The sequence below is a fragment of the Sinanaerobacter chloroacetimidivorans genome (genome assembly GCF_018128545.1).
In the GTDB taxonomy this organism is placed as follows: Bacteria; Bacillota; Clostridia; order Peptostreptococcales; family Anaerovoracaceae; genus Sinanaerobacter; species Sinanaerobacter chloroacetimidivorans.
In genome coordinates, this window is sequence record NZ_JAGSND010000002.1 from 230,686 (window position 1) to 335,324 (window position 104,639).

97 protein-coding genes and 1 pseudogene (1 of these 98 running past the window's edge) are annotated in these 104,639 nt (G+C 43.6%); 13 read left to right on the forward strand and 85 right to left on the reverse strand.

Going from position 1 to position 104,639, the window contains the following annotated elements; translation table 11 throughout:
• From iorA to KCX82_RS04285, 31 genes are all read right to left on the reverse strand, one after another.
• Nucleotides 1-1,464, reverse strand: the 5' portion of a protein-coding gene (gene iorA / locus KCX82_RS04135; RefSeq protein ID WP_227017178.1) for an indolepyruvate ferredoxin oxidoreductase subunit alpha. The gene continues 306 nt to the left of window position 1, outside the view; only the first 1,464 of its 1,770 coding nucleotides appear in the window; its start codon is at nucleotides 1,462-1,464; the stop codon falls past the left edge of the window.
• 1 nt (nucleotide 1,465) lies between these two features.
• Nucleotides 1,466-2,563 carry a tetratricopeptide repeat protein gene (locus KCX82_RS04140; protein WP_227017179.1) on the reverse strand — a complete coding sequence of 366 codons (1,098 nt, stop codon included), beginning with the start codon at nucleotides 2,561-2,563 and terminating at the stop codon, nucleotides 1,466-1,468.
• Nucleotides 2,548-4,062: a B12-binding domain-containing radical SAM protein gene (locus KCX82_RS04145; RefSeq protein ID WP_227017180.1), complete on the reverse strand. Its 1,515-nt coding sequence runs from the start codon at nucleotides 4,060-4,062 to the stop codon at nucleotides 2,548-2,550. The genes KCX82_RS04140 and KCX82_RS04145 overlap by 16 nt, the downstream gene beginning before the upstream one ends.
• Nucleotides 4,059-4,931 (reverse strand): radical SAM protein, encoded by an 873-nt coding sequence (locus KCX82_RS04150; protein WP_227017181.1) that lies wholly within the window; start codon nucleotides 4,929-4,931, stop codon nucleotides 4,059-4,061. The genes KCX82_RS04145 and KCX82_RS04150 overlap by 4 nt, the downstream gene beginning before the upstream one ends.
• 22 nt (nucleotides 4,932-4,953) lie before the next feature.
• Nucleotides 4,954-6,672: an arginine--tRNA ligase gene (gene argS / locus KCX82_RS04155; protein ID WP_227017182.1), complete on the reverse strand. Its 1,719-nt coding sequence runs from the start codon at nucleotides 6,670-6,672 to the stop codon at nucleotides 4,954-4,956.
• Nucleotides 6,673-6,696: 24 nt separating this feature from the next.
• Nucleotides 6,697-7,143 (reverse strand): 2-thiouracil desulfurase family protein, encoded by a 447-nt coding sequence (locus tag KCX82_RS04160; RefSeq protein WP_227017183.1) that lies wholly within the window; start codon nucleotides 7,141-7,143, stop codon nucleotides 6,697-6,699.
• 73 nt (nucleotides 7,144-7,216) lie between these two features.
• A complete protein-coding gene (locus KCX82_RS04165; protein WP_227017184.1) occupies nucleotides 7,217-9,586 on the reverse strand; it encodes an endonuclease MutS2 in 2,370 nt (789 codons plus the stop codon).
• A 13-nt stretch (nucleotides 9,587-9,599) separates the two neighbouring features.
• Nucleotides 9,600-10,220 (reverse strand): cell division protein ZapA, encoded by a 621-nt coding sequence (locus KCX82_RS04170; RefSeq protein ID WP_227017185.1) that lies wholly within the window; start codon nucleotides 10,218-10,220, stop codon nucleotides 9,600-9,602.
• A 48-nt stretch (nucleotides 10,221-10,268) separates the two neighbouring features.
• Nucleotides 10,269-12,668, reverse strand: a complete 2,400-nt coding sequence (gene pheT / locus KCX82_RS04175; RefSeq protein ID WP_227017186.1) for a phenylalanine--tRNA ligase subunit beta — start codon at nucleotides 12,666-12,668, stop codon at nucleotides 10,269-10,271.
• Nucleotides 12,669-12,680: 12 nt separating this feature from the next.
• Nucleotides 12,681-13,703, reverse strand: a complete 1,023-nt coding sequence (gene pheS / locus KCX82_RS04180; protein ID WP_227017187.1) for a phenylalanine--tRNA ligase subunit alpha — start codon at nucleotides 13,701-13,703, stop codon at nucleotides 12,681-12,683.
• A 69-nt stretch (nucleotides 13,704-13,772) separates the two neighbouring features.
• Nucleotides 13,773-14,564 carry a TrmH family RNA methyltransferase gene (locus tag KCX82_RS04185; RefSeq protein ID WP_405127665.1) on the reverse strand — a complete coding sequence of 264 codons (792 nt, stop codon included), beginning with the start codon at nucleotides 14,562-14,564 and terminating at the stop codon, nucleotides 13,773-13,775.
• 59 nt (nucleotides 14,565-14,623) lie between these two features.
• Nucleotides 14,624-15,760, reverse strand: coding sequence for a cell division protein FtsZ (ftsZ, locus tag KCX82_RS04190; protein ID WP_227017189.1), 1,137 nt, complete (start codon nucleotides 15,758-15,760; stop codon nucleotides 14,624-14,626).
• A gap of 63 nt (nucleotides 15,761-15,823) precedes the next feature.
• A complete protein-coding gene (locus tag KCX82_RS04195; RefSeq protein ID WP_264373185.1) occupies nucleotides 15,824-16,192 on the reverse strand; it encodes a small basic family protein in 369 nt (122 codons plus the stop codon).
• A 1-nt stretch (nucleotide 16,193) separates the two neighbouring features.
• The gene (locus tag KCX82_RS04200; protein WP_227017190.1) at nucleotides 16,194-16,913 is read right to left on the reverse strand and encodes a DUF881 domain-containing protein; all 720 of its coding nucleotides are present in this window, start codon (nucleotides 16,911-16,913) and stop codon (nucleotides 16,194-16,196) included.
• Nucleotides 16,914-16,926: 13 nt separating this feature from the next.
• A complete protein-coding gene (locus KCX82_RS04205; protein WP_227017191.1) occupies nucleotides 16,927-17,652 on the reverse strand; it encodes a DUF881 domain-containing protein in 726 nt (241 codons plus the stop codon).
• A gap of 21 nt (nucleotides 17,653-17,673) precedes the next feature.
• The gene (locus tag KCX82_RS04210) at nucleotides 17,674-18,420 is read right to left on the reverse strand and encodes a cell division protein FtsQ/DivIB (protein WP_227017192.1); all 747 of its coding nucleotides are present in this window, start codon (nucleotides 18,418-18,420) and stop codon (nucleotides 17,674-17,676) included.
• 33 nt (nucleotides 18,421-18,453) lie between these two features.
• Nucleotides 18,454-19,782: a UDP-N-acetylglucosamine 1-carboxyvinyltransferase gene (gene murA, locus KCX82_RS04215; RefSeq protein WP_227017193.1), complete on the reverse strand. Its 1,329-nt coding sequence runs from the start codon at nucleotides 19,780-19,782 to the stop codon at nucleotides 18,454-18,456.
• A gap of 235 nt (nucleotides 19,783-20,017) precedes the next feature.
• On the reverse strand, nucleotides 20,018-21,112 hold the full coding sequence (gene murG, locus KCX82_RS04220; RefSeq protein ID WP_227017194.1) for an undecaprenyldiphospho-muramoylpentapeptide beta-N-acetylglucosaminyltransferase: 1,095 nt from the start codon (nucleotides 21,110-21,112) through the stop codon (nucleotides 20,018-20,020).
• Nucleotides 21,109-22,224 (reverse strand): putative lipid II flippase FtsW, encoded by a 1,116-nt coding sequence (gene ftsW, locus KCX82_RS04225; RefSeq protein ID WP_227017195.1) that lies wholly within the window; start codon nucleotides 22,222-22,224, stop codon nucleotides 21,109-21,111. The genes murG and ftsW overlap by 4 nt, the downstream gene beginning before the upstream one ends.
• Nucleotides 22,225-23,589 carry a UDP-N-acetylmuramoyl-L-alanine--D-glutamate ligase gene (gene murD / locus KCX82_RS04230; protein WP_227017196.1) on the reverse strand — a complete coding sequence of 455 codons (1,365 nt, stop codon included), beginning with the start codon at nucleotides 23,587-23,589 and terminating at the stop codon, nucleotides 22,225-22,227.
• A gap of 19 nt (nucleotides 23,590-23,608) precedes the next feature.
• Complete coding sequence (mraY, locus tag KCX82_RS04235) at nucleotides 23,609-24,565, reverse strand: phospho-N-acetylmuramoyl-pentapeptide-transferase (protein WP_227017197.1); 957 nt, start codon at nucleotides 24,563-24,565, stop codon at nucleotides 23,609-23,611.
• A gap of 7 nt (nucleotides 24,566-24,572) precedes the next feature.
• The gene (locus KCX82_RS04240; protein ID WP_227017198.1) at nucleotides 24,573-25,949 is read right to left on the reverse strand and encodes a UDP-N-acetylmuramoyl-tripeptide--D-alanyl-D-alanine ligase; all 1,377 of its coding nucleotides are present in this window, start codon (nucleotides 25,947-25,949) and stop codon (nucleotides 24,573-24,575) included.
• A 1-nt stretch (nucleotide 25,950) separates the two neighbouring features.
• Nucleotides 25,951-27,420 carry a UDP-N-acetylmuramoyl-L-alanyl-D-glutamate--2,6-diaminopimelate ligase gene (locus KCX82_RS04245; protein ID WP_227017199.1) on the reverse strand — a complete coding sequence of 490 codons (1,470 nt, stop codon included), beginning with the start codon at nucleotides 27,418-27,420 and terminating at the stop codon, nucleotides 25,951-25,953.
• Nucleotides 27,421-27,465: 45 nt separating this feature from the next.
• A complete protein-coding gene (locus tag KCX82_RS04250) occupies nucleotides 27,466-29,463 on the reverse strand; it encodes a penicillin-binding transpeptidase domain-containing protein (RefSeq protein WP_227017200.1) in 1,998 nt (665 codons plus the stop codon).
• A 204-nt stretch (nucleotides 29,464-29,667) separates the two neighbouring features.
• Nucleotides 29,668-30,111: a hypothetical protein gene (locus tag KCX82_RS04255; RefSeq protein WP_227017201.1), complete on the reverse strand. Its 444-nt coding sequence runs from the start codon at nucleotides 30,109-30,111 to the stop codon at nucleotides 29,668-29,670.
• A gap of 6 nt (nucleotides 30,112-30,117) precedes the next feature.
• Nucleotides 30,118-31,056 carry a 16S rRNA (cytosine(1402)-N(4))-methyltransferase RsmH gene (gene rsmH / locus KCX82_RS04260; protein WP_227017202.1) on the reverse strand — a complete coding sequence of 313 codons (939 nt, stop codon included), beginning with the start codon at nucleotides 31,054-31,056 and terminating at the stop codon, nucleotides 30,118-30,120.
• Between the two features lie 8 nt (nucleotides 31,057-31,064).
• Entirely contained in the window at nucleotides 31,065-31,496 is a 432-nt protein-coding gene (mraZ, locus tag KCX82_RS04265; RefSeq protein WP_227017203.1) for a division/cell wall cluster transcriptional repressor MraZ, read from the reverse strand.
• A 474-nt stretch (nucleotides 31,497-31,970) separates the two neighbouring features.
• The gene (locus KCX82_RS04270) at nucleotides 31,971-32,288 is read right to left on the reverse strand and encodes a hypothetical protein (RefSeq protein WP_227017204.1); all 318 of its coding nucleotides are present in this window, start codon (nucleotides 32,286-32,288) and stop codon (nucleotides 31,971-31,973) included.
• Nucleotides 32,269-32,841, reverse strand: coding sequence for a hypothetical protein (locus tag KCX82_RS04275; protein WP_227017205.1), 573 nt, complete (start codon nucleotides 32,839-32,841; stop codon nucleotides 32,269-32,271). The genes KCX82_RS04270 and KCX82_RS04275 overlap by 20 nt, the downstream gene beginning before the upstream one ends.
• Entirely contained in the window at nucleotides 32,842-33,312 is a 471-nt protein-coding gene (locus tag KCX82_RS04280; protein ID WP_227017206.1) for a hypothetical protein, read from the reverse strand.
• Nucleotides 33,309-33,830, reverse strand: coding sequence for an RNA polymerase sigma factor (locus KCX82_RS04285; protein WP_405127666.1), 522 nt, complete (start codon nucleotides 33,828-33,830; stop codon nucleotides 33,309-33,311). Before KCX82_RS04285 ends, KCX82_RS04280 begins: the two co-directional genes overlap by 4 nt.
• Nucleotides 33,831-34,062: 232 nt before the next feature.
• On the opposite strand from KCX82_RS04285, the gene KCX82_RS04290 reads away from it, so the two are divergent.
• On the forward strand, nucleotides 34,063-35,583 hold the full coding sequence (locus KCX82_RS04290; protein ID WP_227017207.1) for a hypothetical protein: 1,521 nt from the start codon (nucleotides 34,063-34,065) through the stop codon (nucleotides 35,581-35,583).
• 68 nt (nucleotides 35,584-35,651) lie between these two features.
• Here the strand turns inward: KCX82_RS04290 and KCX82_RS04295 are convergent, their stop codons facing one another.
• From KCX82_RS04295 to KCX82_RS04330, 8 genes are all read right to left on the reverse strand, one after another.
• Entirely contained in the window at nucleotides 35,652-35,966 is a 315-nt protein-coding gene (locus KCX82_RS04295) for a PadR family transcriptional regulator (RefSeq protein WP_227017208.1), read from the reverse strand.
• A gap of 14 nt (nucleotides 35,967-35,980) precedes the next feature.
• Nucleotides 35,981-36,841: an RDD family protein gene (locus KCX82_RS04300; RefSeq protein WP_227017209.1), complete on the reverse strand. Its 861-nt coding sequence runs from the start codon at nucleotides 36,839-36,841 to the stop codon at nucleotides 35,981-35,983.
• A gap of 267 nt (nucleotides 36,842-37,108) precedes the next feature.
• On the reverse strand, nucleotides 37,109-37,834 hold the full coding sequence (gene sfsA, locus KCX82_RS04305; protein WP_227017210.1) for a DNA/RNA nuclease SfsA: 726 nt from the start codon (nucleotides 37,832-37,834) through the stop codon (nucleotides 37,109-37,111).
• A 46-nt stretch (nucleotides 37,835-37,880) separates the two neighbouring features.
• Entirely contained in the window at nucleotides 37,881-38,456 is a 576-nt protein-coding gene (locus tag KCX82_RS04310) for an acetylglutamate kinase (RefSeq protein ID WP_227017211.1), read from the reverse strand.
• A gap of 98 nt (nucleotides 38,457-38,554) precedes the next feature.
• Nucleotides 38,555-39,145 carry a hypothetical protein gene (locus tag KCX82_RS04315; RefSeq protein ID WP_227017212.1) on the reverse strand — a complete coding sequence of 197 codons (591 nt, stop codon included), beginning with the start codon at nucleotides 39,143-39,145 and terminating at the stop codon, nucleotides 38,555-38,557.
• A gap of 236 nt (nucleotides 39,146-39,381) precedes the next feature.
• On the reverse strand, nucleotides 39,382-41,004 hold the full coding sequence (locus KCX82_RS04320) for a hypothetical protein (protein WP_227017213.1): 1,623 nt from the start codon (nucleotides 41,002-41,004) through the stop codon (nucleotides 39,382-39,384).
• A gap of 1 nt (nucleotide 41,005) precedes the next feature.
• Nucleotides 41,006-41,767: an ABC transporter ATP-binding protein gene (locus tag KCX82_RS04325; RefSeq protein ID WP_227017214.1), complete on the reverse strand. Its 762-nt coding sequence runs from the start codon at nucleotides 41,765-41,767 to the stop codon at nucleotides 41,006-41,008.
• Between the two features lie 60 nt (nucleotides 41,768-41,827).
• Nucleotides 41,828-42,085 (reverse strand): TfoX/Sxy family protein, encoded by a 258-nt coding sequence (locus tag KCX82_RS04330; RefSeq protein WP_227017215.1) that lies wholly within the window; start codon nucleotides 42,083-42,085, stop codon nucleotides 41,828-41,830.
• A 202-nt stretch (nucleotides 42,086-42,287) separates the two neighbouring features.
• On the opposite strand from KCX82_RS04330, the gene KCX82_RS04335 reads away from it, so the two are divergent.
• From KCX82_RS04335 to KCX82_RS04345, 3 genes are all read left to right on the forward strand, one after another.
• Nucleotides 42,288-42,797, forward strand: a complete 510-nt coding sequence (locus KCX82_RS04335; protein WP_227017216.1) for a DUF6323 family protein — start codon at nucleotides 42,288-42,290, stop codon at nucleotides 42,795-42,797.
• Complete coding sequence (locus KCX82_RS04340) at nucleotides 42,784-44,169, forward strand: DUF6179 domain-containing protein (RefSeq protein WP_227017217.1); 1,386 nt, start codon at nucleotides 42,784-42,786, stop codon at nucleotides 44,167-44,169. The genes KCX82_RS04335 and KCX82_RS04340 overlap by 14 nt, the downstream gene beginning before the upstream one ends.
• A 116-nt stretch (nucleotides 44,170-44,285) precedes the next feature.
• Nucleotides 44,286-44,666 (forward strand): metal-dependent transcriptional regulator, encoded by a 381-nt coding sequence (locus tag KCX82_RS04345; protein ID WP_227017218.1) that lies wholly within the window; start codon nucleotides 44,286-44,288, stop codon nucleotides 44,664-44,666.
• Here the strand turns inward: KCX82_RS04345 and KCX82_RS04350 are convergent.
• On the reverse strand, nucleotides 44,644-44,967 hold the full coding sequence (locus KCX82_RS04350) for an MGMT family protein (protein ID WP_227017219.1): 324 nt from the start codon (nucleotides 44,965-44,967) through the stop codon (nucleotides 44,644-44,646). The two genes, KCX82_RS04345 and KCX82_RS04350, sit on opposite strands and share 23 nt — an antisense overlap.
• Before the next feature lie 167 nt (nucleotides 44,968-45,134).
• On the opposite strand from KCX82_RS04350, the gene KCX82_RS04355 reads away from it, so the two are divergent.
• The 3 genes from KCX82_RS04355 to KCX82_RS04365 all read left to right on the forward strand — a co-directional run bounded on the left by KCX82_RS04355 (nucleotide 45,135) and on the right by KCX82_RS04365 (nucleotide 47,901).
• A complete protein-coding gene (locus KCX82_RS04355) occupies nucleotides 45,135-46,355 on the forward strand; it encodes a DUF438 domain-containing protein (RefSeq protein WP_227017220.1) in 1,221 nt (406 codons plus the stop codon).
• A 205-nt stretch (nucleotides 46,356-46,560) separates the two neighbouring features.
• Nucleotides 46,561-47,004, forward strand: a complete 444-nt coding sequence (locus tag KCX82_RS04360; RefSeq protein WP_227017221.1) for a MarR family winged helix-turn-helix transcriptional regulator — start codon at nucleotides 46,561-46,563, stop codon at nucleotides 47,002-47,004.
• Between the two features lie 36 nt (nucleotides 47,005-47,040).
• Nucleotides 47,041-47,901 carry a hypothetical protein gene (locus KCX82_RS04365; RefSeq protein WP_227017222.1) on the forward strand — a complete coding sequence of 287 codons (861 nt, stop codon included), beginning with the start codon at nucleotides 47,041-47,043 and terminating at the stop codon, nucleotides 47,899-47,901.
• Here KCX82_RS04365 and KCX82_RS04370 read toward each other — a convergent pair.
• From KCX82_RS04370 to KCX82_RS04445, 16 genes are all read right to left on the reverse strand, one after another.
• Nucleotides 47,898-48,707 (reverse strand): Cof-type HAD-IIB family hydrolase, encoded by an 810-nt coding sequence (locus KCX82_RS04370; protein ID WP_227017223.1) that lies wholly within the window; start codon nucleotides 48,705-48,707, stop codon nucleotides 47,898-47,900. The genes KCX82_RS04365 and KCX82_RS04370 overlap by 4 nt on opposite strands.
• Nucleotides 48,708-48,769: 62 nt before the next feature.
• Nucleotides 48,770-49,645 carry an AmmeMemoRadiSam system radical SAM enzyme gene (gene amrS, locus KCX82_RS04375; RefSeq protein ID WP_227017224.1) on the reverse strand — a complete coding sequence of 292 codons (876 nt, stop codon included), beginning with the start codon at nucleotides 49,643-49,645 and terminating at the stop codon, nucleotides 48,770-48,772.
• Between the two features lie 10 nt (nucleotides 49,646-49,655).
• Nucleotides 49,656-50,171 carry an AmmeMemoRadiSam system protein A gene (gene amrA, locus KCX82_RS04380; RefSeq protein WP_227017225.1) on the reverse strand — a complete coding sequence of 172 codons (516 nt, stop codon included), beginning with the start codon at nucleotides 50,169-50,171 and terminating at the stop codon, nucleotides 49,656-49,658.
• Nucleotides 50,161-51,027, reverse strand: coding sequence for an AmmeMemoRadiSam system protein B (gene amrB, locus KCX82_RS04385; RefSeq protein WP_227017226.1), 867 nt, complete (start codon nucleotides 51,025-51,027; stop codon nucleotides 50,161-50,163). Before amrB ends, amrA begins: the two co-directional genes overlap by 11 nt.
• Before the next feature lie 235 nt (nucleotides 51,028-51,262).
• Nucleotides 51,263-53,806: an HD domain-containing phosphohydrolase gene (locus tag KCX82_RS04390; protein WP_227017227.1), complete on the reverse strand. Its 2,544-nt coding sequence runs from the start codon at nucleotides 53,804-53,806 to the stop codon at nucleotides 51,263-51,265.
• A gap of 187 nt (nucleotides 53,807-53,993) precedes the next feature.
• Nucleotides 53,994-54,971 (reverse strand): MBL fold metallo-hydrolase, encoded by a 978-nt coding sequence (locus tag KCX82_RS04395; RefSeq protein WP_227017228.1) that lies wholly within the window; start codon nucleotides 54,969-54,971, stop codon nucleotides 53,994-53,996.
• Nucleotides 54,972-55,041: 70 nt separating this feature from the next.
• Nucleotides 55,042-56,088 (reverse strand): aldose epimerase family protein, encoded by a 1,047-nt coding sequence (locus KCX82_RS04400; protein WP_227017229.1) that lies wholly within the window; start codon nucleotides 56,086-56,088, stop codon nucleotides 55,042-55,044.
• A gap of 166 nt (nucleotides 56,089-56,254) precedes the next feature.
• Nucleotides 56,255-57,277, reverse strand: coding sequence for an inositol 2-dehydrogenase (gene iolG, locus KCX82_RS04405; RefSeq protein WP_227017230.1), 1,023 nt, complete (start codon nucleotides 57,275-57,277; stop codon nucleotides 56,255-56,257).
• A 99-nt stretch (nucleotides 57,278-57,376) separates the two neighbouring features.
• A complete protein-coding gene (locus tag KCX82_RS04410) occupies nucleotides 57,377-58,564 on the reverse strand; it encodes a sugar ABC transporter permease (RefSeq protein ID WP_227017231.1) in 1,188 nt (395 codons plus the stop codon).
• A gap of 4 nt (nucleotides 58,565-58,568) precedes the next feature.
• Nucleotides 58,569-60,110 (reverse strand): sugar ABC transporter ATP-binding protein, encoded by a 1,542-nt coding sequence (locus KCX82_RS04415; protein ID WP_227017232.1) that lies wholly within the window; start codon nucleotides 60,108-60,110, stop codon nucleotides 58,569-58,571.
• 157 nt (nucleotides 60,111-60,267) lie between these two features.
• On the reverse strand, nucleotides 60,268-61,368 hold the full coding sequence (locus KCX82_RS04420) for a sugar ABC transporter substrate-binding protein (protein WP_227017233.1): 1,101 nt from the start codon (nucleotides 61,366-61,368) through the stop codon (nucleotides 60,268-60,270).
• Nucleotides 61,369-61,476: 108 nt separating this feature from the next.
• A complete protein-coding gene (locus KCX82_RS04425; RefSeq protein ID WP_227017234.1) occupies nucleotides 61,477-62,304 on the reverse strand; it encodes a sugar phosphate isomerase/epimerase family protein in 828 nt (275 codons plus the stop codon).
• A gap of 20 nt (nucleotides 62,305-62,324) precedes the next feature.
• The gene (locus tag KCX82_RS04430; RefSeq protein WP_227017235.1) at nucleotides 62,325-63,431 is read right to left on the reverse strand and encodes a zinc-dependent alcohol dehydrogenase; all 1,107 of its coding nucleotides are present in this window, start codon (nucleotides 63,429-63,431) and stop codon (nucleotides 62,325-62,327) included.
• A 67-nt stretch (nucleotides 63,432-63,498) separates the two neighbouring features.
• Nucleotides 63,499-64,476: a 3-dehydro-scyllo-inosose hydrolase gene (gene iolN / locus KCX82_RS04435; protein WP_227017236.1), complete on the reverse strand. Its 978-nt coding sequence runs from the start codon at nucleotides 64,474-64,476 to the stop codon at nucleotides 63,499-63,501.
• Nucleotides 64,477-64,506: 30 nt separating this feature from the next.
• Entirely contained in the window at nucleotides 64,507-65,694 is a 1,188-nt protein-coding gene (iolM, locus tag KCX82_RS04440; protein WP_227017237.1) for a scyllo-inosose 3-dehydrogenase, read from the reverse strand.
• Nucleotides 65,695-65,827: 133 nt separating this feature from the next.
• Nucleotides 65,828-66,652, reverse strand: coding sequence for a sugar phosphate isomerase/epimerase family protein (locus tag KCX82_RS04445; protein ID WP_227017238.1), 825 nt, complete (start codon nucleotides 66,650-66,652; stop codon nucleotides 65,828-65,830).
• A 471-nt stretch (nucleotides 66,653-67,123) separates the two neighbouring features.
• Between KCX82_RS04445 and KCX82_RS04450 the strand changes: the two genes are divergently transcribed.
• Nucleotides 67,124-67,783: a cupin domain-containing protein gene (locus KCX82_RS04450; RefSeq protein ID WP_227017239.1), complete on the forward strand. Its 660-nt coding sequence runs from the start codon at nucleotides 67,124-67,126 to the stop codon at nucleotides 67,781-67,783.
• 104 nt (nucleotides 67,784-67,887) lie between these two features.
• On the opposite strand, the gene KCX82_RS04455 is transcribed toward KCX82_RS04450, so the two are convergent.
• The 6 genes from KCX82_RS04455 to lgt form a co-directional block, all read right to left on the reverse strand.
• Complete coding sequence (locus KCX82_RS04455; protein ID WP_227017240.1) at nucleotides 67,888-69,126, reverse strand: MerR family transcriptional regulator; 1,239 nt, start codon at nucleotides 69,124-69,126, stop codon at nucleotides 67,888-67,890.
• 462 nt (nucleotides 69,127-69,588) lie between these two features.
• Nucleotides 69,589-70,818, reverse strand: coding sequence for a M20 family metallo-hydrolase (locus KCX82_RS04460; protein ID WP_227017241.1), 1,230 nt, complete (start codon nucleotides 70,816-70,818; stop codon nucleotides 69,589-69,591).
• Nucleotides 70,819-70,874: 56 nt separating this feature from the next.
• Nucleotides 70,875-72,272: a dihydropyrimidinase gene (hydA, locus tag KCX82_RS04465; protein ID WP_227017242.1), complete on the reverse strand. Its 1,398-nt coding sequence runs from the start codon at nucleotides 72,270-72,272 to the stop codon at nucleotides 70,875-70,877.
• 119 nt (nucleotides 72,273-72,391) lie between these two features.
• Nucleotides 72,392-72,562, reverse strand: coding sequence for a hypothetical protein (locus tag KCX82_RS22910; protein WP_264373186.1), 171 nt, complete (start codon nucleotides 72,560-72,562; stop codon nucleotides 72,392-72,394).
• A gap of 376 nt (nucleotides 72,563-72,938) precedes the next feature.
• A complete protein-coding gene (ychF, locus tag KCX82_RS04475) occupies nucleotides 72,939-74,033 on the reverse strand; it encodes a redox-regulated ATPase YchF (RefSeq protein ID WP_227017243.1) in 1,095 nt (364 codons plus the stop codon).
• 60 nt (nucleotides 74,034-74,093) lie between these two features.
• Nucleotides 74,094-74,852: a prolipoprotein diacylglyceryl transferase gene (lgt, locus tag KCX82_RS04480; protein WP_227017244.1), complete on the reverse strand. Its 759-nt coding sequence runs from the start codon at nucleotides 74,850-74,852 to the stop codon at nucleotides 74,094-74,096.
• Between the two features lie 256 nt (nucleotides 74,853-75,108).
• Between lgt and KCX82_RS04485 the strand changes: the two genes are divergently transcribed.
• The 3 genes from KCX82_RS04485 to KCX82_RS04495 are packed head-to-tail and all read left to right on the forward strand — an operon-like array spanning nucleotide 75,109 to nucleotide 78,244.
• On the forward strand, nucleotides 75,109-76,254 hold the full coding sequence (locus KCX82_RS04485; protein ID WP_227017245.1) for an efflux RND transporter periplasmic adaptor subunit: 1,146 nt from the start codon (nucleotides 75,109-75,111) through the stop codon (nucleotides 76,252-76,254).
• Between the two features lie 11 nt (nucleotides 76,255-76,265).
• Nucleotides 76,266-77,042: an ABC transporter ATP-binding protein gene (locus KCX82_RS04490; RefSeq protein WP_227017246.1), complete on the forward strand. Its 777-nt coding sequence runs from the start codon at nucleotides 76,266-76,268 to the stop codon at nucleotides 77,040-77,042.
• Nucleotides 77,033-78,244, forward strand: coding sequence for an ABC transporter permease (locus KCX82_RS04495; protein WP_227017247.1), 1,212 nt, complete (start codon nucleotides 77,033-77,035; stop codon nucleotides 78,242-78,244). The genes KCX82_RS04490 and KCX82_RS04495 overlap by 10 nt, the downstream gene beginning before the upstream one ends.
• Before the next feature lie 271 nt (nucleotides 78,245-78,515).
• On the opposite strand, the gene KCX82_RS04500 is transcribed toward KCX82_RS04495, so the two are convergent.
• On the reverse strand, nucleotides 78,516-78,908 hold the full coding sequence (locus tag KCX82_RS04500) for a pyridoxamine 5'-phosphate oxidase family protein (RefSeq protein ID WP_227017248.1): 393 nt from the start codon (nucleotides 78,906-78,908) through the stop codon (nucleotides 78,516-78,518).
• A 138-nt stretch (nucleotides 78,909-79,046) separates the two neighbouring features.
• Here KCX82_RS04500 and KCX82_RS04505 point away from each other — a divergent pair, with 138 nt between their 5' ends.
• Entirely contained in the window at nucleotides 79,047-79,382 is a 336-nt protein-coding gene (locus KCX82_RS04505) for a winged helix-turn-helix transcriptional regulator (RefSeq protein WP_227017249.1), read from the forward strand.
• A gap of 207 nt (nucleotides 79,383-79,589) precedes the next feature.
• Here KCX82_RS04505 and deoC read toward each other — a convergent pair whose 3' ends face one another.
• The 10 genes from deoC to KCX82_RS04555 form a co-directional block, all read right to left on the reverse strand.
• Nucleotides 79,590-80,246: a deoxyribose-phosphate aldolase gene (deoC, locus tag KCX82_RS04510; protein ID WP_227017250.1), complete on the reverse strand. Its 657-nt coding sequence runs from the start codon at nucleotides 80,244-80,246 to the stop codon at nucleotides 79,590-79,592.
• A 9-nt stretch (nucleotides 80,247-80,255) separates the two neighbouring features.
• Nucleotides 80,256-80,828 carry a phosphate propanoyltransferase gene (gene pduL, locus KCX82_RS04515; protein ID WP_227017251.1) on the reverse strand — a complete coding sequence of 191 codons (573 nt, stop codon included), beginning with the start codon at nucleotides 80,826-80,828 and terminating at the stop codon, nucleotides 80,256-80,258.
• A 126-nt stretch (nucleotides 80,829-80,954) separates the two neighbouring features.
• A complete protein-coding gene (gene hpt / locus KCX82_RS04520) occupies nucleotides 80,955-81,494 on the reverse strand; it encodes a hypoxanthine phosphoribosyltransferase (protein ID WP_227017252.1) in 540 nt (179 codons plus the stop codon).
• Entirely contained in the window at nucleotides 81,495-81,836 is a 342-nt protein-coding gene (locus tag KCX82_RS04525; protein ID WP_227017253.1) for a YkvA family protein, read from the reverse strand. It abuts the gene before it with no gap.
• A 4-nt stretch (nucleotides 81,837-81,840) separates the two neighbouring features.
• Nucleotides 81,841-82,428, reverse strand: coding sequence for a ribosome biogenesis GTP-binding protein YihA/YsxC (gene yihA / locus KCX82_RS04530; RefSeq protein WP_227017254.1), 588 nt, complete (start codon nucleotides 82,426-82,428; stop codon nucleotides 81,841-81,843).
• A 41-nt stretch (nucleotides 82,429-82,469) separates the two neighbouring features.
• Complete coding sequence (lon, locus tag KCX82_RS04535) at nucleotides 82,470-84,794, reverse strand: endopeptidase La (protein ID WP_227017424.1); 2,325 nt, start codon at nucleotides 84,792-84,794, stop codon at nucleotides 82,470-82,472.
• 292 nt (nucleotides 84,795-85,086) lie between these two features.
• Nucleotides 85,087-86,370 (reverse strand): ATP-dependent protease ATP-binding subunit ClpX, encoded by a 1,284-nt coding sequence (clpX, locus tag KCX82_RS04540; protein ID WP_227017255.1) that lies wholly within the window; start codon nucleotides 86,368-86,370, stop codon nucleotides 85,087-85,089.
• Between the two features lie 13 nt (nucleotides 86,371-86,383).
• Nucleotides 86,384-86,965 carry an ATP-dependent Clp endopeptidase proteolytic subunit ClpP gene (clpP, locus tag KCX82_RS04545; protein ID WP_227017256.1) on the reverse strand — a complete coding sequence of 194 codons (582 nt, stop codon included), beginning with the start codon at nucleotides 86,963-86,965 and terminating at the stop codon, nucleotides 86,384-86,386.
• A 79-nt stretch (nucleotides 86,966-87,044) separates the two neighbouring features.
• On the reverse strand, nucleotides 87,045-88,328 hold the full coding sequence (tig, locus tag KCX82_RS04550) for a trigger factor (protein WP_227017257.1): 1,284 nt from the start codon (nucleotides 88,326-88,328) through the stop codon (nucleotides 87,045-87,047).
• 287 nt (nucleotides 88,329-88,615) lie between these two features.
• Nucleotides 88,616-89,254, reverse strand: coding sequence for a CYTH domain-containing protein (locus KCX82_RS04555; RefSeq protein WP_227017258.1), 639 nt, complete (start codon nucleotides 89,252-89,254; stop codon nucleotides 88,616-88,618).
• Nucleotides 89,255-89,482: 228 nt separating this feature from the next.
• Here KCX82_RS04555 and rbr point away from each other — a divergent pair, with 228 nt between their 5' ends.
• Nucleotides 89,483-90,016 carry a rubrerythrin gene (rbr, locus tag KCX82_RS04560; protein ID WP_227017425.1) on the forward strand — a complete coding sequence of 178 codons (534 nt, stop codon included), beginning with the start codon at nucleotides 89,483-89,485 and terminating at the stop codon, nucleotides 90,014-90,016.
• A 99-nt stretch (nucleotides 90,017-90,115) separates the two neighbouring features.
• On the opposite strand, the gene KCX82_RS04565 is transcribed toward rbr, so the two are convergent.
• From KCX82_RS04565 to pstB, 12 genes and pseudogenes are all read right to left on the reverse strand, one after another.
• Nucleotides 90,116-91,468, reverse strand: a complete 1,353-nt coding sequence (locus KCX82_RS04565; protein WP_227017259.1) for an aspartate aminotransferase family protein — start codon at nucleotides 91,466-91,468, stop codon at nucleotides 90,116-90,118.
• Between the two features lie 283 nt (nucleotides 91,469-91,751).
• On the reverse strand, nucleotides 91,752-93,542 hold the full coding sequence (locus KCX82_RS04570) for a sigma-54-dependent Fis family transcriptional regulator (RefSeq protein ID WP_319633331.1): 1,791 nt from the start codon (nucleotides 93,540-93,542) through the stop codon (nucleotides 91,752-91,754).
• A 253-nt stretch (nucleotides 93,543-93,795) separates the two neighbouring features.
• Entirely contained in the window at nucleotides 93,796-95,562 is a 1,767-nt protein-coding gene (locus tag KCX82_RS04580) for a sodium:solute symporter family protein (RefSeq protein WP_227017260.1), read from the reverse strand.
• Between the two features lie 85 nt (nucleotides 95,563-95,647).
• Nucleotides 95,648-97,063: an amidohydrolase gene (locus KCX82_RS04585; RefSeq protein ID WP_227017261.1), complete on the reverse strand. Its 1,416-nt coding sequence runs from the start codon at nucleotides 97,061-97,063 to the stop codon at nucleotides 95,648-95,650.
• A 236-nt stretch (nucleotides 97,064-97,299) separates the two neighbouring features.
• Nucleotides 97,300-98,805: a sigma-54 interaction domain-containing protein gene (locus KCX82_RS04590; RefSeq protein ID WP_227017262.1), complete on the reverse strand. Its 1,506-nt coding sequence runs from the start codon at nucleotides 98,803-98,805 to the stop codon at nucleotides 97,300-97,302.
• A 24-nt stretch (nucleotides 98,806-98,829) separates the two neighbouring features.
• Entirely contained in the window at nucleotides 98,830-99,459 is a 630-nt protein-coding gene (gene udk, locus KCX82_RS04595) for a uridine kinase (RefSeq protein WP_227017263.1), read from the reverse strand.
• Nucleotides 99,452-101,113: an MBL fold metallo-hydrolase RNA specificity domain-containing protein gene (locus KCX82_RS04600; protein WP_227017264.1), complete on the reverse strand. Its 1,662-nt coding sequence runs from the start codon at nucleotides 101,111-101,113 to the stop codon at nucleotides 99,452-99,454. The genes udk and KCX82_RS04600 overlap by 8 nt, the downstream gene beginning before the upstream one ends.
• A gap of 101 nt (nucleotides 101,114-101,214) precedes the next feature.
• Nucleotides 101,215-101,937 carry an amino acid ABC transporter ATP-binding protein gene (locus tag KCX82_RS04605; RefSeq protein WP_227017265.1) on the reverse strand — a complete coding sequence of 241 codons (723 nt, stop codon included), beginning with the start codon at nucleotides 101,935-101,937 and terminating at the stop codon, nucleotides 101,215-101,217.
• Entirely contained in the window at nucleotides 101,921-102,595 is a 675-nt protein-coding gene (locus KCX82_RS04610) for an amino acid ABC transporter permease (RefSeq protein ID WP_227017266.1), read from the reverse strand. The genes KCX82_RS04605 and KCX82_RS04610 overlap by 17 nt, the downstream gene beginning before the upstream one ends.
• Before the next feature lie 192 nt (nucleotides 102,596-102,787).
• Nucleotides 102,788-103,567 carry a basic amino acid ABC transporter substrate-binding protein gene (locus KCX82_RS04615; protein WP_227017267.1) on the reverse strand — a complete coding sequence of 260 codons (780 nt, stop codon included), beginning with the start codon at nucleotides 103,565-103,567 and terminating at the stop codon, nucleotides 102,788-102,790.
• A gap of 310 nt (nucleotides 103,568-103,877) precedes the next feature.
• A complete protein-coding gene (gene phoU / locus KCX82_RS04620; protein WP_227017268.1) occupies nucleotides 103,878-104,531 on the reverse strand; it encodes a phosphate signaling complex protein PhoU in 654 nt (217 codons plus the stop codon).
• A pseudogene (gene pstB, locus KCX82_RS04625) lies at nucleotides 104,531-104,639 on the reverse strand (phosphate ABC transporter ATP-binding protein); the annotation flags it as partial. The pseudogene pstB and the gene phoU, both read right to left, overlap by 1 nt.

Here is a 104,639-nt window from a genome sequence, read left to right on the forward strand (position 1 = left end):
AGGGTTGATGATATAGATATTTTCACTCTTGATTCCGATTGCCTTGCAGAGCATCGGAATATCTACTTCAACAGCCTTTTTCCCCATGAGGGTATATCCGGTTCCCGGATTTTCCTGATGTCCGGTCATTGCGGTAATTCGGTTGTCGAGAATCAGGGTGACATGGGTCCCTCGGTTGTAGACCACATCCATCAGGCTTGTGATACCGGAATGGAAGAAGGTGGAATCTCCGATAATGGAAGCAACCCTCAGGTCTGACCCTGCCCTTTTTAATACGGTAGCGGCTCCATGGCCGGAGCTGATGCTTGCTCCCATACAGAAGCAGGTATGCATGGAGGAAAGCGGCGGTGCCGACCCTAAAGTATAGCAGCCGATATCTCCGGTAACAATAAGATTCTTTTTCTTGCTTAAGGCGTAATAAATACCTCTGTGCGGACATCCTGCACAAAGAGTAGGCGGTCTCATGACTGCTTCCTGCTCTGCCTTGATGGTTTCTCCTGTGATGCCGAAAACTGCCTGACGAACGATATCCGTATTGAGCTCATCCATTTCAGGAATGATTTCTTTCCCGATACATGGAATACCTGCCATCTTCAGATGGTTTTCCATATATGGATCCATTTCTTCTATCACATAGAGCTTCTCAACCTTTCCGGCGAATTCCTTAATCAGATCCATCGGCATTGGATACGTCATACCCAGCTTCAGATAGGATGCTTCTTCGCCGAACACTTCTCTGGCGTACTGATAAGCAACCCCAGCACTGATAACACCTATTTTGGTACCGTTATACTCAGCTTTATTGATTAAAGCACGGTTGGAATATTCCTCCATCCTTTTCAGTCTGTCAATGAGCTTTCTGCGCAGCACCTTTCCGTTTGCAGGAGTGGCTACATATTTTTTGATATTATGTTCATAGGGAATCAAATCTTTTTCCGCTCGATCTTCTAATGTAACAAGGCCTTTGCTGTGGCAGACTCTGGTAGTCATACGAAGAAGCACGGGAGTATCAAACTGTTCGCTGAGTTCGAGTCCCAGCTTCATGTAATCCTTCGCTTCCTGGCTGTCCGAAGGCTCCAGCATCAATACTCTGGCAGCAGTGGCATAATTTCTGTTGTCCTGCTCGTTTTGTGAGCTGTGCATGCCGGGATCATCGGCTGAGATCAGCACACAACCTCCGGTTACACCGGTGTAGGCAAAGGTAAATAACGGGTCTGCAGCTACATTGACTCCAACATGCTTCATGGCTGCCATAGCACGGGCACCGGCAACGGATGCTCCGATAGCGGCCTCCAGAGCTACTTTTTCATTGGGAGCCCATTCACAATAAATATCCTCTTTATATTGCACCATATTTTCCAGTATCTCGGTACTGGGAGTTCCCGGGTATGCAGAGGCAAAGGCTAATCCCGCCTCATAGGCCCCACGGGCAACTGCTTCATTTCCTGTCATCAGCTGTTTCAAGTTATTTTCCTCCTTTTTTCTCTTTATGTCCACCTGATCGTAATAGCTCGGCTTTCTTCCGGTATTTGCTTTCATTTTCCGTGTCGCCGCTGGCACCATAAATTGCGGCCAGCTCGTCCATGGATTCCACGTGAGAGCCGTTTATGGATAAAACTCTTTTAAAGCTGGCAATAGCATCGCTGTTTCTGTCGAGAGCTGTATAAGCGATACCCAAATAATAGGACATCGGCCACCAGTCTTTGAAATTGGTTTTTAAATAAGGCTCCAGGATCCGGATTCCTTCTTCATATCTGGTTGCCAGTATGGCTGTATAACCTTTTTCTATTTCAACAGGCTGTTCGATTTGAGAAAGCCTTGTTCTGATTTCTTTTTTATCCTTCATTACGTTGCTTTTCTTCAGATACTGTTCCCAGGTGAGTTTGGCCTTGGTGTATAAACCCATATTCAAATAGGCATAACCCAGATAATAATATGCCTGGCCAAATCTTGGATATCCTTCTACGACCAGTTCGAAATATTCCATGGCTTCGGCTTTAAATCGGCCGACATACTCTTCGTTGTTGCTTCCAAGGTATAATTCCCTGCAGACTCTGGCATAGCTGTACAAGGCGTGGAGATTGTCCGGGCTGAGGCAAAGTGCGGCCCTGAAATGGATCGCTGCATTATCGTAGTCTTTCTCTTCCGCAGCGTCACGTCCTTCCTTCACCAGAGACATCACTATTTTTTTATGAAAAAGCTTATCCATAAATTCAATATATTTGTCTGCATACTGGAATTTCGGGTCAATTCCTAAGATCCAGGCCATATTTTCCGCAATATGAAGAACCTTCAGACCTTCTCCGCCTTTGAACTCTTCCATATCCTGCTTTCTTAACGGAATCGGAACCCCTCGCATAAAATCGATTTTATTCACTCTTTTCAGATAGGCTTCGCTGAATTCGTCAAAGACAAAGGTCTTGGTATATTTTTTGAAATACCTTCCGACTCTGTCCGGTCTTTTTCTGATATCATATTCCTCCGGTTTTTTTAGGGGTGCTTCTGTCTGCGTTTCTTTCTTTTTTAAAAATCCTACCATCTTTTCACCTACAGGATTTCCCATCCCTTTCTCATAAATTTTTTTACTGCATCCGGATTCAGGGTTTCTTCCATATCCAAAGTAAGCAATTCTTTCATCTTGTCCTTAATATTGGGGATAAAACGTTCCTTCCAGCCTGCGTATAAGAATAATATGCGATATAAGTCCTCTTTCTTATGGGATTTGTGCTGAAAACCTTTCAGATAATAGTAATCAGCCAGTTCTTCGTAAAAATCAAAGGGAGTTTCTGCAATGTAATCCAATGCAAAATCCAAAGTATGTTGAAAGCCTCCTCTATTATAATATAAATCCAGTACGTTCTCTATCTTCTTTAATCTTGCAAGACCTAAAGCGGAAAGATAATTGCTGGAAATCACTTCGTAGGGAGCTTTGGAACGGTAAATATACCCATATTCCTCCGCCTTTCCCCGAAGAGGCGAGCCTTTGATCAATTTCAGAAATCCTAACTGGAGCTGGTCAGCTTTAAGACCGTAAACATCATTAAAGGACTTCCGAAAAGACAGATAGTCTTCATAGGGCAGCCCGGCAATCAAATCCAAGTGAATATGGATATTGCCAAGGGCTGTCAATTTTCTCACATGGTCTGACAGCTTTGCAAAATCAGAGCTGCGATTGCAGGCTGCCAATGTTTTTTCATTGGTAGACTGGACGCCGATTTCAAATTGCAGCAGCCCCGGTCTGGCACCTTCCAACACCTTCAGCAATTCGTCGTCAATCAATTCACCGCAGAGCTCCATATGAAAATTAGTGAATCCATTGTCGGAAGCAATGAGATATTTTATGATTTCCAATGCTCTCCTGCGGTCCCAGTTAAAGGTCCTGTCAATGAACTTCACCTGTTTTACCTGCTTATAAATAAAATAGCCCAGATCAGATTTTACCCTATCCATAGACAGGGCTCTTACTTTCCTGTCCAGAGAAGACAGGCAATAGCTGCACTGATAGGGGCAGCCTCGAGAGGACTCATAATACATGATTTTGTCCTCTTCGCAGACCAGATTCAGGTAGGGGAAGGGGACCGAATCGAAGTCCAGCAGCGGCGCCGGAGGGTTTACATAGATCTTCCCGTCCATTCGATAGGTAAGCCCCTTGATGATTTCCAGACGCGGCTCCTCTGAGGACAATTCCTCCATAAACTCCGCAAATATGGCTTCTCCTTCTCCCGAAATAATATAATCGATAAATTTATGATTGCTCAGGAATGGTATGGTGTCAAAACTTACCTCCGGCCCTCCCATTAAGATGCGGATCTCCGGCTTTGCCTTTTTCAGATTCTCCGCAAGATACAGGATTTTTTCCACATTCCAAATATAGCAGGAAAAACAAATCAAATCATATCCCCTGCTAATCAGCTCGGTAAAAATATAATCCTCATCATTATTAATGGTAAATTCTAAAAGATCGATGGAATGTCTGGTCTTTTCCACACTGGCATACAGGTATTTCAGTGCCAGGTTGGAGTGCACATATTTAGAATTCAGCGTGGTAAGTAATATTTTCACAGCATTCGGAACCTTTCATCCTTCAGCATATCAGTATTTTTCATGGCATTTCTGATTTGATCCAGCATTCTTCGTTTATCCTGGGGCAGGTCTCCCTTCAGAGACACGTAATTGGACGCATGATTGCTTCTGAAAACACAGGTTTTCTTCACGTTGATGTTTTCCAGCATAAGCTCTGTTTCCTGAAGCACCTCTAAAGGAGACAGCAATTCAAATCGGCCCTTCTCTATATCGTCATGCAATTCCGCCAATGGCTCCGTGATCAAGGTAAGCAGACCCACATAAGACGGCTCCATTTCACTGATCATGGTACCGGATTCTATGGCATGCTCCTTCCAGTCCTTCTTTCCTCCGAGACCGGAAATAAAGGTGACGGAAGCCTGCAAACCGCTGGCTTCAATTTTCCTGACAGCTTCGATGATCTCGGCTCTGGTGGCGCCTTTTACCACATCCTTGAGCACTTTATCGCTGCCGGATTCAGCGCCGATATACACGATGCCGATTCCATTTTCTCTCAATTCTGCAAGCTCTTCTTCAGTCTTTCTCAGAACATCCTGGGGAGACCCGTAAATGCCGACTCTCTGACATTCCGGGAACAGCTTTCTGATTTCTCTCAATATCACAAGCAAGTCCTTATTCTGCAGCACCAGGGCATCACCATCAGCGAGGAAGATCCGTTCCACCTTTCTGTAATACTGCCGGGCAGCCTGCAGATCCTCCAGAACCTCATTGATTTTTCTCACCCGGAATCTTTTATCCTTAAACATGCTGCAGAAGGTACACTTGTTGTGAGCACACCCGATGGTCACCTGAACAATGAGGCTGTACGCTTCACTTGGCGGCCGATAAACTCTTCCTTCATATCTCATAAATATTTACTCCTTTTTAAGCTTACATTCTTTCCGGCACTTCCATACCCAAAAGCTGCAAGCCATTTTTAATGGTCTGTTTAGCAGCAAAGGATAAAATGATCTTTGCCGTTTTCTCTTCTTCATTATCTACCAAAATATGCTCATCGTGATAGAATTTATTAAAACTTTGCGCAATATCTACGATATGCCTTGTAACGATGGATGGTTCATACTTTTCAGCAGCATCTACCACAATTTCCGGGAACCGGTAGATCAGCTTGGCCAATTCATACGCACTGTCTCCGATCACGTAATCCATATTGGCACCGGATGCACGGGCCAAGGCCTTCTCTGCAATTTCTCCTGCATTTCTTAAAACGCTGGCAGCTCTTGCATGGGTATACTGCACATAAGGTCCCGTTTCTCCTTCAAAATTCAGCACTTTATCCCAGGAGAAAACATAATCCTTGATTCTGTTATTGGAAAGCTCCTGGAAGATTACAGCACCGATTCCTACCTGTCTGGCAGTTTCATCAATATTATCCGTATTCACATTTTTCTCAATGATGATTTCCTTCGTCTGATTAACTGCTCTGTTCAATACTTCTTCCAGAAATACCACTCTTCCGTGTCTTGTGGACATGGTACCCTCTTCGAGGCTGACCAGACCAAAGGGTATGTGCACGCAATCCTGAGCCCAGTCATAGCCAAGAAGCTCAATGATTTTAATCCATTGCTGGAAGTGCAGATTTTGCTGTGATGCAACGATATATAAATTCTTATAGAAATCGTAATGCTCTTTTCTGTATACTGCAGCCGCAATATCTCTGGTAATATAAAGGGTTGATCCATCCTTTTTCATGATGAGGGCCGGCGACATATTGTACTGTTCCAGTTCGACGATCTGTGCACCCTCGGATTCCACCATGAGATTTTTTTCTTTCAGCATGTTGACGATCCGTTCCATTTTGTCGGAATAGAAGCTTTCTCCGGCGTAGGAATCAAATTCGATGCCCAGCATCTTGTAAACCCGGTTGAACTCCTTCAGGCTCTCATCCCGGAACCACTGCCAAAGCCTTACCTCCTCCGGCTCACCGTTTTCCAGCCTGGTAAATACGGCTCTTGCTTCGTCCTCCAGAGCAGAATCCTTCTCCGCTTCCTCATGGAATTTCACGTAATAACCCAATAAGGTCTTAATGGGCTCGTTGGTGACATCCTCTTCTCTTCCCCATTTTCGGTAGGCAACGATCATTTTTCCAAACTGTGTTCCGTAGTCTCCCAGGTGGTTAATTCTCACCGTATCGTATCCCAGGAAATCATAAATTTTATAAATGGAGTTTCCGATAACCGTACTCCTGATATGACCGATATGGAAGGGCTTTGCAATATTGGGAGAGGAAAACTCTACAATCACCTTGCGGTTTTTTCCTACATCGCTGCTGCCGTAGTTTTCCTTTTCTGCAGTCACTGCAGTCAAAAGTTCTTTCATAAAGAATTTTCTGGATAGAAACATATTTACATAGGCATTGACATTCTCAACACGCTCAAAAAGATCCTGCTCTTTCAGCTTTGCCGCGATATCCTGAGCAATGATCGGCGGCGCTTTTCTCAGTGCCTTTGCCAGTTTAAAACAGGGGAAAGCATAGTCACCCATCTTGCTGTCCGTTGGGATTTCCAGCATATCTTTAATTTCTTCAGCGCTTAAACCTTCCACTGCTTCAGCCAGCAGGGCGGCTATCTTTTCTTTGAAATTTATCATTATATTTCTCCTCCTGAACTTTATCTATCCTTTGATTTTTATTTCATCTTCTTCTGTTATCACAGGAATGTCATGCTTCTTCAGCAGCTCTGCAAAGATGCCGTCCCCGTTGATCCGTTTACCTGTAAAAGTACCGTCATAAATCCTGCCGGATCCGCAGGAAGGACTGTTTGCCTTCAGGATTGCCAATTCCAATGTTTGTCCCAGTTCTTCCGCTTTCTTTTTTGCTTCCTGCAAGGTTTTCTCCGCACCTATGATAAAATTTTCCGTCACGTCCTTGCCGTTTTTATCTATGGCTCTGCCATTGATGAGTTCCGCAGGTGGTCTGGGAGTCGGAAGCCCTCCCAGAGCTTCCGGGCATACGGGCAGATAGTCCTTATCCTTGAGAAAATCCTTTACCCATCGACACTCATTGTTACCGCCGCTGTATTTGCAATTCTCGCTCAACAAACAGGCACTGACCAGATACATATCAATAATCCTTTCATTTTGCAGTATATGCTTGAAAGAGCGAGCGGTTGTGAAAACAATCACCGTTCGGCCCTTATCTCAACTTTATTACCGTAACCCCGTCTCCGCCTTCGTTATAGGCACCTTTTCTGAATTGCGCCACGTGCTTATGGGTCTTGAACATCTGCTGGAGGCCGTCTCTCAGAATCCCTTCACCCCGTCCGTGAATGACGGTCACCTCCGCAAGTCCTGCGATATAGGCATCATCCAGATATTTGTCCACATCCATTAACGCGTCGTCCAGCTGTTTTCCCCTGACATTGATGCTGGGGCTGATGCTCTGGACTTTGCTCCGGTACAGTGAGCCGTATCTTGATTTTTTCTGATCTTTCTTGCCGGACCCGTCCTGGATCTTTGCAAGATTGTCCAGACTGACATTGATCTTAAGGAGGCCTACCTGGACCTGTACCTCATTTCTGTCATCGGGCAGAGAAATGATATTCCCCTTCTGATCAAGGCTGAGAACCTTTACCCGGTCACCCAGCTTCAACTCCTCCGGTTTTACCGGATTCGGGTTCGTTTCCACCTGTATTTTATCTCTATATTGATCGGAAGCTGTTCGGATTTTCTTCCGAACCTCCTCATATTTTCTATTTCGGTCGGAAGCATTCTGATTTTTTTCCAGTTCTCTTAATTCCTTCTGAACCTGATCCGCGACTTCTTTCGCTTCCCGAATCATATCTCTGGCCTCTTCCTTGGCTTTGCTGAGGATCTTGTCCTTCTGCTCTGCCAGACGGTTCTTCTCCTTTTCAAACTGTTCCTTCTGCTTCTGCATTTCCAGACGAAGCAGGATTGCCTCGTCCCTTTCTTCTTCTGCTGCTTTTTTGTCCTTCTCGATGGAGCTGATCACATCTTCAAATTCAATGTCACCCCTCTGCAGCAGCCCTTTTGCATTTTCTATAATACTCGCACTAAGACCCAGCTTCTTTGAAATTTCAAAGGCATTGGATCTGCCCGGAGTACCGATGGTCAAACGATAGGTAGGGCTTAACGTCTCCACGTCAAATTCCATGGAGGCATTTTCTACTCTGTGGGTAGAAATGGCATATTTTTTCAGTTCCGTATAATGAGTCGTTGCAATGGTTTTTGTTCCCCTGCGGGATAGATATTCCAGTATGGATATCGCCAATGCGGCACCCTCCGTGGGGTCCGTGCCGGCTCCCAGCTCATCCAGCAGAACCAGTGTCCGGCTGTCGGAGTGATCCAGAATATCCACAATATTTTTCATATGAGAGGAGAAAGTAGAAAGACTCTGCTCAATACTCTGCTCATCTCCGATATCGGCATATACTTGATTGAATACGGGCATTTCGGTTCCTGATCCGGCAGGAAGATGCAATCCCGATTGAGCCATCATCACAAAGAGTCCCACAGTTTTCAGGGTAACGGTTTTTCCGCCTGTATTCGGTCCTGTGATCACAAGGGTGTCATAGTCTTTTCCCAGGGCGATACTGATAGGAACCACTTTGTCTCTGGGGATCAACGGGTGTCTTCCATCTCTGATCCTGAGAAATCCCCTGGTGTTCATCATCGGCGCTTCGGCCTTCATTTTGACAGAAAGCCTGCCTTTTGCAAAAATAAAATCCAGCTTTAACAGAATATCCTGATTGTTCAGAAGCTCCTGATGCACCGATGCTACCTCTGCGGAAAGCTCAGCCAGGATCCGTTCGATCTCTACCTTTTCCGAAAGCTCCATCTCTCTCAATTCATTGTTCAGATTTACAATGGCCTGAGGCTCGATGAAAAGTGTGGCGCCGGTAGCAGACTGATCGTGAACGATTCCTGAGAATTTGCTCTTATGCTCCTGTTTGACAGGGATAACATATCTCCCCTGCCGCATGGTCACAATGGCATCCTGAAGCATGGTCCTGTTATCGGATGAATTCAAGATCTGATTCATTTTAGCCCGAATAGCCTCATTCTGCCTCTGTATGGTTCTTCTGATATTCCGAAGCTCAGGACTGGCCTGATCGGACATTTCATCCTCGGAGAGTATGCAGCGGTCTATATTTTCTTCCAGTCTTTTCTGTATGCTTAAGACCTCTGCCAGACCCTTCACAATGGGCAGTTCAGGCAGATCGCTCTTCAGAAAGCTCGCCGCATTCCTCACCACCTGCAAATTGTATAAAACTTCAAGAAGCTGCTTCATCGTCAGGGTGCTGCCCTTTTCCGCCAGATAGATGCTGTCACGGATATCGTAGAAGCTTCCCAGAGGAAGGGCCCCCTTACGCATAATAACGGAAACCGCTTCTGTGGTTTCCGCCAGCATTTCTTGAATTTGATACAGTTCAAGACCGGGACGCAGCTCCCCGATAGCTTTTCGCGTAATGGAGGAAGCTGCTTCCGTACTTAACAGGTCCAATATTTTATAATATTCTAAAACGCGGTATGATTTTTGATTCATTGGCTGTCCTTTATCAGTCTACTATTTTTTTATATCGGTCCAGATCTCCCTTGAGTCTGATATTCTCCATCTGAAGATCAAAGAAGCTGCTCTCCATATCCTTGCATCTGGCTTCCAGTTCTTTCATAGCAGTTATTTCACTATCCTTGGACTCCTGGTGGAGTCTTATGCGGTCTGCCAAATTTTCATTTTTGTCCAGGAGAGCGACGTATTTCTCTTCCAATTCTTTATAGGCCGTATTCATTTTATCCAATTCCACTGTTTTTTCATTAAACAGCCGCTGGAGTTCTTCTTTTTGTTCGATGCTGGCCTGAGCATCCTCTTTATATTGCAGAAAACTTTTTTTCGCTTCATCCCAAAGTTGGACATAATGCTTTGTATCTTTTTCCAGCTGTTCGTTCTGGGCTTTCAGGCTGTTGATTCGATCCATGGCCGAAAACAGATCGTCTGCCGCATTGACTGCAGCCAGAACTGCTAAGGATGATGCGGAGCCGGCAGGTAAGGCTTTTGCGATTTCATGCATTTTCGTGTTAACATAGTCCGCTACCTTGATAATATGTTCTCTCGGTGAACTGCCGGCTATCGTATATTCTTGTCCATAGATTTTTACACTAACCTTGTTTTTTTCCTCCATGCTCTCTAAACTCCCTTCGTAATTGTTTACCCAATTTGTGAAGCAATATTACATTTCGCGCAATACGGCATTCAGTTGTTCTTTTAACGCTCCCAGTACTTTTTGATGAACCTTGACCACTTCTTCGTCCGTCAGGGTTCTGTCAGAAGCCCGGTAGGTCAGTGAGAAGGCAACGCTCTTCATACCAGGAAGCACCTGCTTGCCGCGGTAAACATCAAAGAGAACAACGCTTTCCAGCAGTTTCCCTCCGATTTCTTTGATTACGTTTTCCATTTCCGCCACAGTAACTGCTTCTTTTACGCTAAGCGCAATATCTCTCGTAATGGCAGGATATTTGGGAAGGGGTTTATAAAAACGTTCGATATTCGCCTGCTTCATCACCTGATCAAAAGCCAGCTCGCAGCAATAGCTTTTGGTTCCAATACCGTACTTTTCAGCAACATCCGGGTGAATTTCTCCCATGATTCCCAGCTCGATTCCCTTGGAAAGGATTCTTGCACATTTTCCCGGATGGTAAACGCCGTATTCCGATTCGGGGATATAAGAGGTTTCATCAATACCCAGTTTTGCAAACAGCTCCTCCAGCATTCCTTTTAATGTATAGAAGCTTTCTCCTTCTCCGTAGCAGGCTGCCACCATGGATTGTCTTTCTTCCGGCAGCAATTCTTCTTCGTCCAGACTTTTAAAGAAAGTATTTCCGATTTCAAAGGCTCTTACTCTGCTGATATTTCTGGAGAAATTTCGCCCCAGAACTTCCATCATGTTAGGAGTCAAAATGGTTCTCATAACGCTGTTTTCTTCCCCAAGAGGATTGATCAGGCGTACAAAATTCCGCTCCCAGGAGTCTTCCGCAATACCTATATAGTCCACACCTTTCGGGCTGACAAAGGAATAGGTCTGCACTTCGTTGGCTCCCATGGCGGTCAGGGTTTCCCTGGACAGGTCGATCAGCGTCCTCTCTCTGGATTTGATCGCCTCTAAATTTCCTTTCGGCAGCGTTACCGGCATTTTGTCATACCCGTAAATTCTTGCGACCTCTTCTATAAAATCAATTTCCTCCTCTAAATCCTGTCGGATAGTAGGAGGCGTTACCTTCATGTTGTTTCCCACTCGCAAAACCTTCATTTCGAGGCTTTCCAGGATTTCTTCCATCTCTTTTCCGGAAAGCTCGATGCCAAGCACTGCATTGACACGATCCACTCTTACGTTTACGGGTTCGGCTTCATAAACTTCTGGATAAGCATCCACAGCACCTTTCACAACGGTACCGGCTCCGAGAATTTCGATGAGCTTGCAGACTCTGTCTGCTGCTGTCTCACAAAGATTCGGGTCAATACCCTTTTCAAATCTGGAAGAGGCTTCGGTTCTCAGCGCCAATTTTTTGGATGTGGATCTGACACTGTTGCCGTCAAAGTTGGCGGCTTCCACAAGAATCGTTTTTGTATCCGACTTGATTTCGGAGTTGAGGCCTCCCATAACGCCGGCAATGGCTACGCCGCGCTTTCCGTCTTTGATCAGAAGCATGTTCTGATTCAGCTTGCGTTCGGTGCCGTCCAGCGTAGTAAAGAGTTCCCCCTCTTGCGCTGTGTCCACAATAATTTTTTGATCTGCGATATCTCTGATATCAAAGGCATGGATAGGCTGTCCATACTCCAGCATGACATAGTTGGTAATGTCAACGATATTGTTGATCGGCCTCATTCCCGCATAGATCAGCCGTTTCTGAAGCCACCAGGGAGACTGCTCGATTTTAACGTCCGTAACAATACGTCCTACATATCGTTTGCACAGATCGGGTCTTCTGATTTCGATATCGATAAAGTCTTTTGCTTTTCCTGTTTCCTTTTCACATTCCGTTTCCGGATAGGAAAGGGTACCGCCAAAGGTTGCTGCCGCTTCTCTGGCCATTCCGATCATGGAGAGGCAGTCAGGACGATTTGGTGTGATTTCAAAATCCACCACCGCATTTTTCAGGCCCAGGACTTCTACGATATCCTTTCCCAAGGGGTATTCCTGATCCAGGATCCAAATACCGTCTTTATGGGCAACAGGAACAACCTTATCTGCAAAGCCAAGTTCCCCGGCGGAGCATAGCATACCGTTTGACTCCACACCTCTCAGTCTTCCTCGCTTAATAGTCTTATCTCCCGGAAGTTTCCCTCCGTGCAATACCACAGGCACATAAGCGCCTTCAAAAATATTATCCGCACCGGTTACGATCTGAAGGAACTCGTCTTCCCCGATGTCGATCTGCGTTACCAGCAGCTTGTCCGCATCCGGATGCTTTTCGATGGCAACGATTTTTCCGACCACTACATTTTCAATGTCTTCACCGAAATGCTCCACGGTTTCAAGATTGGAGCCTGACATAATCATTTTTTCACAAAATTCGTTTATATCCGCTTTTACGTCTATATATTCTTTTAACCATTCAATAGGCACTAACATTCGATTACCCCCTTATTTAAACTGTTGAATGAAACGCATGTCGTTTTCGTAGAACAGTCTGATATCATCCACTTCATATTTTAGCATTGCGATTCTCTCAACACCCATTCCAAAAGCAAAACCGGTATACTTTTCCGTATCCACATGGCCTACTCTTAAAACGTTGGGATGAACCATACCGCAGCCCAGTATTTCAATCCAGCCGCTTCCTTTGCAGACCCGGCATCCGGTGCCGCCGCATTTGAAGCAGGAAACGTCCATCTCTGCACTGGGTTCCGTAAATGGGAAGTGATGGGGTCTGAACTTGGTTTTCACCCTGGAGCCGAAGAAATTTTTAGCAAAGGAATCCAGGGTTCCCTTCAAGTCTGCCATGGTTATGCCTTCGTCTACGTTCAACCCTTCTATCTGGTGGAACATGGGAGAATGGGTTGCATCCGGCGTATCGCAGCGGAAGCATCTTCCCGGAGAGATCACCTTGATAGGCGGATTTTCCTTCATCAATGTTCTTACCTGAACCGGTGAGGTCTGGGTTCTGAGCAAGGTGTCTTCGGTGATATAGAAAGTATCTGAAAAATCTCTGGCAGGATGATTCGGTCCTGCATTCAGCGCATCGAAATTATTGAACACCGTTTCCACTTCCGGACCTTCCGCAATGGAAAATCCCATGCTCATAAATACCTTGGATATTTCGTCTATGGTAATGGTAATCGGATGCTTTACGCCCAGGGTAATCTTACTGCCCGGCTCCGTAACGTCGATTTTTTCCTTTTTAAAACGTTCTGCTTTCTGAAATTCTTTCATGGCAGCAAATTTTTCTTCCAGGAGCTGCTCTATCTCCATTCTGACATTGTTCGCTGCTTTTCCGAATTCCTTACGATCCTCCGGGCTCATAGCTCCCATGGATCTGAGAATTTCCGTAAGCTGCCCTTTTTTCCCCAGCAGCTTGACTCTAATCTCTTCCGTTTCCAACATCGAGGAGGCTTTTAAAAGCTGTTCCTTTGCCTCCTGCAAAATTGACGTTAACTGATTTTGCATAAACCTATCTCCATTTCTATTATAATTTTATAAATTCTGTTCTTATGAACAAGTCTGATTTCCTGATTGTTACTGACGGAAGTTTTGGCGAACCGACTCATACATGAAAATTCCTGCGGATACCGCAGCATTAAGCGACTCGATTGTACCCTCCATCGGGATCTTCACTCTGCTGTCTGCGCCTTCCAAAAACTCCCGACAAACTCCATTTCCTTCGTTTCCGATGATGATTGCCGTGTTTTCACGCAGATCCGCATCATAATAGATCTTTGCTTCCTTTAAAGCCGTACAAAGAATCCGTTTCCCATATTTTCTCAACAGACTCAGCGCCTCCGCCGGCGTATCCAGTATCAGTACGGGAAGCCGAAAAAGAGAGCCTGCGGCGGAACGAACCACCTTAGGAGAATAGATATCTCCGCTGCCCTTCATCAGAATGGCTCCCAAATAACCTGCCGCATCCGCTGTTCGGAGTATGGTGCCGATGTTTCCCGGATCCTGAAGCCTATCCAGAAGGATGATGTTGGATTTTGAACCCTGGTCCAGGAAAAATTCCTGTTCCGAATAGATCCGTTTCTTCACAACAGCCATGACCCCCTGGGGGGTTTCCGTATCGGACAGCTTTCCGAAGAGACCGGATTCCATGGTATATACCGGTATTTTCCGCCCCTTCAGGTCGTACTCCTGCATGGTAAAGTCCGGAGTTCTCAGGATCACCTCAATTTCTCCCTGGTTGTCCAGCGCTTCAGCGATGAGATTGGGACCTTCTATTATATATTTTCCCATTTTATCTCGATTTTTTTTCATTTTTAATTGAAAAATTTTTTTATAAATGGGATTCTCCGTCGAGGTTATCAGTGTCATTTTCTGCACTCCATTAGAAAAAGCCGGCAGTTTTACCGGCTCATCCTTCGTATCTTTAATTAAAAGCTACCCATTTTATCCTTGCTGAGGAAGGATGGAATATCAAATGCACCGGTAATCTTTGATTTAAAAATATCATCTGGTGACTGATTTTCTCCCTCTCCTTCTGCATTTGACGCATCTTCGTCCTCTTTGGCATGAGCCTCTGCCTTTTCTCTGCTGGGAGAAAGTATATCCGAGGGTCTGTCTTCAAATCCCGTTGCAATGACGGTAATAATGATTTCGTCCTTCATCTCTTCCTTCACAGAAGCACCGAAGATTACGATAGCATCCTTATCTGCTGCCTTTTCGATCTGATCTGCTGCCTCGTTCACTTCCAGCATGCCCAGATCATAACCACCCATAATGTTTAACAGAATGGCTTTTGCGCCGTTAATGGAGGTTTCCAGCAATGGACTTTCAATTGCTGCTTTGACAGCATCCGCCACTCTGGTTTCTCCTACGCCTCTGCCCACACCCATATGGGCAATGCCTCGGTCACTCATTACCGTTTTTACATCAGCAAAGTCCAGATTGATAAGTCCGGCCTCCGCAATGAGATCCGATATTCCTTGAACACCTTGCTTCAGAACCTCATCCGCCATGGCGAAAGCCTGAATCATGGATGTATTTTTTTCCGCTATTTGTAATAATTTATCGTTGGGAACTACTACCAAAGAATCAACATATTTTTTTAGAAACTTAATACCCAATTCGGCATGATCTTTTCTCTTTTTCCCTTCAAAGGTAAAAGGCTTGGTTACCACACCGACGGTCAGGATTCCTAAATCCTTTGCCGCTTTTGCAATGATAGGCGCTGCCCCTGTTCCTGTTCCTCCGCCCATTCCTGCCGTGATAAATACCATATCGGAACCTGCTATGAATTTGGTCAGATCGTCAATATTTTCCTCTGCGGCTTTTTGCCCGATTTCAGGGTTTGCACCGGCCCCCAGACCTTTTGTAAGCTTCTCCCCGATCTGAAATTTTGTTTCGGCTTTCGATCCTGCCAGTGCCTGCTTGTCCGTATTTACTGTCATAAAAGTTACACCGTTAAGACCTGCATCTATCATTCTATTGACAGCATTGCTACCGCCGCCGCCAACACCTATTACTTTAATTTGCGCTGTACTTTGGTCATTCACTTCGAATTGTAACATAGTCCCGCAACCTCCCGTTACTTTAATAATTGCTATTATATCATAGGAAAGGCGCCAATGCACCTATTTCTTGTTGATATTGCTATCTTTTTTTATAAAATACTTGTCAATTAGCAGCCTTCTGATTACCGCAATATTCTGGAATAATCTTCCGCCGAAGACCAAAATTGCAGCATAGTACAGCGGTACTCCCAAACGATCTCCCAGATAGGCAAGTACGCCTGCCAGAAGCGCGTTGGTGATAAAACCGGAAATAAAGATCAGATTATTGTATTTTTCTTCCAGATGAGATCTTGCAGCTCCTAAAATGGAGTCGATAGCTGCCAGAAGACCCATCGTGATGTAGAAAGAGTATTCGGTAGGGTAGGAGATATTAAACGTAAAGCCCAAAATAATTCCGCCCAGGAGTCCGATTATCATTGCAATTATCATTTTATTCACCTTCTTTAACTTTCGTCATATATTCATATTTCTGTTCTTCAGAATATTTTGATATGATGAGGTCATCTTCTATCGTTAATTTAAAGATAACTCCGTAGTCTTTCAGCAATGTGCCGTATCCTTCCGGGCCGATCAATGCCGCAGCCATTCTCTTGGAATCGCCAATGGCTCTTATTTCAAAGGGCCTGGCAAAAAACTGGTCATTGATTCTGATGGTGTAGCCGGAACAGGATATGGAAGTCATATTTGTAATTCTCTGCCCGTTCACAGAAAGCACTTCCGCTCCGGATCGATTCAGCTCGTTGATGATCGTGAGGATATCCATGTCATGGACCAGCACCGCATTGGGATCTTCCCCCTCATAAAGTTCTCTGGTGCCGTCGTCAATATAGACGATAACACCTTCCCCATGTACCTTGGCAGCTCCGCTGATCAGCTTGTAATAATCCAGGTCTTCCAGCAGCTTGTCCTGAAGCGACCTGTCTTCGTTTTCCGCCAGAGTTTCATACTCGGAAAGCTTTACTTTTGCATCCTCTACAAGATTGTAGATTCTTTTCATGTCCTCCTGTTCACTGGCTATGGTGGTCTGATAGTCGGAAATGGCCTTTGCCGAGACATAGAGCTGCTGGCCATTGGTTACCCGGGACTGTACAATAATGGAAAACCCTATGACCAGACTCATGATAAAAATACCGATTGTTCGCAGTTTCATTAAAATCACCAGCCTACTCTTCCACTACAGGCTCTGCATATCGAAACTTTAAAATACCACTGTATCTTGGAACTTCTATTTCATCCTTCTTTTTAATATCGATCCTGAGGCCATAACTTTTCATCTGTTCTATAATTCCAAACCGTATGGTTAGCGTTGATTCTATGGTATCCGAATTTCCGATGGCCTTAATGATATATGGGGGAGCCGTGGGTACCGTATTGATATTGACATTGTCCCCGGCCAGACTGATCTCCGTGGTGGCGATAATCCTTTGCCCATTGATGGAAATCGCTTCAGCCCCTGCATCCTTCATCTTGTTTACCAGACTTAAAAGCAGCTCATACCGAAGCATGATGACGCTGTATTCATCTCCGAATTCATCTGTGGGAATCGGATCGTCTATGGTAACGGTAACGCCCGGCCCTTTGACGTCAATAACACCGGACGCCATTTTATATTTCTCAAGGTCGGAAACAACACCTTTCAGGAAAAAGTCTTCATCCGCCTTTTCTTTCTCAATCTTGTCCATTCTCGCTTCCAGTTCATTGAGTTCCTGTACGGCTGCGTCCTTTTCCGCTCTTACCTTTTTCAGTTCCTCCAAATATCCCTGAGCTTTGGCAACCGGAACCAGACCTCCCTGGTCGGAGCCTTGTGTCGTTGTGATCTGAATGGAAATAACCAATCCGATAAATAGGGCAAGAAGTCCTATTACAATCATACCGCTGTACTTTTTCATTTGTTTTTCTCTCCCAATCTCTTATTCTACCAATGGACTAAAGGAAAAATATTTATCGCTGCCCATCTTTATTACTCCACGTTCAATACCCTTTGTATATAGATCATACAGCACTTCCTGCAAAGAGTCCAGATTATTCAAGATATTTTCCGGCGTTCCTTCACAGGTAAGCTGATCGTAGATGTAGGCTTTAATAATAATTTTGTTGATATCAATCTTCTTGAAAAACAGTTCGTGCTTCTTTACTTCTTCCAGCAGCTTCAAAGTATCCGTCAAGGAAGCATTCTCTTCAACTTCCAAAGGGGTTCCGGGCTCCATATTTTTTACAGTCATGCCAAGAAGCAGGGTAAGCGCAGGCTCTACTTCGGATTTTCTCAAAACCATACCTTCATTGTCTATGATGATATAGTTCCCTCCGTATGGAACCGCTGCATCTTCCTGCCTCTCTTCGATGTGAATGACTACTTCTCCCGGAAGCTTTCTGCTTAGCTTCGCATTTTTTATATAAGGATCAGCCAGAAGTTTATCCTTCATCCCGGAGAGTGATACCTCAAAAAGATTTTCACCCGTCTTCGCTTCTGTAAGGCTGATTACCTGTTCGGCCGTATAATAGCGATTGTTTTCTACCGTAATTTTGTCTATGTCAAAGACGCTGGAAGTTAAAAGAAAATATACCCCTGTTGCAGACGCTGCAATCAATAAAAATTTCAGGAAATAATGTTTCTTTTTCCGCTTCTTTTTTTTCTTAATCTTTTCACCTTTTTTCATTTGTGTCCTGCCCTCTAGTTATTTATCTTCAGGCTATGCTCTTACGATATCCGCTCCTATTCTTTGAAGCGCTGATTCAAATCTATCATAACCTCTGTCGATATGATGAATATTCTCCACTATGGTTTCCCCTTCAGCCCCAAGCCCTGCAATCACAAGAGAGGCACCGCCTCTTAGATCTCTTGCAAATACCCTGGCTCCGGTAAGGCTTTTTACGCCTGTTATGATGGCAGTCCGTCCATCCACTTTCACTTTTGCTCCCATCTTGCGAAGCTCTTCTACATGCTTAAATCGGCTTTCAAAAATGGTCTCTGTCACGACGCTGGTTCCCTGGGCTACCGTCATAACTGTCAAAAGCTGCGACTGCATATCCGTAGGGAAACCCGGATACGGTTGGGTTCTTATGGTTTCAATAGCCTTCAGTCTATTGGGAGCAATGAGCTCCACGAAGTCCTTTCCTTCTTTGATTTTACACCCAGCCTCTCTCAGTTTTGAGAGTGTGATACTCATATGTTCCGGCATTGCATTCTTTAAAAGTACATTGCCTCCGGTCATTGCCACTGCCGCCAGGATGGTTCCCCCTTCAATTCTGTCAGGGATCACCTTATGTTCAATTTCATGATATGATTTTCCTCCGTTAATCACGATTTCACCCGTCCCGGCACCTCTTATTTCCGCACCGCAGCTGTTGAGAAAGTTTTGCAGATCTACGATTTCCGGTTCTTTGGCGGGGTTGATGATTCTCGTCTCACCTTCTGCCGCTGTAGCTGCCATCATGGCATTTTCAGTGGCACCTACGCTGGGGAAATCCATCAGAATGCGATTGCCGACAAGCTTATCTGCCGTACATTCCAGAAATCCATGAGATTCCTTAATGGAAACTCCCAGTCTTCTCAAAGCAGAAAGATGAATATCGATAGGTCTGAGTCCGATCTCACATCCTCCGGGATAGCTTAATATGACTTTGCCGCATCGTGCAATCATAGGTCCCATGAGGAATACGGAGGATCTCATTTCACGCATCAGAGATTCCGATATGGTATAAGAGTCGATGGTTGAAGAGTCAACGACGATACCGTCGCTTTCATAAGTTACTTTGCATCCAAGCTCCTGTAGAATGAATAACATGGTTCTGACATCCGATAAATCAGGACAGCTCTTGATTTTACTTTTGTTACCTGTCACGATGGTTGCCGCCAATATGGGAAGTACTGCATTTTTCGCGCCGGTGAGCTCATATTCCCCAGACAGCCTATTTCCACCGTTTATACGATAATGGTCCACAAAAATTACACCTCCGCAGAATAACATATTCCGCATTATTTTAGCGCTCATTTCATGCCCTTTGAACATGCGATTCATTCATCGGACACTTTAAGGGCTGTAAGCAGGGTTTCTCATAACTTCTGCCTGCTTTCCCAGATTTCATCTGTTCTTGCAAACCTTACCCTAATACTCTCGGTTTGAAAGCAGCCCTTATTTATAATATGAAGCTCTGTAAAAGGTGTTACATTATAACGCAACCGCAGAGAATTTTGCGTTTTGCCGTTACAGCTAAAGCTGTGGCAAAAGATAGCGTTTCGTAAACGAAACCTCGTTATATTCCCAGATGGTCATAAATCATATCCACTGCATCGATCCTTCCGATTTTTTCGCTGGCCTTTGCCATGCCGTTCAACACTTCCTTATTATTTTTCAAACGCATAAGGATTCCAATGAGTTTTTCTTCCGTTAAGTCCTTTTCTTCTATGATAACGGCACCGCCTTTATCCGCCACGACTTTTGCATTGAAATATTGATGATTTCCGGTAACATTGGGAGACGGGATCAGGATGGAGGGCTTTCCGCAGGCAGTAATTTCCGATACGGTAAGAGCGCCTGCCCGGCTGATGACCAGATCCGCAGCAGAAAGATATTCATGCATATTGTCCGCATACTCCATGATGTTGATATGCTCGGAAGACTGAATGCCTTTTTCCTGCAGGGCATTGCAAATTCTTTCATAATATATTTTTCCGGTGATGAAAAACAGCTTCAGATCCGGTATCTGATTGAGCGCTTCCACAACACCCACCATGGTGCTGTTTATTTTCCCCGCACCAAGACTGCCGCCAAAGCAGAGAATGACAAATTCGCTGGGTTTTATTTTCAGTTTTTCCCTGCTGGTATTTCCGCTGCTGATAAAAAAGCTTTTTCGAATCGGATTTCCCGTTACCACAAGTTTATCGGCATCCTTGAAGTATTCCTTGGATTCAGAAAAACTCACAAATACTTTATCGACATATTTCTCCAAAAGTTTATTCGTAACTCCTGGAAATGCATTTTGTTCATGAATAAAAGTTTTAATTCCCATCTTGTGGGCCAGTCTCACCACAGGCCCGCAGACATATCCGCCGGTTCCGATAACCAAATCGGGACGGAATTCCTCCAGAATTTTCTTGGTCTGTCTGTTGCTCTTGATCAGATCCCTGGCTGTTTTCACGTTTTTCCACAGCTTTTTACGGTGAAATCCGCTTACGGTGATAAATTTGATATCATACCCGTTCTTCGGCACCAGATCCTTTTCCATTCCTTTTTCCGTACCAATAAATAAGATTTCCGCATCCGGATGTTTTCTTTTTATTTTATCCGCAATGGCTATAGCCGGGTAAATATGTCCCCCGGTACCGCCTCCGGTCATAATAACTTTCATCTTACCGTCCTCCTTGAAATATTCAGCAAAATTCCCATTGACCCCATAAAGAGCATCAAGGCATTCCCTCCGTAGCTGACGAAAGGAAGAGTGATTCCCGTTGGAGGCATGGAAGATGTCACAACGGCAATATTTAAAACTACCTGCAGAGCGAGCATGATGGTGATACCGGAAGCCAGCAGTGTTCCAAACATATCGGGAGCATTGATGGCAATATGAATCCCTCTCCAGATTAAAACGAGATAACAGGCAATGAGAAGAAGACAGCCTATATAACCCAGCTCCTCGCCGATAATTGCAAAGATAAAGTCATTTTGGGGTTCGGGAAGATACAAAGTCTTTTGAATACTTTTTCCAAGGCCTACGCCGAAAAGTCCGCCGGATCCCAGAGCGAGAAGAGATTGGATTACCTGATAACCGTCCCCCAGCGGGTCCTGAAAAGGATCAAGAAAACTGGTGAGTCTTTTCAGACGATAACCGCCTTCGTCGGTGAGAATCATACCGGTAATACCAACGGCACCGATTCCCACAATTCCTACCAGATATAATATATTCAGTCCGGCCACAAACATCATTCCGATAATGATACCACAGATGGTAATGGCCGTGGACAAGTTAGGCTGCAGGATAATTAAGCCGAAGTATACGCCGGAAAGGCCAAGAAGGGGCAGAACCCCCTTGGTAAAGGACCGGATCCGCTTTGGATCTTTGCTCAGATACCAGGCAACAAATATGATTACCGCAATTTTGGCAATTTCACCCGGCATCACCGTAAATTCTCCGACACCGATCCATCTTGTTGCGTAATTTCTTGTGATTCCCAAAGGAGTAAACAGTAATGCCAGTAAAAGGACGCTGGTTGCAAGAATACCCGGCGCTATTTTGGCATACATTCGGTAATCGAACATAGCACAAAAAAGCATGGCACCCAAACCGAGTGCAGCCCAAACAATATCTCGTTTCAAATAAAAATAAGGATCTCCTGAATCATTGATGGCATTATAATAACTGGAGCTGAAAACCATGATAACTCCGAAAACCACCAACCCCAGAACGATAATGGTCAACACAAAATCTCCCGACTTCATACGGGTCCTTTTTTTAGCAGCCATTTATTTCTCCAAATCCCTAACGCAATTTTTAAAATGTTCTCCCCTTTGTTCAAAACAGGTGTACATATCCCAGCTGGCACAGGCAGGTGAAAGCAATACCGTATCTCCCGGCTGTGCATGCTTGTATCCGACTTTTACACATTCGTCCATGTCCTTTGCCATGGTAATGTTGGTAAAACCTAGTCTTTCAGCAGTTTCCTTGATCTTGGGCGCGGTCTTGCCCAGCAGTACCAGATGCTTTACTTTGCCATTAAAGGCGTTGATAAATTCGTCGTACTGAGAGCCTTTGTCATAGCCGCCCGCAATCAAAATGATTCCGCCGTTTATCGCTTCGATAGCCTTGATGGAAGCATCCGGATTGGTGCCCTTGGAATCATTGACAAAACGAACGCCGTCTACTTCCCCTGAAAATTCAAGACGATGCTCGACCCCTTCAAATTCTCTCAGGGTTTTTGCAATAACATCTTTTGAAATTCCGGCATAATAGCTTACCGCTGCGGCAGCCAGCGCATTTTCCAGGTTATGAGCTCCCGGAATTTTCAATTCGTCCGCACCGCAGATATCAATATACGTACCCTCTTCATCCTTGATGACAATATCCCCATCCAGTACAAAGCAGCCCTGATCCAGAACGCTTTTTCTGCTGAAGGGAATGACTTTTGCTTTGCATTGACTGATGAGTCCATAGGATACCTCGTCATCATAGTTCACAACAAAATATTGGTTTTCATTTTGATTTTTGAAAATCATGGCTTTCGCCTGGGCATAGTTCTCCAAAGTCTTATGACGATCCATATGATCCGGTGTAATATTCAGCAAAGCTGAAACCTCTGGCTGAAAATACTTGGTTGTCTCCAGCTGGAAGCTGCTGGTTTCCGTCACCATCCAATCCTCTTCGGAAGAGCATAAGGCTTTGGAAATGACTGCAACTCCCACATTTCCAACCACATGGGTTTTTCTGCCGGCATTTTTGAAGATTTCTCCAACCAGTGTCGTGGTTGTGGTTTTACCGTTGGTTCCTGTTATCGCAACATATTTGCCCTTGCCTACCCGGTAGGCGATCTCCAGTTCACCGATGACCTCCGCGCCTGCTGCCTTTGCCTTCTGGACAAACTCGATATCCAATGGCACGCCAGGGCTGATGACCACCATATCCAGGTTATCGGTCTCATCCGGTTCCATTGCAAAATAGCAAGTTACATTCTTGTTGCGAAGAAACTGAATTAACTGCGGGTCGATATGCTCTTCCCGTTTTTTATCGTAGACAGAAACCACAGCGCCCAACTTTAAAAGAGCTTGAGCAGCTGCAATTCCTGATTTTCCCAAACCTACTACCAGTACTTTTTTGTTTTCCAAATGATTCATTTTATCCCTTCTTTCCTGCTTAGACCACCAACAAACTGATTGCGCATAAGACAAAGGTAACCATCCAAAACACCCCAACCACCTTGGTCTCCTTCCATCCGGACAGCTCAAAGTGATGATGCAGCGGTGCCATTTTAAAAATCCTTTTTCCTCTGAGCTTAAAGCTTGCTACCTGTAAGACAACCGAAAGCGCCTCTGCAACGTAAACGCCGCCGGCAATGGGTATAATCAGTTCGATGTTCATCATGATGGCAGCAGCCGCAATGCCTCCTCCCAATGCCAAAGATCCGGTATCCCCCATAAAGACTTTCGCCGGATGCTTGTTAAACATCAGAAATCCAAAGCAAGCTCCTGCCATGGCTGCACAAAATATAGCCGTTGTGGTAAATCCATAAGTCGTTCCCACCAAAGCCAGAAACAGTGCGACAATCAAAGTCACTCCCGAAGCCAAACCATCCAGCCCGTCTGTGAGATTTACACTGTTTACCATGGAAACCACCACAAAAGAAATAAATGGTATGTACCAGATGCCAAAGTCCAGATACATATTTACAAAAGGAATAAATACGGATGTGCCATAGACGGAAACCCTGGATTGATACAGCGCCAGGCATGCTGCAATGATGATTTGCAGCAAAAGCTTCTGCTTTGCAGTCAATCCCAGATTTCTTTTCAGGGAAACCTTTACAAAATCGTCTATAAATCCCAGGGCCCCAAAAGCGACAAAGGCGACAATAATAATGACCAAATCCGTTGTAATTTTTCCTGCGGTAAAACAGGTAATCAAAACAGCACCAATGATAGCAATGCCTCCCATGGTGGGAGTTCCTGATTTTACCATATGAGATTTAGGTCCTTCTTCCCGAATGCTCTGACCTGCTTTGATGCGTTTCAGAACGGGTATCGTCAGCGGGGTTCCGATTACTGTTATAATAAACGCAATTGCTGTTGTTATTCCAATTTGTAAATATTCCATGCTTCGTTCACTCCATTATTCTTTTCACTACTTGATCCATTGCCATGCCACGTGAGCCTTTCAGCAATATAACATCACCAGATGATATCATACTACCAATGTCCTTCATCAGCAACTCCTTTGTCTCGTAATGAATCACTTTATTTTTTTCCAGTTTTGTAAGTGCGCCCTCGGCAATATGCCTGGCAAGGCTGCCCACCGCGATGACAAGATCCACGCCTTGCTCTCCTGCATACTGTCCGATTTCATAATGGAATTGTTTTGTTTTTTCTCCCAGTTCGAACATATCTCCAAGGATTGCGATTTTTCTGACTCCGATAGTGGAGATCAGCACATCGATAGCCGCCCTCATGGAATCAGGGCTGGCATTATAGGTGTCATCGATGATCTTCATCCCGTTTTTTCCTTTAATATTGAGACGTTTATCGGTAATCACCATCTTTTTTAATCCCTCTGCCGCTTCTTTCATGGAAATGCCAAGACAGGCTGCGGCAGCAACGGCAAGAACGCCGTTATAGGCATTGTGCCTTCCCGGAACAAACAGTCTGAAATCCTGAAGCTCTCCCTTATGTTCCACAGCAAATTCAATGCCGTCTTCGCCGTGATCTCGGATGTTCGAAAGTATAAAACTGCTCCTTCCCGTGGATCCGGCAGTAATCAGGCGATAATTTCCTTTGGTTTTTTCTTTGGAAAGCAACTCCAGATCTTCATTGACAATCAGGATATTGTCAGATTGGAAATAATTCGTTATTTCCAGCTTTGCCTTCAGGATATTTTCTCTGGAACCCAGATTCTCAATGTGAGAGGCTCCGATATTGGTGATGATGCCAATATCCGGTCTGACGAGATCCGCCAGCAGGTCAATTTCCCCGAATTCACTCATGCCCATCTCAAAGACTGCAGCTTCAGTTCCTTTTTCCAGTGTGAAAATGGTAAGGGGCAGCCCGATGTGATTATTAAAATTGCCGATATTTCTTGCAGTTTGATATTTTTCAGATAAGATCCAATAGAGCATTTCCTTTGTTGTGGTCTTGCCCGTACTGCCTGTGACGCCTACTTTTTTTAGTTCAAACAGAGACAGGTAGTACGCTGCCAGATCCTGAAGCGCTTTTGTGGTATCCTTGACAAGGATTACATGAACGGTATCCTTTGCTGCCGGGAGTTCCGGTTCTTTTGAAACCACCACGGCACTGCATCCTTTTTCCACAACTTCAGGAATAAAGACATGGGCATCATGGTTCTCACCTAAGAGCGGAAAAAAAACATCCTTCGGCGTCACTTTTCTTGAATCAATGGACACACCTTCTATTTCTCCCTTCCCTGTACCTCGGATCAGGGTTCCGTTAACCGCTTTTACGATTTGCTCTATTGTTATTCTCATCATATCATTCACCGTCTTCTATAATTTTTTTTACAACTTCCCGATCGTCAAAATGGAACTTTTTGGCTCCTATGATTTGGTACGTTTCATGACCTTTTCCTGCTATCATTATTATGTCTCCTTTTTGACAGATGGAAACAGCTTTTTTGATTGCTTCATAACGATTTTCTATGATTTCATAACGACATCCCGTGTCATAGATTCCCGCTTCAATTTCAGCAGCAATGTCCTCCTGTTTTTCCGACCGGGGATTATCGCTGGTTATGATACAATAATCACTGTATTTTCCTGCCGCAGCACCCATCAGCGCCCGCTTTTTTCTGTCCCGGTCGCCTCCGCAGCCAAAGACACAAATGAGTCTTCCCTTTTTAAATTCGGATGCGGTTTTTAGAACTTTTTCCAATGCATCCGGCGTATGGGCATAATCCACGATCACTAATTTGCCTTTGCTGTTTTCAACAAGTTCGAACCTTCCGGGAACTCCTTTTAAGCTTTCCAGTCCCTTTTGAACGGTTGAACAGGATATGCCTGCCGCTCTGGCACAGGCAAGAGCAGCAAGACCATTGTATATCGTAAATATACCAGGAGTGTTCAATTTCAACGATTCTGTCTTATCCATATGTTCTATCACATTGATTATAGAACCTTTTTCTGTGGTTTCCAGAATTTCTCCATAATACTCTGCTTTTCTATCCTTTAAAGAATATCCAAGCGTAACTGTCTCAGGTCTTGTTTCTTTCAATTCATGGTAAAGCCTCTTCCCGTGTTCATCATCAAGATTGATCACATTTGCTTTTTCTGTAAGATAAAAGAGCTTCTTTTTCGCTATAAAATATTCTTCCGTACTATTATGAAAATCCATATGGTCCGGCGTCAGGTTTGTGAATATGCCATATTCATAGTGAATATCATCCACTCTGCCCATGGCCAGTGCATGAGAAGACACTTCCATGACACAATGTTCGATTCCTTCCGATTTCATTTCATAGAACATTTTCTGAAGATCACAGGATTCCGGTGTCGTATTCACAGCTTCGTATTTTCTTTGGCCGAAACGGTATCCTATGGTTCCCAGCAGTCCGCAAGTCTTGCCGTCTGCCTCCAGGATACTTTGCATCATATAGGTGATGGTGGTTTTTCCATTGGTTCCTGTCACACCGTAAAGATGCACTTTTTTTGAGGGATCCCCGTAAAAGTTCAAAGCCAGTTTTGACAGTATTTTTCTGGTATCCTGAACCTGTAACACCGGGGTGGATACCCGTCCGGGATCTTCCTCACAAATGATAACAGATGCGCCCCGAGAGGCTGCATCCGCAGCATATATATGGCCGTCTGTATGGTATCCTCTGATACAGACAAAGGCATTTCCTTTTTCTATTTGACGGGAGTGATTGGTTACCCCAGTAACTTCGATATCTTCAAAGTTCTCCGGGCATTTTTCATCGGTGCCATGTAATAGATGAATCAATTTCACTAGCTGGTCCCCCTTCGCTGTTAAATTCCTTGATTCTATCTGCACCTAATTTTTATAAAGGTAAACGGTCCCTCCCTGAGGCATTTTTTCTCCAGCCTTTGGATATTGGTCAACTACGGTAAAATCTTCCCCATCTGAGTTGGCAGGGGAAATTGCATAATTAAGGGATGATTTTGAAATCAGATCAATTGCTTCACTAAACAGCTTATTGGTTACATCGGGAACCACTGCAAGTTGATTTTGCATGCTCTCGATTTCTTCCTGGCTGTACGAAGGCTGTATATTTAAATATCTCAAAGTCTCCTCAAGGATCAGCTTAACTCCCGGTGCAGCAGTCTGGCTCCCGAACTTGACACCCTTCGGATTGTCTACGACAAGCAGTATGGCTATTTGAGGGTCATCCATAGGAGCCATCCCGATAAAGGAGGAGTAGGTTTCATTGCTGTAACCGCCGCCTTGTGCTTTATTGGCTGTTCCTGTTTTTCCTCCGATTCGATACCCGGGTATCTTTGCGGTAGCACCGCCTCCTTCTCCTACTACCGCTTCCATAATCAGGCACATTTCTTCTGCGGTCTGCTTGGAAACCACCTGTCTGACCACCTTGGTATCAAAGCTTTGGATTACATTTCCGTCGTCATCTCTCAGTTCTTTTACCAATCTTGGCTGCATCAGTTTTCCTTCATTGCCCAGGGCAGATACGGCAGTGATTAGCTGAATGGGCGTTACTGCAATACCTTGACCGTAGGACATGGTAGCCAGGCCAACGGGTCCGGCAGTATCTTCATTCTGAAGAATGGCATAGCCTTCTCCAGGATAGTCAATTCCTGTTTTATCACGGAGACCAAAGAGCTCTAAATAATCATAATATTTATCTGCTCCCACTCTCTGTGCAAGGGTAACGAAAACGGGGTTGCAGGAATTCCCTACAGCCTCCACTAAATTCTGAGCACCGTGGGGGTTGTAGGATCTCCAGCACTTCAATTTCTGACCGGCTACCATAATGGAACCGGTGCAAACAAACCGGTCATCCAGTGAAGTGACGCCTTCTTCCAGAGCGATGGCTGTCGTAAGAAGCTTAAAGGTGGAGCCCGGCTCGTATGTATCGCTGACCATGGGGTTTCTCCACATAGCATTCCAGTAATCCAGTTTTTCTTTATCCGAAAGGCTATCCACATAAGCAGCTGCTTCCGGATTCAGTGGTACCCTTGGATTGTTGGGATCAAAATCCGGAGTCATACCCATGGCTAAAATATCCCCGGTTTTCGGGTCCATCATAATGGAAATTACACGATCTGCCTGGGTATTCGCCTGTACGGTTTCCAAAGCTTTTTCCATGTAATGCTGAATGACTTCATCTATAGTAAGAACCAGATTCAAGCCGTTTTCTGCCTGAAAATATTTTTCTACTCCATAAGAGAGGCTGTCACCGTCTCTGTCTGTATTTTTGATCCATCTTCCGGGTACACCGCTTAAATATTTATCGTATTTCAGTTCCAGGCCGGACAATCCTCGGTTGTCGTCCGTGGTGCTTCCGATGAGATGGGAGGCAAAGGCGCCGAGAGGGTAATATCTCTTCACATCCTCCGCAATTTCAATTCCCTTCAGTCCCTGTTCCCGAATCTTATCGGCCTTCTCCTTATCTACGTATTTTGCCACCTTTACAAGACTTCTGTTCTGACTGATGGTTTCTAAAACTTTATTTTTATCCATCTCCAGTATTTCTGCCAGTACTCCGGCGGTCTTATCCAGCTGTGCGGCCGACTTTTCATCAGAGTCAGCATTTTTAATGACACCGGGCCTTGCCCAGATGCTGTTTGTTACTGCGCTGATCGCCAGTTCCTTTCCATTCCTGTCATAGATGACACCTCTTTTAGCAGGAATGGGTACGTCTCTTGTCTGCTGTTCTACAGCCATTTTTGAATATTTTTCACTGGCGACCACCTGGATCCAGCCCACTCTGAAGGCTAATGCCGTACACAGCAGGCATACACAGAGAAAAACAAATACCAATCTTCTTTTATTTTTATTCGTTGAGGGTGACATTTTCGATTCTCCTTATAGCAAGTAAATAGGTCTGTCAGATTCCAACTGTAAATTAGCCCGCCCAAATTAAGAGACAAATGGTTCAGTGCTAATAAAAAACCAGATTACATCCTTACTTCCATAATTTAGTTATCTGGTTACTTTCATCTATATGCAATTATTCGTGCGATTTGTTGAATTCTACTCTATTATATATGGATATCCTTAATTATATGCCTGCTCCTTCAAGACTAATGCAAAATCCTTCACAGTTTCCTTATTTTCATCAATAAATACAAACTGGCTTGAAGCCGGATATACCATACCCAATTCTGCTGTAGCTTTTGCTTCAATCACTTGAATATTATTCGCACTCTCGATCTTTACGTTCAGATTTTCGATCTCACCCTGAATCACCGCATTTTCTTTTGCTAAGCTGTTAATATTGAATTTAATACTCGCCGCATAGGCAGTTGCTAAAATCAATCCAACGCAGAGGGCTCCCATAAATACGGTTAACAGCAATAATCGAAATCTATCTTTTGCCGATAATTTTGAACTTGTATTCTTAACTTTTGTAATGTTTTTCTTCTCAGTCTTCGGTTTCATGTCAAGACCATATCGTTTATAGCTGTCTTGATATTCGTACCATTGTTCCGCTGCCATCATAAGAATTTACCCCTTCTTTTCAATCACTCTCAGTTTTGCGCTTCTTGCTCTCGGATTGATTGCCAGCTCCTGCGGAGTCGGCAAGATCGGCTTCCCGCTGATCTTTTTTACGTCTGCTGTTTTTCCGCATACGCAAACGGGAAACTCTTTCGGACAAGTGCATGGATTCGCTCTCTGATTAAATATGTCTTTTACAATTCTGTCTTCCAGTGAGTGGAAAGTAATGATGCATAACCTTCCTCCGTCCTTCAAAACGTCAACAAATTCATCTACAGCCCGTTCAAGCTGAGAAAGTTCATCGTTGACTTCAATTCGGATCGCCTGAAAGGTTCGTTTTGCCGGATGAGGGCCTTCCCTTCTGGCGGATGCCGGTATGGCTGCTTTAATGATGTCCACCAGCTCCGTTGTTGTCCGGATCGGCTTCTTGCTGCGTTCTTTTACGATAAACTCACTGATCCTGGATGCCCATCTTTCTTCCCCATATTTTCTGATGATATCCGTCAATTCTTTCTGGCTATACTCATTGACAACCACTTCGGCTGTAAGAGTATCCCCTGCATTCATCCTCATATCCAATGCAGCAGTCTGCATATAGGAGAAGCCTCTTTCCTGATTATCGAGTTGGAAGGATGAAACCCCTAAGTCCAAAATCGCTCCGTCAATCTTTTCAATCCCCTGTTCTTCTAAAACGTCTTTGATATTCGCATAATTGTTCTGCGCAAATATCTTTTGGCATTGGAAGCCTTCCAAACGCAAGGCTGCCGCATCAATAGCGTCATGATCTCTGTCAATGCCTATAAAAATCCCCTTTTGATTTAATTTTTCACAAATTCCAGAGGCATGTCCGCCACCGCCCAGGGTTCCATCCACATATACTCCATCCGGATTTATTTTTAAATTTTTAATGGATTCGGAAAACAGTACCGAGGTATGTTTAAATTCCATCGTCATCCCTATATTCCAAACTCGGCCATTTTTTCAGCAATTTCATCCGGCCCAAGATTGGTCCCTTCATTATAGTTGTCCCATTCCTGCTTGCTCCAAATTTCTATTTTGCTTAAAACTCCGATTGTTACTAATTCTTTATCTATTTTTGCGTGTTCTCTTAAATTTTGCGGAATGGTGAGTCTGCCCTGCTTGTCCACCTCGCATTCTACAGCGCTGGAAAAGAAGTATCTCACAAAGGCTCTGGCATCCTTATTGGCTACCGGAAGATTGACCAGTTTATCCTGGAATTTATTCCATTCTTCCATAGGATAAATGTAGAGACAATTGTCCAATCCTTTGGTTAGAATGAACTTGCTTCCAAGCTGATCCCGAAATTTGGACGGAACAATGATTCTGCCTTTCGTGTCTATGGAGTTTTGATATTCACCAATAAACATGAGACAATTCCCCACCATAAATTTTGATTTATCACCACTATACTCCACTTCACTCCACTTTTCAACCACCAGACAACAAAAATAAGCAAAAATTATAACTTTTTATTGAATTTGTACTAAGGAAAATTTATCCATTAGAGTTAAATCACAAGATATTGTATTCACAAAAAAATTCGCCAACAAAATATTGGCGAAAGGAATGAAAGGGATCCAATAAAAAGGATCGCCTTATCGGCAAAGCATTTTGAGGAATTTCAATACTTATAAATTTAATGAATATAGTTTTCAGCAAGCATTTATAATGTAAGGCGAAGAAAAGCACCTGATTATGGAATAGTTTGCTTTTCTGTCTGAAAACCAACGAATTAAATTTACATAAGTATCAGTTCTGAAAACAGCTTTGCCGATACGGCTATCCTTGAATTGAATCGAATTATTTTATAAAAGTATATATTGTTTTCATATGCTGAAGCATTATATTGTAATATTCCCTGTGATCCTTCCGTACTCAAACAATATCTGTACCGCCGCCATGGCTGCGGAGAAGCACATCATCCCGATCATAATGAAGACTGCCCAGCCGTCATATAAGAAATGCTGTTCCTTATTGATCACATAGGCGAGAATGACTTCCATTCCAAGACAAATCAGGATAAGCGGCCACAGTCTGAAAATAAAGGAATAGCTGATCAGGGAAGGCATAAGGATATGAGTCAGAAAGAGTCCTCCCATTCCGATAAGGGAAATGCCAAGGGTCAGAGTACCCACTCTTCTATTCCTGGTCGCAGTCATCAGCGTTCACCCCCTCCTCTTTCTCCCGGATCTCAATTTGTTTCTTTTTCCCAAGGATCAGGGTAACCCCGGCCCAGATGATCAGTACCCCGATGACCAGCTGCGGGAATATGCTGCTCAGATTGTAAATTGCAGAGTAAACTTCTCTGGGTAAAAAATCATACCTGTTAATGAGATACATGACAACGTTATTCCAGAGAGAATAAACCCCTACTGCAACCAATGCCGCCCCAATAATCAAGCTTTTTCTTTTTATAAATCCAAAATCGTAATTGGCAAGCTGATCAATGGTAAACAGGAAATAGTCTTCCTGGGTATAGAATTCCTCATCATCCTGAAAGGTTCTGTTGATGCAGTCAAAGAAGGCATAAAACCAGATTACCGGGGCCAAAAAAGCCAACGCTCCGATATTCAGAAAGGAGGCAACTGCCAATACCACAAAAAACAAGCCCATAAAAGAAATTCCCAGTTTCATGAAACCATTGAACATGTGACCTGCTCCCGGCAGGAAAGAAAATATCACCGTCCAAAACCTACTTCTCTTCTTTATCATTTAAATTCCTCCTCCAAATCGGTCAATTACTTGAATATGAATCAACTTATCAGAAAATCCCCTGAGATTTTCCGTAATGATATTCACTTTAGAAAAATCGGCTTCCGCAATCCTGCTCTCTCCCAGCAAGGTAATCCCATAGTTAAAGGTCCCGGAAAACAGCAGCACCAATGCTATGCAGGCAGCTACGCTTACTTTGAAGCCATAAAAATACAGTTCCCGTTTCCGGTTCCTTATCCTGCTGCCTGCTATGGATTTTGGAAGCTGCTCTATTTTAGTGAGAGATTCGGAAATAAAATCAGGCGGAGCGCTCAGCAAATCCCGGCTTTCATAGTTCCCAGCCAGGGCATCGGCACAATGGCTGCATTGGGAAATATGAGCTAGAGCGTTGCATTTGTCTTCTAAAGGAAGTATTCCTTTTTTCAATTTTAGGATCTCTTCCCGGGTCAAGTGTCTGTTTATGACCATCATCCGAATTCCTCCTTCCATAATTTACGAATCATCGATTTTGCCCTGTAAATTTGTGTCTGTACCGTTTTTAAATTTTTTCCGGTTTCCATCGCGATCTCCTGAGCATTCCGGTTTCTGCAAAAGTAAGAAAAGGCAATGGACTGATAGGGCTCCTTCAAAGAGCTGCAAAAATACTCCATCCTTTTCTCCAGATCCTTTTGAACGACCTTGTCCTCAGGGATGGGATCCTGGTCTTTCACCTGTTCCAGGAAATCATCCGTGGAAGGAATGTTTCTCCTCCCGGCACTTTTCAGATAATCCAGGCATTTGTTTGAAGCTATTTTAACGAGCCAGGCCTTCATATTTTCCCCATCGAACCGTTCAAGGTTTTTATAGGCTGCCACAAAGGTCTCCTGGGAAAGATCTTCCGCTTCGAAATAATCTCCTACCATGGAGTAGCAGATGGTGAAAATTAGCCCGGCATAGTCATTCATAGCAGCTTCTATTGTTTGTCCGTTTCTCTTCAGGATAATTCTCACCCTCCTTTCCATCCTCACTATTCAAAACTGTCATCCCCCCTGAAACAAATTTTGAATAGAATATCCCTTCTGCAAGATATAACGACGGAAACCTTGGATTGTCTTCAACTTTTTTGTGACACTAAAAAATTTCCATCATATAATGTATCATGCTTGGTAGACCTCTTTACATAGTAAACTAAAAACACTTAATTTACTATTAATCAAAAATATTAAAGAGAGGTTATCAGTTATGAAACGACATAGAAAAACCGGACACTATTTACCCGCACGAGTCCGCAGCAGTCTCTGCCAGACTTGCGGTACCAACGTGGACATCGAAAATATCGACTTTACCAATAATCAATCAAACCTTGTTTACATGGATAAAGTTTTTTCCTTCAATGAAGATACCTCCTGCCCGTTGCTCTTTAACTTGAATACCGGAGGCAGGAACACAGATGAGTTTACGGTAGAACTCACACTTTGCAGCAAGACAAACAGCTTAATCCCTTGCACGCTTTCACCCAATGCCGTATTCAACATCGAAAACTCTTTTGTTGTAGTTGAGTATTTTAACACAAGACCTCCTGGAAACATCAATGCATCTCAAGTAACAGTAGACGGCGAAACCGTTGATGCGGTAAAATACGCCAATGGTCAGTACACAGCAACAACTGCAAATGTACTTTCAGAAGTACAGAAACAAAGATGTCTGAACAGAAATCTTCCTACAAAAGTATTCTTCTTGATTACGAATGCGGGTCCTTGGGATTTCAGAGCCAGATTTGTTCTGGAAGGAACGGTAAATACTGATGGAAGAAATTGCTGCTTCCGCGCCGAAATTTTCAACACTCCGGGAACAAGCAACACTTCGCTTCCGCCAGGCAGTCTATCAAGCTTTGCCATACCGAACTTAAGTCTGCCCTGCAGCATAGACGGAATCTCACCCGATATCCTGTTCCAGTTCAATGCCAATATATCTCTGGTGAATCCAAGACTGGTAGTGAGAGATACCTCAAGACATCATAAACCTAGAGTTGCCGGAGCAGACGCTGAATTTGCAAATAGCTGCTGTCCGCCGCCATGTCCGCCATGCCCGGATGTAGAAGCCTTGAGTGTGTCCTTGATTTCGACCCTGGCAATTGAGCCTACTGTACATGTGCAAACCGTCCGCAGAACATTATTCTGTGTCAATGCTTGCGAAGCCCTTCAGCCTTGCCAAGGTAATGTACTCGCTGCCGAGGAAGAAGAGGAAGAAGACTGCGATTTATTCGGACCTGACTGCAGATGCGGCAGACCCCGACCCTTGCTTGAAGACGTTGCAGGAGAAACAATTGTAGATCGAATTCGAGACAGAAAATGTGATAATGACTGGCGCGATTTCAGAAAAGGATGCGGAGGTTTTGATGTAGGAGGAGTTACCGTAGGAGCAGGAGACTGTGACGACTGTGAAAACATTGAAGATCTTCGAATCAGAAGAGATGACAGAAAAAAACATGATGACGTCAGAGGAATCCGAGACGATCGTTTTTGCAGAGACAAAGTCTTAAGCGATATTTGTGATGACCTTCTGGACGACAGAGACTGTGACTGTGACGGAGCCGTAAGAGGGCTCGGCACTGATGGCACTTTTGGATGTGACTGTGACGGAGATGTCAGAGGAATAAGAACCAAATGCGACTGTGACGGCGGTAGAGTAGCAGGCGCAAGAACCTCGCCAAAAGTAAGAACTGCTTTCCAGTTTAATGGCTGTAACGGCTGCAGCTGGTAAGATAAATTCGGGCAGAAGATTTGATCTTCTGCCCTTTTTTTATTATACCGTCGTTTCCATTTTTTTATTTAGTTGTCTATGAGCTTCTTCACGCTTTCCGTCATTCGGCTCCACTCGGTCATCATTCTGCTATAATATTTCTTCCCTGAATCCGTGATTCGATAATATTTTCTTGCAGGACCTCCTGACGGTACGTCCTTCATATAGGTCTCCGTATAACCCTCTCCATGGATTCTGCGCAAGATGGTGTAAATGGATCCGTCATATACTTCCGGAAAAACATCCTGAATAATTTTCATGATCTCATAGCCATACATATCCTTTTTACCAAGCTGTATTAAAATACACATTTCCAAAACCCCTTTTTTTAACTGGGTATCCATGGAAGTCCTCCTTCCTAGTCTTCTAAAGGATTGGGATTACGCGTACCCTGATGAGCGGCTCCCCTTACGTCCACCACTCTGGTTTGTGCAGCAAGGTCATGAACGGTCTTGTGATCTTCCGTTGCACAGCCCCAAATAAAGGATCCAATGTTTAAAAAGCCCGAAAGCATGGAATTGGCAATGCACTTAATAGCCACGTCACGAAGCAGCGCATCGAGAAAGGAAAGTTTCTTTCCGTTGATCTTTACCACCCGCATTTTCAGGAGCCATTTCCCCGGCGTATAGCCATTGGTTGCCCAGAGAAAAAGAGCCGTAAAGAAATTAAATCCGCTTCCGATAAGAAATAGCATAAATAGTCTTCCCATGACTAAAGATCCCATCATTCCCGACATAGGTCTGACATTTACACCTACAGAAGGGTACTTCAATCCCATATAGGCAACGGGAGCGTAAAGCGCCAAAGCTAAAATAATAAAGACGGCACCTAGCAGAATACTGTCGATGATGTAGGCTCCCAACCTCCTCGACATAGGGCTTAGTTCCTGAAGAGGGATGTGTTTATCCGGCTCCACTATCTTATCAAATAGTTTGCTTGTTTTTTCATTAATATTTTTTTGAAAATCCGTATATTCCCGCTGGCCCCCAGAATTCCGGTGATTTGCCTGTCCGTCTGATCCGGATAGATCCTCCAGTATGGTCCGGGCGATCTTTGCCGGTGAGCCGATCTCAGCTGCAACAGCATCTTCGTTTAAACCTCCGGCGGTTTTGTTGTCAAATAGATCTCCATAATCCGATGTAATTTCATCTATATCCGCTTCTGAAAGCTTCCCGTCCAAAGCATTTCTAAGTTCCTGCAAAAACTCTTCCTTTTTCATCGTTACCTCCAAATTATAATTCCTTGCCCATCATTGAAGCACTCTGCTGTACATTCAACAGCAGTTCAAAGCATCCAACTGCTGTTCATTGCGTTCAACTTATTGCTAGATACATTCAACCTATTGTTCGATACACTCAACTACCATTTTATAATTAATAGTCGATTACAGCATAACATACTATTATTTATGAATCAATAGCTGCATACAAAAAAGCGGCTGATGCCGCTTCCGTCACGGAACTTCTTCGGCGGCTGCAGAGCCGCCTTACAGCCTTACCGGAACCGGCTGGCCAAGATGCATACTGTTCTGCGTTACGCTGCAATCAAAAGCGAGTACCTGTACTCCCTTTTTATCGGCATAACGCAAAGCTTCACCAAAAGCAGCGTGAGTCACATCATTAGGTTCGAAGTATAAAACATTTTTCATCTGAACTACAAACATGATATAGGCAAAAAAGCCCTGTTCCGCTGCCCGGCAGAGCTCCAATACATGCTTGACACCTCGATCCGTAGGGGCATCAGGAAAACGAGCCACTCCCGCTTCTTCAAGAGTAGCTCCTTTTACTTCAATAAATGCTTTTTCTCCTGTAATTCCTTCAATATAAAAGTCAAGTCTGGAATCACCGAAGGTGCTTTCGGGTTTTATCTTCAAAAGCCCTTCTTCCAGTCCGGGCAAAATGAGGTCACCGCTTTGCAAAGCTTCTGCCACTACCTTATTAGGTGCCAGAGAATCAATATTTACCAGTCGAATTTCAGATTCTGCGCTGTGATCTATCTTCTCTACCGCAACCAGGGAGTACCTGTTTTTACGGTTTCTAAGATCTGCTTCATGATCCTCAAGATATACGGCCGCCCCTTCCACCAGAAGCTCTTTGCATCGCCCGGTATTTTTTACATGGACTCTCTGAGGAATATCGTCAATGATAACATCTGCCAGAAAGCGATTGGGCCTGGAAAGAAACGTGCCCCTCTTTATCTTATTGTATTTCATAGGTTTCTCTTTTCTAATGTTTTTATCTATCTCTAAATTCTAATCATTAAACGCGGAACTGCTTGATGATGCCGGTAGCCATATAGTCAGCCATTTCCAGGGCCTGATCCTGAATCATATCGAAGATAACGATATCTTTTGTATATTCTCCAGAAATTCTGGCAACAGCAAGGTCCGTAGTCATTTTTAAATGCTCGTAAAGAAGGTTCTGCCAGGTCTGCCTATCCCAGAAAGGGTTGATGAGGGCGAGAAAATCAGCAATCTCATCGGCGTTATCATACCATTTTTTTGTATATTGTTCTACTGCCTTTGCATTTCCTTCTTTTGCACTGGTTACCAGTGCGCCTCCGATTTTCAAATGCTCTTCCAGCAAATTCCGAAAGATATTCGCCTTCTCTTTGCCGTAGTAGATTTCCAGAACATTGGCGAAGTCTGTTGGATTACGAAGAAGTCTTGCCGTAACTGCCTCCTGATCCATGAGTCCGGAAGCAATACTGATAATCAGAGTTCTTGTCCATAAGACATGCTCTATCCATAAAGTTCTGATTTCATTCAGCAAATTCATCTGACCAAAATGAATACAACTGGTTTTCCTTTCCAGCATATCAAGCGCGGTAACCATATCACACATCTCCTTTTTTTCTATTTTTTATAAAAGATATGCATGGACCACAGCTGATTATACGTATCTTTATCAAACATCGAACGATTTAGATCGTATCATATATTAAATCGTTGAATAATTCCTTCTGACATATAATCCGCCATCTGCATTGCTTGTTTTTCTATACTGTTATAAATGATAATATCCTCGGAAAAATTTCCTCCGAGCCTGGCAACCATTTGCGCTATGTTCATTTCAAGGTAATCATCCAAAAGATCCTTCCATTTTTCCTCCTCCCAGTAGGGGTTGACGGAAGAGAGAAAGGACGCTACATTGTCGGCGTTCTGATACAATCTTACCGTTGACTGATTTACCGTAACATCATCACCATTCTTCTCCGCTGTTATTAAGGCTTCCATAAGTAAGATATGTTGATTCAGCAAGTCTCTCAGTTGATTTGTCTGCTCCGGCTCATATATGTGGCTTAGCTCTGAGGCGAAGGCATCGGGTATTTGCGCCAGCCGGTCCCTGATATTGCCTGCATCACCCAATCCGGCGGCAGTACTGACCAAAAAAGCTCGGGTCCACATGGACAGATCTCCCCATGTCTGCCGAAGAGCGTTCATTAGATTCAGTTGTGCGTCCGAAATGGTGTATCGCTGCCGGTCTCTTATTTCATCCTGATTTTGCTGTTGGAACGAAATCATATCAAGCATCATCTCCTTTTCTATATAGTTAGATAATATGCAATATCATGATTATTCGTTCCCTGCTGACACCCCAGTCTTCCCTGTCTTCTTGCCTGCCGATCTTTATCCTAACCTTTTTCCTGCCTTCTTACCTGCCGATCTTTATCCTAACCTTTTTTCCCTGCCTTCTTACCTGCCGATCTTTATCCTAACCTTTTTTCCCTGCCTTCTTCTCTGACGATCCTGACTCGAAGTTACTTTACTCTGAAGTTTGCCGGCGCAAATCGGTAAACAAGAATTAATGCTGTAAGGATATACAGTAAAGTAGCTGCGATTACGGCAATGGTAAAGAATCCTGGCACCTTCCTGAGCTGCAGGCAGCCAAAGCATAGTAAATAGACGATGGTATTGATTACTCTGAAATACGGATTCTTTATGTTAAGCTCCGTCGTGTAAGGCTGCAGTACATAATACAGAAACAAATGATGTACCGAGAAAAAGACAGAGAGGCACAGGATAGAAACTACAAATAAAGCAAAATCCGAAATATGAAAGGAGATGCCTGTAATCAGGATGAAGGCCAGCAGCCCAATGCTGATGGCGGCACCCGTAATGAGATTTAATCCGGTGATTTTTTTTAGTCTGACCATAAAATTCTTTAAAATCACATCTCTATCCCGATAAAATCCATATCGCAGGAGACTGATGTCACAATTATAGAACATGGCTCTGCAAACCCTGTCGCCGATTGAAGTAAAATACATGACAAAAACAAAGGACGGAAGAAGCCCTGATAAGGATTGATCCAGTACTCCCACCATTCCGGGAAACAGAAAAGCAGCCGCCGTACTTGCAGCAAAGACAACACCAATGATAAAAAGCCATCTTATGATAGGTGTAACCAGCAGCTTTTTATGCCGTTCAAAGAAAATGGCATTTAAATATTCATACCCTTTTTTGTCTTCGAATTTTCCGGAGGATAAAACCGCTTCACTGAAGTCACTTTCCTTTACTCTTACATTACTGAACATGGCTTCGCTTTTTATTTTATTCATATCCAGCATCATATCATCGCTTTTTACCGAAGCAATCACCACTTTTTTGTAATCCCGAAACCTTATCATGTAACGAATACTTGCAAACGTACCGGTAAAAACGATCAGGATAAAAGGCAGGCTGAACAGGATGCTCTCTATCGGCCAGATTGTTTTCAAATAGAAAGGCAAATATGCCGCTGCGAGAGCGGGTATGATCACAAGCCATTGTACAGCAAATTTTTTAGGGAACAGGATTCCGGTTTTTTGGAAAAGCAAAAGCTGCAGTCCCTCGCTGATAAAGCGGAAAGCTGTAAGCAGCAAAAGCAGTAAAACCGCCTTCCGCCCGTTCCCCCCCATCATCAGGTACGGAAAGAATACCGAGGGAAAGTAGTAAATAAAATTGGACAGATGTCTTGTCAATACCGCAGAGATCTCATAGTCTCTTGCACGGAATCTCATCAGTCTGACACAGATATATTTGATCTTTCCGGGTTCCATTAAGGCAGAAATCTGCACGGTGCCCCCAATAAAATAAAGAAAAAAGAAAAGATGAACAAAGGCCTCCGGAAGCGTTGTTGACTCCAGTTTTTCGGAAATAAAAAACAAAGGAAGAAAAATCATCAATCCCAGGATCATGAACTTTCCAAGGAATTTTCGGATGATATTCAACAGCAGCATGATAACGGAAGCGGTAAGCTTCAGGTCACTATCCCCGTAAATCCGGTCGGGTATCTGTTTCCCAATGAGGGGAAGCTTCTTGATATAATAAATGCCGAGATTGGTATAAACCGCAGTTTGGATGCGATAGATTGTAAGAGGTATCCTCATCACTTTTTTCATTTTACTGCACCTCTTTGCCCTGTCCGCCGGACTCCTGGCTTTCTCCTTCATCTCCCAGCATTTCAATAATTCGATCTTCAAAATCACGGCTATGGAGCAATTCATGGTCTACCTTCTGCAGCCTGCCTTTTGAAAGCACTACAATTTCATCGCACAAATCAGAAGCCAGCTGTAAAATATGGGTCGAGAAAATAATAATATGAGTCTCTTTCATTTCTCTCAGAAGCTTTTTCATCTCGAGGGCTACCACTACATCAAAGGAGGTTAGAGGTTCATCCAGCAGGATTACCGGGGGTTTACTGATCATAAAGCAAAGCATCTGCAGCTTATTTTTCATTCCGTGAGAATAGCCTTTGATCAGGCGATGCTTATCGGAGGCTTCCAGTTTTACCATGTCAAAATAATCGTCTATGGTTTTGTCAATGGAAACCTTATCTTTGTTAATATCAATAAAAAATTTTAAAAATTCATAGCCTGTCAAAAATTCCGGCAGGATGGGAGTGGAGAATACATAGCCGATATCATCCGGGGCCAGTTTCTCAGAATGGTTATCATTGCCGTTTTCTCGCTTATCGTTAATAAGCAATTTACTGCCCTGATCCAATTCCAATTCGCCGGATAGGCAATTGAATAACGTCGTTTTGCCTGCTCCATTTCTTCCCAGCAGGCCATAGATTTTTCCCTGCTCAAAGGTAAAGCCTGCCCCTTTTAAAACCTGTTTTTCACCAAAACTTTTATGAATATTATTGATTTCCAACTTCATATTTCCCGTACTCCCTTTGAAATTTTATCATTCATTTTAAATCATCTTAGGTTCAATCGATCAGTAGGTGACTTCCTTAAAGAACCCTTTCAATTCTACTTTTGTTTCCTTGGAGAGCTCCGTATCCCGGATACCTCTCACCGCTCCTTCCAGCCCATAGAGCATATGAATGCAGGCGGTAGGATCCAATTGTCTTATTTTCAGGAAAGCTTCTTTGCTTCCGATTTGAATTAATTTTTCCGGAGTATCAATCCCTGCCTCCTGTAATAATCCTTCAGCCACCTTGCCGATATTGGGAAGACTTTGTAATTTGCCCATCGTAATCCTTCTTTCTTGATTCGCGCGGAAGCGCTTACTTCTATAATAAAAAAATACCATTGACTTCGGAAAAGTTCAATGATATACTAAAATTTAGTTTACTATATAAATATATAATTATATTTACCCAATTATAATATACCACGCAATTGACCTTTTGTCAATAGTAAACTAAAAAATTTTTTTGAAAGGGTGATTTTCCATGAGTATTGACTTTCTGCCAACGGAGCTGCTTCGGCAGGCTGCCATTACGGAAGTATTGAAATGCAACGAAATTACTGCAAGATATGGCCTATCCCTATCTGCGCCGGAAGTACATCAGCTTGTTGAAACTCGGGATGAAGTTCTGAAAAGCAATGGGCGAATAGAATTTTCAGGCGGAATCATCAATAAATTAATCATTGAATTTTGTGATTCCCCCTACCTTTCTCAATTTCATTATGCACCTACTTTAAATGAGCTCATTGAAACCTTTTACTATTTTAAAAATGAATCTCTGGATGAAATCAGCGATGATGAATTGCTTTCCCTGATGAAGGAATACTTTGACCGGCGATGCCAAGGCTCCATAGAACTGCTCCAGAGCAGAGAATTAGAGTTGCTGGCGCGCAATATTCGCTATGGTACCACTGATTATACGGATCTCGACTATGGCGAAGAAGAAGATCCGGACAGGGAATGGGACGAGGAGGATTGGGATGAACAATATTGAGAAAACTTTTATTACAGTTGAAAAACCTTTTATCACGATAGAAAAAGATTCTATGAACGCCGGAGATTTCTTTCAAGGGCTTCTGGAAAAGGCATTCCGCATCAACCTGCTGTCGAAATCCGAAATCGAAAAAATTCAGCTTCAAATCATCCGGCTGATGGCGGTAAGGGCTGAACGTTATACCAATGGAGAAAGCAGTTCCGTTACTGTGGAAACGGGCCAAAGCCTCCATCAAACCATTTTTTATACCCTTGGTTTCTATTTTAAGAGCCTGCCAAATATAGAAACATGCATTGAAATGCTGAAAAAAGAATCCGTATCAGACTTATATCAGAAGGGGTTAACCTTGCTGGAGCAGCAATTCCATTACGGAAAATGTCTGTTAGAATCGGTTAATGCTGCCCGTCTTACCACGGACCTTATGGCCTACAATGACACTTTGGATCAGGGACTGCCCCCATTCTTTTCCTGCTACGATTTTGATTTTGCCGCCCAGGAAAATCCCGGATCCGTCGATTATCCGCTGGCCCTTGATAAGACGGAGTTAACGGGAATTGAATATATGAATCACTATCTGGAAACATTACTCCTTGAAAATCAATTTTGCATTCGCTTTTCAAATGAGAACATTCATCATCTACTGAGGGGATACGACCCACATTATCAAGAGCTGCTAATCAACATCTTCTTTCTGGTATTCACCAATGCGTTGGGAGCTGTACTGACAGACCGTTCCCCATTGGAACTGGATGTCAGTGTTCACGCCGCCGGCTTACTGCAGCAAAAGCTCTCACCTTACAGCAAAGAGGAGCTCGAAAATCTGCTGAAGGAAGCCGTGATGACCCTGTGCCTTGCATGCAACCTCTCCGAGCCAAAGCTACAGCAATACCTTTTAAAGAATATCCGGCCTTTGGCGGCAAGATTGAAGCAGAGTTTAGAAAAAAACAGAATAGGGGAATTCTTCATTTCCTTCCGACAGACAGATCCGTCTTTTGTATTGCAGTATACGGATGATAGGAAGATGAATGATACTGCATTTAGAACGCTCGCTGACGCGATCAGAGAATGCAGATACGTTTCCGATAAAATCGCAATCCTAAAGAGTGAAGTTGCCAGCATTGCGGACATTATTGATCTGCTGGAAGGCTCCTGCTTTTTTGAAAAGGAATATGATGATGTTTTTAAAGCTCTGGAAGAGACAGAACTGGCAATTTTATTAAAAAAATTACCAATAGACCCTATTTTAAAGAGGATCAGAACAGAAGATATTAATAAGGATTGGCAATATCGATTCTATGAGTATCTTGATATGTTGGATCCTGCAAAGAAGGAGACTCTTTACCAGCTTTCTTTCCGGATTCAATTAGGCTGACGGATCATCCTTTTCTTTTCTGTCGAACTGGAGTATAATCTGTGGTAAAGAGAATCCCGTTTTTCACCGTTCACACTGTTTACACCATTCACACCGTTCACAAGGAGGAAACCGCAATGCAGCAGAAGCTAACCTTTACTATGGAAAACTACCTGGAAGCTATCTATGAGCTTTCAAAGAGCGGAAATGGAGCCCGAATATCGGATATTGCAGAGAAGCTGAATGTAACAAAAGCGAGTACCAATAGTGCGATGGCTACCCTTTCCGAAAAAGGCCTTATTACCAATGAGAAATATAAAGAAGTATTCCTCACACCGGAAGGCTATAAACTTGCCGAATTCACTTCAAAAAAGCACCATGTCATCCATCAGTTTCTTACTTCCGTCCTGAATATCGATTCCGGAATTGCCGATAACGATGCTTGCGCAATCGAACATGTCATCAGCAGCGATTCCATACTGGCTATGCAAAATTTCATGGCAGAATATATAAAATAGAGGATTCCGGCCATAAATGACGCTTGAGATCAACACAACCGTTATCCTTGAAAGTGATCCCTTCTTTTAACAGAAGTTCTTTTTGCTCTCCCCAATGCGGTACAAGCCTTCCCTGATGGTTTACCACTCTATGGCATGGAGCATCTTCAAAAAAGGAAGCGTAATGCATGGCCTGCCCCACCATTCTTGCACATTGAGGCTGGCCTAACATTTGAGCAATGGCACCATAAGTGCTGACTCTTCCCATCGGAATCTCGTGTACGAGTTTATATACATTTTTATAAAATTCGATTCGTTTCATCTTTTCACCTGCTCTCTACTTCCCGGCCATGACTTTTCAGCCCAAGCTTTTGTGTTCATTATAGCATAAATCCTGTTTGATTTTTCTTTTTTTCCGTTGCAAATGCAACGTCCGGTATATTTTTCTCTACTATACTAAAAATAGAAGTAAATATTGGAGGTGTTATGATGAGTAAAGAAATTAACAATCGGGAATACAGGCAAAAGGTCATTCAGGATCTGATCGCACAGCTTCACGAAGGGAAAACGGTAGATGAGGTCAAGCAACAGTTCGCAGAGGCATTCGAGGGCGTTTCAGCAGCAGAAATTTCCGAAGCGGAACAAGGGCTCATTTCGGAAGGGCTCCCTGTTGAAGAGGTTCAACGGCTTTGTGATGTTCACGCTTCTATTTTTAAAGACTCCATCCAGGAGGTACAGGAGCAGCAGGATTTTTCCAGAATTCCGGGGCATCCGGCACAGGTGGTAAAGCTGGAAAACCGTGCCATAGAAGAGCTTCTGGAACAGAAAATCGGCCCGCATCTGCAGACTTTAGCCAAGTCACAGGACAAATCGGCGATCCATGCTTTGCGAGAGGATTTTACCCTTTTATCACAACTGGATCTGCATTATATCAAAAAAGAGAACCTGTTGTTCCCCTATATGGAAAAGTATGGCATTACCGCACCGCCGAAGGTTATGTGGGGAGTAGATGATGAAATTCGTGCACAAATAAAGGAATGTATCCGAAGCCTTGAAAATTATGAGGGGAATCTGTCTCAACTGAAGGAAGCCATTGAATCCGCCGTTCATCGAATCAGGGAAATGATCTTCAAAGAAGAGAACATCCTCCTTCCTATGCTTCTGGAGACCCTGACTCTGGAGGAATGGAAGTCGATTTCCAATGAAATGAAAGATTTGGGCTACTGCCTTATTGATAAGGTACCGGATTGGAATCCCGGCCAGCAGACGGCGACAGAAACCGAGGCGGCTTCCGCGGCTCTCTCCGGCAATATCCTGCTGCCTACAGGGGTCTTCTCTATCAACGAATTAGAAGGAATTCTGAATACGCTGCCGATTGATATCACCTTTGTCGATAAGGACGATGTCGTCAAATATTTTTCTCAGGGAGCAGAGCGTGTATTCCCCAGAACAAAAGCAATTATTGGACGCAAGGTGGTAAATTGTCATCCCCCGGCGAGCGTTCATATTGTAGAAGGCATTGTTGCCGATTTTAAATCCGGAAAAAAAGACCACGAAGATTTCTGGATTAAAATGGGGGAAAAGTATGTCTATATCCGTTATTTTGCAGTCCGGGACCAAAAAGGCGAGTATTTGGGAACCCTGGAAGTAACGCAAAATATTGCCCCTATTCAGGAAATTACCGGAGAAAAACGATTGGTTTCCGATTAGGTTTCTATAGAAAGTATAATAGGGCAGCCATGTAAAGCTCTTTACTTGGCTGCTTTTTATCTGCCAGGAAACCGTTGGGCTCCGGGCGGAAGCAGCGAAGCCATTATTTTATTGATTATCGCAATCAAATGCTCTATAATTAAATTAATTCATTTTTTTAACTATTTAATTATAGAACTACTAAACAAGTTGAAGGAGGATCCCGGTGGACCCGAATATGAATACCGTAACCGAAAAAATATTTCAATTGATTCCCTTATTGAACAGGACACTCAGCATTGCCAGCATTAAAGCAAGCAACGATTTTTCAAGACATCATCATGAAATACTCTTTATCCTGTCAGAGTATGAGTATCTGACCATGTCGGATATCGGAAAATTTTTATTTATCTCAAAACCAAATACGACGAATTTAGTGGATAAATTGATTCAGCAAGGGCTGGTCAAACGCAGTGCTCATGAAAAAGACCGACGGGTCATCCTGGTCAGCATCACAGAAGAAGGCAGGAAAGTGTTTCGGGCTACCCTGGAGCAATTGAAAGGCAACGCAGAAGAAAATCTGGTGTATTTAACTGCAGAAGAACGAATAAAAATCAGCGAGTCGCTGGACACGCTCCATCAGTTGCTTAGAAAGGCATTAAAAGAATAAAAGTCCAGCTAAGAAATGTCAATAGGAGGTATTATTATGTCATCAGTTCAAACTATGAAAACCTGGGCTCGTGAGATCAAGTATCAGGAGGATTTGCCAAGAGCATTTACGGATACCTTTCATTCTTTCGTCCGTCAGGATGCGGAATTCCCCTATACTGTATTCTCTCCTCCCTACCGGAATAAAAGAGGCAGATCAGATGCCTGCCTGCTTTTTACACAAGATAACAAGATCTTTATTCTTACAAATGTAAAAGGAAAGATTTCCACTATTATCTATCCATTTCAATCGATTGATTATATCGAACACGGAACGATTCTGCTCACTTCCTGGATCAAGCTGGAAGGTCTTACTACGGACAACCAAACGACGACCACCATCATAGAATTCAATACCGTCATCGATTCTCTCTTTCTTAAATTTATCTCTATCATTAGAAGTACATTCATTTCCGCAGATCCCGAGGACCAGCCTGATGAGAAAAGTAAACTGAATTACCTCAGAGCGGTAAACTTTAAGTTTATGAATTATGCAAAGCAAAGCATAATGCCGGGTGAAACCATAAGCAACAGCTTGTTTCAGTCTGCCATTTTGCAGCCGCGGTTAAAAATACTCAGCAAAACACTGTTCAGGCAGCTATCCCCTTCTCATTTACATATCCTGACGGATCAAGAACTGATTTTGGTCTGTGACCCGGAATCCCAAAAGCTTGCGGATTATGGGGGAATCTGGATTTACATACCCATCGGGCGCATTCGGTCCCGATCCCGTTTTTACGATAAAAGTAAAGGATTGTATGTTTTGCAGATACAGCTCCTAGGCGGGAAAGAAATTCTTTCCTATTTTGAGGAAAGCAACGAAGATCATATGAAAGGCTTTTATCAGGAAATAAATTAAGCATTCATGATGAACTTTCTGATTGCGGCAGCTACTCCTTGTTCATTATTGGATAAGGTGGTATGATCGGCGCATTCTTTCACCTGTGTTTCCGCATTTGCCATAGCGACGGCACAACCGGCAAAGTTTAACATGGATAGATCATTGCCGCTGTCTCCGACAGCCATGATTTGCCTGTTCTGGATTCCCAGGCGTTCTGCCAGGATTTTTACGCCGAAGCCCTTTGAGGCCCCCAGCGGTACCAGGTCGATGTAGTACTTTCCCGATTTCATAACATTTACCTTTTCACTAAAGGCAGCCTGCAATTCTGCCAGCATGCCGTCAATAAGCTCTTCCCTCTCATCGGTAACGATGATTTTGGTAACAGCTTCGGCCTCCTTGCCCTCCGTAAGATGTTCCGAAATTTCCGGCTCGGTGGCATGGTTGGTTCTATGCATAGCAACGGTAAAGTCATCCTTCATATTGACAATAGCACGGTCGCAATCACCATAAACTACGCTGCAGACGTATTGTTTCTGATTGCAAAAGTCCATGATTTCCCTGCATGTCTCATAGGGGATTTCCCGGCAGATACGAAGTTTTCCCGTCTCATCTCTTAAGATCGAACCGTTATGTAAGACCATGGGCTGGTCGATTTCCAATTCCTCCAACACTTTTTTCGCGGTTTTATACGGGCGGCCGGTTGCTATAACAAAGGTAATTTGTTTTTTCACAACTTCTTTGATCAAATTTTTTGTTTCTGCCGGAATTTTCATTTCATCCGTCAGCAGGGTTCCGTCTAAATCGACTGCTACTAATTTTATCATGATCCTCCTCTTTCTCAAAAGCCAGTGCTTTTATTATGCTTAATAGGTTTGATATTTAAAAATTATACGTTTCCCAGATAAACGTATTTCAGATATTTTTCTGCTTCTTCAGCCAGGCCGATCAGAACTCTTTCCGCAGTCGGGGGTTTATCCTGCATTTCATACCGTGGAAAATATCTGGATAAATGCAGGGGGATATCGGGTGAAATTGACGCTATCCATTTTGCCATTTCCGAAATTTCTTCTCTGGAATCATTTAAATCCGGAATGATAAGCGTTGTAATCTCCACATGACAATGTTTTGCAGACATCTCAATGACCCGTTTCACATCCTGCAGTCCGCCTTTTACTACGTTTTTATAAAACGCCTCCTGATAGGCTTTTAAATCTATATTCATAGCATCAATGCACGGGAGAAGCCTCTCCATCGGTTCCGGACTGATAAATCCATTGGTAACCAACACATTCAGGAGTCCTTTCTCTTTTGCAAGCTTTGCGGTTTCATAAACGAATTCGTACCAAACCGACGGCTCATTATAAGTATAAGCTATGCCGATATTTCCCCGGGGCTTCCACTCCAACGCCTTTTCTACCAGTTCTTTTCCTGTTATCCTTGCCGTTTCCGTTTCTCCGGCTTTTACCCTGGCAATGCTGTGATTCTGACAGAACGGACATTTCAGGTTGCAGCCGATGGATCCGACAGACAAGATCAAGCTCCCGGGATAAAAATTTTTTAACGGTTTTTTTTCGATAGGATCCAGAGATACCGAGGAAACACACTCATAATTCAAAGCATACAAAGTACCGCCGATGTTTTGGCGAACCCCGCAAACGCCCACCCTTTCATGCGGTATGCTGCATTGATGGGGACATAAAAAACAACGGACACTTTCGTTTTCCTCTTTATGATAAAACATAGCCTCTTTATGATCTGTCATCCGGTTCCTCCTATCGATAGCGAATCACCTCAAAGCGCTCCAGTTGAAAATTTTCAGACGGTCTTATCCCTGCCTTTTGCAATGCGATCTGCACTTGCATTTCAGGCGTATCGACACCCTCCAGATCCGGCAGCAGCAGCCCTCTGCGAAAACCAGAAGACACAATGACTCCGTATCTCTTAACATCCAGTTCTTTCAGTGAAGATATCATCTCCGGCTCACCCAAGACATCTACCGAGTAGCTGAGTTCCGGCAGTTCGTCTTGACCTACAGGCGGGAATCTAGGATCTTCCGTACCGGAATGAATGGCATTTTGAATGATTTCCTCCGCAATATTTCCCTTTGTAGGGCCGATGGTTCCAATACAGCCTCTGAGATTCCCCTGCTTTTTAATGGAAACAAAAACGCCGGCACGCCGTTCCTTCAGCTCAGACGAAATCCATTCCGGTGTCTCCGGTTTTCTGTTTTCATGAATATAAGTTTCAAGGCTTTCTTTTGCCAAGCGTATATAATCGTTATCTTTCATTATCTCTGAACTCCTTCTCCTCTTTGCTTTGATGATTCAGTATCCCTTTTGCCACGAGATAGCCCACTCCGTAGGGGCCCTCATAGTGATAGACCTTGATGCCTTCCTGCTGTCCATTGAACACCCCCAGCATCATGACCACAGATCTGGTTCCGCATTCCCCTGCTGCTTCCATAAATTTTTCTTCTGTTTGGAGGATTTCGTCTACCTGATTTTTTTCCAGCAATTCAATTAATTTTTCATCGTATTCCCTGCCCTTCGGATGATAACCGGCAGGGGCCTCCTTTGTCAGCCTGTGGGACAAATCGCCGCTGGCAACGTATACAATTCTTTCATCTGTAGATTTCACTGCTTCTCCAATGGCCTGCCCAAAGCGGTAGATTTCCTTTAAAGGTAGAAACGGTGTCGAGATCAGCACAAGTCTAAAGTCTTTCCACTCTTTTTGAATAAAATACAAGGGGACTAAAGCGCCATGGTCAAGGATATCCGTAATTCCGTATAATTCCTTCTCCCTGCCGCTTAATGATCCGGATGGTATTCCGGCATGATCAGCGTGTTTCTTTATAAGAGCACCTAAAGACAAATTATTTTGAAAGGATAACGCAACCTCCGGATGGCCAAATCCGCCAAAGGATCCAAAAAGCTGCTCTTTTTCTGTGAAATAGACATAATCCCGAAAACATGGCGCGTGCGGTGAGGATAGAATGATCGTATCAGGTTTGTCCTCTGCAATTTCCTTTGCCGCTTTTTTCATCGCTTTGATTGTAGCAGCGGCTTCTTCCTCTCTGCCTCCGCCAATCTCAGGTATCAGTATTGGCGGATGCGGAAGTATATAACCATTCAATATTTTACCCAAAAAAATGACACCTCCGTTTTCGAATTTTATTTTCAATTTCTCATCCATTTTGAAGGTCTGGTATCATAATACCCTATGTGACAGATCTATCATACCATTTCCCGCACAATTATTTTTCATCTTTTTTGATATTTCATTCAAAACGATAAGAAGAAAGGGGCAGGAGAAACTAATTCATAGATTGAATCATGGTTCTCCCCACCCCTGAAACGTTTTTACAGGATAGGATCATCTTTTAAGAAAAGGATTCTATGACTGACGAAAAAATTTTAACAATATCAGGATCGAATTGTGTTCCTGTATTCCGTCTTATTTCTTCCAGCGCAAAATCTCTTGCCATTGCTTTACGATATACCCGGTTCTCTGTCATGGCATCAAATGCGTCTACTACTGCAAGGATCCTGGAAATAAGAGGAATGCTCTCCTGGGTCAATCCCTGCGGATAACCTTTACCGTCCCACCTCTCGTGATGGGTCAGTACATATTCCGCAATTGGCTGCAACTCTGTGGTTGCCATGGCAATACGATAACCGATTTCCGGATGCTTTTTCATGATCACCCATTCTTCTTCACTTAACTTTCCAGGCTTGTTTAACACGCGGTCATCGATTCCGATTTTACCGATATCATGCAGCATTGCAAAGAGTTCTATTTCGTCCAAGCTTTTTTTAGGTAAATGCATTTTTTCCCCGATCAATTTAGAAATACAGGCCAACCGTTTTGCATGCTCTTCCGTTTCCTGGCTCCTTTCGTACAAGGTTGCCATAATCGAGGAAACAATAGCGCTGTGATAACTGCTTCGTTCTAAAAGTTTGCGCTTGTGCATGGATTCTTCCGCTTCTTTTTCCGCTGATTGAATGCTTTCATCCAAATTCTGCTTCGTACCGTATCCGATAGAAAGGTTAATAGATTTTGCCTTATCCTTTAATGTTAAATTATATTCTTCGCAGCAGGATTCTATTTTCTTTAAGGTTTCATTCACCTCATAGTGTTCCGTGTTTGGCAGAAGCATGCAGAATTCGTCGCCTCCGGTTCTTGCAAGCACGTCTCCGTCACGGCAGCAGCTTCGAAATATTCGCGCCGTTTCTTGGATAATCCGGTCGCCTTCTTCTATGCCGAAAGCATCATTGATCAGACGCACGCCATTAATGTCACCTACTATGATTGACAATGGAAGGCAGCTTTCACGATCCATGAGATGCTTGACCTCTTCAAAGTATCTCCGGTTATATAAATCCGTCATGGAATCATGGTCATTCATATATTGAATTTGCAGCAGATTTCTCTTAGACTCCGTGATATCGATAATAATGCCTTCCAGAGCTTCTATCATGCCGTCCGAACCATATACGCCCTGCCCGATTTCCAAAACCCATTTTTTCTCGCCGGCAGCGGTAATAATTTCATATTCAGATTTAAATTGTTCCTTTAAATCCAAGACCCGACTCCATTCTTCCCATAAAAGCTCACGATACTCCGGCACGATCAGCTCACTGAAAGAGAGTTCATTGTTATTCAGGAGCTGTTCGGTCTGATAACCTGTTAACTGAAAGCAGCCCTGAGAGATAAACACCATGGTCCAATCCCTTGTCGTTTTGCATCGGTAAGCCATTCCCGGCAGGTTATCCAACAGTACGGCCTTGCTTCGTTCATTGTCAAACAGTGCCTTCTCCATATCTTTTCTGACGGTAATATCCTCGATCAAGCAGATATGATTGTATTTTGGATTGCTGGCAAGGTTTAACGGGGCAATCATCATATGCACCCAGGCCACAGACCCATCCGGTTTCAGATAACGTTTATCCATTTCATATCCTTTGATTTCTCCGGACTTAAACTTTTCAAAATAGGCCAAATCCACAGGAACATCATCGGGATGTGTAATCTCGGTCCAGTTTACCCTTGCCAGTTCAGCTTCCTCTCTCCCCGTAATTCTTTCAAACATGGGATTAATACTGACACCATACTCCGTATTCAAAGTTCCTCCGTGTTCATCATTGCGTCCGATTGCAATTCCGATAGGAGCTTGATCGAATACCGTTCTGAATAAAGTTTCGCTTTCTCTCAATTTTTTGTCCAGTGCTAAAAGCTTTTCTCTTTCATGACGGAGACTGCTATTTTGGTTAAAAACGAGAAAGAATGCGAAATAGATTAAAAACATGCAAAAAACAACGATGCCAGCTTGGATAGAATGGATAACCGCATGATTTTCCCAGGACTCGGCAGGATAATCCACACCAAAAACCGCATAGGTTTCATTGGTCAGAGAGTCCAGCATGGGAACCAGTACACTCATCCAGGTTCCCCAGCGGTCGGTAGTGGGACCCATAAGGATCGGCTCACTCTGATGAAACAACCTTAAAAATTCCTCATCTGTTTCCCAGTATTCCTGACCGGGCGGTGAATAGTCGGATGATTCAGGAGGTTCCGAATCGGCGAGAAAGTATATTTTTTCTTCTTTTTGAACAAAAATATAGGCGAAACGAATATCGTTCCTTTGAAGGACAAGGTCCATCAGGCTGTCTTTTATTTCTCCATATTCTTCTCTTTCTAAGTCGCTTCTGTCAATATGAAGGTTGGTTATATGAGATTTTTGAAACCCCGATTCAGCAGCCATCGCCAACTGCATTGCTTCTTCTTCGGTTTCCCTCATGCTTTGATTCCAGGTATTCACAATAAAAAAAATACTAAAAATCAGCAATGCAAGAAATCCAAAAATAAAAAAGGGGGTTATCGTGATCTGTCTAAATTTCTGAACAATAGAAATAAAACGTTCCATACTTGTTTCCTCACTATCCTATGATCCACTGGGTCAATAATCTACTTTCGTTGTTTGGTAATTTTTCGTTTCAGTATGCAACTATGTTTAGATTTTATTTAGATTATAGTAAGGAGTTGCTTTCAGTTCAAGTGTTTTTTCGTCCTGATTCGACTTAATTTTCCCTTCTTTTTCCATGGTTTTCCTATTATTTGGCAAAGTAAACCAAAAGCCCGTCCAAGAGTTCTCTCTTCAGGCGTCCTTTATAAAAAAGGTATTCCAAATGAGAGTCTGCTTCCCCGACAGCAAACATTTTTTGTTCGACTGGAAATTTATCCCAGTTCTCCGTTCGAACGGACCATTTCATTTTGGACGCAGCAAAATAAGGAGTCGCTTTGCCGGATTTCTCCATAATATCCAGCGTCTCTTCCAGCCTTTCCTCATGGTGCTCCATCAGTTCATTGACTCTTGCCTGAAATTTTCCCAGAGGCTTTCTATGGGAGCAAAAGGCAAATTCCGCCTCAAGTCCCTTCATCTTTTCCAGACTGTCCAGATATTTTCCCAGGGAGTTTTCCATTTCAAGCCATCCGGTAATATTGGGCGTGATATCATAGAGAACATGGTCCCCGCAGAACAAGACTTTTTTCGCTTTATCATAAAGGCACATATGACCCGGCGTATGGCCCGGCGTCAAGATACACTGAAACCGGTAGGTTCCCAAATCAAATTCATGCCCATCCGCCAGGCCGTGATAGTCTCCCTGCTCCCCGATAGGATTCCTCCATCCGGGTTGCTGAAATACAGCGGTTAACTCTTCTTCCGAAAACCCAAGAGAAAGATATTTCTGAAAAACCAGCTTCCAATAATCCGGTACAAAATAATTCTCCATTCCCTTTTTATCTTCGTCACTGACAAAAATCCTGCTTTCCTCTGACGCAATCAAGGAAGCGCAGCCTGCGTGATCCGCGTGCATATGAGTCAGGAAGATATCGGTTTGTCTCATATCCACATCGATCTTCTCTAAGCCATCCTGTAGGGCTTGAAAGCATTTGGCCGAGTGAAAGCCGGTGTCTATCAGCAAATTTCTATCCTTTCCTTTTATCAGAAAGCTGTTTAAATTTTTCAATGGATTTCCCGGCAAGGGCACCTTGATTAAAAAAATATCTTTAAGCAATCGTTCAACCATATTTACCTCGTACTTAATTTTAGCTATACAATGCGGATAACCATCATAAAGAAAAGCTCAGGTCTTATACCTAAGCTGTAAATTCATAAATTGTAGTTTCATCGAAGACTTCACCGGGCCTTAAAATGACGTCAGGGAAATGTGGATTTGAAGGTGTACCGGGGAAATGCTGTGTTTCCAGGCAAACACCCATCCTCCTTCCATATTCCGCATGATCCTTGCCCGGAATTTCACCTGTAAGATGATTTGCGGTATAAAGCTGAATTCCCGGCTGGGTTGTATAGGTATTCATGATGATTCCCGTTTTATCACCTGTCAGTCTGGCCGCGAGCTCAGGTTCCAGTGAACCCTTTCTCTTATTCAGTACATAATTGTGATCATAGCCTTTTCCATATGCAAGCTGCTGGTGATTCTCCTCGATCCTTTCTCCCATGCTTCTCTCTTTCGTAAAGTCAAAGGGAGTTCCAGCAACCGTGAGAAACTGTCCGGTAGGAACCGAGGTTTCATCATTTTCGGTTATGGTATCGCTGTCAATAAATAATCGGTGCTCCATAGCAGTTCCCGATTGGTGTCCATTTAAGTTGAAGTAGGCATGATTGGTAATATTAATCACAGTGGCTTTGTCGGTTACGGCTTGATAACGAATGATCAGTCTGTTTTCATCACTTAAGGTGTAAGTGACCTCCAAATTCAGATTTCCCGGAAACCCTTCCTCTCCGTCAGGGCTGACACCGGTTAATTTCACCGTACTATCATTTATGATCTCATAATCAAAGTTTTTTCTGACAAAATTGGAAGGACCACTGTGAAGAGAGTTTCCCCCATTATTTGCGGTTAATGTATACTCCATTTGGTCAATCTTTAAAAATGCATTTTTAATCCTGTTTGCATGCCTCCCCACTACAGCGCCAAAAGAACTTTTTCCGAGTTCGTAATGCTCCAGAGATTCATACCCCAAAACCACATCAACCGGCTGACTGTTTTTATCGGCAGCAAACAAATGGGTAATGGCGGCGCCATAGGTTATCATCCTTGCTTCCATCCCCCTGCTATTTTTGATTGTGATTTGACTTACCTTTTCACCGCTCGATAAGATTCCGTATTCTCTTACATTCATTGTCATGCTTGCACCTACCAATCCATACTCATCTTTTGTATCCCAAGTAAAATTTATTATATCGTAAGGGTATTGATAGTTCAATATCTCTTGCTTTGATTATAACAAAAAGTGGGAGAATCGATCATCCCACTTTTCGTGATTTATGTAAAAATGAAGGAGAGAATTATGCCATTACTTCGCTTAGTTTTACGCTTCGCCCCTCCTTGAGAGATTTCTCCGCGGCCTTTGCTATATATACGGGCATCAGCCCGTCTCTTCCCGTAACAAGAGGTTCACTGTCATGCAGAACGGCATCCACAAAGGCTCTTGCCTCTGCAATAAACGCATTGTTGTAACGTTCGAGGAAAAACCAGGTGGGCTTTTCACAGGTGACGCCTTCCGCCGTGCTGATCATGGAAGCATCGATCAGATCGTTGCCTACCTGAATACAGCCCTTGTCGCAGTGCACCTCGGTACGCTGATCGTAGCCGTAGCGGGCGGCCCTGCTGTTTTCGATGACACCAATAGCACCGTTTTCAAACTTAAGAATTACAATAGCCGTATCCACATCTCCGTATTTTTCGATTCGGGAATCGATCATAATACATCCATAGGCGCATACCTCCGTAACCTCGCTGCCGGATAAATACCGCACCATATCAAAATCATGAATGGTCATATCCATAAAGATGCCGCCCGAGGTGGCAACATATTCTATGGACTGCGGCTCCGGATCCCGGGAGGTCACTTTTACAATGTGAGGCTTTCCCAGCCTGCCGGATGCTACAGTGTCCCGCACCTTTTTATGGTTATGATCAAAGCGGCGTACAAAGCCGACCTGAAGCTTAACGCCTGCCTTTATCACTTCATCCAGCGCTGTTTCGATAACAGCGATGTCGGTGTGAATGGGTTTCTCACAAAAGATATGCTTGCTGCCCTTAGCCGCTTCCATAATTAATTCGGCGTGGGATTCGGTGGAAGAGCAAATGAAGACAGCATCGATCTCCTTGTCGTTGATCACATTCAACGGTTCGGAGGTTATATTTTTTACACCTAGTTCGGAAGCCCAACTTTTCATATCTTCGGTCAAATGCACATCCGCTACGGAAACCAGCCTGGCTCCCGGTACCGAATGGGCTAGATTATTGCCATGCAGTCTGCCGATGCGTCCCGCACCGATCATTCCGATTTTCAGTTCCCTTTCCATATCCAAGACTCCTTACCTCTTTCTCTTTATCCAATCATGCACTAGCTCTTTCTCTTTTACCAATATTTCATTAGCTCTTTCTCTTTTACCAATATTTTATTAGCTCTTTCTCTTTTTATTAGTGCGGATATCGAACCACACAGCTGCCACCAGAATAATGCCTTTTACGATATACTGCCAGAAGGCGTCCAGATTCATCATGCTCATGCCATTATCAATGGTAGCCATAATCAACGCACCTAAAATCGCACCTGCTACCTTGCCGATCCCGCCGGTCATGCTGGTTCCGCCAATGACTGCAGCAGCGATGGCATCCAGTTCAAGGCTCATATTGGCCACGGTGGTGGTGCTGGCATTCAGCCTTGCCGCCAATACCAGTCCTGCGACACCGATCATAAGTCCATGAATGGAGTATACGAGTACCAGATTCTTTTTCACGTTGATCCCCGAATACCGTGCGGCATCCAGGTTTCCTCCGATGGCGTAGATACTGCGCCCGAAGGTGGTGCGCTCCGCCACCAGGGTCAGCAGAATAACAAGAATAAACATAATCAGCACCGGAACCGGCATGCCCCGATAGCTGTTCATAATCAATACCGCGATCAGGATGGCTGCCGTCGTCAAAGCCCAATGTATCAGCATATCACGCGGACTTTCGGTGAGCGTACCGTTCCTGCGTTTGCTCGCACGTCTCTGAAGCCCGTTGAGCAGTAGAAGGATGGACAGCAGGATTCCAATGAAAAGACTCATGGGCTTGCTGATATAGGCCTGGCCGAAATAAAGGAGAGATTCCTGAAGAGGTGCAATGGTAGCCCCTTCGGTTACCACTAGAATCAACCCTTTGAATACCAGCATCCCTCCCAGCGTAACGATAAAGGGTGCCAGATCCAGATAAGCGATCAACGAGCCCTGCACTACATAAACCGCAACGCTTACAATCAGACAGATGAGAATGGTTTCCGCCGTTCCCATGCCCCAAAAAACCTGCAAGGCTGCGGCAACACAGCCGATGAAGCCCACCACCGCTCCGGCGGAAAGATCGATGCCGCCGCTGACGATAACCAGCACCATGCTGATTCCCATGATCCCAACCGTGGTCATCTGACGCATGAGGTTGGATAAATTTCTTGTAGATAAAAAGGATGTCGAAAGATTGCTGAATCCATCACTGGTAAAGTAGGTGAAAAACAGCCAGAGCACAACCAGCACCGCAAACATGGTGAAGGTTCGAATGTCTATTTTTTTCACAACAGTATACCGTTGTAATGTTTCTTCTTTTTGTATCATAGCGTTACCTCCCTGGTACCGATGCCTGCAGCAGGATTTCCTGCGTTGCTTCGGAAATATCGAATTCACCTGTGATTTTCCCGTTTGCCATGGTGATAATCCGGTCGCTCATCCCCATGATTTCTTCCATTTCAGACGAAATCATGATGACCACCACGCCCTGATCCACCAAAAGATTCATGAGCTTATAGATTTCATACTTTGCGCCCACATCAATGCCTCGTGTAGGTTCATCCAAAACAATAATCTTCGGTTCACAGACAAGAGCCTTGGCAATTACAACCTTTTGCTGGTTCCCCCCGCTCAGGCAGGAAACTGCCGAATTGATATCAGGAGTCGCAATTTGCAGATTGTTTTTATATTGGTTGGTATAGTTAACTTCTTTATCATCATTCAGTACTCCATATTTTGACACCTTACGCAATGCGGCCAAGGTAGTATTTTCTTTGATCGACATGATCAGATTCAGACCCAGCTTCTTTCGGTCTTCGCTGATGAGAAAAAAACCGTGCTTTAATGCATCCATGGGACTTGAAATCTGTACCGGCTTACCATTAATCAGAATTTCTCCCTGACCCTTTTCCCGGTATGCTCCAAAGAGCGCGGTAAACAGCTCCGTTCGTCCGGCGCCCATCAGTCCGCTGATCCCCAGGATTTCCCCCCGATAGGCTTGAAGGCTGACGTTTTCAATAAGCTTTTTCCCTGCAACATCGGGATGATTGACACAATAGTTCCTGATTTCCAGCACCAGTTCGTCCCTTGTATGAGGCACCCTCGGAAACATATTCGTGAGTTCCCGCCCTACCATCAGGCTGATCATGGTTTCTTTATCCAGATTGGTGCGCTTACGGGTTTCAATGGTTTGCCCGTCACGGAGCACCGTGATTTCATCGGCGATCCGCATCACTTCATCCAGACGGTGACTGATATAAATACAGGTAACTCCTTCACTTCTGAGCTTGCACACAATATCCAGCAGCACATCAACCTCCGCTTCCGTCAGGGCGGCGGTAGGCTCATCCAGAATCAATAAACGAACTTCCTTGGCGAGAGCTTTGGCAATCTCTACCATCTGTTTCTGACCGATTCCCAGATTCCTCACTTTTTCATCGGGACTGATAGTCAAATTACCCTCCGTATTCAGTCCGATCTGCTTGAGCAGCTTCATGGAATCCACATACATTTTGTCAAAGTCTATAAACCCGAAACGCGTTGGTTTTTCATTTAAAAAAATATTTTCAGAAACGCTGAGTTCCGGCACAACGTTAAGTTCCTGATGAATGCAGGCGATCCCTTCCTTCTCCACATCCCGGATACTCTGAAACTTCATCTCTTTTCCGTCATAAAACATCTGTCCGTCATAGCTGCCGTAAGGGTATACTCCACTGATGATTTTAATTAAAGTAGATTTTCCTGCTCCGTTTTCTCCGACAAGGGCATGTATGTGTCCCCGAGCCACTTTGAAATCAACATCCGACAAGGCTCTCACACCGGGGAACAGCTTGGTAATTCCCCTCATTTCCAGAATATAATCCGGTTGCTGCACAGTATCACCTCTTTTATCTCTTTAAGCGGCTCAAAGACCCCCACTGCTCAGGTGTGGGTCAAGAGCCGCTAAGCTGGAAATTTTTTTACTTCTTTTGCCAAATTATTCGACCTGAACAAACCTTTTACTGATTTTTGGTATGTTCAGCAGCCCCTGCTTATTGGGCTGGCCACTGATCCTTGGGAACATTTTTATAGACGTCTTCCAATGAATGGAATTTGTCCTGGGCGATGATAATGTCATAGAGATTATCCTTGTCAATGGCGATAACATCCACGGAAAAACTGTCTACATCTTTAAAATTGTTATTCAATTTCGTCCACTCGCCTAAGGAGGAGTCAATAGCAGTCATGGGATCCTGTCCGGTAGCCAGGGCCACTGCCAGTTCTATGGCGGCGAGATTCAGCTTTGCCAGAGGCTTATAAACGGTTCCGGTCTGCTTGCCTTCCACGATCCTTTGACAGGCTGCCAAATCCGCATCCTGCCCCGAGATAGGTACATTGAGCCCCTGGGCTGCCAATGCCTGAATGGCTCCTCCGGCGGTTCCGTCATTGGATGCGATAACACCCTGAATGTCGTTATTAGCTGACGTGAGTCCGTTCTCGGTATTTTTCAGAGCTTCATTGGGATCCCATCCTTTGCACCACTGTTCCAGAACGATGTTGATGTCCCCCCTGTCAACATAAGGTTTCAGGACGCTTTCCTGGCCTGCGGCAACCAGATGGGCATTATTGTCCTCTGCAGCACCCTTCAGCCAGATATAGTTTCCCTTCGGAGCCTTTTCCGTTACGAAGGTGGCCTGCTTCACCCCTACTTTGTAAGAGTCAAAGGTTATGTAATAATCCAGATCGCAGTTCATGGCAAAGCGATCGTAGGAAATCACCGGGATCCCTTCCTGATGAGCCGTGTCGATGATTGGAGCTACGGCCGAAGCATCCAGTGATTGAAGAATCAGCACATCGATCCCCTGGTTAAAGAGATTTTCACATTGAGAAACCTGTTTCTGGGCGTTGTTTTCGGCCGATTGAACCAGTAATTCAAAGCCGTGCTCATCCGCATAGGCCTTGAACATATCGATTTCACGCTGCCATCGTTCTTCCTGGGTATGGCCGACTGAAACGCCGATTTTGATATCCTTGATATCCTTTGCCTGTCCTTCGGTTTCCGGTACGGATGCATTTTCTGAACAGCCCACTGTCATCAGAAGTACCAGAACCACCGCTAAAAACAATCCTGTCAGTTTTGAAAATTTACTCATTTTCTTCTTCCTCCAATTAAATCAATTCTATGGGAAACGAGAGTATTCTCCCTCATTTCTTTCAATTTGAATGGTTGTATTTATTTAAACAGCTTCGCTATTCCAATATCACAGGAAATGTCGTGTTTTTTGAGCTGCTGTCCGAATGACCTCTTCCGGATCCAACTCCCAGTATGCAGGCCGGAACAGCTCGATAGAGCAAATTTCGTCATACCCCTTTTTGTGCAGCTTTTCACTGATTTTTGCAAGAGGAATTACCCCCTCACCCGGAAATAAGCGGTGACAGTGGTCCAATACACCCAAGGGCAGATCTTCACAATCGTCAATGTGATAGACAAATAATTTTTCCAGCGGAACATCGTCAACGGCATCAATATTCTCCAGGCGGTTGTATAGAAAGAGGTTGATGGAATCAAGCGCCAGCCCTACGTCCGGCCGATGGACGGCCTGAACGATTTCCAATGCCTGCTCCAAACTGCGAACACACCAGCGCCTGTCGCCGATGGGCTCAAAGGCCAGCTTTACACCATAGGGCTTTGCGGCATCAGCAAGCTTGTCAAGAACCTCCGTGCTGTCATCAAACACCTCACTCTGTGTTTTTAGGTACATATCATCACCCATAGTGGGGACGACTATGATGTACGGATTTGCAATTGCCTGTGCAGTTTCGCAGCCGAACCGGAACAAATCAAGCAGCTTTTGCCACTGCCCAGGTGTGCAGAAATTGATATCTTCTATGGAGTTCAAGGCATATGGCTTAATCCTGCTGGAGGCGAAAAAGGACTGCAGCTCCTTTACGGTATGCCGGGCAAAATAGTCCTTCAGCATGTCGAGGCGGAGTTCGATATAGTCATATCCATATTTTTCGCACAGAGCCAGATCCTGCTCTACCGTAGAGCGCTTCATACAGGTTGCTTCATTGAATCCCAGTTTCATATCGTACCTCCATGGGAAGATTACTTACCGAAGGTAAGCATGACCTTGCGTGCGTTGGCTTTATCGTGACAGGCCGTGTCAAATGCCTGGTGGATGTCTTTAAAATCGAAATGATGGGTGTTCAGTGCCGCAAAATCATATTTGTCCTTGATAGTGGACATAAATCGGATGGTGCGCGGAAACCAGCGGTCGGTTCCGCCAGAGCCGGAAATCTGCAGCGTTTTCCAGATGGTTTTTCCGATTTCCACAGGAACCTTGCGTCCGATGGAATGTCCGATGAGCCCAACTCGTGCGCTGTGCCCTGCAAGATCGAACAAGGATGCGATGCCGATATCGTTGCCGGAGCACTCGATGACCACTGAAGGTCCCCGGCCGTTGGTCAGTCTGAGCACTTCATCCTGAAAATCCTGTTTGGTTGGATCTACCACAAAATCCGCACCATAGTTCAGGGCGTTCTCACGCCGGGATTCCAGCGGATCGATGACGATGACTCTGGCATTGGAGTTCTTGCATACCATACTGGCACAGAGCCCGATGGGACCTGCCCCAATGATCACGCAATCGTCTGAGGCATCCGGTGCACAGCCATTTCCCCAAACGCCCCAATAACCGACGTTGAAGGTTTCCACCCAGGCGCCCAGTTCGTAGTCCCAATCATCGGGTATCACGTGGGTATAGCATTCTTCAAGGATCATATATTCTCCCATACCGCCCGGAGAATCAGGCCGGAATCCGACCTCCCTCATATTCAGACAGGCAGAGGGCATTTTTCCGTCTTTGCAATTGGCACAATTGTAGCAGGGAAGAACGCAGTCCCCAACCACCTTGTTACCGGGCTTTACACTGGTAACGCCGCTGCCCACAGCAACGGCCTGGCCGGCCCATTCATGGCCCGGTGTATAGGGCCCCAGGTCGTAGCGTCCTTCGGCTGATTCTCCTTCAAAGCACTCCACGTCCGAGCCGCAAATGCCGCAGGCTTTGAGTTTGATCAGAATTTCATTGGGTTTCAGAGGAGGAAATTCCACTTCCTCAATTCGCAGATCCTTAGGTCCGTACAGAAATGCAACCTTTCCCTTAATCGCTTCCATTGTCTTTTCCCGGGCTGTTTCGAAACCGACCAATGACATTCGGACAGCCCTTTTCCTTTCTTTACAACATATTACATCCTAAAAAATAGTTTGTTTCCGAAGCGGCTTAGTACGCCAGCGTATAGATATGACGCCCTCCATTGACAGGGCCTTTGATGACCGCTTCAATATCCTCGCGCTTGCGCTGTGTGACCAGCTCAATGGGAGGCAGTTCTCCGGCAGGATATTTTTCCAGAATATCGTTCACGAGCTTTTCCAGATAGTTCAGCACATTTTCCACGCCGGGCCTTGCCTTTTCCGCATCGGCACCTCTTGGGTCACCGATGACTCCTTCCGGTGTACAAATGCATTCCATACCCACACTGCCAAATGCGTTATACCATTTGATCGGTCCAACGCCATTTTCCGCAGAGTTGTTGATGTGGCCGGGAGGCAGCATCGGACTAGGCTTTGTGGCGACCGCATGCTCCTGTTTGCAAAGTTCAGGAAACAACGCTAATGAAAAAGACTGTTCAACCTCATCGGCGTGAATAAAGGGCGTATCGAAAACCCCTCCCTGTTCTTTGGTAGCAAGATCCGTCAGACCGGTTTCCGGGTTTTTGGCTGCATTCCAGAAGTGTACATAAAGTGTAATACCGGGAACCTGAAATTTCTTACCGAATTTATGTATAGCGAGAGGAATTACATAATCCTGTCCATGACCATTGACGACAATCATTTTACGGAATCCGGTGTTCCAGAATCCGGCAAAAACATAACAAAGATAGTCCGCAAGAGTTTCTTCCGGTATCATGATGGTTCCAGGCATGCCCAGATGGTGATAAGGATGCGAACCGTACCAGATGGGCTGCGCCACAGTACAGCCGGTAGCCTTGGCAACCTGCTCACAGAGGCGGGTATCCAGATAGGTATCCTCTCCAAAGGGGGCGTTGGGCCCATGATTCTCCGTTGATCCTACCGGGATCAGAATGACATCATTTTTCTTGAGCCTTTCTGCTACTTCAAGGTTGGTCATGTTCTGAAAATAGATACCGTTGCTGCTTTCCATGTTGCCGCCTTTTGCGGGAATCTGCCATTTTGACATTGTTTTTTCCTCCATTTCTGTATGTAATTTTCATTTTCTTGGATAATCCATACTTACCAGCACTTTGCCGGAAGTACGGTTGGCCGCCTGGGCCAGCCCGATTTCAATATCCTCCAGGTGAACGCGGTCGGTTACCATTTTGCGCATATCGATGCGCCCGCTGGCCATCAGGGCAATGACATCACTGTAAATCCCCTGTCCCGACTGTCCGTTGGAACCACTGATGCAACCGGCATGAAACATATAGGGATACAGGTCGATGCTGGTTTTTCCAATAGAATGCCCTATTTGAACCGTTTTGCCGCCGATGGCCAGAGCTCCGGCCATAACCGGATAGGTAGCATTGGTAGCTCCCGAGCACTCGGCAAACAAGGAAATTCCTCTTCCCTCTGTGAGATCCATCAGCAGTTCGGATTGATTGATTCCTTCTTTGCTGAGTGCAATGGGATCGAATATGTAATCCGCACCGCAGCCCTTTGCCAGCTGACGACGCTCTTCCGTGGTCTCAAAACAGATCAGTTTTGCCGCACCGCTGGTTTTCATTAGGGAAATGGCAGATAATCCGATAGGGCCTGCACCGAACACAACCACGTGCCCGCCTGGGCGGATACCGCCGCCTCTTACAAATAACCCGTTATAGGCAACACCTGTGGGCTCAATCATGGCACCTAATTCAAAGGCTGTCATTTTATCACCGTAAAAATTTACGATATCATTGAGCAGGTAGCAGTATTTTGCCTTAACCACCGCATATTCCGCAAAGCCGCCGTCAAAGGTAAGCCCGGGCTCCTCAAGGTTTTGACACTGGTTGAACATTCCCATCCGGCAGGCATCGCATTCACCGCACCAATTCATAGATTCCACGCTTACCAGATCTCCCGCTTTCAGGCGCTGCTTTACAGCCTTTCCTACCTCGATAATTTCCCCTGAGAACTCATGCCCGGTGATGATTGGATATTTGGAATGACCGTCATATTTTGTATAGCCATCCTCATCTTTTTGCAATAGATGAGCGTCCGTTCCGCAGATCCCCGCAGCCCCCACCTTAAGTAATACTTCATCTTCCGCAGGTACGGGTATCGGTCGGTCGGTTACGACACCTTGAATATTTCTCCAGATGGAGTTGCCTCTTCTAGAGCGTTTTGTTGAAGTCTCTCGCTCTGAAAGTATATAGCCCTCCTTAGGCTCCCAATCTGCGGTAACATAAAACCCTCTCATTGTTCATCCTCCTTTTAACATTCTGCCCGGCTCTTCAGAGCCACCTGGTAGAATTTAGGCTGGAAAATCACGAATCTGTGATTCGTAGATTTTCATCGTCTTTTTTATTTATCTAGAAAATAAAGCAAAGCTTTCAATTTGAAGCGATACATTCCATTACATGCTTTATTGCATACCGTGCTGCCGTTATACCATCCGGTTTAGGCAAACACTCAACGGAGAGATATCCTCCATATTCTATTGTATCTAACGCCTGAAGAATTTTACGAAAGTCAAATTGTCCGCTGCCGGGATAGCAGCGCGAATTATCCGCAAGGTGCATATAACCTAATTTTTTACCGCAGAGTTGTATAGCCGCTGCCGGATCTGTTTCATCAATGCCCATATGAAAGGTATCTAAGTGAACAAAACAGTTTTCCAGTTTATTTTTTTCAATAAATTCCATGGTTTCAGCTGCAGTATTAAAAATATTGGTCTCATACCGATTAATGACCTCTAAGTGAATATGTACATCCCGTTCTCCCGCAAACTCATCCAAAATTTGAAGGTGATAAGCCAGCCGATCCAAGTATTTTTTCGCACCTGCCCCAGCAGGTATTCTTCCCTTGACCCATCCTATTACAATGTCTGTTTGAAACCGCTGTGCCATTTGAATATATTGTCTCATTCCGTCCATGGCGGATTGTGTCACATAAGGAATGTCATCAATCAAGTTTACTTGCCCTTCTGTGCAAAGCCTGCCTGTAACAATGGCTGCAATCTTCATATTGCAGTCCTGCATTACTTTTTCAATAGAAGCATAGTCCCAGCGTGCGGTTTCCCGTGTATGGACTTCTATGGCATGGTAGCCAAGCTGGGCCGCCTGGATCAAATTGCTGCAAATATCTCCTATCAGCAGAATAGGGGCGGTAGGACCGGCATCATCAGCACTGGATAATGCAAATTGCCATTCTTTCATGTATTGGATACCTCCTCCTAATGAACGATAAAATATTTAATTGCATTTTTCAGCAGTGAAATTCGGATACGGTGGAAAGAGCGTGTTAAGGAAAAAACTAGTTATTAAGATACGTGCAATGAGGCCAAACCATCAAGAAATCATCGGCTAGAATTTCATTAACACTTAAAATTTTTAATTACGGATTCATTATAGTTTATGTATTGAATTGTGTCAATCCTATTTTTGCAGATTATCAAAGCACAATAAATCCATAAAAAAGACTTGTTTTTCACAGAAAGATCATATTTTTTGTCGGATTACTTTACAAATTATAAGTTTAAGTATAAATGAAAAATTCTCGAAATAATTAAGTATAGTTGACATTAATTAAAAATCATGTTTTAATAAGAAACATACGGAAATAACGTTTGAGTAACGTTATTTCCTAAGTTATAAAAAATATGGAACTTCCAGTTATGAGGTATTTTTATGGCGAATCCTTCCAACACTGATTTTATATCTTTACTATTGGGTCAAAGAATCCGTGATATTCGAAAATCCAGAAAAATGACGATTACCGATCTTGCCAATGCGACAGGCTTAACGCCAAGCATGATCAGTCAGGTAGAGCGATCCATCATTTCACCATCCATAGAAACTTTGAAGAAAATCGGAAATGCTCTGGAGATCCCGTTAAGCGTACTGTTTGAGGATGCTGAAATATATACTCCGACCTCCGCAGTACCCCTGGTCAGCCAACTAGGGAATCCGGAAGCTATTTTGAGCGGCTTGCCGACACTGAATTTGAACAACCAGTCTCCAGTGGTACACCGGGAACAAAGAAAAATTCTTTCACCCGGTAAGGGTATTCGTTTTTATTTGCTAAATCCTAATTTAACAGGACCTATCGAGTTTATTTATAACGAATATGATCCAGGCAGTACCACCGGCCCGGAACTCTATTCCCATCCCGGCAGCGAATGCGGGCTTATTTTATCAGGCGAACTGGTGGTGCAGATCAAGCAGGAGGTGTATCTTCTCAAAGAAGGGGACAGCATCACGTTCAATTCCACGGACCCCCATTCCAAAAGAAATGTCAGCGATAAGATCTGCACTTGCGTATGGGCAAATGTACCGCCATGGTTTTAAAGAAAAGGATCTGACAAACTGGTTACAAAAAAAAGAGCCGCAGGCCCTTTTAAAAACAAGAAACACAGGCAGATATCCACGAACAGATAGTCTTCCTGTGTTTTTTAACGTACACTCTTTCTAGCATGATAGCCGAGAACTTCTACCGGTTCTCCCATTACATTCTGAGGAAAGTGAATTTCATTCGGCGAGGTCGAGCCCATCACTTTCTCATGAATGATAGTTACACCCTCCATAGACCAATGATACTTCAATCCGCCTAACGTCATCTTTTCCGGCATAAAATCAGGATGATTCTTTTTAAAATTACGAATACTTTTTGCTGCGTGAAGATAAGTCGTAAAAATCCCGATTATTTCACCTGAGTTTTTTATCAGAGAAGCAAGGTAATCAGTCGAAAATGTGTTATAGGTAAAAAGAGAATTAACAGTTGAATAATCATCAATATAAAGGTCTATTGCAGCACTTTTAATCGGAAGATGTGTTGGTTGCCCAACAATATAAACGATGCTATAGTTCCAAGAGGACAAATATTTCTTGATCTTTGTTATTCTTTTTAAAGACGGATCAAAAATAATATAGATATGGTCTTTTCCCAGTTTTTCTATATACTCCAGTAAAAAATTAAAGGTAAAGGGGCCTGCCATAATAAACTTCACACCGTCCACCTGGGCAGCAATTTGGCTGTACATCCATATATAGGTTTTTGCGATCAGTTTTCTGTAAGCTGGGCTGAATTGATCTTTCATGGCCATGATGGATTCTATGTTTTCAAAAGCCTTAAAAGGAGTTTCCTCGGCAAATTCTTCACAAAGGATCATTCCCTCCGTTATCGTAGCAGTGTAACCGCATTCACAGGATAGATTACCCTTCTGTATACTGCCGTTGGAAAGACTGGCGGAATCCAATTTCAGAGGAACCTGACAACTGGGGCAATAAAGGTACGGGATCATGGTAAAAGGTACTCCATGATCAGTTATTTCCTCGTTGCTTAAAGTCGGAAGATTCTCTATTTCCCTCTCTATATCAGCAATAGATTTTGTAAGATTATCTCTTTCCTCAATCAATAATTTTCTTTTATTCTTTAAAATATCTGTACACACATCAATTACAACTTCGTCTTTAAAACGAGATGCTTTCTCCATGAAAAACAATATCTGAATTTCTTCTAACGAAAAATTGTATTTTTTATATTTCAATATTTTTTCCATATCAGAGATACAATCCGCATCAAATTCATATTGTCCCCCTACCTTACAGGGCGTCAGCAACCCATTGTTGATATAGAATCGAATCGTGCTGATATTCATATCAATTTTTTTTGCAAACGTGCCGATTTTCATTCCTTTCCCTCTCTCCGATACCATTCAATTCTCAACCCCAGTATAGGTCAAATTCTTTTTTAAGTCAAATCTAATCCAGAATGTGAACCCGGGTTTACATTTTACGGTTTCGGTTCGTATGGTACATCCTGCTTCACTGTTGAATCGTATTGTAACTTGCGGTAAACATGGATCCAGTATTAGTATTAATGATAGGAAGATGTCTCAGAAAGTATTGTGCCGTGTACTTTGACTTTGCCGGAAATCCGTAAAGGCGCGGGAAGTCCGGCAGACACCATCTGAAGAGGTGTAAGATTATTACAACAAAGTTTACTGTATTATACCGGAGAACTCCTAATCTCTTCAGAATTCCCTGCCAGTGAGCGAACCAACAAAGTTATTCCTTCGCACAACGCAGGGAATTCTGTGTACATTCCGGATTGAATACGAATTTGTATTCCGGTTCTACTCCTTGCCTCAGAATCAAATGTTTAATACCGTATCCAAAAGCAGCTGTGCCCCTCCGACCAGATCATCCGCGTTTGTATCTTCAAAGGGTACATGGCTTCTGCCTCCTATACTAGGTACAAACAACATACCCGAAGGAACGTGAGGAGCGATGATACAAGTATCATGGACCGCCCCGCTGTCCATGATCCGGTGATGAATACCGGCTTCCGAAGCAAGCCTGTCCATAAGCTTCATAATTCTGTTATCCATACGGAAAGGCCTGGAATCTGCAAGACTTCTTATTTCAAGGTCTGTCTCTCTCTGATCCGAAATCATTTTGATCGCCTCTTCTATTTTGTTTATGAAACTTCTTATTCTTTCTTCTCGCTTATCTCTCACTTCCACAGTGAATATCACCTTTTCCGGAATCACGTTGGAGCAATTCGGCAAAACAGACATTTTTCCAACGGTAGCTACGACGATCCCTTCCGGATCCGTTTTAGCTACACGTTCTACCTCTGCTATGCAAAGAGCTGCTGTGGCCAGTGCATCCCGTCTGTATTTCATCGGTGTAGCTCCGGCGTGATTGCCGGTTCCTGTGATCGTTATCTCTATGGTTTTCATTCCGAAAATCCCATCCACAATTCCGATGGATTTTCCTTCCCGTTCAAGAACAGGCCCTTGTTCGATATGCAGCTCCAGCATGGCTTTCATACTGGAAAAGTCCCATAATACTTCTTCCTCCTGATACGGAGGGAAGCTGCAATTCATTAACATTTCCCTTAATGAGATTTGATCATCATTTTTCAGCCGATCAAGATCTTTTTCTCCGTAAATGCCGGTAACAAATTTGCTGCCGGTCATGGTGGAGCCGAAATTCGAGCCTTCCTCTTCGGCAAAAATAACAACTTCAACTTCCGATACACGCTCACTTTCATTTTCTGAAAGCGTTCGCAATACCTCAAGCCCGCTTGCGATACCATAAATCCCGTCAAGCCAGCCGCCATTCCGGACCGTATCAATATGAGATCCAATCCGTATTTTGTTTCTTTTTCCATCCATCTCTTGATGCCCGATGTACATGTTCCCAATCGGATCCGTTCTTACCGAAAATCCATGGGATTCTGCCGCTTCCTTTATAAACTGTCTGGCTCTTCTATCGCTCTCGCCGTATGAAAATCTTGTTACACCAACCCCCGGCGTATCGGTAAAACATTTTAATAGATGTAAATCAGACAGAAGTCTTTCTTCGGATATTTTCATGTTGCCTCTCCGTTCATAATTGCCGCTGATAACAAAGTTATTTTGAAAACTGTTCCCTACTTGTTATATACATAGCCATAAGGTTCTCCGGCGATAAATTTACCCTGGCCCTTTTGTCCTATGTATTTCCCGCCATCCACGATTTTGCCGCCGCGAAGGAAGACTGTTTCAGCTCTCCCTTTCTGTTCAAAACCTTCAAAGGGGCAGTAATCAACCCCCTCAAGATTATTCGCAGCACTTATGGTACCCGTATAATCCGGATCAAAGATCACAATATCCGCATCAAAGCCGATTGCGATCTGGCCTTTCTTCGAAAGACCGTTGATCTTTGCCGGCATTGTGGCAAAGAGATCTACAAGCCGGCTCTTTGTTATCTTCCCTTCGCATACACCGTAGGTCCAGAGTATATTCAAGCGGTTCTGCAGACTCGGAGCACCGTTGGGGATATCCGCAAAGGAATTGCCCTCACCGAAGCCCATATGTTTCTGATGCTCGTAATCGAATCCGCAATGGTCGGAACTGATCGCGTTAAGCCATTTTTTATCGACAGCTTCCCACAGCGCATCCCTGTGTTCCTCGGTTCTCAGAGCTGGTGAGCAGACGTATTTTGCGCCTTCAAAGCCAGGCCTTGCCAAATCATCTGTATCCAAAATCAGGTAGTGGGAGCAGGTTTCCCCGTATACCGACTGTCCTCTGCCATAGGCCTGTTTGATTTCTTCCAGAGCTTCCTTCGCAGAAACATGAACAACATATAGGGGTGCATCTGCCAGTTCTGCCAGATAGATAGCACGTCTTGTCGCTTCCGCTTCTACAACGGGAGGTCTGGAAACCGCATGGTAATAGGGAGCCGTCTTTCCCTCTGAAATCAGTTTCTTTGTCAGAACATCGATCATTTCAGCATTTTCAGCGTGAACCATCACCGTGATTCCCGCTTCCTTTCCTTTGAAAAGTGCATTCAGAATCGCATCATCGTCGGCATGAAAAAACATTCCCTTGTATGCCATAAAGAGCTTCATGGTCGGGTACCCCGCCTCAGCCAGTTTTGGAATCTCTTCAATAACCTCCGGTCTGGGATCAGTCATAACGCTGTGAAAGGAATAGTCTACCATTGCAATGCCATCCGCATCCGTTTTCCGGTACTCATCGATGGATTCTACCAGGCCTTTTCCCTGAACCTGATTCACGAATTCAATCAGTGTGGTAGTTCCTCCTACAGCTGCAGCATTTGAGGTTTCAAATCCTCTTACCTTGCTTCCTTTGTAGGTGAATGAGAAATGAACATGCTGGTCAACACCGCCCGGCAGCACATATTTCCCTTTTGCATCCACGATTTCGTCAGCCTCTTTTTCCAGGTTTTCACCAATCGCATGAATTGATTCTCCCTGAATATAGATATCCGCTGTAAATTCATTTTCTGCAGTTACGATTGTCCCATTTTTGATTAAGACAGACATGGTTCCACCTCCGCGTTTTCATTATTTATTTTATTTTATTAAATTCATTATAGCATTTCAATGTTATTACAATATTTGTCTCAGACTTATTACGGATTCCTCGTTCACTTCTTTTTATTTCAGTTTACTGGTGCAATATCAACAATCACAAGCTCCGGCGGATTAAAAACTCTTGGAATACGGGTTGACTCCTTTGCAAGTCCACGGCTCACAATAAAGGTTTTGTCGCTAAATACGATTCTCACCGATTTCCGCATCATCAACGCCGCAAAGGTTGATTGTCTGATCATGAATGCTGATGATACGATAACTTGTCATCTACAATGTCCCCGCCGAACAATATTATATCGGGTTGCTGCTCGTCAATGCAACGCATAACAATAATGGAAAGGATCAATGCAAATGCAATCAACTTTTTTCTTTACTGATACTCTTACCCCTTAAAATACAAATACACCAACCTTGCTGCTATCTTGCCAGCTGTTTATTCCGAGGAAAAAAACAACTGGTAATACAAGAGCGATAATGTCAAGGCTTGCAGGCTTGTATTTTTTCAAGCCTGCAAGCCTTTGTAACAAAAGAGAGCCAAACATTCTATTTTTAAAACATTTGACTCTATATATTCTTTTTACAAAATAATCTCTAAAAATGTAAAAATGAATTTTTTTATACGTTAAACCGGAACAGAATCACGTCCCCGTCCTTGACTACATAATCCTTGCCTTCTGACCGTACCAGACCTTTTTCCTTTGCCGTGGCCAGGTTACCCCCGCATTGGATCAGCTCGTCATAAGCGATGGTTTCTGCTCTGATAAAGCCCCTTTCAAAGTCCGTATGTATTTTTCCTGCGGCCTGAGGTGCTTTGGTTCCTTTTCTGATGGTCCATGCGCGGACCTCCTGGGGTCCGGCAGTCAGGAACGAAATCAGATCCAGCAGATGATAGGAAGCCTTGATCAGTTTGTCAAGGCCGGATTCACTGATGCCGAGATCCTCAAAGAATGCGGTCTTTTCTTCTTCCTCCAGTTCGGCAATTTCTGCTTCCAGCTTTGCACAAAGAACCACTACGTCAGAACCTTCCGTAGCTGCAAATTCTCGTACCTTTTTCACGTATTCATTGTCAATTTCAGCAGCGGCCTCTTCTTCCGACACATTGGCAGCGTAGATGATAGGCTTAAAAGACAGCAAGTCCATAGAACGGACAATTTCCATTTCTTCATCACTCAGCTGGAGTGTTCTTGCAGAAAGTCCCTTTTCAACGGTATCTTTTACCTTCATCAGGGTGTCAAGCTCCACTTGCAGGCTCTTATCACCTTTCAGATTTTTCTGGGTCTTCTGGATTCTTCTTTCGATGACTTCCATATCGGATAGAATCAATTCCATATTAATCGTCTCAATATCGGAAAGCGGATCGATTTTCCCGTCTACATGAACGACATTGGGGTCGTCAAAACATCTGACCACATGGATAATGGCTGCCACCTCACGGATATGGCCCAGGAATTTGTTACCCAGACCCTCTCCTTTTGAAGCACCCTTTACCAGTCCGGCGATATCATAAAATTCAATCGTTGTATAAACGGTCTTCTTTGAGTTGTACATCTCGTGAAGAACCCTTAATCTTTCGTCAGGTACCGTAACCACGCCCACATTGGGCTCTATGGTGCAGAAAGGATAATTGGCAGCTTCTGCTCCTGCCTTGGTGATTGCGTTGAATAATGTGCTTTTTCCTACGTTAGGAAGCCCTACAATGCCTAATTTCATAGATTATTTTTCTCCTCTTATTGTTACACCTTTTTTTCATGAACAGGTGAAGGTATCGTCTTAATAAAAAATTCTGTTTTTATACTTACTTCTCTGTCTTTTAATGATATACGCGACTAAGCAAATGACAAAAACTGCCAGACTTAACACTTGTGCCTGACGGAAGGGTCCAATCATCAGACTGTCGGTACGAAGTCCTTCTACAAAGAACCGCTCAAAGGAATATAAAATACCGTAAAGCAGGAAGGTCTGCCCTTCAAATTTTCTGTTGTTATCTACCACGATCAGTACAAAAAATAATATAAAGCACCAGATAGATTCGTAGAGGAAGGTAGGATGCACCATTTCCCCGTTAACATTGATTGCCCAGGGAAGATCCGTAGGCCCTCCATGTGCCTCTGAATTGAAATAATTGCCCCAACGTCCGATGGATTGTGCCAGTGCGATAGCAGGAACCGTCAGGTCTAGTAAATTGAGCGGTCTGACTCTCCATGCTCTGCAAAGCAATGCGGCTGCAATAAATCCGAAAATCAGGCCCCCATGGATGGCAAGGCCGCCGCCTCTTGTGTTGATGATCTTATAAAAGTCCCCGGCATAAGCATCCCAATTGAAAGCCACATAATAAAGTCTTGCCCCGATCACTCCCAGAGGCACGCAAATCAAAACAAAATCCAAGGTCCGATCGGGTGAAATCTCATGCAAAGACGCCCTTTTATATATGATAATGACAGCCAGCACCATCGCTGCAGCAATTAAGATTCCATACCACATGATGTCAATTCCAAAGATGGTAAAAGCAATTGGATTAGGTATCGGCATTTCTTGTATCCTCCTTTTCCTGTAATGATTCTTCCAATACAAATATCTTAGCTGGATTGATCCAATTAGTGCTTAATATTATACACTAAAATATCCAATCTGCACAGCCTTACTTATATTTTGACCCAAACGATTATAAACTTACATTTTTGTCACATTTGATTATTTAAGAAAAAGTTAACATTTTATGAAGATATTTTATGGTATAATTCGTTATAGAAAATATGAAAGAGTGTCTATTTAAGAGGAGGTATTTATGTTTCTAAAGAAGAATAAGGGAACGGAGATAGACGGGGGGACTACAGAAAAGGTTATTAAAAAAAGAAAAAAAATGTCCCGGAAAAAGAAATGGATCCTAATCATCACGATCGTCATACTCCTGATTGCAGTACTGTTCGCATGGTCAAAGACCTTCTCGGGAGGCCCTCAGGCCCCTGTTGTCACCACAGGAACTGCAGAAAAGATGAACATTGAAGAAGTCGTTGCCATAAAAGGTACGATCAAGGGGTCCGAATCGGCAGATGTGGTTTCCTCTTTAAACTATGAAATCGTTTCCATATTGGTGAAAGAGGGAGACGTTGTTAAAAAAGACCAGGTTATCGCTGTGCTTGACGGGGAAGCGTTGGAAAATGACTATAAAAAAGCTTTGAGCTCTCTGGAAGAATCCAAGTTCAACTATGAAGCTTCTCAACTGCTCTATCAGGAAGGAGCTATTTCAAAAGAACAGTTCATCAAGGCCAAAAATACATATGAAAACGACAAAATTACATTGGATTCCTATAATGTGGCCGATAAAACCAACCTCAAGAGCCCTATCGCAGGAACGGTAACAAGAGTGAATGTTAATTTGGGGCGCTATGCCAACGATACGGAAAACAGCGAGCCCATGTTCGTTATTGAAGATCTGGACAATTTAAAGATGGATGTAAAAATCAGCGAATATGACATCAGCAAAATAAAGGTGGGCCAAAAGGTCACCATTACAGCGGAAGTTCTGGGCAAGGAAAGCGTTACCGGCACCGTTTCCAGAATTTCTCCTACCGGAGAACCGAAAGATGCAACTTCTAAAGAAATGGTGATTCCCGTCCAGATTGACGTTATGAAAGGCAATTCCAAATTAATTGCAGGAGTCACCGCAAAGGCACAAATCCAAATTGAACAGAAGGAAGATGCCCTAACCGTTCCTATTGATGCCATTATGGAAGACCCGGCTACAGGAGAAAGTTATGTGATGGTTGTCGACGGCACCATTCTTCATAAGATTCCTGTAGTAATCGGCTTAGAGGGCGATTTTAACATTGAAATCCTGTCCGGAGATTTGTCGTCCGGAGACCAAGTGGTCCTCAGCCCTACTTTTGATATGACGGAAGGCATGGAAGTCACCACTCTTCCAAAACAGTAAGGGAGGCGGCTATGACACAGGAAACGAAAACAAATGGAACGAGATCAAATGAAAATATAACGAAATCCGATAACACGAAGGCAAAAGATATCATAGTTATTGAAAACCTGACAAAAGTATACCGCAATGGAGAAATAGAGGTTGCCGCTTTAAAGGGAATTAATTTAACCATACAGCAGGGGGAATTCATTTCAATCATGGGTGCTTCCGGCTCAGGGAAATCCACTTTGATGAATATCCTCGGCTGTCTTGACAGGCCTACGGATGGCTACTACTATCTGGAAGGGATTGATGTAAGCGAAAAGAACGACAATGAACTTTCTGCCGTCAGAAACAAAAAAATCGGTTTTGTTTTTCAGTCTTTCAATTTAATTGCCAGAACCAGTGCGTTAAAAAATGTAGAATTGCCCATGGTTTATGGCAAAGTGGGGGCTGATGAACGGAAAGAACGAGCCTTGGAGCTCTTAAACAGCGTAGGCCTGAAAGAAAGATCCGGCCATATGCCCAACGAGCTTTCCGGCGGGCAGAAGCAGAGAGTGGCCATTGCCAGGGCCCTGGCGAACAAGCCCCAGATCATACTGGCAGACGAGCCTACGGGAAATCTTGATTCTCAATCATCGGTTGAGATTATGGAGATCTTTAAGAAATTGAATCGGGAAGATAAAAATACGGTGATCATCGTAACCCATGAACGAGATATTGCTGAATTTACAGATCGTATCATTACGTTCAAGGATGGTCATATCATTAAGGATGAGAATCTGACGGAGGTGACACCATGCTCTTGATTGAAAATATCAAATTGGCTTTAACCTCCATTAGAACCAATAAAATGCGTTCCTTTCTCACGATGCTGGGGATTATCATCGGTATCAGCTCCGTAATAGCCATTACTTCTATCGGCGCCAGTGCAAAAGGAGTGGTAAGCAAGGAATTCGAAAGCTTTGGTATGAACAACATGTATGTTTATATCAACTGGAGATTGGCGGAAGACGGCGTAGAATATTCTGATTTGATCTTTCCGGAAGATATTGAGGCTCTGAAAGAGAGATTTCCGGATGATATTCTGTATATATGCCCTTCTATTTCCGCCGACAGCGAAACGAAGGTTCGGCGTATTACCGGCAAACTCCGCATGGCGGGAGTTGCGGCTGACTATAATAAATTCTATAATATGAATCTCATTCACGGCCGGATGCTCAACGAAAGCGATGTTGACGGTGCCCGGGATCGTATTGTTATAGATAAAGACGCAGCCCAGCACTTTTTCAACAAGGATAATGCCGTTGGGGAGGTTCTGAGCGTAACCATCAATGGTGAGCCTAAGGATTTGACTATTGTAGGTATTTATGAGAAGGAAGCCAGCATATTTGATAACATGATGGTAAGCGACTCCTACCAAACCTACGTACCTTATCCGTTGTTACAAGCCGGTGATCAATCCACTTCCTACATAGAGCTTTATACCAATGCCGAAAAGGATCAAGCCGTTATTGGAGGCGAAATCACCAAGTATTTGGCCAGGATCAAGGATAAAGCACCCGAATTTTACATATTCGAATCTGCTGAAGCCCAGATGGGTATGATCAACAATGTACTGGGTACCCTTTCCATCGCCATTGGAGCCATTGCCGCAATATCACTTGTGGTAGGCGGTATCGGCATCATGAATATCATGCTGGTTTCCGTTACAGAACGAACCCGCGAAATCGGCATACGAAAATCTCTGGGTGCAAGAACCAAAGATATTCTTTTGCAGTTCCTGATAGAATCCATGATCATTTCTGCTATTGGAGGAGTTATAGGAACACTGCTGGGGGTTGGAATCGCATCCATAGGAATGTCATTTGCAAACATCTCGGTAATTATCGAGCCCGGAGTTATTGTGCTGGCTGTGGCCTTTTCCGCTTTGGTCGGTATGTTCTTTGGACTGTATCCGGCCAGAAAGGCAGCCAAGCTGGATCCGATAGAGGCGTTGAGGTACGAATAAAGTCATACCCACGAGATTTCCTTAGTCGCGGTGGCAGCGCGTCATAAGACCAGCCTTTCGGCTGGAATGCGGCCAATGCTTCCTAAGGGAACATCGTGGGTATGTTATCGTTAGGAACAGCCGGCGTGCATTCTCATCCTCGAAGTCATTGCAAATATACGAATCGCTCTCTTTTCGTTTAATCAACCTAACCAGAGGAGGCTTCCTAAGGGAACATCGTGGGTATGTTATCGTTAGGGACCAGTAATCCATACAGATAATCGCAGAGATATTAAAACTTTATTACTTGGGGTTCTTCTGTAAAAGAGTAGATGGTCGCCGTAGCATCTTTTAAATACAATGTCTGGGTATTGCCATCCTCTGCCGAATACATTGATTTCAATGTCGGATAGGCCTCCAGCATAGCCCTTTTGGGTTCAATTCTATCGTCTTCCACAGCAATGGCTTCCACTCGAATCCATTTGTTATCCGCCATACCGCAAATCTCTATTTTCGGATTATTTCCGATTTGCTTAGATACATTCTTCACCTTGCCGGTTTGGATGTAAAGCTTATTCTCAAAAATATTAACCGTACCAAAAGGCCGCACCCTTGGCTGATCACCATCCACCGTTGCAAGATAATAAGTATCGCACTTTTTTAAAAACTCATAAATTTTTTCCATTATTCACTCATTTCTCCTTTATAAATTTAGGATTGACAATTCATCCTTTTAACAATACTATTATATATTGTACAACATACACTTCAAGTACGATTTTTTAGTATAGTAAGTATCTTAAATGATACTATTGGAGGAAATATGGAAGAAGACTTATTTGGAATTTGTCCCTTTGTAACCGCTCAAAAAATACTTACAGGCAAGTGGACTTTGCTCATTTTACATCGTTTAAGCATCAAAACGATGCGTTTCAACGAGCTGCAGCGGGAGCTTCCCAGCCTGACCCAGGCAACTCTGACGAAACAGCTTCGTATGATGGAAGAAAACGGATTAATTATCAGAACCGTATATAATCAGATACCACCTAAAGTAGAATATTCTTTAAGTGAACTCGGAAAGCAATTTATGCCGGTTTTAGACTCTTTGGAAACTTGGGGCAGTCAGTATATAGAATTTCTTAAAAATCAGGTCTTATGAGCACTGCCCCTGTTAACCTCCAGTTATGAAGGCAAACCGTATCATAAATTTTGCAGAGTAAATTCAAGAACTAAAAAAGAAGCGGCTGGCTATGTCATGGCAATGACTTCAAAGTCTTCGAATGTACCTCTTTATAGAATCTAACATTCGAAGGCTGAGGGAATTGCCAGGATATAGCCAGCCGCTTCTATTTATGTTCTTTTTCTCTTATTGGCTTTCCTTCATGATCTGAACTGATGCACTGGCCCCAATACGGTCAGCCCCTGCTTCGATCATTTCCATGGTAGTTTTCAGATCTCTGATTCCGCCTGAAGCCTTTACTTCCATAGAATCTCCTACGGTTTTCTTCATAAGTGACACATGATGAGCCGTGGCTCCTGATTTGGAAAAGCCCGTTGAAGTTTTCACGAAAGCAGCTCCTGCCTCACCGGCAAGTTCACAAGCCTTAACGATCTCATCGTCAGTCAGAAGACAGGTTTCCAGGATGACCTTTACGATAGCGTCGTGTTCATCTGCTATTGCCACAACGATATTGATATCATCTCTGACATATTCATAACGCTTTTCTTTCAGTGCTCCCACATGGATCACCATATCAATTTCATCAGCACCTTCATTACATGCCCAATCCGTTTCATAAGCTTTCACATCACTGCTGCAGGCACCTAAAGGAAAACCGATTACGGATGCAATTTTTACATCGCTGCCTTCCAGCTCCTTTTTTGCCAAAGGTACATAGCAGGAATTTACGCAGACAGCATAAAATCCATATTCCTTTGCTTCCTGACATAGTTTGATCACATCTTCTTCTGTTGCTTCAGGCTTTAAAATTGTATGATCGAAATACTGATTTAATTTTTTCATCACTTACTCCTATTTAATAATCTCTCCCAAAACACCGTTTGCGAGGCCGGCAGCATTACCTTCATCGGTATCCAGATGGATCTCGCTTTCATGCCCTTCTCCGGAACGAACAAGAACGTTGTCAAAGACCAATCCTCTTTCACCCTCAAATTTAATGCTTACAATATCTTTATCCTTAACGCCGGCTTCTATAGCCTGGGCAGGAGATAGATGAATATGTCTCAATGCAATGATCGCACCATGGTCAAGAGTCACCTCTCCGACAGGACCAACCAGCTTTAATCCCGGAGTTCCATCCAGTTTCCCGGATTCTCTGATCGGCGCGGTTACCCCGATGGCTCTTGCATCTGTCATTGCAAGTTCTACCTGAGTTTCCGGTCTGGCCGGACCCAGAACTCTAACACCCTTTAAAACGCCTTTAGGTCCTACAATGTCCACCTTTTCTTCACAGGCAAACTGACCAGGCTGCTTTAGAGGCTTGGTGGGTGTCAGTGTATGTCCCTTGCCGAACAAAACCTCAATATCTTCACTCTTTAAATGAAGGTGCTTGTTTGATAATCCTACTTCTGCTTTGTAACCCATTTCCTTTTTCTCCTTTCGAGGAAATCACAAATATTGTATTTGTAGATTTCTACTGCTATTGATATTAAATTATCGTTTACTATTTTGTTACATGACGCTCTGACTTCTGAATAACCGGGATGCCGGTTACTTTGTGCCTTCCTCAAGACAAGTAATATAGGGAAGATTTCTGTATTTCTGATCAAAATCAAGTCCGTAGCCTACGATGAACTTGTTTTCCACTTCAAAGCCCGTATAATCCGCCTTGATGTCCGTTTCCCTTCTTTCCGGTTTATCCAATAAAGTGCATATCTTTAAAGTCTTCGGCATTCTTCCCAGAAGATAATCTCTCAGATAATGCAGGGTTATCCCGGAATCTATGATGTCTTCCACAATGATGACATTCAGGTCTTCGATTCCTGTATCCAGGTCTTTTAAGATTCGAACGACTCCGGAGGTTTTTGTGGAGGCTCCATAACTGGTTACTGCCATAAAATCGATTTTGGTGTCTACCGTAATTTCTCTGATCAAGTCGCTTAAAAACAGAACAGCACCCTTAAGAATACCAATGACCAGAATTTCCTCTCCCTCATAATCTTTTGAAATCTGTGCGCCCAGTTCCTTGATACGCTGTTTCAGTTGTTCCTCTGTTATCACTACTTCTCCGAATGTACAGTTGTTTTCCATCTACTTTTGCTCCTCTTTTACATCTTCCTTTTCCACTTCAAATTTAACGTCGTCTATGATTTTCTTTCCGCGATATTTTTTTTCAGGCTTGACCTCTACCTCTCCCAGCCAGTATTTATCCAGTTCATCCTTCAGATACCAGATGATAAAGGTCCAAAGAACGATATCATCTACAAATCCGAAGAGTAAAATGGGTGCGGGGATCAGATCAATGGGCATGAGAAGATAAAGAATCCCGGCGATGATAATGATTTTTTTTCGCTTCGGGACTGCTTTATCCTTCAAAAAGAATTTGATCGCTTTTATTCTTTTGATCAACACCTGGAAAAAAATAAATTGCATCGCCTTATTCCTCCAAAAGCCTATCCAATTCTACGAAAAGCTCATCATATCCCGTTCTCTTTAAAGAGGAAACCGGGATTACTTTATCTTCCGCAGAAAGTCCCAGGGTCTTTCTTATCACCCCGATATTTTTGCTCAATTCATTTCTCGATATTTTATCGGCTTTGGTCGCCACCACGATCCCGTCCAGTCCGTAATGCTTCAGCCATTCGTACATCTGGACATCCTGGGCTGTTGGGGTGTGCCTGATATCAACCAATTGAATAACTTTCAACAAACTATGCCTGCCTGCAAGATAGCTTTCTATCATATCTCCCCAATTTTCCGTAACGGACTTGGAAACCTTGGCATAGCCATAGCCAGGCAAATCAACGATGCGAAAGCTGTCATTGATTTGATAGAAATTGATGGTTCTGGTTTTTCCCGGGCTGCCGCTGACTCTGGCAAGATTTTTTCTGTTCACCAGTAGATTCAGCAGTGAGGATTTTCCAACGTTAGATCTTCCTGCAAAAGCGATTTCCTTCATCTCATCTTCCGGATATTGGCTTTTTTTCACTGCTACTGCTACCAGATCGGCTTTTTTAATGATCATCTTTTGTTTCCTTATATCATATCCTAAGCATTCACGATGATTCAATGATTATCATCATCGAGTTCTACTTTTTTCATTAAAGCATGTTCCAAAGCTTCACTCACGTTATTAATCAATACAAATTCAAGCTTCTTTCTCACATTTGCAGGGATTTCTTCGATATCCACGGCATTGTCTGCAGGCAGAAGCACCTTCTTGATTCCGGCTCTGTGTGCAGCCAGTACTTTTTCTCTGATTCCGCCGACAGGAAGAACTTTGCCTCTCAGGGTAATTTCACCTGTCATGGCGACATCTTTCCTCACAGGAATCTGCGTTAAAGTGGAGATAATGGCTGTACACATGGTTACTCCGGCAGAAGGACCGTCCTTTGGTGTAGCCCCTTCCGGAATGTGAATATGCAGATCATTTTCTTTATAGAAATCCTCATTGATGCCAAGCTCTTTGCTGATGGAGCGAATATAGCTGATTCCTGCCTTCGCAGATTCCTGCATCACCTCTCCAAGCTGTCCGGTCAAGACCAGTTTTCCATTACCGGGAATCAAGGTAGTTTCAATAAACAGAGTGTCGCCGCCCACTACTGTCCAGGCAAGACCTGTTGTTACACCGATCTCGTTCTCCCCTTCTATAATATCATATCGATACCTCTTTTTGCCAAGATAAGATTCAATATTATTGGCAGAAATTCGAATTCTTGTGGCATCACCCTCAACGATCTTCCTGGCAGCCTTACGGCATACGTTGGCAATTTCCCGTTCCAGGTTTCTGACGCCGGATTCCCTTGTATAATAATTGATAATGCTTCTTATGGTGGTCTCCGACACGGTGAGGTTTTCATCCTTCAATCCATGCTCTTTAATTTTTTTAGGTACCAGATACCGCTCGGCGATTTTCACCTTTTCTTCTTCCGTATAACTGGGTACCTGAATCACTTCCATTCTGTCCAGCAACGGTCTTGGAATGGTATCCGTGGTATTTGCCGTTGTAATAAACATAACCTGAGATAGATCAAAGGGAATCTCAAGGTAATGATCTCCGAATTCTTTATTCTGTTCCGGGTCAAGGACTTCGAGCAGCGCAGAGGCAGGATCTCCTCTGAAATCCGCACCGATTTTGTCAACCTCATCGAACAGGAATACCGGATTCTTGGTTCCTGCTTCCTTGATAGCTGAGATCACTCTGCCGGGAATGGCACCGATATACGTTCTTCTATGGCCTCTGATCTCCGCTTCATCCCTGACACCACCCAGAGACATTCTTACAAATTCTCTGTTTACAGCTCTGGCAATGGATCTGGCCACAGAGGTTTTTCCTACACCCGGCGGACCTACCAGACAAAGAATGGGGGCCTTCATGCTTTTAGACAACTGCATCACCGCTAGATATTCGAGCACACGCTCTTTCACCTTTTCCAGGCCGTAGTGATCTTCGTCCAGAATTTTCTGTGCCACCTTCAAATCTATGGTGCCTTTTGAGGTTTTATTCCATGGCAACGCCAAAATCCATTCAATATACGTCCTGATGACGCCGCCTTCGGCGGAAGAGGGCTGTATCTTTGACAGACGCTTGATCTCCTTCTCCACCTTTTCCGAAATTTTCGGAGCCAGCTTCAGCTTTTTCAACTGCTTCAGCCACTCATCGATTTCGTCTTCAATGGCACCATCCTGCCCCAGTTCCTCCTGAATGGCTCTCATTTGCTCTTTCAGGTAATATTCCCGCTGAACCTTGTTGATCTGAGAACGAACCTTAATATTGATATCCTGTTCAATGGTCAGGATCTCTATTTCTTTGCTGAGGATCTCATTTAAAATTTCCAGTCTCTCTTCCGGGTCGAAGGCTTCCAGGATTCTCTGCTTCTCATCGGTTTTTATGTCCAGATGGGAGGTTATGATATCCGCCAGTCTGCCCGGCTGATCTATGGAAGCTACTGAGGGGAAGATATCCTGAGAAACCTTTGGATTGAGATCCAGATAGGTCTCAAAATTCCCCAGGGTTGAACGCATCAAAGCAACAATTTTTGCCGGAAGCTCATCATACTCTTGTTCTGCAATTTTCTTAATGGCACATTTGAAATATGGCACCTCGAAGATGACATCCCGGATTTCTCCTCTGCTGACGCCTTCCACCAAAACTCGAATTGCATCCCCTGGTAATTTAAGCATTTGCTTTATTTTAGCAATGGTTCCTATTTTATAAAAATCATCATGTGTCGGAAGATCTGTGTCAGCATCCTTTTGTGCTGAAAGAAATACCAATTGATTCATCATCATGGCCTTTTCCAACGCACTGATGGATTTTTCTCTCCCTATATCAAAATGAAGCACCATATAAGGGAAGATAGACAAGCCCCTAAGAGGAATCATCGGCATGTTTTTCACAGAAGCATCTTTCACTTCTTCTTCTTCCTCTGCTTCCTCGGAAATTGCTTCTCCAATCTGCCCCAGTATTCCCTCCGGCTCCTCTGCAAAATCTGCTTCAGCCGCTTCCTGCAGGCTCTCTTTCTCTTCTTTCAGTTCTTCTTTTTTTCTGCCCTTTTTCTTTTCCTCTTTTTCTGTCATATTATCCTCCTGTTTCAAATCCCCTTTGAAAAATAATTCCGGCAAAAACAGTGAATCCGTATATCATTCTGAACAAAAACAGGCGGCATAAAGCCGCCTGTTCTTATGATGCAGTCTCTTCGTTCTTCTTGTTTCGTTTTGCCTCTACAAGCACTAGCGCCGGCCCCGTGTTATAATCAATTGTTCCTTTTGTTATGATACACTTTCTGATGTCCTCTCTCGATGGGAGTTCATACATAATATCTGTCATAACGTGCTCTAATATACTTCTTAGACCTCTGGCTCCCGTTTTTCTTTCGATTGCTTTTTCCGCTACTCTGGAGATGGCATCATCTTCAATCTCCAATTCTACGCCATCCATCTGGAACAGCTTTTTATACTGCTTCAGAATCGCATTCTTTGGTTCTTTAATGATGCGTACCAAAGCTTCTTTTGATAATTCATCCAAGGTTACCATTACCGGCAGTCTTCCGATGAATTCGGGGATTAAGCCGTATTTCAGCAGATCCTCCGCCTGCACCTGTTTCAGGATTTCAGAAGCTTCCATCTTCGAGGATTTGATATCTGCATTAAAGCCGATGGTCTTCTCTCCAACTCTTCTTTGAATGATCTTATCCAAGCCGTCAAAAGCCCCGCCGCATATGAACAATACATTGGTAGTGTCAAACTGGATAAAATCCTGATGCGGATGCTTCCTGCCCCCCTGAGGAGGTACACTGGCGACGGTGCCTTCCAAAATCTTCAGCAGCGCCTGCTGAACGCCTTCCCCGCTTACATCTCTTGTGATGGAAGGATTTTCGGATTTTCTGGCAATTTTATCAATTTCATCTACGTAGATGATTCCTTTTTGCGCTTTTTCAATGTCGTAATCCGCTGCCTGAATCAGTTTTAGCAGAATATTTTCAACGTCCTCACCAACATAGCCGGCTTCTGTCAACGCAGTAGCATCGGCGATGGCGAAAGGAACGTTCAAAATTTTTGCCAGGGTTTGTGCCAGCAGTGTTTTGCCCGATCCGGTAGGACCGATCATAACGATATTACTTTTTTGAATTTCTACGCCGTCATTATCTAATTTACCCAGGCTGTTCACTCTTTTGTAATGATTATAAACAGCAACTGCCAGAGATTTTTTGGCATTATCCTGATCTATGACATAGTCAGACAGGATGCCGGCAATCTCTTTGGGTTTCGGCAGTTCAAACTTAGCAGATGAATTGCCGGATTCATCCAGAGAATTTGAAAATTCCTCTTTGATGATATCCTGGCAAAGTTCAATGCATTCATCACAAATATATACATTTGGTCCAGCCACAAGTCTTCGCACTTGATCCTGCGGCTTTCCGCAAAATGAACATTTCAGTTGTTTTGTAGCATCATATTTGCTCATGCGCTAAACCCCCTTACTTTCTTTTCATTACCTTATCTATAATCCCATACTTTACTGCGGCTTCTGCATCCATGAAATTGTCTCTGTCGGTATCTTTTTCTATTTGTGTGAGATCCTGACCGGTATTTTCACTTAAGATTCTGTTTAATTTTTCTCTTGTCTTTATGATATGATCCGCATGAATTCTGATATCTTCCGCCTGACCATTGATTCCTCCTAAAGGCTGATGAATCATAATTTCAGCATTCGGCAGTGCAAATCTCTTTCCCTTCGCCCCTGAAGAAAGTAAAAATGCACCCATGCTGGCAGCCATTCCAATACAAATCGTCGAAACATCCGGCTTAATATATTGCATTGTATCATAGATGGCCAATCCTGCCGTTACTGAGCCGCCTGGGCTGTTAATATAGAAGTTGATATCCTTATCCGGATCTTCGGATTCCAGGAATAAAAGCTGAGCCACTATAAGACTTGCCGTATGTTCATCAACAGCCTCACCCAAGAATACGATTCTATCCTTTAAAAGTCTCGAATAGATATCATATGACCTCTCACCTCGATTGGTTTGTTCTACCACCATTGGTATCAGTGTCATTTCATCTACCCCCTTTTCACTCATTATAGTACTGTTTTTGCTAATTAAAGATTAGTATTCTATTTTATATTACTATATATTACTCAACTATAGCATTTTCAAACATGAAATCAACAGCTTTTCTCATTTTAATATCTTTTTCCAGATACATCATGTTTTCAGCTTGCATAGCTTCCTTCAGTTTTTCAACTTCCATCTTATACTGGTCAGCCATGGCTTTTAATTCTGCGTCGATTTCTTCCTGAGAAACCTCAAGTTTCTCAGCATTTGCAACTGCTTCTACAACCAATCTGGTCTTTACTTTCTTATGAGCATCTGCTCTGAGTTCTCCTCTGAATTCCTTCGGATCTTTCTGCAGATATTCAAAATACTTCTGAAGGTCAAGTCCCTGGTATCTGAGCTGCTGATCAAACTCCTGCATCATTTCGTCAATCTGATCCTCTACCATGATTTCAGGAATGTCAATTTCATTGGCTTCATAAACCTTTTCCAAAACAGCATTCTTTGTTTCATATTCCGCTTTGGATGCAGCAGTTTTCTCCAGCTTTTCTCTGGAATCCTTTTTCAGTTCTTCCAGTGTGTCAAATTCACTGACATCCTTGGCAAATTCATCGTTCAGCTCAGGTTTTTCGGTTTCTTTGATCTCATGAACCTTGCACTTAAATATGGCTTCCTTGCCTGCAAGATCAGTGCTGTGATATTCCGTTGGGAAAGTCACCTTAACGTCTCTTTCTTCTCCGACAACAGCACCCACCAGCTGTTCTTCAAAGCCTGGAATAAAAGTGCCGGAACCAAGGGTCAGAGGCTGTCTCTCAGCGGTACCGCCTTCAAATTGTTCTTCTCCGACAAATCCTGCATAGTCAATGAGCACCGTATCTCCATCCTGTGCAGGTCTCTCTACCGCTACCAGTCTGGAATTTCTCTTCTGCAGAGATTCCAATTCTTTATTGACATCTTCATCCGTAATCGCATGCTCTACTTTCGTAACTTTTACCCCTTTGTAATCCTTTACTTCAAATTCAGGCTTTACAGTAACAGTAATGGTAACCTTGAAGCCCTCGCCCTTTTCAATTTTATCAAAGTCAGCAGATGGTCTGTCAACCGGGTTGATTGCAAGCTCATCAAGAGCTGCCGGATAACCCTTGGAGAACATCTGATTAATAGCATCTTCAAAAAATACGTCTTCTCCGTAACGCGCTTCTATGAGTTTTCTTGGAGCCTTCCCTTTTCTGAAGCCGTCCACTACATATTTACCCTTGGTAGCCTGATAGGCATCATTTACTGCCTTCTCAAATTCTTCTGCAGTAAATTCCATTGTGAACTTTACTTCATTTTTTTCTTTTGAGATAAAAGTTGATTTCATTTATTTCATCCTCCTAATATTATAAACATCTATAAGACCAATGGATACCCATTGGTCTGAAACGCATAATGCGCGCATATTATTATACCTTTTCAATTATGTAATGTAAAGGGTTATTAAGAAAGAAGCAATTTTTTCTCTCCGCTCTCCTTTAAGGACAAAATGCAGTTTGCCGCTTCCGCCGAAGACGTATAAAAAAGATAGCTGTTTTCACAGCTATTTTTTTCTTTCGTTTTATTGTTTACGTTCCATACTATTTTTAAACATGTAAAGGTAAGCTTCTCTTCTTATCCGATATATTTATTCTCTTCCAAAAGCTTTAACCCTCTTGCATATTTGCTCCGGTCCTCGGCTGCCAAGCCATACTTTTCAGCTAAAACCGCGCCTATATTTCTTACATCTTCTTTTTCCCCTGAAAAAAGCTCTATTTCCATTTCGCAAATCGGAAGCGTTCCGAAATCAGTAATGATATCTCCTTCGTCAATGGCCACCTCACAGATGCTCTTGCCTGTATCTACCCGAAGCTTGCTTCTTAAAAACCGGGTTTCCAGCAGGCTGTGCAACGGTTTGCCTTTCACCAGCTCTATCATATACTGACCGATATCACTTTCTTTAAAAATTTCTGAATCCGGCATGATGAAACAAGCCTCATCATTCACCGGAACATTGATTTCTTCTCTGGTATGAAGTCCGTCTACGCTTTCTCCATTCCACTTCAGTGAAGCAACGATACGGTTGCCTTCCATACGAATACGAAAAGCAATATCATTTTTTGATAATATATAATCGTCAGTGTCAAAGTATGAAGCCTTCATAAAAACTTTTTCTCTTGAGTCTTTCTCTTCTATGCCCAAAAGATACTCATCATCCCAAATGCGCTTAGCAGTCTCTTTATCCCCTATGCTGTACTTCATTTCAATTTCCATATCTCGTCTTTCCTTATATCCTTATCTTACGCACTTTGCTTCTATATGAACTTATGTCTTTTATGTCATATAATATTACCATAATCAGTCATAAAATACAACTGAAAAAGAGGGGCGCTTTTGTGAATTCTATGTTCGCGGACTGTAATAATTTCCTGTTTGCTGGAAATAATGGTTGGTAAGAGCCAATCAACCATTGATGAAATGATAAAATTAACGGAGGTACCCATGAAATTAGAAGGAACAAAAACGGATCAAAATTTAAGAAATGCTTTTTCCGGCGAATCAGAAGCCAGAAATAAATACACATATTTCGCTTCAGTTGCAAGAAAAGAAGGTTACGAACAAATCGCCGCCTTTTTCGAAGAGACAGCCGGAAACGAAAAGGAACACGCAGAAATCTGGTTTAAAGCATTGAACGGAATCGGAAATACAAAGCAAAACCTGAAGCATGCTGCGGAGGGTGAGCATTACGAATGGACCGACATGTATGCCGGCTTTGCAAAGGATGCAAAGGAGGAAGGGTTTACCAATTTTGCTTATCTGTTTGAAAAAGTCGCCGAGATCGAAAAGCACCATGAAGAACGATTTCTGGCACTTCTCCACAATCTGGAAAGCAATGCCGTATTTGAAAAACCGGAAACAGTCACTTGGATCTGCAGAAACTGCGGACATATCATGGAGGGAACAAAGGCTCCCGAGGTATGCCCGGTCTGCCAGCATCCACAGGCCTACTTCCAGGTAAAAGCTGAAAACTGGTAAGGTTTTTTATAGAAAATACCGGATATAAGCGTTTTCCTATATCCGGTATCTTTGCCTTTAGAAGTATTTTATTTTTTCAATATACAAAGATAGGTATCCTTATTTTATGCACTTCTGGATAGCCTTTTCATAAATGTCCAGACCAGCTTCCAGCTGCTCGTCTGTTACACAGAGAGGACAGAGGAATCTGATAACATTTCCGTATGTCCCTGCACTTTCAAGAAGAAGACCATGCTGAACAGCTTCATTTACGATAGCATTTACGAGGTCTGCATTTGGCTTCTTTGATGCTTTGTCCGTAACAAATTCAACACCCATCATAGCGCCAACGCCTCTGACATCTCCGATTACTTCATATTTTTCTTTCCATTCATTGAATCTCTTCATGCATTTATCTGCGATCTTCAACGCTTTTCCAGGATAATCTTCTCTTTCCATTACTTCGATAAGCTTTAAAGCCGAAGCACAAGAAACAGGGTTACCGCAATAGGTTCCGCCGATAGTACCAGGGGTAACGGCATCCATGATTTCTGTTCTGGCCGTTACTGCGGAAAGAGGAAGTCCACCTGCGATGGATTTCGCACTGGTCATAATATCAGGAGCACAGCCTGCTTCTTTATAATATTCGGAAGCAAACATTCTGCCGGAACGTGCAAAGCCCGTCTGTACTTCGTCGGTAATCATCAGAATGCCATATTTATCACAAATTTCTCTTACAGCTTTTACCCATTCTATCGGAGCCGGTACGAATCCGCCTTCTCCCTGGATCGGTTCAAATACGATGGCTGCAACATATTGAGCAGGAGAAGCATCCACAAACACTTCTTCCAGTTTTTTCACATAATATTCAATGGCTTCTTCATCTGTTAAGCCTGCAGGTTTTCTATACATATTCGGGAATTCAGCTCTGTAAATACCATCCGGGAATGGACCCATACCGATAGCGTATGCTTTTTTCGCCGTCATGGTCATGGTCATCATGGTTCTGCCATGGAAAGCACCGGAGAAAACAATAATATTTGGTCTTCCGGTATAGCTCTTCGCAATTTTTACAGCGTTTTCATCAGCTTCGGCACCGCTGTTAACGAACATGGTTTTCTTGGAATCTCCTTTTACAGGAACGATGCTGTTCATTTTTTCAGCAAGTTCTATGTATCTCTCATGAGTGGTGATGTTCATCATTGCATGGAAATATTTTTCAGTTTGTGCTTTTGCCGCATCAATAACCTCAGGATTGCTGTATCCGATATTCAGTACGCCAACTCCGCCAATCCAGTCGAGGAAAATATTGCCGTCAACGTCTTCGAACATAGCTCCTTCACCTCTGGCGATTACGCATGGGTAAATGCATTTGATTGCATTGGGCATTGCTTTAGCACGTCTGTCGATAATTTCCTTTGCCTTTGGACCCGGGAGCGGAGTAACTATTTTTGGTAAAGCATCTCTTAACATTTTTTGTATCCTCCTTTTTTTCCATATGTCAATAATAGATTGTACATATGCTTTTTAAAAACGATTGAACTAATGTTGGCAAAAGCCAATTGTATGATTTGATTCCATTTCTTGTAGCATACAAATTTCATGCCGAAGAAATATTTTATTGAAAAAAATTATTATATCAGAAAACCCTTGCAATTTCAGGGCTCTAAGGACTACTGCAAATTCACTTTTTATGATTGTTTACAAAAGTGGAAAAAAACTTCTCACATATGAGAAAAAAGCATCCTCTTTTTTCCTATTTTATATCCAATTCTGCAAGTTTTCGGTAAAGGGTCGCTCTGCTGAGGCCCAGTTCTTTGGCCACTCTATCCTTAGCATTGCTGTTGCTTCCATACTTTTTCAGTTTCCGTAAAAGAATTTCCTTTTCATAAAATCTTACCTGCTCGCTAAGGGGCAGATCACTGTCTTCAATTTGTATTAAATTGAGTTCATCCTTTAACAATCTTGCGGGAACCGCGTCGATACCTATGGTATCGCCAAAAGCCATGTTGGTGCCGTATTCCACTGCATTTTCCAGCTCTCTGACGTTTCCCGGCCAATCATAAGACTCGTAAAGACGCTCCACCTCTTCCGTAAAGCCTTTGATCTTTTTATTCATAAAGGTATTGTATTTATTCAGGAAGTGATACATCAGCAGTTTTATATCCGATCTCCTGCCGCGTAAAGGCGGAATGGTAAGGGGAATGACACTAAGCCGGTAATAGAGATCCTCCCGGAAGGTACCTTCCCGTATCATTTCTTCCAAATCTTTATTGGTAGCTGCAATCACTCTTACATCTACGATGATGACCTTGTTGCCCCCAACTCTTTCAAACCTCATATTTTGGAGTACATGAAGAATTTTTACCTGGAGATGCAGGGGCATGTCTCCGATTTCATCAAGAAAAATGGTCCCTCCGTTGGCCAGTTCAAACTTTCCGAATTTTCCTTTGTCATTGGCCCCTGTGAAGGCGCCTTTTTCATATCCGAACAGCTCACTTTCCAGCAGATTCTCGGGTATGGCGCCGCAGTTTACCGTTATGAAAGGTCCCTTGGCTCTGGAGCTGGAATAGTGTATCGCTTTCGCAAACATCTCCTTTCCGGTGCCGCTTTCTCCTGTAATCAAAACGGTGGAATTTCCCCTGGCAGTAATAAGCGACTGGTTCTTAGCCCTTCTGATCGCCTCGCTCTCTCCCATGATATCATCAAAGGTATACTTCAGCGCTCTGGTATTGATATTATAGACCAGTTTCTGTGCCTCTTCAATATCACGAAAGGAAATAACAACTCCTGCCACTTTGCTTTCCGTAAAGAAGGGTTTTGCCGTCACGATAAAATGGAAGCTGCCTCTGTCATTTGTGTAGACCTCTTCATTTTCCGTGTAGCCGTTGCCGGAACGCAGCACTTCCAAAGCAGGCGTACCCCTCATAAATTTACTGATATGGCTGCCGATCATATCGTCCTTGGTAGTTTTAAAAAGTTCTTCGGCCATATAGTTGCAGTGCCGGATATAGCCTTTGCTGTCAATGGCAAAGATCCCTTCATGGGTGGTTTCCAGAACAGTCGCCATCTCGTTCATGCTCAGCTCGATATTATTCAGCGCTACTTTCTGCATTACCTTCGCTGCCAGTAAATCTGCCATCTTTTCAACAAAGGTTACCATACTTCTGTTTTTATCTAAAAGAATTGCCTTCTGTTGTTCATTTAAAGCAACTAAACCAATAATCCCAATGATCTGGTTGTCCGATTTAATCGGTGTACAGATTTCGGCCAGTTCATTATAGCCATCACCGGGATTTCCGTAATATTGATCACTGATTGCATCTGCTACATACTCCGTCATTCCGCTTCTTAGTACTCTTGCATAAAGGTAGTTTCCGTCCAGCTCTCCAGCTTCTTCCTTTTGGCCGATCCTGTTTGTATATACGGCTGTGCCTCCCACTATCGTGAGCTGGTTGTCTACGATTTCTACCTCAACACCGATGGCAATGGCAATCGCTTCCGCCACCTGCTGCACACTTGGCGCAATTTCTTTCAATAAAGACATCTGATCCTCCTGACACAACTCAAGAATTAAGTATTTCTGTATATTATACCAAATTTTTTTGTTTAGGAACAGATTTGAGACAAATTTCTTATTTTTAATAATCATTGTTCCGTTCGGCGGCTTTGCTCGCCGCTGTCCTTTTGGCCAAATCAAGCGAGTTTGGGGCAAATCAAGCGAGTTGGGCAAAAATGCTATGAAATGATGAAAGGCCGCAGCAAAAAACAGCAGCCCTTCAATCATTACACATGTTATGTTACCGGATTGTTTTACTTGATTTTACCATATCTATAATATCTCTGCCTCCGAGTATGGTAAGCATAAAGATCATCACGACACCTACCACAAATGCAATCCAAACCATCCCCAGGCCCATAGCCTGATTGGAGAAGAAGAAAGATAAGATATAATGCAGGGCAAAAATGGTAAATACGACAACCCAGAAAGATTTCCAGCCTGAAGTTTCTGCTCCGAGCCATCCAAAAATACCTTCTCTTGTCTGTTTATCTTCTTCCCGGATAAGGTTTGTAGTCTTCATTTCTTCACCAAGCACTTTATAGCTGGTAGCTTCAGTCAGCTCATATTCAGGTTTCGTAGCCAGACTGACAATGATCATCATGGGAATGGATACCAAAAGTCCGATATGCGCCGCATGCAAGCCATATACGAGAGATCCGGGGCTTCCCGTTGTCACCCATGCCATCATTGCCCAGGAAAAGGCCGCAAGTCCCCCGCAGATCGTGGAAGCCAATGCCCCTTTTGTGGTAGATCTTCTCCAGAACCATGCGCTTATGGTGGTGGCAAACAATCCTGAAATACCGATTGCCTGTGCCAATACCCAAAGAGGAACTAAGATCGGCAGCCACAAAGCACTTACGATACCGATAACGACTACGACAACCAGCGAGATCCTGCTTGCCAGTATGGTTTGTTTGTCTGTAGCTTTCTTATTGATGCACTTTTGATAGATGTCTCTGGTCAGTATGGTTACACCGTTCATGGCAAAAGAAGAGCCGCAGGAAATAATGGTCATTAACAGACCAACAAGAATGACTACCCCCATTGCCGTACCGGTGAAATGAATCGCGAACCAGGAATAAAGAGCATCTCCAGTGAGCCCCTCCGGAACAGATATTTTTCCGGTGGTCGCCCCTACAAGGATTGCCATGCCGGCTAAAAATGGAAGGACGTTGTAATAGGAGCCGCCTAATACCGCCAGCATGCCGTTTGAACTTACTTTTGGTGATTCCCCTATGTATGACCACATATAAATCCACGGATCCACCAGGTAGAATAAACCGAGTGTCAAAAGATAGACGGTGAATACGGAAGGATTAATCGCCCAGAAGTTGACGAAGTTTTCCGGCAATATCTCATAAAATGCATTTGTTACCGTGGTCGGATCGCCGATGGCCTTGAAAGCAGCTAAGGAAAAAAGGATGATGCCCGCCGACTGCAGCACAGATTGGAACCATTGCGTAATGAGTGCGGAATACTGTCCTGCGGTAATAAGATAGAACAAAATAATGGCTGCGGATGCAATAACTCCAATTTTAATACTCGTACCAAAGACAATGTTCATTACAACCGCTATGGCAAGGAACTGCATTCCTGTTAAAAACCCCGGCCTCATAAAGCCAACGATAGCGACAGGCAATCTTAGGGATTCACCATATCTTGCACATACAAAATCCGCGATGGTGACTGCGCCTGTTTTTCTTCCGAAATAGTTTAATCTCCTCGAAAACAAAACAATAAACAGCGCACAGCCGGACACGACGAACAAGGATGCCCACATACCGGATATTCCCGAGGTGAATCCTATCCCTACATATCCGGAGACGCTGGCGCCTCCCACATATCCCCCAAGATAAGCCGTAGCCAGAAGCCAAAAAGGTGCTTTTCTTCCGGCCAGCAAAAAGTCATCTGCCGAAGTTGCCAGTCTCTTAAACCAAATTCCCGCACCAATAAATGCAATAACTAAAATGATCAGGACGATCATGGAAATTGTTACGGTACCCATTTCAGTTCTCCTTTCTTTTCTCTTTATAATATGAAAGTTATCTTTCATTCCTCAGTCATCTGCAAACGGATGACAAATGCTTCATTCACCGATACTTGCTCATAATGTCTGCATTTAAGCCGACCGGTGCTTTATAATCTTCAGGCAGGAGGCAGGTATACGATCTCCCATCCAGTCTTTCGTCAAATTCTTCTTTTGCTCTTTTCAGCACATCCTTTTCGCAGATAAGCTCAACAGCTGAAAGCGCGATGACTTTTGCAGCCGTATCCATGCTTTTCTGACCCATGGTATCAGCAGCACATCGAGCCACACCCCAGTGATGCCACCCGGTATTCTCCGGTGCCATTGCAATCCATGGGGCGGCATATGGAGCATTCCAGCTGTATTCCGAAGTATCGCATACCACTGTGTATCCGCCTTCAAATGGCAGAATTTCAGTGGCAAGTCCAGTCTGGGGAATACCCATTTCCTGCTGAATCTTTTTCGCGGCCTCTTGTTCTTCCATCGTAAATGCGGGAGGGCCCACCCGAAGAAAGTTTTGATGAACCACTTCTGCAAGCACCTTATTGGGAATCTTGTGATGAGTGGCTGCAATCAGCTCCCTTTCTACCTCCGTTTCCGTTGACATGGCAGCGCCCTTTGCACATTTTGTAATGCGTTCCAGTGCATTTCCGGCATCTTCCGTTGTAATGAATCTTCCGACATACCACGCCGTTGTCGTATCCGGAACGACACTGGGAAACTCCGGCCCGGTGTTTGTCAACGTGTAGTTAATGGTATTTGCAGCATCCGGCGGGCAACCCGGATAAATATGTTCTCTCAGCATTTCCACAGCGTGTGCCTGCAGCATGGCTGCATCCAAAGCGCTTCTGCCATGCCAGGGCGAATTGCCGTGGGCGGTCTTCCCCTTGAAATGAAACTTCACACTGAAATAGGCGCAGCAGCTGTCATAATTCGCTTTATTATAGGACCATGGGTGCCAGTCTAAAATAGCATCAAATCCCTCAAGACAGCCCTCTTTTCCCAGAAACGGCTTACCCAGGCACAGTTCTTCCGCAGGCGAACCCAACACTTTTATGGTTCCCGGTAATTTATACCGCACCATGGCTTCTTTGACCGCTATTGCGGCCTTGACTCCCGCACTGCCCAGAAGATTATGCCCGCAGCCATGCCCTGGCGCCCCGGTTTTTATGGCTGTCTTTGTCAGGTCGGAATCGCTCTGTGACAGGCCCGGCAAAGCATCATATTCCGCATTGATTCCAATCACAGGTTTTCCTTCACCAAAGGCTGCAATAAATGCCGTTGGCATTCCTGCCGCATTTTTCTCTACAATAAATCCGTTTTCTTCAAGCAATCTTATTAATATGGCTGAAGATTTAAATTCTTGCATGGATAATTCGGGGTTCTCCCAGATTTCTTTTGCCGCCAGGTGGTATTTCTCTTCGTTGCTATCATTCCATACCATAAGAAAGTGTTTTATTTCTTCCAGTTTATCAGACATGTAGGAACTCCTTTCACGCTTTGTACAAGCCAGCTAAGAATTAGTTAATTCATATATGAATTATTTTTGTGATATCACAATCTATAATCCGCAATATTTATGCCAATCCAGAGCAAAGCCCTATTCATTTTACCGAAATGTCTGAAAATTCACGATGCAGCACTAAAAAAAAATACCTCGTGTAAAATTTACATTTCTACGCAAGGTATTTTTAATTCATTTATGGCTTATGTAATTCATTCTTGAATTGATTCAATATATTTTTTGATCTTTCTGTATGCGGTTGCCTGGCTGATTCCTAATTCTTTCGCCACCTTATAGCTGCTCTTATACTTCTCATAGGTTTTGACGATCAAATCACGTTCCATTTCATCTATGGCACAGGATAGTGTTAGTTTTCTGCCGCTGTTTGTATTTTGCTCATTTTGAGCCTCCCGATCTCCGGTCTCCTCCGGGTCTCTTTCTTTCAACAGATAACTCGATTCATTGGTCACCACTACCCGTTCGATATAATTTTCCAATTCGCGCATATTTCCTTTCCACGGTCTTTTCATCAGACTTTCCAGGAAACCTTCCGTGATTTCGAAATTTTTATTGTACTTTTTCAGATATTTATCCAGAAAGAACAGCGCCGCCGGTTTGATATCCGCTTTCCTTTCTCTTAACGGAGGGATGACGATGGGAATTACATTCAACCGGTAATATAAGTCTGAGCGAAATTTTCCCGCTTCCACCTCGGCCTCCAGCATCTTATTGCTGCCAGCAATAATTCTGGAATTCATGGTGATTTCCTTAGTGCCTCCGACTCTGGTCAATTTTTTATTTTGCAGAAAATGCAGGAGCTTGACCTGCAGCAGCAGAGGCAGCTCACTGATTTCGTCCAGAAACAAAGTCCCGCCGTCACTCAGTTCAATCAACCCTGGCTTTCCCTTCCGATCCGCTCCGGTAAAAGCGCCGCCTTCATAACCAAACAGCTCCGATTCCAAAAGTGTCTGAGGAATGGCACCGCAGTTGATTTCCATCATTCTGTTTTTACTGCGGCTGCTGCTTTCATGGATATATTTTGCCACGACACTTTTCCCGACGCCCGTCTCTCCTGTAATCAATATGCTGGATTCCGTATTCTTAATCATATTCGCCAGATTGATTACTGCTTTCATTTCATCGCTCTCGGCAATGATCTTTGGAACCGCTTCCTGAAAGCTGCCGGCTAATTTCTGGTTGTTGGCAATATAGGATGTCAGAGTCTTTACCATTTCCATTGGAAAAGCGTTGGTGATAACCCGGAATAGCTTCCCATTTTCGTTAAAAACAGGAACTCCGGTTACGATGATATCTCCGCCGTCGTTAATTCTTTGCAGTACGGAAACACTTCTCTTCTCTTTTAGAGCCAGGCGGCAAACCGAAGGTTTGAAAATTCCTTCCTCTTCGATGTCGGTAACGTTCCTGCCAAGGACCTCCTCCCGGGAAAGGGCAGCAATCCGTTCAAAGGATTTATTGACTCTTAAAGTTCTTCCCTCTCCGTCGGCTACAAAAATGCTATCCGGGCTGCTCTCGAAAATCTGATTCAGTTCCTTGCTGGAGTTGATAATCGTATCAATCGCTTTTAACGCTTCTTCCGGAGTGGAAGGCTTCCTTTCCAGCAATTGATTTTCAGGCAGGCAAAATCCGATTTTACCGATCACATGTCTGTAAGATTCAATTTTATCGAGGATTTCCTTATAAAACTCTTCCAACGTCATTTCGAATTCTCCTACCGCCGGGACTTATTGTCCATCCGGCCTCATCAGCAGGGATTTGATCCTGTCGTTAAGCATTTGCAAGGCCACTATATTATAGCCCCCCTCAGGAATAATGATATCCGCATTCTTCTTGCTGGGTTCCACAAACTGCTCATGCATCAGTTTTACCGTGGTCATATACTGATTGATGACAGAATCCAGGCTTCTTCCCCGTTCCCGCACGTCTCTGAGGATTCTTCTGATAATTCTCACATCCGGGTCGGTATCGATGAAAACCTTGATATCAAACAAGTCCATAAGATCTTTATTTTCAAATATCAGGATACCTTCCACAATAATCACTCTTGCAGGCTGTACCGTAACCGTTTCTTTCTTTCTGTTATGAATGACAAAATCATAAACTGGCCGTTCAACGGGATCTCCGTTCCTCAGCTGCTTGATATGTTCTACCATTAAGTCGGTATCGAAGGAATTGGGATGGTCATAATTCAACTTTTCCCTTTCCTCAAAGGGCAGATGGCTGTTTTCCTTATAATAAAAATCATGGCTGAGAATGGTAATCTCATTATTAAATTCTTTTTTAATACGATTGATCATCGTTGTCTTACCAGAGCCGGTTCCCCCTGCAATTCCGATAATAATAGCTTTACTCATTGGCGGCCTCTTCCTTTGTAACCGTTGAACCAAGCTGAATTGAGCTTTTCTCCAGCTCCAGGATGATATTTGAAATTTCCCGGATCCGCTCACCGGAGGCACTGTCATTTACTGCCAAATGGGTATTGTATAAGATGGTTTCAAGCTCATCGTGGATCCTGGAAAGCTTGTCTTTCACCTGCATCATCTGCTCTTCCGTGGCCACTCTGCTCCTCACATCTTCGAGGCTGACCCGTACATCTTCATCCAGATTATATTCGGATACATCTTCCACCACGATGCAATCATAACCCAAGGTTTGTTTTACTAAAAAAGAAAATCCAGTTTTGGAGGATTCTTCTCCATGAACTAAAAATGTCTTCTTCGGCGGTCTTTGAAATCCTGACAGCCATTCCAGCAGGCCATCCCGGTCTGCGTGGCCGGAAAATCCCTCTAAATAATAGATTTCAGCATTGATATGTATCTTCTCTCCGAAAATGGTAACATCTTTATCCCCATTCACAATGGATCTGCCGAGGGTGCCTTCTGCCTGGTATCCTACAAATACCACACTTGTCTTCGGATTCCATAGATTATGCTTCAAATGATGCTTTATTCTGCCGGCTTCACACATGCCGCTGGCAGAAATAATAATTTTAGGCTGGGTATTAAAGTTGAGCTGTCTGGATTCTTCACTGGTTCTGGTAAATTTCAAATTTTTGAAATCCAGAGGGTTGTCGCCTTTCAGGATGTATTCTCTCGTCTCGTCATCGAACACCTGGGCATTCCTTCTGAAGATCTCCGTTGCACTGGTGGCAAGAGGGCTGTCTACATAGACCATTACCTTATCCAATTCTTCCTTGTATTCCTCATGCTGTTCATAAAACATATTTAATTGATAAATCAGCTCCTGGGTACGCCCCACAGCAAATGATGGAATGATTACATTTCCGCCTCTCTTAATTGTTTTTAATATGATGTCGATAAATTGTTCCAGGCTTTTCACATTGGACTCATGAACCCGGTCCCCATAAGTGGTTTCCATGATCAGATAATCAGCTTCTTCTATCGTTTGCGGATCCCTTAATATAGGTTTGTTTTTTACTCCAAGGTCTCCTGAAAATACGATTTTGGTTTCTTTTCCGTTTTCTCGGATCCATAGCTCCGTGATTGCTGATCCCAGAATATGACCGGCATCATGAAATCTTAGATTGATGTCCTGATTGACTTCAATCATCTGTCCATAAAGTACCGGCTGTAAATACTCCAAAGAAGCAACCGCGTCATTGAAGGTGTAAAGCGGCGTCACCATTGCTTTTCCTGACCGTTCGGCCTTCCGATTGGTCCATTCCGCTTCTTTCTCGTGAATATATCCGCTATCCTTCAACATGATATTAACCAGGTCTGCAGTGGCATCGGTGCAGTAAATCTTTCCTTTGAAACCACGGTTTGTAAGCAGCGGAATCCTTCCGCTGTGATCTATATGGGCGTGGCTTAATATCACGAAATCAATCTCCCTGGGATCGAAACCCAAATCTCCGAAATTCAGCTCGTCTAAAGCCTTGCTTCCTTGAAACTGACCGCAATCAAACAGTATTTTGTATCGATCCGTAGTGATAAGATGGCAGGATCCGGTTACAGACATTGCTGCTCCTAAAAACTTGATATTCATCATTATTTCCCCCTATTATGAAACTTATGACTGCTTCTGTCATCATTATACATCGGATAAAATAAAAAACAAAACAAAAAAAGAAGCTTTCGTCTTTATGTCTTCTACAGCACCTTGCTTAAAAAGCTCTTTGTTCTTTCATTTTGAGGATTCCCATAGATTTCTTCCGGCGTACCCTGTTCTACGATGACACCTTCATCCATAAACAGAACCCTGTCCGCCACTTCCTTGGCAAAGCCCATTTCGTGGGTCACGATCACCATGGTCATTCCCTGATGGGCAAGATCTCTCATAACCTGCAGTACTTCTCCTACCATTTCAGGATCCAGGGCTGAAGTAGGCTCATCAAAGAGCATGATTTCCGGCTTCATGGCCAGGGCTCTGGCAATGGCCGCACGCTGTTTCTGCCCGCCGGACAGAGAGGAAGGGTAAACCCGGGCCTTATCCTGCAAGCCGACCATTTTAAGCAGCTCCAAGGCTTGCTTTTCCGCCTCGGCTTTTGGTACTTTATTGATCCGAATCGGACTGATGGTGATGTTCTCCAAAGTGGTCATATGGGGAAAGAGATTGAAATTTTGAAACACCATGCCCAGCTTTTGACGAATCTTATTGATATTCGCCTCTTTTCTGTTGATTTGTTCTCCGTCTATCATTACGACTCCCGAAGTAGGAGATTCCAACAGATTGATGCACCTTAAAAAAGTGCTTTTTCCGGAACCTGACGGTCCGATGACACAAACCACTTCATTTTCCCGGATGGTTTCCGTAATGCCCCGCAATACTTTCAGGCTGCCGAATTCTTTCGTCAGATTATTTACCTCTATCACTTTGTGCCATCCTCCTTTCCATATATGCTACAATTCTGGACAGCGGTATGGTTATGGTCAGATAGACAAAGGCTGTTCCCAGATAGGCAGGCCATGCATCAAAGGTAGCCGCTGCCCACAGCATACTTTTTCGGGTCACCTCTTCGATTGCAATAACACTCAAAATTGCCGTCTCTTTTAACAAGGCGATAAATTCATTGGCCAGTGCCGGAAGAATGATTCGAAATGCCTGAGGAATAATGATAAAACGCATGGCTTGCACATGATTCATTCCCAGGGATCTGGCCGCTTCCATCTGACCTTTGTCCACCGCCTGAAGGCCGCTTCTTATGATCTCTGCCACATAGGCGGAACTGTTGATTCCGCAGACCAGGATCGCTGCTATGACAGGATTTTCCCATTTGAACTCAAACCCCCGGCTCAGGAGCAGCATAGGGATGCCGTAGTACATAATCAGGACCTGTACCACCAAAGGCGTTCCCCTTAAAATCTCCACATAAACTGAAAAAATACCGCGAACCACCTTATTCTGTGACATCTTGCCCAAAGCCACAAAGAGTCCGATGATTACCCCGAGCAAAACGGCAAATATGGTGATTTGCATCGTAACGGAAATTCCGCTGTATGCAATTTTAATTCCTTTTAAATAAATTTCCAACGACGTTCTCCTTCTTTTAATTTGTATGTCTGAAGCAAGAAAGCCGATATTTGTGATTTCCTTGCATAAGTTTACCATCAATTCGATCCGCAAATTGTATGGGCTGATAACAGACAGAAAGTTTGCCCTGAGGCAAACCTTCCGCTCTATTATACTTCAATTTCTTATTTTTGAATAGACCTATCATACTTTTTATTCAAACCATTTTGCATATATTTCATCAAAGGTTCCGTTGTCGATCATATTCTGCATACCGGTGTTGATCTTCTCCAAAAGTTCTGTATTGCCTTTCTTTACGGCATAACCGTAGGATTCAGCATTTAATACGTCACCAACGATCTCTATCGTTCCTGGTTTTGCATCCATATAAGCCTTGGTTACAGGAAGGTCGTTGATCAATACATCAATGGTTCCGTTCAACAGATCCATTACGGCAACGTCTAATCCGTTGTAGATCTTTGCTTCCTTAATTTTTCCGGTTTCATAAAGCTCCGTTGCCAGATCCGCTCCGGTTGTACCGATTTGCCCTCCTGCTTTCATATCTGCAGTCAGATCGTCAATGCTCTTGATCGCTGTATTTCCTGCTTTTACTGCCAAAACCAGTCCGGAATCATAATAAGTTGTTGAAAAATCAACTTTTTCTCTTCTCTCTTCACTGGCATTCATGCCGGAAGCGATAATATCAATATTACCAGCCTGTAATGCCGGGATCAGTCCGTCAAATCCCATGTTGACCCATTCCAGCTTAAATCCCTGATCCTCAGCAATTGTGTTCATTAAATCATAATCAAAACCATCCAGTTCCTGGGTTTCTTCATTAATTGTATCAAACGGAGGGAACGTCGGTTCCATAGCTACTTTATAGGTAGGAATATCCGCCGTATCGTCCGTTGCTGCTTCTTTTCCGCCTCCGCAAGCTGCAAAGGATAAAACCATAACCAATACCAATAATACTGCAAATAATTTCTTCATATTCATGCCTTATAAACCTTTCTTTCTTATACTAGCTCGCCCAATTTGCGAAGCAAATTGCCGGCGAACTTATGCAAGGAAATCACAAATCTTCGATTTGTAGATTTCTACTGCTTTATGTAGTCTCATTGGGAAACTTTATTATATGTATAATTATACATTATTTAAAATATTTATGCAATACTTTTTTATAATGAAAAAAAGAAAACTTTAAAAGAATTATAAAACGCATGACTCTCCGTTTTCTTTCTTTCAAGTTTTCTTCTTTCATGTTTTCTTTATCGTTGGTTTTTCTATTTATTTATGAATCTTATTCCATTTCATAATTGCCTTCCATCGCAAAGACTGTTTCTTCACAGATATTGGTGGCATAGTCTGCAATTCTCTCAAGGTGCGCTGCAATGAACAGAAACATAACGCTCTGATTCGCCTTTTTAGCATCTTGATCAACGATACCCATCAGTTCATCATAGATGTTTCTGAAAAGTTCATCTACTTCTTCATCCGCTTTCCAGACCTTTCTGGCAAGCCTGAGATCCTTGTTAACAAAAGCATCAATGGCATTCTTCACCATTCTGGCGGACATATCCGCCATTCTGGGGATATCCACCAGCTCTTTGATGTAGGTTTCGTTTTCAAAACGCAGCGTATATTTTGCAATATCCTCGCAGTGATCCCCGATTCTTTCCAGATCACGTACCATCTGCATAATGGAAATCATATAGCGTAAATCCCCTGCAAGGGGCTGCTGTGTTGCAAGAAATTTTAAACACTTATCTTTAATTTTATCTTCCAAATCATCGATTCCTTCATCCCCGTCAATGATTTGCCTGGCCAGATCGGAATTCTTTTCCGCCAGAGACTTGATTGCATTTCGTATGGTTTCTTCAACCAAGTTGGTCATATCCAACAATTCATTTGTTATGACAGATATTTCATGATCCATTTGCGGTCTTGCTGCCATCATCCAAACCTCCCCGTAATATAATCTTCTGTTTTCTTGTCACTTGGATTCGAAAAAATAACTTCTGTTTTGTCCGTCTCGATTACCTTGCCGCTTAAAAAGAAAGAG

Excerpts from the sequence above, each read along its gene's own strand:
- KCX82_RS04140 (WP_227017179.1), bottom strand. The coding sequence starts at position 2,563 with ATGGGAAATCCTGTAGGTGAAAAGATGGTAGGATTTTTAAAAAAGAAA.
- KCX82_RS04150 (WP_227017181.1), bottom strand. The coding sequence starts at position 4,931 with ATGAGATATGAAGGAAGAGTTTATCGGCCGCCAAGTGAAGCGTACAGC.
- argS (WP_227017182.1), bottom strand. The coding sequence starts at position 6,672 with ATGATAAATTTCAAAGAAAAGATAGCCGCCCTGCTGGCTGAAGCAGTG.
- KCX82_RS04160 (WP_227017183.1), bottom strand. The coding sequence starts at position 7,143 with ATGTATCTGGTCAGTGCCTGTTTGTTGAGCGAGAATTGCAAATACAGC.
- KCX82_RS04165 (WP_227017184.1), bottom strand. The coding sequence starts at position 9,586 with ATGAATCAAAAATCATACCGCGTTTTAGAATATTATAAAATATTGGAC.
- KCX82_RS04170 (WP_227017185.1), bottom strand. The coding sequence starts at position 10,220 with ATGGAGGAAAAAAACAAGGTTAGTGTAAAAATCTATGGACAAGAATAT.
- pheT (WP_227017186.1), bottom strand. The coding sequence starts at position 12,668 with ATGTTAGTGCCTATTGAATGGTTAAAAGAATATATAGACGTAAAAGCG.
- pheS (WP_227017187.1), bottom strand. The coding sequence starts at position 13,703 with ATGCAAAATCAGTTAACGTCAATTTTGCAGGAGGCAAAGGAACAGCTT.
- KCX82_RS04185 (WP_405127665.1), bottom strand. The coding sequence starts at position 14,564 with ATGACACTGATAACCTCGACGGAGAATCCCATTTATAAAAAAATTTTT.
- ftsZ (WP_227017189.1), bottom strand. The coding sequence starts at position 15,760 with ATGTTACAATTCGAAGTGAATGACCAAAGTACAGCGCAAATTAAAGTA.
- KCX82_RS04195 (WP_264373185.1), bottom strand. The coding sequence starts at position 16,192 with ATGATAATTGCAATGATAATCGGACTCCTGGGCGGAATTATTTTGGGC.
- KCX82_RS04200 (WP_227017190.1), bottom strand. The coding sequence starts at position 16,913 with ATGAAACTGCGAACAATCGGTATTTTTATCATGAGTCTGGTCATAGGG.
- KCX82_RS04205 (WP_227017191.1), bottom strand. The coding sequence starts at position 17,652 with ATGAAAAAGTACAGCGGTATGATTGTAATAGGACTTCTTGCCCTATTT.
- KCX82_RS04210 (WP_227017192.1), bottom strand. The coding sequence starts at position 18,420 with ATGAAAAAAGGTGAAAAGATTAAGAAAAAAAAGAAGCGGAAAAAGAAA.
- murA (WP_227017193.1), bottom strand. The coding sequence starts at position 19,782 with ATGAATCGCATGTTCAAAGGGCATGAAATGAGCGCTAAAATAATGCGG.
- murG (WP_227017194.1), bottom strand. The coding sequence starts at position 21,112 with ATGAAAGTTATTATGACCGGAGGCGGTACCGGGGGACATATTTACCCG.
- ftsW (WP_227017195.1), bottom strand. The coding sequence starts at position 22,224 with ATGGCTGCTAAAAAAAGGACCCGTATGAAGTCGGGAGATTTTGTGTTG.
- murD (WP_227017196.1), bottom strand. The coding sequence starts at position 23,589 with ATGAATCATTTGGAAAACAAAAAAGTACTGGTAGTAGGTTTGGGAAAA.
- mraY (WP_227017197.1), bottom strand. The coding sequence starts at position 24,565 with ATGGAATATTTACAAATTGGAATAACAACAGCAATTGCGTTTATTATA.
- KCX82_RS04240 (WP_227017198.1), bottom strand. The coding sequence starts at position 25,949 with ATGATGAGAATAACAATAGAGCAAATCGTAAAAGCGGTTAACGGAACC.
- KCX82_RS04250 (WP_227017200.1), bottom strand. The coding sequence starts at position 29,463 with ATGTCACCCTCAACGAATAAAAATAAAAGAAGATTGGTATTTGTTTTT.
- KCX82_RS04255 (WP_227017201.1), bottom strand. The coding sequence starts at position 30,111 with ATGATGGCAGCGGAACAATGGTACGAATATCAAGACAGCTATAAACGA.
- rsmH (WP_227017202.1), bottom strand. The coding sequence starts at position 31,056 with ATGGAATTTAAACATACCTCGGTACTGTTTTCCGAATCCATTAAAAAT.
- mraZ (WP_227017203.1), bottom strand. The coding sequence starts at position 31,496 with ATGTTTATTGGTGAATATCAAAACTCCATAGACACGAAAGGCAGAATC.
- KCX82_RS04270 (WP_227017204.1), bottom strand. The coding sequence starts at position 32,288 with ATGACTGCGACCAGGAATAGAAGAGTGGGTACTCTGACCCTTGGCATT.
- KCX82_RS04275 (WP_227017205.1), bottom strand. The coding sequence starts at position 32,841 with ATGATAAAGAAGAGAAGTAGGTTTTGGACGGTGATATTTTCTTTCCTG.
- KCX82_RS04280 (WP_227017206.1), bottom strand. The coding sequence starts at position 33,312 with ATGATGGTCATAAACAGACACTTGACCCGGGAAGAGATCCTAAAATTG.
- KCX82_RS04290 (WP_227017207.1), top strand. The coding sequence starts at position 34,063 with ATGAAACGACATAGAAAAACCGGACACTATTTACCCGCACGAGTCCGC.
- KCX82_RS04295 (WP_227017208.1), bottom strand. The coding sequence starts at position 35,966 with ATGGATACCCAGTTAAAAAAAGGGGTTTTGGAAATGTGTATTTTAATA.
- KCX82_RS04300 (WP_227017209.1), bottom strand. The coding sequence starts at position 36,841 with ATGAAAAAGGAAGAGTTTTTGCAGGAACTTAGAAATGCTTTGGACGGG.
- sfsA (WP_227017210.1), bottom strand. The coding sequence starts at position 37,834 with ATGAAATACAATAAGATAAAGAGGGGCACGTTTCTTTCCAGGCCCAAT.
- KCX82_RS04310 (WP_227017211.1), bottom strand. The coding sequence starts at position 38,456 with ATGGTTACCGCGCTTGATATGCTGGAAAGGAAAACCAGTTGTATTCAT.
- KCX82_RS04315 (WP_227017212.1), bottom strand. The coding sequence starts at position 39,145 with ATGATTTCGTTCCAACAGCAAAATCAGGATGAAATAAGAGACCGGCAG.
- KCX82_RS04320 (WP_227017213.1), bottom strand. The coding sequence starts at position 41,004 with ATGAAAAAAGTGATGAGGATACCTCTTACAATCTATCGCATCCAAACT.
- KCX82_RS04325 (WP_227017214.1), bottom strand. The coding sequence starts at position 41,767 with ATGAAGTTGGAAATCAATAATATTCATAAAAGTTTTGGTGAAAAACAG.
- KCX82_RS04330 (WP_227017215.1), bottom strand. The coding sequence starts at position 42,085 with ATGGGCAAATTACAAAGTCTTCCCAATATCGGCAAGGTGGCTGAAGGA.
- KCX82_RS04335 (WP_227017216.1), top strand. The coding sequence starts at position 42,288 with ATGAGTATTGACTTTCTGCCAACGGAGCTGCTTCGGCAGGCTGCCATT.
- KCX82_RS04340 (WP_227017217.1), top strand. The coding sequence starts at position 42,784 with ATGAACAATATTGAGAAAACTTTTATTACAGTTGAAAAACCTTTTATC.
- KCX82_RS04345 (WP_227017218.1), top strand. The coding sequence starts at position 44,286 with ATGCAGCAGAAGCTAACCTTTACTATGGAAAACTACCTGGAAGCTATC.
- KCX82_RS04350 (WP_227017219.1), bottom strand. The coding sequence starts at position 44,967 with ATGAAACGAATCGAATTTTATAAAAATGTATATAAACTCGTACACGAG.
- KCX82_RS04355 (WP_227017220.1), top strand. The coding sequence starts at position 45,135 with ATGAGTAAAGAAATTAACAATCGGGAATACAGGCAAAAGGTCATTCAG.
- KCX82_RS04365 (WP_227017222.1), top strand. The coding sequence starts at position 47,041 with ATGTCATCAGTTCAAACTATGAAAACCTGGGCTCGTGAGATCAAGTAT.
- KCX82_RS04370 (WP_227017223.1), bottom strand. The coding sequence starts at position 48,707 with ATGATAAAATTAGTAGCAGTCGATTTAGACGGAACCCTGCTGACGGAT.
- amrS (WP_227017224.1), bottom strand. The coding sequence starts at position 49,645 with ATGACAGATCATAAAGAGGCTATGTTTTATCATAAAGAGGAAAACGAA.
- amrA (WP_227017225.1), bottom strand. The coding sequence starts at position 50,171 with ATGAAAGATAACGATTATATACGCTTGGCAAAAGAAAGCCTTGAAACT.
- KCX82_RS04390 (WP_227017227.1), bottom strand. The coding sequence starts at position 53,806 with ATGGAACGTTTTATTTCTATTGTTCAGAAATTTAGACAGATCACGATA.
- KCX82_RS04395 (WP_227017228.1), bottom strand. The coding sequence starts at position 54,971 with ATGGTTGAACGATTGCTTAAAGATATTTTTTTAATCAAGGTGCCCTTG.
- KCX82_RS04400 (WP_227017229.1), bottom strand. The coding sequence starts at position 56,088 with ATGAATGTAAGAGAATACGGAATCTTATCGAGCGGTGAAAAGGTAAGT.
- iolG (WP_227017230.1), bottom strand. The coding sequence starts at position 57,277 with ATGGAAAGGGAACTGAAAATCGGAATGATCGGTGCGGGACGCATCGGC.
- KCX82_RS04410 (WP_227017231.1), bottom strand. The coding sequence starts at position 58,564 with ATGATACAAAAAGAAGAAACATTACAACGGTATACTGTTGTGAAAAAA.
- KCX82_RS04420 (WP_227017233.1), bottom strand. The coding sequence starts at position 61,368 with ATGAGTAAATTTTCAAAACTGACAGGATTGTTTTTAGCGGTGGTTCTG.
- KCX82_RS04425 (WP_227017234.1), bottom strand. The coding sequence starts at position 62,304 with ATGAAACTGGGATTCAATGAAGCAACCTGTATGAAGCGCTCTACGGTA.
- KCX82_RS04430 (WP_227017235.1), bottom strand. The coding sequence starts at position 63,431 with ATGTCATTGGTCGGTTTCGAAACAGCCCGGGAAAAGACAATGGAAGCG.
- iolN (WP_227017236.1), bottom strand. The coding sequence starts at position 64,476 with ATGTCAAAATGGCAGATTCCCGCAAAAGGCGGCAACATGGAAAGCAGC.
- iolM (WP_227017237.1), bottom strand. The coding sequence starts at position 65,694 with ATGAGAGGGTTTTATGTTACCGCAGATTGGGAGCCTAAGGAGGGCTAT.
- KCX82_RS04445 (WP_227017238.1), bottom strand. The coding sequence starts at position 66,652 with ATGAAAGAATGGCAATTTGCATTATCCAGTGCTGATGATGCCGGTCCT.
- KCX82_RS04450 (WP_227017239.1), top strand. The coding sequence starts at position 67,124 with ATGGCGAATCCTTCCAACACTGATTTTATATCTTTACTATTGGGTCAA.
- KCX82_RS04455 (WP_227017240.1), bottom strand. The coding sequence starts at position 69,126 with ATGAAAATCGGCACGTTTGCAAAAAAAATTGATATGAATATCAGCACG.
- KCX82_RS04460 (WP_227017241.1), bottom strand. The coding sequence starts at position 70,818 with ATGAAAATATCCGAAGAAAGACTTCTGTCTGATTTACATCTATTAAAA.
- hydA (WP_227017242.1), bottom strand. The coding sequence starts at position 72,272 with ATGTCTGTCTTAATCAAAAATGGGACAATCGTAACTGCAGAAAATGAA.
- KCX82_RS22910 (WP_264373186.1), bottom strand. The coding sequence starts at position 72,562 with ATGATCAGACAATCAACCTTTGCGGCGTTGATGATGCGGAAATCGGTG.
- ychF (WP_227017243.1), bottom strand. The coding sequence starts at position 74,033 with ATGAAATTAGGCATTGTAGGGCTTCCTAACGTAGGAAAAAGCACATTA.
- lgt (WP_227017244.1), bottom strand. The coding sequence starts at position 74,852 with ATGCCGATACCTAATCCAATTGCTTTTACCATCTTTGGAATTGACATC.
- KCX82_RS04485 (WP_227017245.1), top strand. The coding sequence starts at position 75,109 with ATGTTTCTAAAGAAGAATAAGGGAACGGAGATAGACGGGGGGACTACA.
- KCX82_RS04490 (WP_227017246.1), top strand. The coding sequence starts at position 76,266 with ATGACACAGGAAACGAAAACAAATGGAACGAGATCAAATGAAAATATA.
- KCX82_RS04495 (WP_227017247.1), top strand. The coding sequence starts at position 77,033 with ATGCTCTTGATTGAAAATATCAAATTGGCTTTAACCTCCATTAGAACC.
- KCX82_RS04500 (WP_227017248.1), bottom strand. The coding sequence starts at position 78,908 with ATGGAAAAAATTTATGAGTTTTTAAAAAAGTGCGATACTTATTATCTT.
- KCX82_RS04505 (WP_227017249.1), top strand. The coding sequence starts at position 79,047 with ATGGAAGAAGACTTATTTGGAATTTGTCCCTTTGTAACCGCTCAAAAA.
- deoC (WP_227017250.1), bottom strand. The coding sequence starts at position 80,246 with ATGAAAAAATTAAATCAGTATTTCGATCATACAATTTTAAAGCCTGAA.
- pduL (WP_227017251.1), bottom strand. The coding sequence starts at position 80,828 with ATGGGTTACAAAGCAGAAGTAGGATTATCAAACAAGCACCTTCATTTA.
- hpt (WP_227017252.1), bottom strand. The coding sequence starts at position 81,494 with ATGGAAAACAACTGTACATTCGGAGAAGTAGTGATAACAGAGGAACAA.
- KCX82_RS04525 (WP_227017253.1), bottom strand. The coding sequence starts at position 81,836 with ATGCAATTTATTTTTTTCCAGGTGTTGATCAAAAGAATAAAAGCGATC.
- yihA (WP_227017254.1), bottom strand. The coding sequence starts at position 82,428 with ATGATCATTAAAAAAGCCGATCTGGTAGCAGTAGCAGTGAAAAAAAGC.
- lon (WP_227017424.1), bottom strand. The coding sequence starts at position 84,794 with ATGCCGATGATTCCTCTTAGGGGCTTGTCTATCTTCCCTTATATGGTG.
- clpX (WP_227017255.1), bottom strand. The coding sequence starts at position 86,370 with ATGAGCAAATATGATGCTACAAAACAACTGAAATGTTCATTTTGCGGA.
- clpP (WP_227017256.1), bottom strand. The coding sequence starts at position 86,965 with ATGACACTGATACCAATGGTGGTAGAACAAACCAATCGAGGTGAGAGG.
- tig (WP_227017257.1), bottom strand. The coding sequence starts at position 88,328 with ATGAAATCAACTTTTATCTCAAAAGAAAAAAATGAAGTAAAGTTCACA.
- KCX82_RS04555 (WP_227017258.1), bottom strand. The coding sequence starts at position 89,254 with ATGGAAATTGAAATGAAGTACAGCATAGGGGATAAAGAGACTGCTAAG.
- rbr (WP_227017425.1), top strand. The coding sequence starts at position 89,483 with ATGAAATTAGAAGGAACAAAAACGGATCAAAATTTAAGAAATGCTTTT.
- KCX82_RS04565 (WP_227017259.1), bottom strand. The coding sequence starts at position 91,468 with ATGTTAAGAGATGCTTTACCAAAAATAGTTACTCCGCTCCCGGGTCCA.
- KCX82_RS04570 (WP_319633331.1), bottom strand. The coding sequence starts at position 93,542 with ATGTCTTTATTGAAAGAAATTGCGCCAAGTGTGCAGCAGGTGGCGGAA.
- KCX82_RS04580 (WP_227017260.1), bottom strand. The coding sequence starts at position 95,562 with ATGGGTACCGTAACAATTTCCATGATCGTCCTGATCATTTTAGTTATT.
- KCX82_RS04585 (WP_227017261.1), bottom strand. The coding sequence starts at position 97,063 with ATGTCTGATAAACTGGAAGAAATAAAACACTTTCTTATGGTATGGAAT.
- KCX82_RS04590 (WP_227017262.1), bottom strand. The coding sequence starts at position 98,805 with ATGACGTTGGAAGAGTTTTATAAGGAAATCCTCGATAAAATTGAATCT.
- udk (WP_227017263.1), bottom strand. The coding sequence starts at position 99,459 with ATGAGTAAAGCTATTATTATCGGAATTGCAGGGGGAACCGGCTCTGGT.
- KCX82_RS04600 (WP_227017264.1), bottom strand. The coding sequence starts at position 101,113 with ATGATGAATATCAAGTTTTTAGGAGCAGCAATGTCTGTAACCGGATCC.
- KCX82_RS04615 (WP_227017267.1), bottom strand. The coding sequence starts at position 103,567 with ATGAAGAAATTATTTGCAGTATTATTGGTATTGGTTATGGTTTTATCC.
- phoU (WP_227017268.1), bottom strand. The coding sequence starts at position 104,531 with ATGGCAGCAAGACCGCAAATGGATCATGAAATATCTGTCATAACAAAT.